The organism is Limnohabitans simekii (SeqCode) (assembly GCF_965234735.1).
GTDB classification, from domain to species: Bacteria; Pseudomonadota; Gammaproteobacteria; order Burkholderiales; family Burkholderiaceae_C; genus Limnohabitans; species Limnohabitans simekii.
The window spans coordinates 113,066-226,610 of the sequence record NZ_OZ248543.1; the positions used below are offsets into that span (position 1 = coordinate 113,066).

Annotated in this window: 106 protein-coding genes, 4 tRNA genes and 3 rRNA genes (2 of these 113 cut by a window edge); 37 read left to right on the forward strand and 76 right to left on the reverse strand. The window is 57.1% G+C overall.

Features of this window, described 5'->3' with window-relative positions; translation table 11 throughout:
* The 15 genes from uvrA to AC8GFP_RS09445 all read right to left on the reverse strand — a co-directional run.
* A protein-coding gene (gene uvrA / locus AC8GFP_RS09375; protein WP_506612542.1) for an excinuclease ABC subunit UvrA crosses the window boundary here: on the reverse strand, positions 1-3,843 show its 5' portion. Its footprint begins 2,016 nt before the window's first position; the window shows 3,843 of its 5,859 coding nt (coding positions 1-3,843); it begins with the start codon at positions 3,841-3,843; its stop codon lies off the left edge, out of view.
* A gap of 7 nt (positions 3,844-3,850) precedes the next feature.
* On the reverse strand, positions 3,851-4,573 hold the full coding sequence (locus AC8GFP_RS09380; protein ID WP_506612544.1) for an ABC transporter ATP-binding protein: 723 nt from the start codon (positions 4,571-4,573) through the stop codon (positions 3,851-3,853).
* Position 4,574: 1 nt separating this feature from the next.
* Positions 4,575-5,345, reverse strand: coding sequence for an ABC transporter ATP-binding protein (locus AC8GFP_RS09385; protein ID WP_506612546.1), 771 nt, complete (start codon positions 5,343-5,345; stop codon positions 4,575-4,577).
* Complete coding sequence (locus AC8GFP_RS09390) at positions 5,342-6,427, reverse strand: branched-chain amino acid ABC transporter permease (protein ID WP_506612548.1); 1,086 nt, start codon at positions 6,425-6,427, stop codon at positions 5,342-5,344. Before AC8GFP_RS09390 ends, AC8GFP_RS09385 begins: the two co-directional genes overlap by 4 nt.
* 2 nt (positions 6,428-6,429) lie before the next feature.
* Positions 6,430-7,359: a branched-chain amino acid ABC transporter permease gene (locus AC8GFP_RS09395; protein WP_506612962.1), complete on the reverse strand. Its 930-nt coding sequence runs from the start codon at positions 7,357-7,359 to the stop codon at positions 6,430-6,432.
* 80 nt (positions 7,360-7,439) lie between these two features.
* Positions 7,440-9,203, reverse strand: a complete 1,764-nt coding sequence (locus tag AC8GFP_RS09400) for an MFS transporter (protein WP_506612550.1) — start codon at positions 9,201-9,203, stop codon at positions 7,440-7,442.
* A 138-nt stretch (positions 9,204-9,341) separates the two neighbouring features.
* A complete protein-coding gene (locus tag AC8GFP_RS09405) occupies positions 9,342-9,986 on the reverse strand; it encodes a 2-hydroxychromene-2-carboxylate isomerase (protein ID WP_506612552.1) in 645 nt (214 codons plus the stop codon).
* 2 nt (positions 9,987-9,988) lie between these two features.
* Positions 9,989-10,231 carry a DUF1289 domain-containing protein gene (locus tag AC8GFP_RS09410; protein WP_506612554.1) on the reverse strand — a complete coding sequence of 81 codons (243 nt, stop codon included), beginning with the start codon at positions 10,229-10,231 and terminating at the stop codon, positions 9,989-9,991.
* Complete coding sequence (locus AC8GFP_RS09415; protein WP_506612556.1) at positions 10,228-12,231, reverse strand: acetyl/propionyl/methylcrotonyl-CoA carboxylase subunit alpha; 2,004 nt, start codon at positions 12,229-12,231, stop codon at positions 10,228-10,230. Before AC8GFP_RS09415 ends, AC8GFP_RS09410 begins: the two co-directional genes overlap by 4 nt.
* Before the next feature lie 2 nt (positions 12,232-12,233).
* Positions 12,234-13,367, reverse strand: a complete 1,134-nt coding sequence (locus AC8GFP_RS09420; protein WP_506612558.1) for an acyl-CoA dehydrogenase family protein — start codon at positions 13,365-13,367, stop codon at positions 12,234-12,236.
* A 16-nt stretch (positions 13,368-13,383) separates the two neighbouring features.
* The gene (locus AC8GFP_RS09425; protein ID WP_506612560.1) at positions 13,384-14,991 is read right to left on the reverse strand and encodes a carboxyl transferase domain-containing protein; all 1,608 of its coding nucleotides are present in this window, start codon (positions 14,989-14,991) and stop codon (positions 13,384-13,386) included.
* 4 nt (positions 14,992-14,995) lie between these two features.
* Positions 14,996-16,177, reverse strand: a complete 1,182-nt coding sequence (locus AC8GFP_RS09430) for an acetyl-CoA C-acyltransferase (protein WP_506612562.1) — start codon at positions 16,175-16,177, stop codon at positions 14,996-14,998.
* 14 nt (positions 16,178-16,191) lie between these two features.
* The gene (gene aceK, locus AC8GFP_RS09435) at positions 16,192-18,006 is read right to left on the reverse strand and encodes a bifunctional isocitrate dehydrogenase kinase/phosphatase (RefSeq protein WP_506612564.1); all 1,815 of its coding nucleotides are present in this window, start codon (positions 18,004-18,006) and stop codon (positions 16,192-16,194) included.
* 14 nt (positions 18,007-18,020) lie between these two features.
* On the reverse strand, positions 18,021-18,674 hold the full coding sequence (can, locus tag AC8GFP_RS09440) for a carbonate dehydratase (protein ID WP_506612566.1): 654 nt from the start codon (positions 18,672-18,674) through the stop codon (positions 18,021-18,023).
* A 3-nt stretch (positions 18,675-18,677) separates the two neighbouring features.
* Complete coding sequence (locus tag AC8GFP_RS09445) at positions 18,678-19,076, reverse strand: MerR family transcriptional regulator (RefSeq protein ID WP_506612568.1); 399 nt, start codon at positions 19,074-19,076, stop codon at positions 18,678-18,680.
* A 61-nt stretch (positions 19,077-19,137) separates the two neighbouring features.
* On the opposite strand from AC8GFP_RS09445, the gene AC8GFP_RS09450 reads away from it, so the two are divergent.
* Complete coding sequence (locus AC8GFP_RS09450) at positions 19,138-20,211, forward strand: MBL fold metallo-hydrolase (protein ID WP_506612964.1); 1,074 nt, start codon at positions 19,138-19,140, stop codon at positions 20,209-20,211.
* Here the strand turns inward: AC8GFP_RS09450 and AC8GFP_RS09455 are convergent.
* From AC8GFP_RS09455 to AC8GFP_RS09485, 7 genes are all read right to left on the reverse strand, one after another.
* Positions 20,180-21,067 (reverse strand): M48 family metallopeptidase, encoded by an 888-nt coding sequence (locus tag AC8GFP_RS09455; protein ID WP_506612570.1) that lies wholly within the window; start codon positions 21,065-21,067, stop codon positions 20,180-20,182. The two genes, AC8GFP_RS09450 and AC8GFP_RS09455, sit on opposite strands and share 32 nt — an antisense overlap.
* Entirely contained in the window at positions 21,064-21,810 is a 747-nt protein-coding gene (locus tag AC8GFP_RS09460) for a lysophospholipid acyltransferase family protein (protein ID WP_506612571.1), read from the reverse strand. Before AC8GFP_RS09460 ends, AC8GFP_RS09455 begins: the two co-directional genes overlap by 4 nt.
* A complete protein-coding gene (gene gmhB / locus AC8GFP_RS09465; protein WP_506612573.1) occupies positions 21,810-22,382 on the reverse strand; it encodes a D-glycero-beta-D-manno-heptose 1,7-bisphosphate 7-phosphatase in 573 nt (190 codons plus the stop codon). Before gmhB ends, AC8GFP_RS09460 begins: the two co-directional genes overlap by 1 nt.
* 4 nt (positions 22,383-22,386) lie before the next feature.
* Positions 22,387-24,561 carry a glycine--tRNA ligase subunit beta gene (glyS, locus tag AC8GFP_RS09470; protein WP_506612575.1) on the reverse strand — a complete coding sequence of 725 codons (2,175 nt, stop codon included), beginning with the start codon at positions 24,559-24,561 and terminating at the stop codon, positions 22,387-22,389.
* A gap of 2 nt (positions 24,562-24,563) precedes the next feature.
* Positions 24,564-25,469, reverse strand: coding sequence for a glycine--tRNA ligase subunit alpha (glyQ, locus tag AC8GFP_RS09475; protein WP_506612577.1), 906 nt, complete (start codon positions 25,467-25,469; stop codon positions 24,564-24,566).
* A gap of 4 nt (positions 25,470-25,473) precedes the next feature.
* Positions 25,474-27,006 carry an apolipoprotein N-acyltransferase gene (gene lnt / locus AC8GFP_RS09480; protein WP_506612579.1) on the reverse strand — a complete coding sequence of 511 codons (1,533 nt, stop codon included), beginning with the start codon at positions 27,004-27,006 and terminating at the stop codon, positions 25,474-25,476.
* A gap of 91 nt (positions 27,007-27,097) precedes the next feature.
* Entirely contained in the window at positions 27,098-27,952 is an 855-nt protein-coding gene (locus AC8GFP_RS09485) for a CorC family transporter (RefSeq protein ID WP_506612581.1), read from the reverse strand.
* A 71-nt stretch (positions 27,953-28,023) separates the two neighbouring features.
* On the opposite strand from AC8GFP_RS09485, the gene AC8GFP_RS09490 reads away from it, so the two are divergent.
* On the forward strand, positions 28,024-28,932 hold the full coding sequence (locus AC8GFP_RS09490; RefSeq protein ID WP_506612583.1) for an MBL fold metallo-hydrolase: 909 nt from the start codon (positions 28,024-28,026) through the stop codon (positions 28,930-28,932).
* A gap of 128 nt (positions 28,933-29,060) precedes the next feature.
* On the opposite strand, the gene rrf is transcribed toward AC8GFP_RS09490, so the two are convergent.
* From rrf to AC8GFP_RS09515, 5 genes are all read right to left on the reverse strand, one after another.
* A 5S ribosomal RNA gene (gene rrf / locus AC8GFP_RS09495) occupies positions 29,061-29,173 on the reverse strand.
* A 116-nt stretch (positions 29,174-29,289) separates the two neighbouring features.
* A 23S ribosomal RNA gene (locus AC8GFP_RS09500) occupies positions 29,290-32,166 on the reverse strand.
* Positions 32,167-32,484: 318 nt separating this feature from the next.
* Positions 32,485-32,560, reverse strand: a tRNA-Ala gene (locus AC8GFP_RS09505).
* Positions 32,561-32,609: 49 nt separating this feature from the next.
* Positions 32,610-32,686: transfer RNA gene (locus AC8GFP_RS09510), tRNA-Ile, on the reverse strand.
* Between the two features lie 96 nt (positions 32,687-32,782).
* Positions 32,783-34,313: ribosomal RNA gene (locus tag AC8GFP_RS09515) — 16S ribosomal RNA — on the reverse strand.
* The 16S, 23S and 5S rRNA genes sit together here with 2 tRNA genes alongside, the layout of an rRNA operon.
* Positions 34,314-35,051: 738 nt before the next feature.
* On the opposite strand from AC8GFP_RS09515, the gene AC8GFP_RS09520 reads away from it, so the two are divergent.
* Genes AC8GFP_RS09520 through AC8GFP_RS09530 form a run of 3 tightly spaced genes read left to right on the forward strand, consistent with a single transcriptional unit; the run spans position 35,052 to position 38,594 of the window.
* Positions 35,052-37,022 carry an ATP-binding cassette domain-containing protein gene (locus AC8GFP_RS09520; RefSeq protein ID WP_506612585.1) on the forward strand — a complete coding sequence of 657 codons (1,971 nt, stop codon included), beginning with the start codon at positions 35,052-35,054 and terminating at the stop codon, positions 37,020-37,022.
* The gene (locus AC8GFP_RS09525) at positions 37,019-37,912 is read left to right on the forward strand and encodes a DMT family transporter (protein WP_506612588.1); all 894 of its coding nucleotides are present in this window, start codon (positions 37,019-37,021) and stop codon (positions 37,910-37,912) included. Before AC8GFP_RS09520 ends, AC8GFP_RS09525 begins: the two co-directional genes overlap by 4 nt.
* Before the next feature lie 10 nt (positions 37,913-37,922).
* On the forward strand, positions 37,923-38,594 hold the full coding sequence (locus AC8GFP_RS09530) for a histidine phosphatase family protein (protein ID WP_506612590.1): 672 nt from the start codon (positions 37,923-37,925) through the stop codon (positions 38,592-38,594).
* Here the strand turns inward: AC8GFP_RS09530 and AC8GFP_RS09535 are convergent.
* Positions 38,591-39,385, reverse strand: a complete 795-nt coding sequence (locus AC8GFP_RS09535; protein ID WP_506612592.1) for a creatininase family protein — start codon at positions 39,383-39,385, stop codon at positions 38,591-38,593. The two genes, AC8GFP_RS09530 and AC8GFP_RS09535, sit on opposite strands and share 4 nt — an antisense overlap.
* A 69-nt stretch (positions 39,386-39,454) precedes the next feature.
* Here AC8GFP_RS09535 and AC8GFP_RS09540 point away from each other — a divergent pair, with 69 nt between their 5' ends.
* The 7 genes from AC8GFP_RS09540 (at position 39,455) to AC8GFP_RS09570 (ending at position 48,501) form a co-directional block, all read left to right on the forward strand.
* Entirely contained in the window at positions 39,455-41,638 is a 2,184-nt protein-coding gene (locus AC8GFP_RS09540; protein ID WP_506612594.1) for a protein-disulfide reductase DsbD family protein, read from the forward strand.
* 58 nt (positions 41,639-41,696) lie between these two features.
* On the forward strand, positions 41,697-42,806 hold the full coding sequence (gene hemE / locus AC8GFP_RS09545; protein ID WP_506612596.1) for a uroporphyrinogen decarboxylase: 1,110 nt from the start codon (positions 41,697-41,699) through the stop codon (positions 42,804-42,806).
* A 343-nt stretch (positions 42,807-43,149) separates the two neighbouring features.
* On the forward strand, positions 43,150-45,243 hold the full coding sequence (gene priA, locus AC8GFP_RS09550; RefSeq protein WP_506612966.1) for a replication restart helicase PriA: 2,094 nt from the start codon (positions 43,150-43,152) through the stop codon (positions 45,241-45,243).
* Positions 45,244-45,307: 64 nt separating this feature from the next.
* A complete protein-coding gene (locus tag AC8GFP_RS09555; protein WP_506612599.1) occupies positions 45,308-47,392 on the forward strand; it encodes an ATP-dependent helicase in 2,085 nt (694 codons plus the stop codon).
* A complete protein-coding gene (locus tag AC8GFP_RS09560; protein WP_506612600.1) occupies positions 47,389-47,754 on the forward strand; it encodes a TfoX/Sxy family protein in 366 nt (121 codons plus the stop codon). The genes AC8GFP_RS09555 and AC8GFP_RS09560 overlap by 4 nt, the downstream gene beginning before the upstream one ends.
* A 65-nt stretch (positions 47,755-47,819) precedes the next feature.
* Positions 47,820-48,044, forward strand: a complete 225-nt coding sequence (locus AC8GFP_RS09565; RefSeq protein ID WP_506612602.1) for a DUF6364 family protein — start codon at positions 47,820-47,822, stop codon at positions 48,042-48,044.
* Positions 48,034-48,501 (forward strand): PIN domain-containing protein, encoded by a 468-nt coding sequence (locus AC8GFP_RS09570; RefSeq protein ID WP_506612604.1) that lies wholly within the window; start codon positions 48,034-48,036, stop codon positions 48,499-48,501. Before AC8GFP_RS09565 ends, AC8GFP_RS09570 begins: the two co-directional genes overlap by 11 nt.
* Here AC8GFP_RS09570 and selD read toward each other — a convergent pair.
* The gene (gene selD / locus AC8GFP_RS09575) at positions 48,498-49,562 is read right to left on the reverse strand and encodes a selenide, water dikinase SelD (protein WP_506612606.1); all 1,065 of its coding nucleotides are present in this window, start codon (positions 49,560-49,562) and stop codon (positions 48,498-48,500) included. The two genes, AC8GFP_RS09570 and selD, sit on opposite strands and share 4 nt — an antisense overlap.
* A gap of 88 nt (positions 49,563-49,650) precedes the next feature.
* On the opposite strand from selD, the gene AC8GFP_RS09580 reads away from it, so the two are divergent.
* From AC8GFP_RS09580 to AC8GFP_RS09605, 6 genes are all read left to right on the forward strand, one after another.
* Entirely contained in the window at positions 49,651-51,807 is a 2,157-nt protein-coding gene (locus tag AC8GFP_RS09580) for a thiamine pyrophosphate-dependent enzyme (protein WP_506612968.1), read from the forward strand.
* Positions 51,804-53,402 carry an indolepyruvate oxidoreductase subunit beta family protein gene (locus AC8GFP_RS09585; RefSeq protein WP_506612607.1) on the forward strand — a complete coding sequence of 533 codons (1,599 nt, stop codon included), beginning with the start codon at positions 51,804-51,806 and terminating at the stop codon, positions 53,400-53,402. Before AC8GFP_RS09580 ends, AC8GFP_RS09585 begins: the two co-directional genes overlap by 4 nt.
* Positions 53,403-53,436: 34 nt before the next feature.
* A complete protein-coding gene (locus tag AC8GFP_RS09590) occupies positions 53,437-54,249 on the forward strand; it encodes an HpcH/HpaI aldolase family protein (protein WP_506612609.1) in 813 nt (270 codons plus the stop codon).
* Positions 54,250-54,346: 97 nt separating this feature from the next.
* Positions 54,347-55,381: a TRAP transporter substrate-binding protein gene (locus AC8GFP_RS09595; RefSeq protein ID WP_506612611.1), complete on the forward strand. Its 1,035-nt coding sequence runs from the start codon at positions 54,347-54,349 to the stop codon at positions 55,379-55,381.
* A 3-nt stretch (positions 55,382-55,384) separates the two neighbouring features.
* Complete coding sequence (locus AC8GFP_RS09600) at positions 55,385-55,906, forward strand: TRAP transporter small permease (RefSeq protein WP_506612613.1); 522 nt, start codon at positions 55,385-55,387, stop codon at positions 55,904-55,906.
* 1 nt (position 55,907) lies between these two features.
* A complete protein-coding gene (locus AC8GFP_RS09605; protein WP_506612615.1) occupies positions 55,908-57,224 on the forward strand; it encodes a TRAP transporter large permease in 1,317 nt (438 codons plus the stop codon).
* A gap of 14 nt (positions 57,225-57,238) precedes the next feature.
* Here the strand turns inward: AC8GFP_RS09605 and AC8GFP_RS09610 are convergent, their stop codons facing one another.
* The 6 genes from AC8GFP_RS09610 to AC8GFP_RS09635 form a co-directional block, all read right to left on the reverse strand.
* Positions 57,239-59,128 (reverse strand): PhoX family protein, encoded by a 1,890-nt coding sequence (locus AC8GFP_RS09610; RefSeq protein WP_506612617.1) that lies wholly within the window; start codon positions 59,126-59,128, stop codon positions 57,239-57,241.
* A gap of 3 nt (positions 59,129-59,131) precedes the next feature.
* Positions 59,132-60,529 carry a di-heme oxidoreductase family protein gene (locus AC8GFP_RS09615; protein ID WP_506612619.1) on the reverse strand — a complete coding sequence of 466 codons (1,398 nt, stop codon included), beginning with the start codon at positions 60,527-60,529 and terminating at the stop codon, positions 59,132-59,134.
* A 93-nt stretch (positions 60,530-60,622) separates the two neighbouring features.
* Complete coding sequence (locus tag AC8GFP_RS09620; protein ID WP_506612621.1) at positions 60,623-61,621, reverse strand: metal-dependent hydrolase; 999 nt, start codon at positions 61,619-61,621, stop codon at positions 60,623-60,625.
* A gap of 10 nt (positions 61,622-61,631) precedes the next feature.
* Positions 61,632-62,021, reverse strand: a complete 390-nt coding sequence (locus tag AC8GFP_RS09625; protein ID WP_506612623.1) for an MAPEG family protein — start codon at positions 62,019-62,021, stop codon at positions 61,632-61,634.
* A 301-nt stretch (positions 62,022-62,322) separates the two neighbouring features.
* Positions 62,323-62,398: transfer RNA gene (locus AC8GFP_RS09630), tRNA-Phe, on the reverse strand.
* A 33-nt stretch (positions 62,399-62,431) separates the two neighbouring features.
* Complete coding sequence (locus AC8GFP_RS09635; protein WP_506612625.1) at positions 62,432-62,623, reverse strand: hypothetical protein; 192 nt, start codon at positions 62,621-62,623, stop codon at positions 62,432-62,434.
* Between the two features lie 51 nt (positions 62,624-62,674).
* On the opposite strand from AC8GFP_RS09635, the gene AC8GFP_RS09640 reads away from it, so the two are divergent.
* A complete protein-coding gene (locus AC8GFP_RS09640; protein ID WP_506612627.1) occupies positions 62,675-63,598 on the forward strand; it encodes an ATP-binding cassette domain-containing protein in 924 nt (307 codons plus the stop codon).
* Positions 63,598-64,365 (forward strand): ABC transporter permease, encoded by a 768-nt coding sequence (locus AC8GFP_RS09645; RefSeq protein WP_506612629.1) that lies wholly within the window; start codon positions 63,598-63,600, stop codon positions 64,363-64,365. Before AC8GFP_RS09640 ends, AC8GFP_RS09645 begins: the two co-directional genes overlap by 1 nt.
* Before the next feature lies 1 nt (position 64,366).
* Here the strand turns inward: AC8GFP_RS09645 and AC8GFP_RS09650 are convergent, their stop codons facing one another.
* From AC8GFP_RS09650 to AC8GFP_RS09690, 9 genes are all read right to left on the reverse strand, one after another.
* Entirely contained in the window at positions 64,367-64,690 is a 324-nt protein-coding gene (locus AC8GFP_RS09650; protein ID WP_506612631.1) for a 2Fe-2S iron-sulfur cluster-binding protein, read from the reverse strand.
* Positions 64,687-65,703 carry a tripartite tricarboxylate transporter substrate-binding protein gene (locus AC8GFP_RS09655; protein ID WP_506612633.1) on the reverse strand — a complete coding sequence of 339 codons (1,017 nt, stop codon included), beginning with the start codon at positions 65,701-65,703 and terminating at the stop codon, positions 64,687-64,689. The genes AC8GFP_RS09650 and AC8GFP_RS09655 overlap by 4 nt, the downstream gene beginning before the upstream one ends.
* Entirely contained in the window at positions 65,684-66,931 is a 1,248-nt protein-coding gene (locus AC8GFP_RS09660; RefSeq protein WP_506612635.1) for a phenylacetate--CoA ligase family protein, read from the reverse strand. The genes AC8GFP_RS09655 and AC8GFP_RS09660 overlap by 20 nt, the downstream gene beginning before the upstream one ends.
* A gap of 8 nt (positions 66,932-66,939) precedes the next feature.
* Complete coding sequence (locus tag AC8GFP_RS09665) at positions 66,940-67,749, reverse strand: ABC transporter ATP-binding protein (protein WP_506612637.1); 810 nt, start codon at positions 67,747-67,749, stop codon at positions 66,940-66,942.
* An 18-nt stretch (positions 67,750-67,767) separates the two neighbouring features.
* Positions 67,768-69,045 (reverse strand): ABC transporter substrate-binding protein, encoded by a 1,278-nt coding sequence (locus tag AC8GFP_RS09670; RefSeq protein ID WP_506612970.1) that lies wholly within the window; start codon positions 69,043-69,045, stop codon positions 67,768-67,770.
* A gap of 82 nt (positions 69,046-69,127) precedes the next feature.
* The gene (locus AC8GFP_RS09675; RefSeq protein WP_506612639.1) at positions 69,128-70,204 is read right to left on the reverse strand and encodes a branched-chain amino acid ABC transporter permease; all 1,077 of its coding nucleotides are present in this window, start codon (positions 70,202-70,204) and stop codon (positions 69,128-69,130) included.
* Positions 70,205-70,206: 2 nt separating this feature from the next.
* The gene (locus tag AC8GFP_RS09680; RefSeq protein ID WP_506612641.1) at positions 70,207-71,133 is read right to left on the reverse strand and encodes a branched-chain amino acid ABC transporter permease; all 927 of its coding nucleotides are present in this window, start codon (positions 71,131-71,133) and stop codon (positions 70,207-70,209) included.
* 5 nt (positions 71,134-71,138) lie between these two features.
* Complete coding sequence (locus tag AC8GFP_RS09685; RefSeq protein ID WP_506612643.1) at positions 71,139-71,921, reverse strand: ABC transporter ATP-binding protein; 783 nt, start codon at positions 71,919-71,921, stop codon at positions 71,139-71,141.
* On the reverse strand, positions 71,918-73,864 hold the full coding sequence (locus AC8GFP_RS09690; protein WP_506612645.1) for an AMP-dependent synthetase/ligase: 1,947 nt from the start codon (positions 73,862-73,864) through the stop codon (positions 71,918-71,920). Before AC8GFP_RS09690 ends, AC8GFP_RS09685 begins: the two co-directional genes overlap by 4 nt.
* Before the next feature lie 76 nt (positions 73,865-73,940).
* Between AC8GFP_RS09690 and AC8GFP_RS09695 the strand changes: the two genes are divergently transcribed.
* From AC8GFP_RS09695 to AC8GFP_RS09715, 5 genes are all read left to right on the forward strand, one after another.
* Positions 73,941-74,657 carry a Crp/Fnr family transcriptional regulator gene (locus AC8GFP_RS09695; RefSeq protein WP_506612647.1) on the forward strand — a complete coding sequence of 239 codons (717 nt, stop codon included), beginning with the start codon at positions 73,941-73,943 and terminating at the stop codon, positions 74,655-74,657.
* Positions 74,654-75,427 carry a pseudouridine synthase gene (locus AC8GFP_RS09700; protein WP_506612649.1) on the forward strand — a complete coding sequence of 258 codons (774 nt, stop codon included), beginning with the start codon at positions 74,654-74,656 and terminating at the stop codon, positions 75,425-75,427. The genes AC8GFP_RS09695 and AC8GFP_RS09700 overlap by 4 nt, the downstream gene beginning before the upstream one ends.
* A 107-nt stretch (positions 75,428-75,534) precedes the next feature.
* Entirely contained in the window at positions 75,535-77,475 is a 1,941-nt protein-coding gene (htpG, locus tag AC8GFP_RS09705; RefSeq protein ID WP_506612652.1) for a molecular chaperone HtpG, read from the forward strand.
* Positions 77,476-77,551: 76 nt separating this feature from the next.
* Entirely contained in the window at positions 77,552-77,827 is a 276-nt protein-coding gene (locus tag AC8GFP_RS09710) for a helix-turn-helix domain-containing protein (protein WP_506612654.1), read from the forward strand.
* The gene (locus AC8GFP_RS09715) at positions 77,827-79,062 is read left to right on the forward strand and encodes a type II toxin-antitoxin system HipA family toxin (protein WP_506612656.1); all 1,236 of its coding nucleotides are present in this window, start codon (positions 77,827-77,829) and stop codon (positions 79,060-79,062) included. The genes AC8GFP_RS09710 and AC8GFP_RS09715 overlap by 1 nt, the downstream gene beginning before the upstream one ends.
* Positions 79,063-79,118: 56 nt before the next feature.
* Here the strand turns inward: AC8GFP_RS09715 and AC8GFP_RS09720 are convergent, their stop codons facing one another.
* Positions 79,119-80,108 (reverse strand): serine/threonine protein kinase, encoded by a 990-nt coding sequence (locus AC8GFP_RS09720; protein WP_506612658.1) that lies wholly within the window; start codon positions 80,106-80,108, stop codon positions 79,119-79,121.
* On the reverse strand, positions 80,109-80,498 hold the full coding sequence (locus AC8GFP_RS09725; RefSeq protein ID WP_506612660.1) for a DUF1840 domain-containing protein: 390 nt from the start codon (positions 80,496-80,498) through the stop codon (positions 80,109-80,111).
* A 64-nt stretch (positions 80,499-80,562) separates the two neighbouring features.
* Here AC8GFP_RS09725 and AC8GFP_RS09730 point away from each other — a divergent pair, with 64 nt between their 5' ends.
* Genes AC8GFP_RS09730 through AC8GFP_RS09755 form a run of 6 tightly spaced genes read left to right on the forward strand, consistent with a single transcriptional unit; the run spans position 80,563 to position 87,360 of the window.
* Entirely contained in the window at positions 80,563-82,848 is a 2,286-nt protein-coding gene (locus AC8GFP_RS09730; protein ID WP_506612662.1) for a bifunctional salicylyl-CoA 5-hydroxylase/oxidoreductase, read from the forward strand.
* 2 nt (positions 82,849-82,850) lie between these two features.
* Entirely contained in the window at positions 82,851-83,318 is a 468-nt protein-coding gene (locus tag AC8GFP_RS09735; RefSeq protein ID WP_506612664.1) for a MarR family winged helix-turn-helix transcriptional regulator, read from the forward strand.
* The gene (locus tag AC8GFP_RS09740) at positions 83,315-84,172 is read left to right on the forward strand and encodes an enoyl-CoA hydratase family protein (protein ID WP_506612666.1); all 858 of its coding nucleotides are present in this window, start codon (positions 83,315-83,317) and stop codon (positions 84,170-84,172) included. The genes AC8GFP_RS09735 and AC8GFP_RS09740 overlap by 4 nt, the downstream gene beginning before the upstream one ends.
* Entirely contained in the window at positions 84,126-85,343 is a 1,218-nt protein-coding gene (locus AC8GFP_RS09745) for an acyl-CoA dehydrogenase family protein (RefSeq protein WP_506612668.1), read from the forward strand. Before AC8GFP_RS09740 ends, AC8GFP_RS09745 begins: the two co-directional genes overlap by 47 nt.
* Positions 85,340-86,956 carry an AMP-binding protein gene (locus tag AC8GFP_RS09750; RefSeq protein WP_506612670.1) on the forward strand — a complete coding sequence of 539 codons (1,617 nt, stop codon included), beginning with the start codon at positions 85,340-85,342 and terminating at the stop codon, positions 86,954-86,956. Before AC8GFP_RS09745 ends, AC8GFP_RS09750 begins: the two co-directional genes overlap by 4 nt.
* Before the next feature lie 8 nt (positions 86,957-86,964).
* The gene (locus AC8GFP_RS09755; protein ID WP_506612672.1) at positions 86,965-87,360 is read left to right on the forward strand and encodes a RidA family protein; all 396 of its coding nucleotides are present in this window, start codon (positions 86,965-86,967) and stop codon (positions 87,358-87,360) included.
* A gap of 37 nt (positions 87,361-87,397) precedes the next feature.
* Here the strand turns inward: AC8GFP_RS09755 and AC8GFP_RS09760 are convergent, their stop codons facing one another.
* The 27 genes from AC8GFP_RS09760 to AC8GFP_RS09890 form a co-directional block, all read right to left on the reverse strand.
* Positions 87,398-88,237 (reverse strand): alpha/beta fold hydrolase, encoded by an 840-nt coding sequence (locus AC8GFP_RS09760; protein ID WP_506612674.1) that lies wholly within the window; start codon positions 88,235-88,237, stop codon positions 87,398-87,400.
* Between the two features lie 127 nt (positions 88,238-88,364).
* A tRNA-Met gene (locus AC8GFP_RS09765) sits at positions 88,365-88,441 on the reverse strand.
* 22 nt (positions 88,442-88,463) lie between these two features.
* A complete protein-coding gene (gene rplQ, locus AC8GFP_RS09770; protein ID WP_506612676.1) occupies positions 88,464-88,856 on the reverse strand; it encodes a 50S ribosomal protein L17 in 393 nt (130 codons plus the stop codon).
* A gap of 90 nt (positions 88,857-88,946) precedes the next feature.
* Positions 88,947-89,942 (reverse strand): DNA-directed RNA polymerase subunit alpha, encoded by a 996-nt coding sequence (locus tag AC8GFP_RS09775; protein WP_506612678.1) that lies wholly within the window; start codon positions 89,940-89,942, stop codon positions 88,947-88,949.
* Positions 89,943-90,048: 106 nt separating this feature from the next.
* The gene (gene rpsD, locus AC8GFP_RS09780) at positions 90,049-90,672 is read right to left on the reverse strand and encodes a 30S ribosomal protein S4 (protein ID WP_506612680.1); all 624 of its coding nucleotides are present in this window, start codon (positions 90,670-90,672) and stop codon (positions 90,049-90,051) included.
* 85 nt (positions 90,673-90,757) lie between these two features.
* Complete coding sequence (gene rpsK / locus AC8GFP_RS09785; protein WP_506612682.1) at positions 90,758-91,162, reverse strand: 30S ribosomal protein S11; 405 nt, start codon at positions 91,160-91,162, stop codon at positions 90,758-90,760.
* Between the two features lie 12 nt (positions 91,163-91,174).
* On the reverse strand, positions 91,175-91,540 hold the full coding sequence (gene rpsM, locus AC8GFP_RS09790) for a 30S ribosomal protein S13 (protein ID WP_506612684.1): 366 nt from the start codon (positions 91,538-91,540) through the stop codon (positions 91,175-91,177).
* Between the two features lie 27 nt (positions 91,541-91,567).
* Complete coding sequence (gene rpmJ / locus AC8GFP_RS09795; RefSeq protein WP_037485061.1) at positions 91,568-91,681, reverse strand: 50S ribosomal protein L36; 114 nt, start codon at positions 91,679-91,681, stop codon at positions 91,568-91,570.
* Between the two features lie 66 nt (positions 91,682-91,747).
* Positions 91,748-91,966, reverse strand: coding sequence for a translation initiation factor IF-1 (gene infA, locus AC8GFP_RS09800; RefSeq protein ID WP_012734373.1), 219 nt, complete (start codon positions 91,964-91,966; stop codon positions 91,748-91,750).
* Between the two features lie 8 nt (positions 91,967-91,974).
* Positions 91,975-93,291, reverse strand: a complete 1,317-nt coding sequence (gene secY, locus AC8GFP_RS09805; RefSeq protein ID WP_506612687.1) for a preprotein translocase subunit SecY — start codon at positions 93,289-93,291, stop codon at positions 91,975-91,977.
* A 17-nt stretch (positions 93,292-93,308) separates the two neighbouring features.
* A complete protein-coding gene (rplO, locus tag AC8GFP_RS09810; RefSeq protein WP_506612689.1) occupies positions 93,309-93,740 on the reverse strand; it encodes a 50S ribosomal protein L15 in 432 nt (143 codons plus the stop codon).
* A 9-nt stretch (positions 93,741-93,749) separates the two neighbouring features.
* Entirely contained in the window at positions 93,750-93,935 is a 186-nt protein-coding gene (gene rpmD / locus AC8GFP_RS09815; RefSeq protein ID WP_506612691.1) for a 50S ribosomal protein L30, read from the reverse strand.
* Between the two features lie 15 nt (positions 93,936-93,950).
* On the reverse strand, positions 93,951-94,469 hold the full coding sequence (gene rpsE / locus AC8GFP_RS09820; protein ID WP_506612693.1) for a 30S ribosomal protein S5: 519 nt from the start codon (positions 94,467-94,469) through the stop codon (positions 93,951-93,953).
* 18 nt (positions 94,470-94,487) lie between these two features.
* Positions 94,488-94,853 carry a 50S ribosomal protein L18 gene (rplR, locus tag AC8GFP_RS09825; protein ID WP_506612695.1) on the reverse strand — a complete coding sequence of 122 codons (366 nt, stop codon included), beginning with the start codon at positions 94,851-94,853 and terminating at the stop codon, positions 94,488-94,490.
* A gap of 11 nt (positions 94,854-94,864) precedes the next feature.
* Positions 94,865-95,398: a 50S ribosomal protein L6 gene (gene rplF / locus AC8GFP_RS09830; RefSeq protein WP_506612697.1), complete on the reverse strand. Its 534-nt coding sequence runs from the start codon at positions 95,396-95,398 to the stop codon at positions 94,865-94,867.
* Between the two features lie 14 nt (positions 95,399-95,412).
* Positions 95,413-95,808, reverse strand: coding sequence for a 30S ribosomal protein S8 (gene rpsH / locus AC8GFP_RS09835; protein WP_506612699.1), 396 nt, complete (start codon positions 95,806-95,808; stop codon positions 95,413-95,415).
* A 19-nt stretch (positions 95,809-95,827) separates the two neighbouring features.
* Positions 95,828-96,133 (reverse strand): 30S ribosomal protein S14, encoded by a 306-nt coding sequence (rpsN, locus tag AC8GFP_RS09840; RefSeq protein ID WP_506612700.1) that lies wholly within the window; start codon positions 96,131-96,133, stop codon positions 95,828-95,830.
* An 8-nt stretch (positions 96,134-96,141) separates the two neighbouring features.
* Positions 96,142-96,681, reverse strand: coding sequence for a 50S ribosomal protein L5 (gene rplE, locus AC8GFP_RS09845; RefSeq protein ID WP_506612701.1), 540 nt, complete (start codon positions 96,679-96,681; stop codon positions 96,142-96,144).
* 2 nt (positions 96,682-96,683) lie between these two features.
* Positions 96,684-97,004 (reverse strand): 50S ribosomal protein L24, encoded by a 321-nt coding sequence (gene rplX / locus AC8GFP_RS09850; RefSeq protein WP_506612703.1) that lies wholly within the window; start codon positions 97,002-97,004, stop codon positions 96,684-96,686.
* Positions 97,005-97,014: 10 nt separating this feature from the next.
* Positions 97,015-97,383, reverse strand: a complete 369-nt coding sequence (gene rplN / locus AC8GFP_RS09855) for a 50S ribosomal protein L14 (RefSeq protein ID WP_506612705.1) — start codon at positions 97,381-97,383, stop codon at positions 97,015-97,017.
* Positions 97,384-97,614: 231 nt separating this feature from the next.
* A complete protein-coding gene (locus AC8GFP_RS09860; protein WP_506612707.1) occupies positions 97,615-99,180 on the reverse strand; it encodes a glycerol-3-phosphate dehydrogenase/oxidase in 1,566 nt (521 codons plus the stop codon).
* Between the two features lie 87 nt (positions 99,181-99,267).
* Positions 99,268-101,001 carry an ABC transporter substrate-binding protein gene (locus AC8GFP_RS09865; RefSeq protein ID WP_506612709.1) on the reverse strand — a complete coding sequence of 578 codons (1,734 nt, stop codon included), beginning with the start codon at positions 100,999-101,001 and terminating at the stop codon, positions 99,268-99,270.
* 82 nt (positions 101,002-101,083) lie between these two features.
* Entirely contained in the window at positions 101,084-101,392 is a 309-nt protein-coding gene (locus AC8GFP_RS09870; RefSeq protein WP_506612711.1) for a DUF2160 domain-containing protein, read from the reverse strand.
* 18 nt (positions 101,393-101,410) lie between these two features.
* Complete coding sequence (locus AC8GFP_RS09875) at positions 101,411-102,223, reverse strand: carbohydrate ABC transporter permease (RefSeq protein WP_506612712.1); 813 nt, start codon at positions 102,221-102,223, stop codon at positions 101,411-101,413.
* Entirely contained in the window at positions 102,216-103,097 is an 882-nt protein-coding gene (locus AC8GFP_RS09880) for a carbohydrate ABC transporter permease (RefSeq protein ID WP_506612714.1), read from the reverse strand. Before AC8GFP_RS09880 ends, AC8GFP_RS09875 begins: the two co-directional genes overlap by 8 nt.
* Complete coding sequence (locus tag AC8GFP_RS09885) at positions 103,094-104,179, reverse strand: ABC transporter ATP-binding protein (RefSeq protein ID WP_506612971.1); 1,086 nt, start codon at positions 104,177-104,179, stop codon at positions 103,094-103,096. Before AC8GFP_RS09885 ends, AC8GFP_RS09880 begins: the two co-directional genes overlap by 4 nt.
* A 4-nt stretch (positions 104,180-104,183) precedes the next feature.
* Entirely contained in the window at positions 104,184-105,260 is a 1,077-nt protein-coding gene (locus AC8GFP_RS09890; protein ID WP_506612716.1) for an ABC transporter ATP-binding protein, read from the reverse strand.
* A gap of 179 nt (positions 105,261-105,439) precedes the next feature.
* Here AC8GFP_RS09890 and AC8GFP_RS09895 point away from each other — a divergent pair, with 179 nt between their 5' ends.
* From AC8GFP_RS09895 to proC, 3 genes are all read left to right on the forward strand, one after another.
* Positions 105,440-106,240: a DeoR/GlpR family DNA-binding transcription regulator gene (locus tag AC8GFP_RS09895; protein WP_506612718.1), complete on the forward strand. Its 801-nt coding sequence runs from the start codon at positions 105,440-105,442 to the stop codon at positions 106,238-106,240.
* Between the two features lie 20 nt (positions 106,241-106,260).
* Positions 106,261-107,742 carry a glycerol kinase GlpK gene (gene glpK, locus AC8GFP_RS09900; protein ID WP_506612720.1) on the forward strand — a complete coding sequence of 494 codons (1,482 nt, stop codon included), beginning with the start codon at positions 106,261-106,263 and terminating at the stop codon, positions 107,740-107,742.
* 109 nt (positions 107,743-107,851) lie between these two features.
* Positions 107,852-108,685: a pyrroline-5-carboxylate reductase gene (gene proC / locus AC8GFP_RS09905; protein WP_506612722.1), complete on the forward strand. Its 834-nt coding sequence runs from the start codon at positions 107,852-107,854 to the stop codon at positions 108,683-108,685.
* A gap of 33 nt (positions 108,686-108,718) precedes the next feature.
* On the opposite strand, the gene ubiA is transcribed toward proC, so the two are convergent.
* The 3 genes from ubiA to recG are packed head-to-tail and all read right to left on the reverse strand — an operon-like array spanning position 108,719 to position 112,774.
* A complete protein-coding gene (gene ubiA / locus AC8GFP_RS09910; protein ID WP_506612724.1) occupies positions 108,719-109,648 on the reverse strand; it encodes a 4-hydroxybenzoate octaprenyltransferase in 930 nt (309 codons plus the stop codon).
* A gap of 13 nt (positions 109,649-109,661) precedes the next feature.
* A complete protein-coding gene (locus tag AC8GFP_RS09915) occupies positions 109,662-110,624 on the reverse strand; it encodes a LysR substrate-binding domain-containing protein (RefSeq protein ID WP_506612725.1) in 963 nt (320 codons plus the stop codon).
* Positions 110,625-110,629: 5 nt separating this feature from the next.
* The gene (gene recG / locus AC8GFP_RS09920) at positions 110,630-112,774 is read right to left on the reverse strand and encodes an ATP-dependent DNA helicase RecG (RefSeq protein WP_506612727.1); all 2,145 of its coding nucleotides are present in this window, start codon (positions 112,772-112,774) and stop codon (positions 110,630-110,632) included.
* A 79-nt stretch (positions 112,775-112,853) separates the two neighbouring features.
* Between recG and AC8GFP_RS09925 the strand changes: the two genes are divergently transcribed.
* The 3 genes in view from AC8GFP_RS09925 to queA are tightly spaced (at most 60 nt apart) and all read left to right on the forward strand, a layout consistent with a single transcriptional unit that may run on beyond the window.
* Positions 112,854-113,132: a YlcI/YnfO family protein gene (locus AC8GFP_RS09925; RefSeq protein ID WP_506612728.1), complete on the forward strand. Its 279-nt coding sequence runs from the start codon at positions 112,854-112,856 to the stop codon at positions 113,130-113,132.
* A complete protein-coding gene (locus AC8GFP_RS09930; protein ID WP_506612730.1) occupies positions 113,119-113,427 on the forward strand; it encodes a type II toxin-antitoxin system RelE/ParE family toxin in 309 nt (102 codons plus the stop codon). Before AC8GFP_RS09925 ends, AC8GFP_RS09930 begins: the two co-directional genes overlap by 14 nt.
* Before the next feature lie 60 nt (positions 113,428-113,487).
* Positions 113,488-113,545 carry the beginning of a tRNA preQ1(34) S-adenosylmethionine ribosyltransferase-isomerase QueA gene (queA, locus tag AC8GFP_RS09935; protein WP_506612973.1) on the forward strand. Its footprint extends 1,058 nt past the window's final position, so only the first 58 of its 1,116 coding nucleotides appear in the window; it begins with the start codon at positions 113,488-113,490; its stop codon lies off the right edge, out of view.

The following is a 113,545-nucleotide window of genomic DNA, read 5'->3' on the forward strand; positions in this document are numbered from 1 at the left end:
GGTGTCGCACTGCGGGCAGGCGCGGCGGGTGGAATAGGCTTCTAGTTTCCCAATGTGGGTGGTGGCTTCCTGCGCCAACAAGGCCTCTTGCAAACCATCAAGCTGGCTCAGCACATGCACCACGCCTTTTCCGTGCTCCAAGGCCGTCAAAAGCGACTGGCGCAACAAGGCTTCGTTGGCCGGGTCCACTTTCAAACTCGCCACCGGCAATTCAATCGTGTGTTCTTTGAAACGGTCCAAGCGTGGAAAGCCCAAGGTGGGCAAGAACTGACCATCGACACGCAAATGCGTGAAGCCACGTGGACGCGCCCAATCGGCCAACTCGGTGTAAACACCTTTGCGGTTCATCACCAAGGGACTGAGCAAGCCAATGTGTTGGCCTCGGTATTGACGCAGCAACAAGGCGGCCAATCGGTCAGGGGTTTGCGGCTGGACAGCAGCGCCGTCTTTGGTGCAATGCTGGGTGCCCAACTTCACATACAGCAAGCGCAAGAAATGCCAGACCTCGGTGGTGGTGCCCACGGTGGACTTGCGACCGCCTCGGCTGAGTCGCTGTTCAATCGCGACTGTGGGTGGAATGCCATACACCGCATCCACCTCAGGCCGACCTGCGGGCTGCACGATGCTGCGGGCATAGGCATTGAGGCTTTCCAGATAACGCCGTTGGCCTTCATTGAACAAGATGTCAAAGGCCAAGGTGGATTTGCCCGAGCCGCTGACACCCGTCACCACGTTGAACTGGCCGCGCGGAATGTCCACACTCAGACTTTTCAGGTTGTGTTCTTTGGCGTTGATGATGCGGATGTTGTTGTTGAGCACCGCACCAAGGTACTTGGCGCTGGGCTCGGCAACCAACAGCGGTTTCGTTGACGCGCTTTCAATGACATCAGACTCGGCAACGCCCTCAGCCAACGATCCCATCGCCTTCACATACTCACGCAAAGCCAAACCAGTGTGTGAACTGGCATGCTTCATCACGACTTCAGGCGGGCCTTCAGCGACCAACAAGCCCCCGCCCTCGCCACCCTCGGGTCCCAGATCGATCAGCCAATCGGAAGCGCGGATCACATCCAAGTTGTGCTCGATCACGATCAAGGAATGTCCGGCATCAAGCAAGCGGCGCAAGGCCCGCATCAACTTCGCGATGTCGTCAAAGTGCAAACCGGTGGTGGGCTCGTCAAACAAAAAAAGCATGCCTTTGCGGGCCAAGGTTTGTTTGCTGGACGACGCAGACTTGGCCGCCTCGGCCAAATAACCGGCCAATTTCAAACGCTGGGCTTCGCCACCACTGAGCGTTGGAACGGGTTGACCCAAGCGCACATATTCCAAGCCCACATCCACGATCGGTTGCAAGGCACGAATCACATCGCGGTCGTTGGCAAACAATTGCGCAGCTTCGCTGACCGTGAGTTGCAACACATCGGCCACATTCAAAAAACGCCCTCCGCGTTCGATCTTCACTTCCAAAATTTCAGGGCGGTAGCGCTGGCCATCGCAGTCCGGGCAGCGCAAATAGACATCGCTTAGGAATTGCATTTCCACGTGCTCGAAGCCTGAACCGCCACAGGTGGGGCAGCGGCCATCGCCGCCATTGAAACTGAACTTGGACGCGGTGTAACTGCGTTGGCGCGACATGGCCGTGTTGGCGAAAATTTCACGTACCGCGTCCCAAGCACCCACATAGCTCACCGGGTTGGAACGCGCGGTTTTGCCAATCGGCGACTGATCGACAAACACCACATCGCTCAAATGGTCTGCGCCCAACAAGCGGTCGTGTGCACCCGCACCTTCCGTGCTCTTGCCAAAGTGCCGCAACAAAGCCGGTGCCAAGATGTCTTGGATCAAGGTGGATTTGCCCGATCCACTCACCCCTGTGACCGTGACCCAGCGTTGCAAGGGAAATTCAATGTTCAGGTGCTGCAAATTGTGTTCTCGTGCACCTTCCAATATCAGGCGCGGTGTGGCGTCGGTCACCAAGCGTTTCAGACCCACACCCACTTGTTTGCGAGCGCCCAAATATGCACCCGTCAAGGTGTCGGCTTGCTTCAAACCCTCGGGTGTGCCGTCAAACACCACTTGGCCACCGCGCTCGCCGGGGCCTGGGCCCATGTCCACAATCCGATCGGCAGCCAACATGACCGCCGGGTCGTGCTCGACCACCACCAAGGTGTTGCCAGCATCACGCAGTCGCAACATGGCTTGCGTGATGCGGTGCATGTCACGCGGGTGCAAACCAATGCTGGGCTCGTCCAACACAAACAAGGTGTTGACCAGGGAGGTGCCCAAGGCGGTCGTGAGGTTGATGCGCTGCACTTCGCCGCCACTGAGCGTTCGGCTTTGCCGGTCCAGACTGAGGTAGCCAATGCCCACATCACACAGGTATTTCAATCGGGTGCGGATTTCTTCTAAAAGCAAATGCAGGGCTTGCTGCTCGGCCTGCACACTGGCAGACAAAGAGGCGTCTGTGGCCATGTGGTCAAAGAAAGCACGCAAGCGTTCAATCGACAACAACATCAGGTCGTGCAAACACAGGCCTGGCAATGCTTCCAACTGGCTGCGCGTCCACGCCGTGCCCTGTGGCAGAAAGCGTTTGTCAGCTGGCATCGCTGCCAAGGCGCCGGCATGGCTGCCGATGCGCCACAACAAGCTTTCGGTTTGCAATCGCGCCCCGTTGCATTCACCGCAGGTGGTGTAGCTGCGGTACTTGGACAAGAGCACCCGGATGTGCATCTTGTAGGACTTGGTTTCCAGGTATTCAAAGAAGCGTTTGACGCCATACCACTGCTGGTTCCATTTGCCATTCCAGTTGGGCGAGCCTTTGATGACCCAGTCGCGTTGTTCGGCAGTCAGCTTGTACCAAGGCGTGTCTCTTGGAATACCTGCTGTTTCGGCATGGCGCATCAAATCGTCTTGGCACTCTTGCCAAGCTGGTGTTTGCATTGGCTTGATCGCACCCATGCGCAAGGTGAGTTTGTCGTTGGGAATCACCAAGCCGTAGTCGACCCCAATGACCCTTCCAAAACCTTTGCACACCGGACAAGCACCAGCAGGCGAATTGAACGAGAACATTGAAGGTGTGGGGTCGCTGTAGCGCAGATCGCTGTCGGGGCAATGCAAGCCAGTGGAGTAGCCAAAGGCCTCGCCCAGGTCATCGGCCGCAGCATCGGCAGACATGCGAAATGCCGTCATGCGGCCGTTGCCGCGTTGCAAGGCCAATTCAATGGCTTCCATGGCGCGCGACTGCTCAACCGTTTTCAAACGGAAACGATCGGCCACCACGTCCACCACCTCGCCTTGGCGGTGCACCCGGGTGAAGCCGCTGGCACTCAACCAAGCTTGCAATTCCTCGGCCGTGGTGTTGTTGGGCAATTTCACCGGGAAGGTGATGATCCAACGCGGGTCGCCACTGCTCAGGGTCAACAGTTTCTTGAAAATCGAGTCAGGGGTGTCGTGCTGCACCGCTTGCGCGGTTTGCTTGTCAAACAAATGGGCGGCGCGGGCGAACAACAATTTCAAATGGTCGTTCAACTCGGTCATGGTGCCCACGGTGGAGCGCGAACTGCGCACCGGGTTGGTTTGGTCGATGGCGATGGCAGGCGGCACGCCTTCCACCTTGTCGACGGCCGGGCGGTCCATGCGGTCAAGGAACTGTCGGGCATAGGCGCTGAACGTTTCCACATAGCGCCGCTGGCCTTCAGCGTACAAGGTGTCAAACACCAAGCTGGATTTACCCGAGCCACTGGGGCCGGTGAACACCGTCAACTCGTTGGTGCGGATGTCTATGTCGATGTTTTTGAGGTTGTGCTGTCGAGCACCTCGGATGCGGATCAGTCCTTGGGTCATGCCCGCATTATTCCCCGAGGTAAGCCGCCCTGACTTTGGGGTCGTGCAGAAGGGTTTTGGCCTCGCCTTGCATGCTGATTTCGCCCGATTCCATGACATAAGCGCGTTGCGCCATCTTCAAGGCGCGGCTGGCGTTTTGCTCGACCAACAGGACGGTGACGCCCATGGCTGCCACCTGGGCAATCACCTCGAAAATTTTGTCCACCATGATGGGCGACAAGCCCATGGATGGCTCATCCAACAACAACAGCTTCGGACGGCTCAGCAAGGCGCGACCCATAGCCAGCATTTGCTGCTCGCCACCGGACAAAGTGCCTGACAACTGCCCGCTGCGCTCTTTCAAACGTGGGAACAGGGCAAACACCCGCTCGATATCAGCGTTGATACCTGCCTTGTCGTTGCGCAAATACGCACCCATGTGCAGGTTCTCCAAGATGCTCATGCGGGTGAACACGCCACGCCCCTCGGGCACCATCACCAAGCCTTGCTTGACCAAGTCCCACGGGCCTTGGCCATGCACGTCCCGACCCAAGTAGCTGATGCGACCACCGGCCGCCTGCAAAGAGCCGGTGATGGCTTTCATGGTGGTGGTTTTACCGGCTCCATTGGAGCCGATGAGCGAGACCAATTCGCCCTCGCGCACTTCAAAGCTCACACCCTTGACGGCTTGGATGCCACCGTACGCCACGCGCAAATCTTGCACTTGCAGCAACACATTGGCTTGACTCATGTCAGTGTTCTCCAGTGCCCAAATAGGCTTCGATGACTTTGGCGTCACGTTGCACCTCGGCAGGCGAGCCCTGCGCGATTTGTTTGCCGTAGTCCAACACGGTTACCGCATCACACAAACCCATGACCAATTTCACATCATGCTCAATCAGCAAGATGGTGCGTCCGTCATGGCGGATGCGGTCAATCAACTCGCGCAGCTGCACCTTTTCGGTGGCGTTCATGCCCGCTGCGGGTTCATCTAAAGCAATCAACTTGGGGTCAGTGGCCAAAGCCCGAGCAATCTCCAAACGGCGTTGGTCGCCATAGCTCAGGGTGCGGGCCTTGTAGGGACCCAACTGTCCGATGCCCACGTAGTCCAACAGCGCTTGCGCACGCTGGGCAATGGCGAGCTCTTCTTGCACAAACGCCTTGGTGCGAAACACCGCCCCGAGCACACCCGAACGTGTTCGCACATGCCGCCCCACCATCACATTTTCAAGCGCGGTCATGTCGGCAAACAAGCGGATGTTTTGAAAGGTGCGGGCAATCCCCGCTGCGGCCACTTCGTGGACCGAGCTGGGCTGATAGGACTGCCCCGCCAACTTGAAGCTGCCACTGTCGGGTGCGTACAAGCCCGTGATGACGTTGAAGAACGTGGTTTTGCCAGCCCCATTGGGACCAATCAGCCCATACACCTGCCCGGGTTGAATCGTCATGCCCACATCGCTCAAGGCTTGCAATCCACCGAAACGTTTGGAGATACCTTGGACTTGCAACACCGGGGGGCTCATGCGGCCTCCTTGGTGGGCAAGGCCTTGCCATGATCAGGGCTTGGCCACAAACCACGCGGACGCCACAGCATGATCAGAATCATGGCCAACGCAATCAACAACTGGCGCAAGATGCCTGCATCCAAACGCCCGCCCGTCATCTCTTGCAAAGGTCCGGCCACGTGACGCAACACTTCCGGCAAAGCAGACAACAACACAGCACCCAAAATGACGCCAGGCAAATGGCCCAAGCCACCCAAGACCACCATGGCCACGATCATGACCGACTCCATCAGGCTGAACGACTCGGGCGAGACAAAGCCTTGGAAGGAGGCAAACAACACACCGGCCACACCACCAAAAGTGGCCCCCATGCCAAACGCCAACAGTTTCAAGTTGCGCGTGTTGATGCCCATGGCTTTGGCCGCAATCTCATCTTCACGAATCGCCATCCAAGCCCGTCCTACCCGAGAGGTTTGCAGCCGATAACAAATCAATGTGCTGATCAACACCAGTGCCAAGAAAAGGTAGTAATACTGCGTGACACTGGGTAATTGAATGAAGCCCAGGTCTAGTTTTTGCGACAACGGGTGGCCAAACACAGTCAGCGGATCAATTTGGCCCAAGCCTTTGGGCCCGTTGGTGATGTTCACCGGGTTGTCCAAGTTGTTCAAGAAGACCCGGATGATTTCACCAAAGCCCAGGGTGACAATGGCCAAATAGTCGCCGCGCAACTTCAAGGTGGGCGCCCCCAACAACACCCCGAACAAACCCGCCAAGCCCGCACCGATGGGCACCACGGCCCACAAGGGCAGGTGCAAGCCGTTCGGGAACATGGCGGCCATCGCTGGGAACGTATCCGTCAAGTGCGGCGAGGCCAACAAGCCAAACATGTAGGCACCTACAGCAAAGAACGCCACAAAACCCAAATCGAGCAAGCCCGCATAGCCCACCACAATATTCAAGCCCAGCGCCAACAAGACATACAGCAGCGCCATATCGGCAATGCGCACCCAAGCGTTGCCCAGAGGTTGCAACAGCAAGGGCAGCAACAGCAAAGCCACAGCCCACAAAAGGTAATGAAGAAGGCTGGTTGGCTTCATGTTCATGCCCGGTCTGCCACCCGTTCACCCAACAAGCCAGAAGGACGCAAGGTCAGTATCAGAATCAACACCACAAACGCAAAAATATCGGCATAGTGGCTGCCCAACACACCGCCAGTCAGCTCGCCGATGTAGCCGGAGGCAATCGCCTCGATCAAGCCCAGCAGCAATCCACCCACCACCGCACCAGCCAAGTTGCCAATGCCGCCAAACACCGCGGCGGTGAATGCCTTCAACCCTGGCAAGAAACCCATGCCGTGCTGCACTGTGCCGTAGTTCGAGGCCCACATCACGCCTGCCAAGGCGGCCAACACAGCACCCATGATGAAGGTGGCTGAGATAACGGTATCGGGTTTGACGCCCATGAGTGTGGCCACGCTCGGGTTCTCAGCGGTGGCCCGCATCGCACGACCCAAACGCGTGCGGTGCACGACCCACATCAACACCGCCAAGGCCACGGCGGTCACCCCCAAAATCATCACCTGGGTTGGCGTGATGACCGCACCACCAAGGGCCAACGGCTCGCTGGGCAACAACGTGGGGTAAGCCTTGTGATTGGGTTTCCAAATCACCATGGCCAAGGTTTGCAACAAGATAGACACGCCAATGGCGGTGATGAGCGGCGCCAACTTGGGTGCGTTGCGCAACGGTCGGTAAGCGATTTTTTCGATGGCAAAGTTCAGCACCGCCGCCGCAACACAAGCCACCAACAAGGCCATGATCAGCATGGCCCAGCCCGGCAACCAAGGGGCCATGTCTTGCAAGATGCTGATCGTTGTCCAACTGACCAAGGCGCCCACCATCAGCACCTCACCATGCGCAAAATTGATCAGGTTGATGATGCCGTACACCATGGTGTAACCCAGCGCCAGCAAGGCATACATGCTGCCCAACACCAAGCCGTTGATGATTTGTTGCAGGAGGATGTCGATGGCAGTCTCCGAAAGGTGGGCGATTGTAGGCAAAAAAAAGCCCTCCGCTGGGGGAGGGCTTACACGAAGTTCAAGCTTGTTCAATCGTCTGCGTAGATGTCCACGTCTTTGGTTTCAGAGATGAACAAGGTGCCAATCACGAATGTGGCGCCAGCGATGATGATGGGATACCACAAGCCGTTGTACATATTGCCGGTTTGCGCCACGATGGCAAAGGCCATGGTGGGGAGCAAGCCACCAAACCAGCCATTGCCGATGTGATAAGGCAAAGACATGGAGGTGTAGCGAATGCGGGTGGGGAACATTTCAACCAGCATGGCAGCGATCGGGCCGTAAACCATGGTCACCAAGATCACCAAATACGTGAGGATCAAGGTCACCACCACCAAATTGATCTTGGCCGGGTCGGCTTTGACGGGATAACCGGCCGCTTTGAGTGTGGCACTCAAGTTGGCAGAAATCACAGCATCGCGGCTTTTCTTTTCATCCGACAAGTTTTTCATGGCGTCTTCGGCTTTCTTCACCGCTTTGGCGTCCACGGGCACGGCAGCTTTCAACTCATTGAGTTTTTGCTCGGCCACTGCTTTGGCGGCGGCCACATCGTCTGGTGTGACGATGGTGGAGATGACGGTGTCGCCAACTTTGATGACTGCAGGTGTGCCTGCAGGTGCGATTTCATTCGAGTAACTCACTGAACTGGCGGCCAACTTTTGCTTGGCGATGTCACAGGATGAGGTGAACTTGACCGTGCCCGTGGGGTTGAACTGGAAAGAACATTCAGCCGGATCAGCCACCACCACCACTTTGTTGGCTTGCTGGGCTGCATGCAAGTCAGGATTGGCCGCCTTGGTGAGTTGCTCAAAAACGGGGAAGTAGGTGAGCACCGCCAGCAAACAACCCAACATGATGATGGGCTTGCGGCCCACCTTGTCAGACAGGGCGCCGAAGATGATGAAGAAAGGTGTGCCAATGATCAATGAGGCCGCCACAAACAAGTTGGCGGTCGCACCATCGACTTTCAGGGCCTGGGTCAAGAAGAACAGCGCATAAAACTGTCCGGTGTACCAAACCACGGCTTGGCCAGCGGTCAGGCCAATCAAGGCCAAGATCACGATTTTCAGGTTTTTCCATTGGCCAAAGGATTCAGTCAATGGTGACTTGGAGGTTTTTCCTTCGGCTTTCATTTTCACGAAAGCGGGAGACTCGCTCATCGACAAGCGGATGTAGACAGACACACCAAGCAACACGATGGACAGCAAGAAAGGAATGCGCCAGCCCCAGGCTTCGAAGGCTTCTTCACCCAATGCGGTGCGGGTACCCAAAATCACCAACAGTGACAAGAACAAGCCCAGCGTGGCCGTGGTTTGAATCCAGGCGGTGTAAGCACCACGCTTGCCATGCGGCGCGTGTTCGGCCACATAGGTGGCGGCACCACCGTATTCCCCACCCATCGCCAATCCTTGCAGCAAGCGCAAGCCGATCAAGATGACTGGCGCAGCCACACCAATGCTGGCATAGGTAGGCAAGATGCCCACAATGAAAGTGGACAAGCCCATGATCAGGATGGTCACCAAGAAGGTGTATTTGCGACCAATCATGTCGCCCAAGCGGCCAAAGAAGATGGCCCCAAACGGACGCACGATGAAACCAGCAGCAAAGGCCAGGAGCGCAAAAATGAAAGCAGAACCTGCGTCCAAACCGCTGAAGAATTGCTTGGCGATGATGGCAGCCAATGAGCCGTACAGATAGAAGTCATACCACTCAAACACGGTGCCGAGTGAGGATGCAAAAATCACTTTTTTCTCTTGCGACGACATTGGTCGGTCTTCATGCACGATGGCCATGGGGGTCTCCTGGTGATGCCCGCCTGATGGGGGGTCTGGCGGCATTCTCTAGGCCTGTGCTTGCCGGCGACTGACTCTAAACTGAACCTTTTCTGACAATCCAAGGGCAAACCCGAATCCGGCATTTCACGATGCGAATTAAGGCCGCTTGCGCTCCAAGGTTTTGGGCAAATCCGAGCATTCATTCCAATGGCCAGCTTTGAACCATTCACCGCCTTGCAAGTAATCGCGCAGCATCGGCAAAGCATCTTGGCCCCAAAACAATTTGTCATCCACTGTGATGCTGGGCACGCCAAACACCCCCGCCTCAATCGCTGCTTGGGTGGCTTCGCGCAGCTGCGTTTTCACCAAGTCAGAATTCGGGTCGCGCGATGGGGCCAAACGCGCTTGCAAGGCGGCTTGACGTTGCGGGTCGGAGGCTTCTAAGCCTTCGCTCCAGACGTGTTCAAACAACTGCTGGCAGACAAATCGATTGGGTTGACCGTGTTCATCGCAAGCAGTGGCCAAACGCAACAGCCCCAGGGGGTTGAAGGGATGACTGGCTGGCATGCGCAAGGGACAGCCTTGCTGCTGCGCCAACCACAGCACCTGGCGGTAGGTCCACAGACGTTTGGCGGGAATTTCAGCAGGGCCCAATTGGCCATGGTGCTGCAACACCGCGCCAAACAAAATGGGTTGGTAACGCACTTGGTAGCTCAGCCCTTCCAAGGCGCGGGGCAAAGCATGAAACGCCAAGTAGGCGTAGGGGCTGATGAAGTCCACATAAAAAGTGAGTTGGTGCATGTTCAAACCCCAGCGCTGTGTTGATCAATCTGTGCGCCAATGCGTTGCCACACGATGTGTTGCTCGATTGGTGAATACACCGACCAGTTCGCAATCTCTTCCAAGCTGCGCAGACAGCCCCAGCACTCGTCAGCGTCGGTTTTCATGATGCAGACCGACATGCACGGCGATGCGCAAGGCTCGTTAGCGGCACCAGCTCGCACCTGTTGCCAGCGTTGGTGCAAACTGGGCCATGGCGTCATCATGCGGCGGCCACTTCCAAACGCAGCAAGGGCGCACCTTCGGTCACTTGATCGCCGGGCACAAACAACAACTCCGCCACGGTTCCGGCGGCAGGGGATGCCACGGTGTGCTCCATCTTCATGGCTTCCATCACGGCCAAAGCTTGCCCTGCTGTCACGTGGTCGCCCACCTTGACCGCAAATGACAGCAACTTGCCGGGCATGGGCGCGGACAAATTGCCGCCCGCTGCCGCGTTTTGCACCACATGGGCCAAAGGGTTCTGCCACAACAAACAACCACTGCCTGCATCGGCAAACACATGGAAGCTGTCTTCGGCGCGATAAACATGCGCTTGCCAACGCTGTGAGCCCCATTGCAACTGACACGCATTGCCATGCCATTCAACAGTCAAGCTGTGGATTTGTCCATTGATCTCCAATCTGGATGGGCCATGGCTTTGCGTGGTCAGCACCGCTTGTTGCTTGTCTTCGCCATGCTGAAAGTCAAAGCGACGCGTGTTGAGTCCTTGAAGGCACCAGCTGTCGCTGCGTGACCAAGGATCTTGCCAACCATGTGCGAATGTTTGTTCAGCCTTCAACAAGGCCGCAACAGAAGCCGCCAACAACAAGGCAGTCGGCAAACTTTGCTGATTGAAAAGAACGGCCTTCTCGCGCTCGATCAAAGCAGTGTCGAGTTGGGCCTGTGCGAAGGACTTGGACCGCAACACCTGGCGCACAAAGGCCACGTTGTTGGCCACGCCGACGATGTGCAACTGCGCCAAGGCTTGGTCCAAGCGGGTCAAGGCTTGGGCGCGGTTCTCGCCGTGCACGATCAGCTTGGCGATCATGGAGTCGTAATGCGGACTGATGTCGTCGCCCTCGCGCACGCCGCTGTCCAAACGCACATCACCGATGCTGAAACATTGCGCTGCAGCACTGCGCAAAACAGTCAAGTGACCCGTGGCCGGCAAGAAATCGTTGTCAGGCGACTCTGCGCAAATACGCGCTTCAATCGCGTGACCTTGCACTTTCACTTGGTCTTGCGTCAGCGGCAAGGGCTCACCCGCCGCGATACGCAATTGCCACTCCACCAAGTCCAATCCTGTCACCGCTTCAGTGACTGGATGCTCAACTTGCAAGCGGGTGTTCATTTCCATGAAGAAAAAATCCATGCCGCGATCAGACTGCTCGACGATGAACTCCACGGTACCTGCACCCACATAGTTGACCGCTTTGGCCGCAGCCACAGCCGCCGCACCCATGCGCTCGCGCAGTTCGTCACTCAAGCCCGGGGCTGGGGACTCTTCCAGTACTTTCTGGTGCCGACGTTGCACCGAGCAATCGCGCTCGTGCAAATGGATCAAATGGCCTTGGCGGTCACCAAAAACTTGAATTTCGATATGGCGGGGTCGCTGCACATATTTTTCAATCAGCACCGCTTCGTCACCAAAGCTGTTGCGGGCTTCGCGTTGGCAAGAGGCCAAGGCATCGGTGAAATCAGCAGCCTGGTGCACGATGCGCATGCCTTTGCCGCCACCGCCAGCACTGGCTTTGATCAGCACCGGAAAGCCAATGCGTTGCGCTTCTTGCGCCAGCATGGCGGGGTCTTGGTCGGCACCGTGGTAGCCGGGCACCAAGGGCACACCGGCTTTTTCCATCAGTTGTTTGGAGGCCGCCTTCAGCCCCATCGCTTGAATTGACGCAGATGAGGGGCCAATGAACACCAGACCGGCTTGAGCGCAGGCATTGGCGAAGTCGGCGTTCTCACTCAAAAACCCATAGCCCGGGTGAATCGCTTGCGCGCCGGTTTTCAACGCAGCTTCCAAGATGCGTTGCCATTGCAAATAGCTGTCTTGCGGCGCGTTGCCGCCAATGTGCACGGCTTCATCACAGGCCTGCACATGGGCGGCTTGTGCATCCGCATCTGAATAAACGGCCACCGTGCGCACACCCAGCCGTTTGGAGGTGGCAGCAACACGGCAGGCAATTTCGCCCCGGTTGGCAATCAGGATTTTGCTGAACATGTTCAGTATCGCTTGGCCACTTCTTCCAACATGACCTCCGTGGCACCGCCGCCAATGGCCAGCACACGGGCGTCCCGCCACAAGCGCTCGATCGGCGCTTCGCGCATATAGCCCATGCCACCCCAAAACTGCAAGCAGCCGCCCACCACTTCGTTCACCAATTCACCGGTCAGCGACTTCAGCATCGACACTTCTTGCACGATGTCGTGGTCTTGCGTGACAGACCAAGCACAGTGGTACATGAACTCGCGGGCAGCGCGGGTTTTGGCGTCCAGCATGGCGATGCGTTGGCGAATATGCTGCATCTCCCACAATGATTTCCCGAAGGCCTGGCGTTGCCGCACATAGTCCAGGGTCAGCGCGATGGCTTGTTGACAATGGCCAACCGCCATGGCGGCCAAAGCGATGCGTTCGGTTTGCAGGTTTTTCATCAAGGCGTAAAAACCTTTGTCTTGCTCGCCCAGCAAAGCCTCAGGCCCCAAGCGCACGTTGTCCAACACCAGTTCGGCCGTGTCTGAACACAACCAACCGGTTTTGTCCAAAGAGCGGCCAACGCTGAAACCAGGCGTGCCTTTTTCAACAATGAACATCGACATCTGGTGCTTGCCGGGGCCCGTTTTGGCAGCCACAAAATACAAGTTGGCATGCACGCCATTGGTGATGAAAATTTTGGTGCCGTTGAGCACCCAGTGGTCACCGTCTTTTTTCGCGGTGCTGCGCATGCCTGCCAAGTCGGAGCCCGCGCCTGGTTCGGTCATGGCAACCGCACAAATGGTGTCGCCTGCAATGATGCTGGGCATGTACTTGGCTTTTTGCGCCTTGGTGCCCGCATGGTGCAAATGCGGGCTGGCCATGTCGGTGTGCACCAGCACGCTGACGATAAAACCGGCAAACGTGGATTGCGACAAGGCCTCGGCGAACACCACATTGGTCAGGGCATCAGCTTCAGCACCGCCATATTCACTCTCAAACATCAGGCCAAAAAAGCCGGCATCGCCCATTTTTTTCAACACCTCGCGCGGCACCTTGCCGCTCTTTTCCCATTCCAGGCCATAGGGCTCCACCTCACGCTCAAGGAAGCGCTGCATTTGGTCGCGCAGGGTTTGGTGTTCGGGTAAGTGGTAGATGTGGTTCATGGTGACTTGACTCCATTTACATACGGAAGACACCGAATCGGGTGTCGGGAATCGGCGCATTCAAGGAGGCTGACAGCGCCAGCGCCAGCACCCGGCGGGTGTCGGCAGGATCGATCACGCCGTCGTCCCACAAACGGGCGCTGGCGTAATACGGATGGGATTGGTGGGCGAATTGATCGAGCAAAGGTTGCTTGAATTGGGCTTCTTCCTCAGCAGTCCAGGTGCCGCCTTTGGCTTCGATGCCATCACGGCGCACCGTGGCCAGAACACTGGCGGCTTGCTCGCCGCCCATGACGCAAATACGGGCGTTGGGCCACATCCACAAAAACCGCGGATTGAAAGCGCGGCCACACATGCCGTAGTTGCCCGCGCCATAACTGCCGCCAATGATGAAGGTGAATTTGGGCACTTGGGCACTGGCCACCGCCGTCACCATCTTGGCGCCATGCCGAGCAATGCCCTCGTTTTCATACTTGCGACCCACCATGAAGCCGGTGATGTTTTGCAAAAACACCAAGGGGATTTTGCGTTGGCAGCACAATTCGATGAAGTGCGCTCCTTTTTGCGCCGACTCGGAAAACAGCACGCCGTTGTTGGCGATGATGCCCACAGGCATGCCTTCCACGTGGGCGAAGCCACACACCAAGGAGCTGCCAAAACGCGGTTTGAATTCATGCAGCTCAGAGCCGTCCACCACCCGCGCAATGATTTCACGCACGTCATAGGGTTTGCGGGTGTCGGTGGGAATCACGCCATGCAACTCTTGCACGTCATACAACGGCGCACGGGCTTCTTGCACCGCCAATTGAATGTATTTTTGTCGGTTCAAGCGCGACACCGCTTCACGCGCCAGAGCAATCGCATGCGCATCGTTGTCGGCCAAATGGTCGGCCACGCCCGACAAACGGGTGTGCACATCGCCGCCGCCCAGATCTTCGGCGGACACAACTTCACCAATCGCAGCTTTCACCAAAGGTGGTCCGCCCAAGAAGATGGTGCCTTGGTTTTTCACGATGATGGTTTCATCGCTCATGGCAGGCACATAAGCACCGCCCGCCGTGCAGCTGCCCATGACCACCGCGATTTGAGCAATCCCCTGGGCGCTCATGTTGGCCTGGTTGTAGAAGATGCGGCCAAAGTGTTCTTTATCGGGAAACACATCGTCTTGGTTGGGCAGGTTGGCCCCGCCAGAGTCCACCAAGTAGATGCATGGCAACTGGTTTTGCTGCGCAATTTCTTGCGCCCGCAAATGTTTTTTCACCGTCATCGGGTAGTAAGTGCCGCCCTTGACTGTCGCGTCATTGCAAACAATGACGCAATCGACCCCACTGACGCGGCCAATGCCCGCGATCACACCGGCACAAGGCGCGTCGCCGTTGTACATGCCGTGCGCCGCCAATGGGCTGAACTCTAAGAATGGGGTGCCCGGGTCGAGCAACAAAGCCACCCTTTCACGCGGCGGCAATTTGCCGCGTGCGAGTTGTTTGGCGCGGGCCGCCTCTCCGCCGCCCAGCGCACTGGCCTGGATTTGCAAACGCAGGTCTTCAACCATGGCCTTCATGGCCAAAGCGTTGGCCTGAAAAGCAGCTGAGCGGGTGGAAAGTTGACTGGCCAGAACACTCATGGGCTTAGATCATTTCAATGGCCATGGCGGTGCCTTCGCCGCCACCAATACACAATGTGGCCAGGCCTTTTTTCAACCCCTTGGCTTTCAAGGCATGCATCAGGGTGACGATGATGCGGGCACCCGACGCACCGATGGGGTGACCCAAGGCACAAGCACCGCCATTGATGTTGACGATCTCGTGGGGCACTTTGAGTTCGTGCATCAAGGCCATGGGCACAACAGCGAAGGCTTCGTTGACTTCCCACAAATCCACATCACCAACTTTCCAACCCGCGCGGGCCAAAGCCTGCTGGGTGGCGCCCACAGGTGCCGTGGTGAACCACTCGGGCTCTTGTGCAAAAGTGGCGTGGCTCACAATGCGTGCCAAGGGGGTACAGCCTAATTTCTTAGCCGTGCTTTCACGCATCATCACCAAGGCAGCTGCTCCGTCGTTGATGGAGGAGCTTGAAGCCGCTGTGATGGTGCCGTCTTTTTTGAAGGCGGGGCGCAAACTGGTGACTTTGTCGAGCTTGACCTTGCCAGGACCTTCGTCGATGCTGACCACACGGTCGCCCGCACGTTCTTTGACGGAGACGGGCGTGATTTCAGCGGCAAAGGCGCCTGATGCAGTAGCGGCCTTGGCACGCTCTACGCTGGCCATGGCGAACTTGTCTTGGGCTTCGCGGGTGAAGTTGTATTTGGCAGCGCAGTCTTCGCCAAAAGTACCCATCGAACGACCCGCTTCGTAGGCATCTTCCAAACCATCAAGCATCATGTGGTCGTAAATTTTGTCATGGCCCATGCGGTAACCGCCGCGGCCTTTGAGCATCAGATAAGGCGCGTTGGTCATGCTTTCCATGCCGCCTGCAATCAACACCTCTTGCGTGCCCGAAGCCAGGATGTCGTGCGCAAACATGGCGGCACGCATGCCGGAGCCGCACATCTTGGACAAGGTGACGGCACCGGCGCTTTTGGGCAAACCACCTTTGAACGCCGCCTGACGCGCAGGCGCCTGGCCTTGACCAGCCATCAAACAATTGCCAAACAACACCTCGGTGATGGCATCAGGTGACAAGCCAGCACGCTGCACAGCAGCGGCAATGGCAGCACCGCCCAAGTCGTGCGCGGCAAGCGCGGAAAAATCACCTTGAAAACTGCCCATGGGGGTCCGGGCGGCACTGACGATCACGATGGCATCTGACATCTCTGTCTCCTTTATCAATCGGGGGAATAGGTAAGGCGTTGAACGGCAAAGCGTTTATCAGCCTCATAGGGGAACACATCGTGGACATGTCCTTGGCTGATTTTCTCTTTGTGACCTTGCCAGAAACTTGCGTCCAGCAAGTCGCTGTGGTGCTTCATGAAGACCGATCGCACAGCTGGATTGCCCAGTAGGAAGGGGCCAAATGTCTCAGGAAATACGTCGCGCGGCCCCACGTGGTACCAAATCTCGCCCGACATTTCGTCTTCTTCGTTGCGGGGTGCGGGCACCTTGCGGAAATTGCAGTCGGTGATGTATTCAATCTCGTCATAGTCATAAAACACCACTTTGCCATGACGCGTCACACCAAAGTTTTTCCACAGCATGTCGCCCGGAAAAATATTGGCCGCCACCAAGTCTTTGATGGCGTTGCCGTACTCCAGCACGGCCCGCTCCATTTGGCTTTGTGCTCTTGGGTTGTCCAAGCCCGCATCAAAGGCTTCTTGCAAATAGATGTTCAATGGGATCATGCGTCGCTCTATATAGGCGTGCTTGATGACAACTTCTTGTCGACCCGTATCAGGATGGACGCTGATTTCAATTTGACTGGGTGCAAATTTTTGAATCTCAGCAATCAGCTCGTCTTCAAAGCGCTCACGTGGAAACGCCACATTGCTGTACTCCAAGGTGTCGGCCATGCGACCCACCCGGTCGTGCTGCTTCACCAACAAGTACTTGCCCTGTATTTGCTCGCGGGTCGTGTCTTTTTGCGGCGGGTAAAAGTCTTTGATGACCTTGAACACATAAGGAAACGAGGGTTGATCAAACACCAACATCACCATGCCTTTGATGCCAGGCGCAATGCGAAATTTGTCGGTGCTGTGGCGTTGGTGGTAGAGCAAGTCCCGGTAGAACAAGGTTTTTCCTTGCTTGGCCAATCCAAGAGCGTTGTAGATTTCCGCTCGTGGCTTGCGCGGCATCATGCTGCGCAGAAACTGCACATAAGCCGACGGAATGTCCATGTCCACCAAGAAGTACGCACGGGCAAAGCTGAACAGCATCAGCATGTCGTCTTCGCCAAACAAAGCGGCGTCAATCACCAACCGACCTTTTGGGCTGTGCAAGAGTGGCAACGCGAAAGGAATTTCTTGAAAACCATTGATCACCTTGCCAACGATATAGGCACCCTTGTTTCTGAAAAACAAGTTGGACAACACCTGCACTTGGAAATTCGCTCGCAGTTTGGTGTTTTCCAGGCGACCTTGCACATTGCGCAGCACGTCAGCAGCATCACGCTCCAAGTCCTCAAACGGGCAGTCCAATTTGAAGTGCTGAATCATCTTGACGATGACCATGTGCAGGTCTTGACCGGCTGGGTACCAGGCCTTGTAGGTAGGCTGGGCGTCGGCTTCGTCGTTCTCGATGTACTCGGTGCTGACCGCAGGTCTGACAAAAATAAATTCGTTTTGAAAATAACTGCGGTCTAAGATTTTGGTGGTGACTGAATTGAAAAAGGTTTCGGCCAATTCTGGTTGAAAGTGATCCACCAGCAAACCGATGTAATGCAGCTTGACCTGCTGCCATATTTCCATCGGCTGGTTTTCTGCTTGAAACTCGGTTTCCAAGCGAGCTGAGCACTCCTTGACACGCAAGTCATAAAACTCAATCCGCTCTCGTTGCGCACGCTGTTGACCATGCCAGTCTTGCTGTTCAAAGCGTTGTTTGGCCTGGGCTGACTCTCTTCGGAACAACTCGTAGTGGCGGTTGAACCCGTCCATCATGGCTTTGGCAATGCCATAGGCCACGGTGGAATCAAGTCGTTGAGGGAACATGGTTTAGACCTTGTTCAAGTGCCGCGTGGATAGCGTTTGAAGGCGGCGCGAAACACATTCACCACTTCGTCAGAATGGCTCATGGTCACATTCAAGTCTTTCACCAGGCCATCGTTCAAGCCATAAACCCAACCGTGCACGCTGATTTTTTGACCGCGTGACCAAGCGTCTTGCATCACATTGGACAAAGCCACGTTACCCACTTGTTCAATCACGTTCATCTCGCACAGCACGGCTTCCATCTCGAGCTGAGGCAAATGGTTCAACCGTTGGCGATGCCGCAAATGCACGTCAGACACATGGCGCAACCAGTTGTCGGCCAAGCCGATTCGGGTGCCACGTGCCGCAGCCAACACACCACCACAGCCGTAATGCCCCACCACCATGATGTGCTCAACCTTGAGAGCGTCGACGGCGTATTGAATGACCGACAAGGCATTCAAATCCGAGTGCACCACCACGTTGGCCACGTTGCGATGGACAAACACCTCGCCAGGGTCCAAGCCAATGATTTCGTTGGCCGGTACGCGACTGTCCGAGCAACCAATCCATAAATATTTGGGCGATTGCTGGCGGGCTAATTTCTCAAAAAATCCGGGTCGCTCTTGAACCATCCGCTGCGCCCAAGACCGGTTATTTTCAAACAAGGCTGTCAAATTGTTGCTCATGTATCAATCTTTTCTCTGAACGTGCTTGACCATCAGTTGCCTGGCCTCGCGTTCGTGTTGTTTCACTTCGTCTAAATTGGCTTGGATTTCTTGCATTTGCAATTCCAATTGCTTGCGATGTTCGGTGAGCACCGTGATGAATTTTTGCAACTGCGGCACGGTGTCACGTGGGCTGTCATACATGTCGATGATGTCCTTGGCCTCGGTCAAAGACAAGCCCAATCGCTTGGCTCGCAAGGTCAGGCGCAACCTGGCCCGTTCACGCGCACTGTAGATCCGGTTGCGCCCACCGGGCCCATGGCGCTCCGGGCGCAGCAGGCCCATGTCCTCGTAAAAACGAATGGCGCGGGTGGTGAGATCGAACTCTTTGGCGAGGTCGCGGATCGTGAATTGGGTCGCCATGTGGACAGTGTAGTCAAGTTGACGTTTACGTAAACGTTAATTATCAAGCAAAATCATGTCCATGAACCTCCTCGAACAAGAACTGCACTACCCCCTAGGGAATACCCTAGTCACGGTGGGTCAAGCCCTGGAAGTTGCCGAAGAGGTGCACTGGATACGCATGGCCCTGCCCTTTGCCTTGGACCACATCAACCTGTGGTTGCTGAAGGACCGCATTGATGGCGTTGAGGACTGGACCATTGTCGATTGCTGTTTGGACAACCCGCAAGCCCGAAGTCAGTGGGCCGAGGTGTTCGCCAGCAGTTTGCAAGGCTTGCCCGTATTGCGCGTGGTGGTCACCCACATGCACCCTGATCACCTGGGCTTGGCCCATTGGCTCTGCGCCCATTGGCAAGTGCCTTTGTGGATCAGTGCCACCGACTACCACACCGCTAAAAATTTGATCGCCATCATGCCCACGCACGACGGCCAACAAGCCATTGGGTTTTTCAAGTCGCATGGCCTGGAAGATGAATCAGTACATGACGCACTGCGAGACCGCACCTTGCAATTCGGCCACATGGTGCCAGCTTTGCCTCGCCAATTTGTGCGCTTGTACGACGGCTTGAAGTTGCACATTGGCGGCAGGACTTGGCACTGCATCAGTGGCTATGGCCACGCGCCAGAGCACATCGCCTTGCACTGCCCATCGATCAACACCTTGATCAGTGGCGACATGGTCTTGCCGCGCATCTCCAGCAACATCAGCGTGTACGACAGCGAGCCAGAAGCCAATCCCTTGCAAATGTTTTTGGATTCATTGAACAAGTTCGCCCACCTGCCCGCTGATTGCTTGGTCTTGCCCTCGCATGGCAAGCCCTTCACTGGATTGCATCAACGCATCACCCAACTCAAACACCACCATGCTGAACGGCTGGAGGACATCATGAGCGCGTGTCCACCGACGGGCTTGACCGCCAATGATGTGCTGCCGGTGTTGTTCAAACGCGAGATGGACGCGCACCAAATCACCTTTGCCCTGGGCGAGTCCTTGGCGCATTTGCATTGCTTGTGGTTTGCGGGCGACCTGACCAGGCAGCTTCGGCCTGATGGGGTCTACAGCTTCAAGCCCAGCGTGGCAACAATTCGTCCTTGAGTTGCGCACGCCGCTTTGCATAGTCGGGCACGACGGTGCGTACCGTGTCCCAAAACAGCGGACTGTGGTTCATCACCCGCAAATGGCTCAACTCGTGCACCACCACATAGTCGATGATGTCTTGCTTGAAATGAATCAAGCGCCAGTTCAAGCGTATGGAACCATCGGCACTGGCTGTGCCCCAGCGGGTGTTGGCATTGCTGAGCGAGAGTTTTTTCCACGTCACACCCAAACTGGGCGCAAACTGGTTCAGGCGTTGCGTGAAGTTTTCTTTGGCTTGAAGCATCAACCAAGCCTGCACCGCATCGCGGATTTGCGGCTGACTGGCCGTCTGCGCCACTGCGACATGCAACACTGCTTGTGTCAAACCGGTTTGCGCATCGGTATCCATACGCAAGGCCGCACCTCGGTTGCTGAATGCATGGCTGGCATCGAAACGCAACACCACATCAGCGCCCAAGAAGGGCAACACCGCACCATCGCGCCATTGGATGATGGTGGACTGCATTTGCTGTTGGCGCTCTTGCATCTCTTGCAACTTGCGCACAATCCATTCGGCCTTTTCCAGCAACACGGCCTCGACCGCGCCAACACTGACCCAGCGCGGCGCCCGCACATCCAAGCCATCGGGGCCAACCGACATGCCGATCGTGCTGCGCTTGCCGCGTTTTAAACAGTAAGCCACGGAGCTGTCGCCCAAATGAATAGAACGGTTGGCACGGGGATGCTCAAAATGCGCCGCAGTCATCACCTCCGACAAAGGCAGAACCGGTTTGTGGTCCTCCAACGCCAGTGGGGGCAAGCTCGTGGGTTTGGGGTCGAGCCAATCCAAGGCGAGTTGCACAAAGCCTTTCATCTGGACCCTGCGCGGTAAGCATCGGGGTCCAAGCGGTGCATCTCGGTTTCGATCCATTGCTCGACTTGCTGCATCAATTCTTCAGGCTCACGACCCAGGCTTTCAATCGGCGGGCCAATGGACACAGTAACCACCCCAGGATGTTTGACAAAGGCTTTGCGTGGCCAACACACAGCTGAATTGACCGCAATCGGCACCACCGGCACACCAGCGTCGATGGCCAAGCGTGTACCGCCTGATTTGTACTGACCGGCTTGACCGCGCGGAATCCGGGTGCCTTCTGGGAACATGATGACCCAAACACCACGCTGCAACAAATCACGACCTTGCTGCGCCACTTTGTGAAAGGCTTGCTTGCGCAGGCTGCGGTCGATGTGGATCATGTCCAAGCGACCAATCGCCCAACCAAAAAACGGCACATAAAGCAATTCTTTTTTGAACACATAGGCCAGGTCGCGCGGCATGATGACCGGCATCAAAAAAGTTTCATAGGTGGACTGGTGCTTGACCAACAAGACCGCGGGCTTGTTCTCGGTGGGCAAATGTTCTTCGCCTTCGACGACATAGCGGATGCCCAAAATATGTTTGGCCCCAGCGATGGACAGCCACAACCAAAACCGGGCCATTCGGTATAGACGATGACCCTTCACGCCGAGCAAAGCTGCCGTGAGCAAATAAATGGCCACGGGCACCACGGTGACCAGCATCCACAACAAATGCAACACCGACCGCAATGCAGCCATCAGTGCACACCCGCAGAGGTTTCGGTGTTGAGCAGCCAATCGGCAAAGGCATTCAAATCGGCATGCACATGGGTGCCTGCTGGGAAATGTTCGGGCAATGCATTGTCGATCAAACCCTCGCTTTTGCCAGTGCGCACCAAATGGGTTTGGCAACCGACAGCTGCCGCCGCTTGTGCATCCCGCAAGGTGTCCCCCACCGCATGCACGTCAGGCAAATCCACACCAAATCGGTCGCCAATTTGCTCGAACAAACCCGACAGGGGTTTGCGGCATTGGCAATGGTCATCGGGAGTATGCGGGCAGTAAAAAATCGCATCCACCCGTCCGCCGGCTTTGGCCAAAACCTTGTTCAGTTTGTCGTGGATCTGGTTCAGAGTGGCCACGTCAAACAAACCACGCCCCAAGCCCGACTGGTTGGTGGCAATCACCGTGTGCCATCCCGCATGGTTCAAGCGGGCGATGGCATCTATGGCACCGGGCAAGGCTTTCCACTCGTCCGGTGATTTCACATAGTCGTCACTGTCGTGGTTGATCGTGCCGTCACGGTCAAGGATGATGAGTTTGCTGTTCATGGCATCAGGCCGCCAAGCAAGACAAATCCGCCACGCGGTTCATCGCCAGGTTCAAGCTCTTGAGCAAGCCTTGGCGGTTCAAGCGCAAGTCCATGGCCTCGGCGTTCACCATCACATCGTCAAAAAACGCATCCACCGGTGCACGCAAAGCGGCCAGGCTCTGTAACGAAGCGGTGTAGTTACCAGCATCAAACTGCGCCAAGGCTTGCGGGGCGATCTTTTGCATGGCGGCATACAAGGCCTTTTCTGCGTCTTCTTGCAACAAGGCTTCGTTCACATGCGCATCCACTTCTGGTGCTTTTTTCAAGATGTTGGCAATGCGTTTGTTGGCCGCTGCCAAGGCTTGGCTTTCAGGCAAAGCGGCGAATTGACGCACCGCTTCCAAGCGTGGATGTACCTCATCCAAGTGACCAGGGCGCAAAGCCAAAACGGCTTCAACCTCTTGAGCGCTGAAGCCTTGCTCGCGCAAACTGCCGGACAAACGGTCGTGAATGAAATCCAACAAGGCCACACTTGGGTCGGCGATGCGCGAACCAAATACCGCCACCGACAACTGAATGACTTGCTTCAAATCCAGGCGCACTTGGCCAGCGCTCAACATCCGTACCACACCGAGAGCGTGGCGGCGCAATGCGAAAGGATCACGGTCGCCGGTAGGCAGGTTGCCAATGCCAAACATGCCCACCAGGGTTTCGAGTTTGTCGGCCAAGGCCACCACCACGCCAATGATGTTGCGTGGCAACTCATCGCCCGCAAAGCGTGGTTTGTAATGGTCTTCAATGGCTTGGGCGACTTCTTCGGGCAAACCATCGTGGCGGGCATAGTAAGCGCCCATGATGCCTTGCAATTCTGGGAACTCACCCACCATGTCGGTCAATAAATCGGTTTTGGCCAACTGAGCCACTGTGTCCACAGCGTGCAAAAAACCTTGGTCTTGGGCTTGGGGCAGCAGGTCGGCCAAGCTTTTGGCGATGGCACGGACACGCTCGGCGCGTTCGCCTTGGGTGCCTAATTTGTTGTGATAAACCACCTTACCCAAACCTTCCACACGCGAAGCGAGCGTTTTTTTACGGTCTTGGTCATAGAAAAATTTCGCATCGGCCAAACGCGGGCGCACCACCCGCTCGTTGCCGCCAATCACGGCTGATGCGTCATCTGGCGAAATATTGCTGACCACCAAAAACTGGTTGGTCAATTTGCCAGAAGCATCAAGCAGCGGAAAGTATTTTTGGTTCGCCTTCATCGTGAGGATCAGGCATTCTTGCGGCACGTCGAGGAACTCTTTTTCAAAACTGCACACCAAGACATTGGGGCGCTCCACCAAGGCCGTCACTTCCTGCACCAAGGCGTTCTCAAGCAAGCGGTTTTCTACCTCCGTGTCATTCAAGCCTTGCAGTCCATGGACCACTTCCAACTCGGCATGACATTGATTGGCCTTGGCACGCAGCTGGCGAATCATGTCGCGGCTGCGTTCTTCGCAGTTGGCAATCACCGCGCCGTCCTGGGCCAAACGTTCGGCGTAGTCATTGGCATGTTGGAACACCACCTTGTCCAGCTTGGCCTCAAATCGATGCCCTTGAGTGCTGTTACCCGCCGTCAAGCCCAAGGCTTTGACGCCCAGGACTTGGCTGCCATGCATCACCACCAAGCTGTGGGCAGGTCGCACAAATTTCACACTGCTCCAACCCGGCAGTTCGCAATCGGCTTCCAACTGGTAGCTCATCACTTTAGGAATGGGCAACTTGGCGATGGTGTCATCCAAGGCGGCTTGGACACCGGTAGTGAGGTGCACACCTTTGACCAGGCTGTCATAGAACAGCGCCTCTGCTTTGCCATCTGGTGCGCGTTTGAGTTGAGCCACAGCGTCAGGACCCAGCCCCAAACCTTGCAATTTTTTCAACAGGGCTGGGGTGGCTTGTCCTTCGGCGTTCAGACCCACACTGACCGGCATGAGTTTTTGCTGGACTTGTTTGTCAGCTGCTTCGCTTTTCACTTGGGATATGTGGGCGGCCAATCGGCGTGGTGACGCATAAGCTGTCACCACGGCGTCTTCGCCGGTCAAGCCTTGTGCTTTCAAACAGGCCATCAAGCCTTCGGCAAATGCATTGCCAAGTTTGTTCAGCGCCTTGGGCGGCAACTCTTCAACGAAGAGTTCAATCAAGAGGGCATCAGTGCGCATGGTCAAGCCGCTTTCTGGGGCATCTGGGCCACCCATTCACGCGGTGCCATGGGAAAGCCCAAGCGCTCACGGCTGTCGTAATAACTTTGCGCCACAGCACGCGCCAGGTTGCGGATGCGACCAATATAGGCTGCTCGTTCGGTGACGCTGATGGCACCACGTGCGTCCAACAGGTTGAAAGTATGGGCCGCTTTCAGGACTTGCTCGTAAGCCGGCAAGGCCAGCTGCTGCGCCATCAAATGCTGGGCTTGCTTTTCATGAGCTGCAAACGCGGTGAACAAAAAGTCAGCGTCGCTGTGCTCGAAGTTGTAGGTGGACTGCTCTACCTCGTTTTGCTTGTAGACATCGCCATAACTCAGACCATCAGTCCAAGTGAGGTTGTAAACGTTGTCCACGCCTTGCAAGTACATGGCCAATCGTTCGAGGCCATAGGTGATTTCGCCGGTGATGGGTTGGCAGTCAATACCGCCGACCTGCTGGAAATAAGTGAACTGGGTGACTTCCATGCCATTGAGCCAAACTTCCCAGCCCAGGCCCCAGGCGCCCAAGGTGGGGTTCTCCCAATCGTCTTCCACAAATCGGATGTCGTTTTTCTTCAAATCAAAACCCAACGCCTCGAGCGAGCCCAGGTACAAGTCCAATATATTGCTGGGCGCAGGTTTCAACACAACTTGGTATTGATAGTAGTGCTGCAAGCGGTTGGGGTTCTCGCCATAGCGGCCATCTTTAGGACGACGGCTGGGTTGCACATAAGCGGCCTTCCATGGTTCTGGGCCAAGAGCTCGTAAAAAAGTCGCCGTGTGCGAAGTGCCTGCCCCTACTTCCATGTCAATGGGTTGAAGCAGGGCACAACCTTGTTGAGCCCAGTAATTTTGCAACTGCAGAATGATTTGTTGGAAGGTCAGCATTTTTTCATTTTACGTTTGCGGCTGCTAACAATTCATTGGCTTTTTGATTCTTTTTAGATTGTCGAATCAGCCATGCCAACAGGGCCAAGCACAGCAACCACAAGGGCTTCAAACCCCAATGCCCTGCCCAATAAGCAAAAGGCGTGATCGCTTTGTCGATGCTGGCCACCTCGCCCGTCAAGACACCTCGGGTGAACGGCTCTAATTGGTGGGTGATTTCACCCTGCGCATTGATGATGGCAGTACCCCCTGAATTGGTGGCACGAATACTAGGTCGATCGAACTCCAAACTGCGCATGCGGGCAATATTCAAATGCTGAGGAATCACCACCGTGTCACCAAACCAATCGATGTTGCTGATGTTCACCAAGATACTTGGCACATTTTCGCGTCCTTGCACAAATCTTTTGGCAAGTTCTTCACCAAAGACATCCTCGTAGCAAATATTCACAGAAATCTTGTGTTGCTGCCAATCAAAGGGAGCGGCGGCGGCTGAACCACGCGTAAAGTCTGTCATGCCTAAAGACATCATTTGCGTGAACCACTTGAACATATAAGGCGTGAATTCACCGAAAGGCACCAAGTGGAATTTGTTATAGATGTAAGGCGTTGTTTGAAGCCCAATTGCCACGGCTGAGTTGGCATAGCCTGCATCATTGCGCGTTAGCATGCCCATGATGGCGATTTGCTGAGATCCGGTAAATTTCCGCTGAAGAGTTTGCCAATAATTTTCAGGTAAATCTTTTTGCAAATAAGGCAGTGCTGTTTCTGGCAAAACCGTGATCTGTGCTTGGCTATTCAAACTTTGCTCTTTGTACCATTGCAGGGCTAGTTCACGACCACTGTTGAATTTCAGGTTCTGCGGTATGTTGCCTTGCAACAAGGCCACGCTGACGTTTGTTTTTTCATGCTCGGTTTGGCGATGAATTGGTATCATCAAAGTCATGACCAGCATTGCAGCAATGATTTTTCGACGAGGACTTTTCAGGGTGAATTCGACCAGATACGCGGCCAAAAAGACAGCCACAAATCCAATCCCATAAACACCGACCCAAGGCGCCGCCATGGACAGATAACTGTTGATTTGCGCATAACCAACAGCCGCCCATGGAAATCCAGTGAACCACTGAGCACGTGCCATCTCCGCCATGGTCCAGCAGGCTGCCAACAACAATGCTTTTTGCCCTGGTCTCAAGACATCTTGGTATTTGGCATAGATGATCAGTGCAACCACGTAATAAAGCGCCAACCCGCTACACAATAAAAGAATAGCCGCTATTGAAATGATTGCTGGTAGATTGCCGTGCTCGTGCAATGCAATATGCAGCCACCAAACACTGCCGATCAACCAAGAGGTGCTGTACAACCAAGCAAATTGAAATTTGGCTGTGCTCTGATTCAACACCCTGATGGCGAAAGCCATTCCAACGATTTGCAAGGCTGCAGAGTATGCATCATTGAATAACGCACTCAATGCGACAGCCTGAAAGAGGCCTAGTCCTATGGCCCAACTTAGAAATCGTATCTTTTCATGCAACTTCAAATTCCTGATGAGTCTTCAAGGCAACCTAAACTCTCGCTCAAAAGCTTTGCATACATTGAGATATTTTGCTTTTTAACAATCACGCCTACATGCCTGATTTTTTGACGCGATACCATTTAACAACACCCGCTTTACTGTGCATGACCTCGAACCTTAACCCTGACATGTCTTTGTATTCGCCTCTCTGAGGCACATGTCCCATTTCATGTGCAATCAACCCGCCTATCGTGTCGAAACTTTCTTCATCGACCTGGCTTGGTAGATTGATTGCGAATGCCTCGTTTATTTTTTCTATTGGCGTGTGACCAGCCACCCTGAAACTCTTGTCAACCAAGCTGTATATATCGCCTTGATCGGTTTCGGTGTCAAATTCATCCTCTATCTCACCAACAATTTCTTCCAGTACATCTTCAAATGTCACAAGGCCTGCAATTCGACCAAACTCATCAATCACCATCGCCATGTGATTTCTGTTGCGCTTGAAGTCTCTCAGTAAATCTGTCAAATTTTTACTTTCAGGAACAAATACAGCTGTTCTTAAAAGTATTTTGATGTTCAATTCAGGTGCTCGTTGCAACTTAAGCAAATCCTTGGCCATCAACACGCCCAGAATGTTGTCCTTGTCATTTTCATAAACAGGGTATCGAGAATGGCCGATTTGAATTACTTTTTCAAGCAATTGATCCATGCTCATTGCTATATCGAGCATATCCATTCGAGGTGCTGGCACCATGATGTCCCCAGCACACATGTCGCTGATGTTGAGGACACCTTCAAGCATGACTCGACTTTCATGCCCAATGATTTGACCGTTTTCTGCTGTTTCAATCAGCTCTATCAATTCTTCTTTGGACTGTAGCCCTGCAAAAATATTTTGAATGGTCTTGAACCATCGTCCATGTACAGAAGTTTTGCTTTTAGGTTTTGCAGGTTCAGGCACGTGTTTTTTTCAATATAAACTTATGATTAGACATAACATCTGTTTTCTCAGCCATCATCATTTTAACCGTCATGTTGCCATCGGGTTTTCGTTTTTTTGAGCGTGGCTGGCTCTCTTCAAATTCTCTGCTGATTCACGACACGGAACAAGCCGTGTTATTTGATTCGGGATATGTTACCCATGCCAGTCAGTTGTTGGCACTGCTTCAGCTTTCTTTGAACACGCAACCCCTTGATGCAGTCATCAACACACATTTGCACAGCGACCATTGTGGCGGAAACCACGCGCTTCAAACGAATTTCGAGCATCTCCATATCCATGTTCCAGGTACACAATTTAAAGATGCTCTTGATTGGTCTGATTCGTCACTCACCTACGATGCTACAGGTCAATCTTGTCCTCGATTCACACCCACCATGTCTTTACAGACAGATGCAGTCTTGAGGATTTGCCACACCGAATGGCAAGTATTTTCTTCTCCAGGTCATGACAATGATTCCCTTATTTTTTTTGAACCTCACTTTGGCATATTGATTTCAGCTGATGCATTATGGGAGAGGGGTCTGGGTGTCATCTTTCCGGAATTTTTAGGCGGCGTTGGATTTGAAAATGTTGCAAAAACCTATGATTTGATTGAATCACTGAAGCCAAAATTGATCATCCCGGGACACGGTCCTGTCTTTACTGATTGCAGCAAGGCTTTATCCGATGGTCGCCGAAAACTTGCTGCCTACAGTGCATCTCCCCTGATGCACGCAACCTATTCGGCCAAAGTATTGATCAAATTTAAAATGATGGAGCTGCAAACAGTTTCTGTCAGTGATTTCACGGCTTGGTGTTTAAGTTCGCCATTGTTGATATTGATTCACCATCACTTTTTTTCACATCAAGAAATAAAGACTTGGCTTCAAGAATTATTTCTCGAGTTGTCTTCACGAGGCGCCATGGTGATTTCACAAGACACATTTCAGAATCAATAAGCCATTTAGTTGCTCGTTCTGGTCTTGGTGTTCTATTTATTTACACGACTAAGTTCTATTTAATCTAAAACCTCTCTACAAAACAAAAAGCCCAACTCTTTTGAGTTGGGCTTTCTGAGGCTGTAATAGCCTGACAATGTCCTACTTTCACACGGGGATCCGCACTATCATCGGCGCTGACGCGTTTCACTGTCCTGTTCGGGATGGGAAGGAGTGGTACCACGTCGCTATGGTCATCAGGCATAACTTGTTCTCGTCGTGACAAGGTCAGGACAAGTAATTTATAGAGCGAATCAGCTTTTATTTTGAATGCGTCACTTGGCATAACAACCTTGAACATTGCTGTATCAAAGTTATAGGGTCAAGCCGCACGAGCAATTAGTATCAGTTAGCTTAACGCATTACTGCGCTTCCACACCTGACCTATCAACGTCCTGGTCTTGAACGACTCTTTAGGGGGCTCAAGGCCCCGGCAGATCTCATCTTGAAACGAGTTTCCCGCTTAGATGCTTTCAGCGGTTATCTCTTCCACACTTAGCTACTCGGCAATGCCACTGGCGTGACAACCGATACACCAGAGGTGTGTCCACTCCGGTCCTCTCGTACTAGGAGCAGGCTTCCTCAAATCTGCAGCGCCCACGGAAGATAGGGACCAAACTGTCTCACGACGTTTTAAACCCAGCTCACGTACCTCTTTAAATGGCGAACAGCCATACCCTTGGGACCGGCTACAGCCCCAGGATGAGATGAGCCGACATCGAGGTGCCAAACACCGCCGTCGATATGAACTCTTGGGCGGTATCAGCCTGTTATCCCCAGAGTACCTTTTATCCGTTGAGCGATGGCCCTTCCATACAGAACCACCGGATCACTATGTCCTACTTTCGTATCTGCTCGACTTGTCAGTCTCGCAGTTAAGCACGCTTATGCCATTGCACTATTAGCACGATGTCCGACCGTACCTAGCGTACCTTCGAACTCCTCCGTTACGCTTTGGGAGGAGACCGCCCCAGTCAAACTGCCTACCATGCACTGTCCCTGATCCGGATAACGGACCTAGGTTAGAACCTCAAACACACCAGGGTGGTATTTCAACGTTGGCTCCACAAGATCTAGCGACCCTGCTTCAAAGCCTCCCACCTATCCTACACAGATCTGTTCAAAGTCCAATACAAAGCTACAGTAAAGGTTCATGGGGTCTTTCCGTCTTTCCGCGGGGAGATTGCATCATCACAAACATTTCAACTTCGCTGAGTCTCTGGAGGAGACAGTGTGGCCATCGTTACGCCATTCGTGCAGGTCGGAACTTACCCGACAAGGAATTTCGCTACCTTAGGACCGTTATAGTTACGGCCGCCGTTTACTGGGACTTCAATCAAGAGCTTGCACCCCATCATTTAATCTTCCAGCACCGGGCAGGCGTCACACCCTATACGTCGACTTTCGTCTTAGCAGAGTGCTGTGTTTTTAATAAACAGTCGCAGCCACCGATTTTTTGCAACCTCATTGGGCTCCCCAAGTCAATGGTTCACCTACTAAAGGCACACCTTCTTCCGAAGTTACGGTGTCAATTTGCCGAGTTCCTTCTCCAGAGTTCTCTCAAGCGCCTTAGAATACTCATCTCGCGCACCAGTGTCGGTTTGCGGTACGGTCGTGTGTAGCTGAAGCTTAGTGGCTTTTCCTGGAAGCAGGGTATCACTCACTTCGGAAGCAAGCTTCCTCGTTATCACCCCTCATCTAAGCCCGGCGGATTTACCTACCAGGCACGACTACAGGCTTGAACAGACACATCCAACAGTCTGCTGAGCTAACCTTCTCCGTCCCCACATCGCACTACACATCGGTACAGGAATATTGACCTGTTTCCCATCAACTACGCATCTCTGCCTCGCCTTAGGGGCCGACTCACTCTACGCCGATGAACGTTGCGTAGAAAACCTTGCGCTTACGGCGAGCGGGCTTTTCACCCGCTTTAACGCTACTCATGTCAGCATTCGCACTTCTGATACCTCCAGCATCCTTTACAAGACACCTTCACAGGCTTACAGAACGCTCTCCTACCACTTGCAATAAATTGCAAATCCGCAGCTTCGGTAACTGGCTTAGCCCCGTTACATCTTCCGCGCAGGACGACTCGATCAGTGAGCTATTACGCTTTCTTTAAATGATGGCTGCTTCTAAGCCAACATCCTGACTGTTTTAGCCTTCCCACTTCGTTTCCCACTTAGCCCGTTTTAGGGACCTTAGCTGGCGGTCTGGGTTGTTTCCCTCTTGTGTCCGGACGTTAGCACCCGGTGCACTGTCTCCCACGCTGTACTCTTCGGTATTCGGAGTTTGCCTTGGTTTGGTAAGTCGCCATGACCCCCTAGCCAAAACAGTGCTCTACCCCCGAAGGTAATACGTGAGGCACTACCTAAATAGTTTTCGGAGAGAACCAGCTATTTCCAAGTTTGTTTAGCCTTTCACCCCTATCCACAGCTCATCCGCTAATTTTGCAACATTAGTCGGTTCGGACCTCCAGTACCTGTTACGGCACCTTCATCCTGGCCATGGATAGATCACTTGGTTTCGGGTCTACACCCAGCGACTGAACGCCCTATTCGGACTCGATTTCTCTACGGCTTCCCTACTCGGTTAACCTTGCCACTGAATGTAAGTCGCTGACCCATTATACAAAAGGTACGCAGTCACCCTTGCGGGCTCCTACTTTTTGTAAGCATGCGGTTTCAGGATCTATTTCACTCCCCTCCCGGGGTTCTTTTCGCCTTTCCCTCACGGTACTAGTTCACTATCGGTCAATGATGAGTATTTAGCCTTGGAGGATGGTCCCCCCATATTCAGACAGGATTACACGTGTCCCGCCCTACTTGTCGTTAGCTCAGTACCACACAGGTCTTTTCACGTACGGGACTATCACCCGCTATGGTCGACTTTTCCAAATCGTTCCGTTAAGTCTTGTGCTATCACTAACAGGCTTCTCCGATTTCGCTCGCCACTACTTTCGGAATCTCGGTTGATGTCTTTTCCTCGAGCTACTGAGATGTTTCAGTTCACCCGGTTCGCCTCCAGCAGCTATGTATTCACTGCAGGATTACCTTTCGGTAAGGTTTCCCCATTCAGAAATCTCCGGATCAAAGCTTATTTGCCAGCTCCCCGAAGCTTATCGCAGGCTATCACGTCTTTCGTCGCCTATCATTGCCAAGGCATCCACCACATGCTCTTAGTCACTTGACCCTATAACTTTGATATTTCTTTCGAAACACCAGCGTTATCTACAAGGACTTCTTTGACAGGTCTCTCACCTGTCGCGTTATGCCGTAATTTGAGCTTTCGCTCGTATTACATTTGAATTTCAAACCAAATTGAATATTCATGTGACGCAATCAAAAAATTGTTGTTAACGGCACGGTCTGCACTAAACCTTTACGAATGTACAGTTTCCGTTAACAACGCTGATTCGACTCTATAAATTTTTAAAGAACAGCCGAGTTGAACGATAGATATCGATCAACATCAAAACACCCTTGATTTAAAGATGCTTTGATGTTGAATTGGTGGAGGATGACGGGATCGAACCGACGACCCCCTGCTTGCAAAGCAGGTGCTCTCCCAGCTGAGCTAATCCCCCGGTAATCGATACAAACCAAACAATATTGATTTGTAAATTGCTAGAAGAATGGTGGGTCTGGTTGGTCTCGAACCAACGACCCCTGCGTTATCAACACAGTGCTCTAACCAACTGAGCTACAGACCCAAGCCGGCGCTATTGAACTGGCAAAAAACCAGGATCGCTGGCAACCTTCCAACAACCGATAAGTGTGAGCGTTTCAAAGCTTTTGCGTATTTCCAGAAAGGAGGTGATCCAGCCGCACCTTCCGATACGGCTACCTTGTTACGACTTCACCCCAGTCACGAACCCTGCCGTGGTAATCGCCCTCCTTGCGGTTAGGCTAACTACTTCTGGCAGAACCCGCTCCCATGGTGTGACGGGCGGTGTGTACAAGACCCGGGAACGTATTCACCGCGACATTCTGATCCGCGATTACTAGCGATTCCGACTTCACGCAGTCGAGTTGCAGACTGCGATCCGGACTACGACTGGTTTTATGGGATTAGCTCCCCCTCGCGGGTTGGCAACCCTCTGTACCAGCCATTGTATGACGTGTGTAGCCCCACCTATAAGGGCCATGAGGACTTGACGTCATCCCCACCTTCCTCCGGTTTGTCACCGGCAGTCTCATTAGAGTGCCCTTTCGTAGCAACTAATGACAAGGGTTGCGCTCGTTGCGGGACTTAACCCAACATCTCACGACACGAGCTGACGACAGCCATGCAGCACCTGTGTTACGGTTCTCTTTCGAGCACGAAACCATCTCTGGTAACTTCCGTACATGTCAAAGGTGGGTAAGGTTTTTCGCGTTGCATCGAATTAAACCACATCATCCACCGCTTGTGCGGGTCCCCGTCAATTCCTTTGAGTTTCAACCTTGCGGCCGTACTCCCCAGGCGGTCAACTTCACGCGTTAGCTTCGTTACTGAGTCAGTGAAGACCCAACAACCAGTTGACATCGTTTAGGGCGTGGACTACCAGGGTATCTAATCCTGTTTGCTCCCCACGCTTTCGTGCATGAGCGTCAGTGCAGGCCCAGGGGATTGCCTTCGCCATCGGTGTTCCTCCGCATATCTACGCATTTCACTGCTACACGCGGAATTCCATCCCCCTCTGCCGCACTCTAGCTATACAGTCACATATGCAGTTCCCAGGTTGAGCCCGGGGATTTCACATTTGTCTTATATAACCGCCTGCGCACGCTTTACGCCCAGTAATTCCGATTAACGCTTGCACCCTACGTATTACCGCGGCTGCTGGCACGTAGTTAGCCGGTGCTTATTCTTACGGTACCGTCATGGACCCTGGGTATTAGCCAAGGCTTTTTCGTTCCGTACAAAAGCAGTTTACAACCCGAAGGCCTTCGTCCTGCACGCGGAATGGCTGGATCAGGCTTGCGCCCATTGTCCAAAATTCCCCACTGCTGCCTCCCGTAGGAGTCTGGGCCGTGTCTCAGTCCCAGTGTGGCTGGTCGTCCTCTCAGACCAGCTACAGATCGTTGGCTTGGTGAGCCTTTACCCCACCAACTACCTAATCTGATATCGGCCGCTCCAATCGCGCGAGGTCTTGCGATCCCCCGCTTTCATCCGTAGATCGTATGCGGTATTAGCGTAACTTTCGCTACGTTATCCCCCACGACTGGGCACGTTCCGATATATTACTCACCCGTTCGCCACTCGCCACCAGGGTTGCCCCCGTGCTGCCGTTCGACTTGCATGTGTAAAGCATTCCGCCAGCGTTCAATCTGAGCCAGGATCAAACTCTATAGTTCGATCTTGATAGTTTTTTGTCTCTTTCGAGACCACTCATTAAAAACGGAATTGAAGTGAACTTCACTTCTATCTTCATGAGCGTTTTAAGTCTTGCGACTCGGTTACTAGAACCTGGCAATCGCCTTAAAACGCCCACGCTTATCGGCTGTAATTTGTTAATGAACTTTGGTCTTGCGACCTGCTCTGCTGCGATCAGCTGAGCCCGCTAGTCTAACACTGTTTTTGAAGACCTGTCAAACCTTGGGGTTTTCCCTGCTTTTGCTTCGCTTCGTTTCCGAGTGTTTTCAAAAGCTGAGCCCGCTACTATAGCGCACTTTTTGGCCCCTCCCGGTTTTTTCTCTACAAACTCTTCAGGGAAACGCCCTCCATCTCTCGCAACACCTTGTTTTTATTGAGATTTTGGCCTCGAAATATTTTTGAAATATTTGCTCGCATGAGTTGATTGGCGCCATTTTTTGTCCGTAGTGCTGGGGGTTGAGCAGTTTCCATCGATCCGCTTTAAGGCGATCGCGCTTTGAAGGCTGCCATGCCCGTGATGGGCGTGGCAGCCCTTGATGATGAGCTTTGAAGGGTGCCATGCCCTTGTGGAGCGCTGCAGCTGATGCTGGTGCACTTTGAAGGGCGTTGCCACGCACGTGCTCGGCGCGGCAGTTGATGAGGCACTTTGCAGATCGTTGGTTCGCGAGAATCAGGAGGGTGAAAGTCGTGCAGCTTTAGCGCGTCGGGATAATGCGGTGATGGCTCTCATCACACTACAAGCAGCACAGCTGGCATTTGGCGACGTTCCCCTGCTAGACAAAACCGCCCTTTCCATAGAAACCTTGGAGCGCATTGGCCTGATTGGCCGCAACGGCACCGGCAAGTCTTCTCTCTTGAAGATTTTGGCGGGCATGGAGCACCTGGACGACGGCGTGATCCAGTTTCAGCAAGACTTGAAGCTGGCGTACGTGGCGCAAGAGCCCGTTCTAACCCCAGAGATGACGGTTTTTGACGCGGTGAGCGAGGGTTTGTCGCCCCTGAAAGCGGTGCTGGAGCGCTACTACGCAGGCGAAGGCGACCTCAACGCCTTGCAGAACACCATCGAGATGCAAGACGGCTGGAACTGGGAACAACGCGTGACCGAAACCCTGCAACGCCTGCACTTAGACGCCGACGCCTTGGTGGGCAGCTTGTCTGGCGGCACCAAAAAGCGCGTGGCCTTGGGCCAAGCCTTGGTGACCTTGCCCGACATGCTGCTGTTGGACGAACCCACCAACCACTTGGATTTGGACAGCATCCAGTGGCTGGAAGATTTGTTGGTGGAATTCAAAGGCAGCGTGGTCGTTATCACCCACGACCGCGCATTCTTAGACAAAGTGTCGACCCGCATCGTTGAGCTGGACCGCGGGCATTTGTACTCCTACCAAGGTAATTTCCAAGCTTATTTGTTGACCAAAGAAGCCGAGCTGGCCGCTGAAGCCGTGACCCAAGCCAAAGCCGACAAACTGCTCGCGCAAGAGGAGGTGTGGGTGCGCCGCGGGGTGGAAGCACGCCGCACCCGCTCGGTGGCGCGAATTGCCCGCTTAGAGAAGCTGCGGGCTTCGCGGCAAGCACGGCGCAACACCATGGGCCAGGTGAAAGCCAGTGTGGACGCGGGTTTGCCCAGCGGAAAAATTGTGGCCGAGTTGACCGACGTGACCATGTCCTTTGGCGACAAAACGGTGGTGAACAACTTCAGCGCCACCTTGCTGCGCGGCGACAAAGTGGGATTGGTAGGCCCGAACGGCGCAGGCAAAACTACCTTGCTCAAACTCATCTTGGGTGAGCTGCAAGCCAGCAGCGGCAAGGTGCGCCAAGGCGCGAATTTGCAAGTGGCCTATTTCGACCAAATGCGCAACGCCTTGGACCTGGACGCCACGTTGGAAGACTTCATCAGCCCGGGCAGCGAATGGATCGAGATTGGCAGCCAGCGCCAGCACGTGAAAAGCTATTTAGGCGATTTTTTATTTTCGCCAGCACGTGCCAATTCGCCGGTGCGCACCCTCTCGGGCGGTGAGCGCAACCGCTTGCTGTTGGCGCGTTTGTTCGCCCGCCCTGCCAATGTGCTGGTGCTGGACGAACCCACCAACGACTTGGACATCGACACCCTGGAACTGCTGGAAGAGTTGCTGCAAAACTACCCTGGCACCGTGTTTTTGGTCAGCCACGACCGCGCCTTTTTGGACAATGTGGTCACCAGCACCATCGCCTACGAGGGCGACGGCCATTGGCGCGAGTACGAAGGCGGCGTGCAAGATTGGTTGCTGCAGTCCAACCGCGCCAAAGTGTGGTCGCAAAAAGTGGCGGACATCAAACCCGCGCCTGCAGCCGGAAAAAGCACGGCAAGTGCAGGTTCAAAGACATCTGCTGGTACAGGTGAGGCGGCGAATGCAGGCAATGGGCAAGCTTCGCAGGCGCAGCATGAGACCCATCAATCTGTCCCTGCCAAAGCCCCCGTCAAAAAACTCAGCTTCAAGGAACAGCGCGAATACGACAGCCTGCCTGGCCTGATTGAAGCTTTAGAACAAGAACAAGTCGCCTTGAACAACGCCTTGGCCGACGGCAGCTTGTATGTCAGCGACCCCCAAGGCGCGGCCGAGAAAGCAGCGCGGGTGGCGCAGATTGACGATGAATTGCTGGACGCCATGGAACGCTGGGAGGCTTTGAGCCAACGCGTCCCCGCCGCATGACGCCCAAAGAACGACAGGGCATGTGGTTTGGCCTGCTTGGGGTGATGACCTTTGCCGTGACCTTGCCGGTCACCCGCTTGGCGGTGGGCACACCTGAAGACCCGCATCTGTCGGGTGTGTTTGTGGCCATGGGTCGTGCAGCAGTGGCGGGCATCTTGTCGATTGTCTACCTGTGGTTCACCAAGGCGGCCTGGCCGCAGCGCTGTGACATCAAGGGTTTGGGGCTGGTGGCGGTGGGTGTGGTGTTTGGTTTTCCTCTCTTCACTTCCCTGGCCATGCGGTATGTGGAAGCCTCCCATGCCAGCGTCATCACAGGCGTGCTGCCCCTGGCCACCGCAGCACTGGCGGCGGTGATGAACCGCCAGCGCCCGTCTCTGGGGTTTTGGGTCTGCGCCGTCACCGGCACGGCCTTGGTGGTGAGTTTTGCATTGCTGCGCTCGGGCCAAGCCGGTTTGGCCTTGCATTTGGCCGATGTGTTGTTGCTGTGCGCCATGGCGTTTGCCGCCGTGGGTTACGCCTGGGGTTCGCGCATGTCACAAACCATGGGGGCCGAGCAGGTGATCTGCTGGGCGCTGGTGTTGTCGTTGCCGGTCACCGTGCCGCTGGCTTGGTGGAGTCAACCCATCACCACGGTGCCTTGGACCGCGTGGGCAGGTTTTGCTTATGTGTGTTTGTTCTCAATGTGGCTCGGATTCTTCGCTTGGTACCGTGGCCTGGCCATGGGCGGCACGGTGCGGGTGAGCCAAATCCAGTTGCTGCAACCGTTTTTGGGCATGTTGGTGGCCATCCCCGTGCTGGGCGAACGCTTGGACGCCCTCACCGTCGGCTTTGGCTTGGCCGTTGTCGCCACTGTTTTCATCAGCCGCCAAATGGCCGTTCACCGTTCATAGAATGCCCAGCATGGGAACTCTTTATTTGGTGCGCCACGGCCAGGCCTCGTTTGGTGCCGACGATTACGACAATCTGTCGCCGCTGGGCCACCAGCAAAGCCAGCGTTTGGGCGCGTATTTCCGCGAACGCGGTCTGCAATTTGAAGCCGTGTTGATGGGCAGCTTGAAGCGGCATCGGCAAACCTGGGAAGGCATTCAAACCGGCATGCAAGCGCCCCATTTACAGCCTTTGGTCTGGCCGGGTTTGAACGAGTACGACAGCCATGCGGTGATCCACACCATCCACCCCGAGCCCTTGGCCAAACCCGACACGCCCGCGCTGTACAAGCACCATTTCGGCCTGCTGCGCAAAGGCTTGCAAGCCTGGATGCGGGCTCAAACCCAACCCCAAGGCATGCCTGCATTCAGTGAGTTTGTGCAAGGCATCCAGGACGCTTTGGCCCATGTGCGGGCGCAGCACAGCGGCGATGTGTTGATGGTGTCGAGTGGCGGGCCGATTTCAACGGCAGTGGGCACGCTCTTGGGCACACCGCCCGATAGCATGATCGAGATGAACATGCGGATTCGCAACACAGCGGTGAGTGAGTTGGTGTTCAACCCGAAGCGCCACACGCTGGTGAGCTTCAACACCATCAACCACTTGGATGCGCCCGCCTACAAGGATTGGGTGACGTTCACTTAAATCAACGGCTCAAAGCGCATCAACTCTTGCAGCAACTTGGCCAATTGCACCCCCACAGCGTCGAGCAGCGCTTGGCCTTTGGCAGCGGTGGCTGCCGCCGCGTTGCCGGCTGCGCCATGCGGGTTGTAGTCCTGCATGTGCCAGCCCAGCTTGGCGCTTTGGCCGTTGCCCAAGAGTTCAAAATCTTTGGCCCGCTGCTCTGAGCTGGACGCTAACACTTGGGCCTCCTCCATGCGCACTTTGTGCGGCGCGATGGCCAGCATGAGCGAGGTTTCGATGTCGCCGCCGTGCACCCCAAAGCGCTGCTCGTGGGCGTCAAACGCTTGCAGCGCCTCGCCCAAGGGCAATTGGTACCAGCTGCTGCTGAACACCGTGAGGCCGCAGTGGCCGCGCAGTTCACGCCCCACCACATCCATCAAAGCCACGTTGCCGCCGTGCGCATTGAAGAGCAAGAGTTTTTTGATGCCGGTGCGAGCCACCGACTCGCCCAGGCTGCACCATTGCTCGATGACCGAAGCCGGTGAAAAACTCAAGGTACCGTCGTAAGCGCTGTGCTCGCTGCTCAAACCCACGGTTTGGGTGGGCAACAACAACACCGGATCAGACGGCTGCAAATGCGACATCGCCGCAGCCAGCATGGCGTTGACCAGATCGGTGTCCACCGACAAAGGCAGGTGCGGCCCGTGTTGTTCAGTAGCGCCCAACGGCAAGACAGCCACGGTGTGTGCCGCGTCAAGTTCGGCAAAGTCGGTGGTGTTGCAATCGGCCCAATGGCGAGGAATGTCCTTCATGCGCAGCATCTTAAGGGCTTGGGTAACATGGGATTGATGCCACTGAAAGACATTTTGACCTCGCCCTCCATGACATTTCACGCCTTGCGCCAGCACTTTGGCAAGCCACTTCAGGTGCTGGCCGTTTTTCTCACCGCTGTGTTGTGGTCGGCTGCCAGCCCTGCGCAAAGCCTTTCTTCTGCCGTCGTCACCACGCCGCAAGTGCGGGCCGAGTTGGTGGCGCATGCGCCGCAAGGCGTGCAAGCCGGTCAAAGCCTGATGCTGGGTTTGCTGTTGAAACACCAGCCGGGCTGGCACACCTACTGGCTCAACCCCGGCGACAGTGGCTTGGCCACCCAACTGAATTGGACGCTGCCGCCAGGCTTGAAGGCCGGGCCCACCTTGTGGCCAATTCCGGGCATGATTCCCGTGGCCAACATGGTGAACCATGGCTATGAAAACCAGGTGTTGTTGGGCACGCAAGTGCAGATCGACAAGGGCTTCAAACCCGCGCAAACACTCGAGATTCGCCTGAACGCCGAATGGCTGGTGTGCAAAGAAGAATGCATTCCACAGTCGGGGCAATTTGTCTTGACGCTGAACCCACAAGCCAGCACCGCCGGTCACGCCGCCGACTTTGCCGCGCTGCTGGAACAGCAACCCACCACCCTGCAACCGGCCACCCAAACCGCCAGTTTCAAGGGCCAAGCCCTGAGCCTGAACATCCAAGGACTGCCGGCTGCGGTGCAGGGCCGAGCGTTGAAGGCCTATGCCCAAAGCCCGGAAGTCTTGGCCAGCGGCTTGGGGCTGGCTGGCACCAAAGCCGCTTGGCAAAACGGCCAATGGCAACTCGATGCGCCCTTGCACACCTTTCGCAGCAGCACGCCCAACACGGTTGGCTTGCTGTTGGTGGATGACAGCACACCCATGCCTCAAGCTTGGACGGTGCAACTGAAAATCCAAGGCGACTGGCCCGCCCTGCCCAAACCGGCTGCGCCCCTGGCGGCTGAATCCAAGTCGTCCGCCAGTTCTGCAACAGCCAAGCCCCCAACCAGCTTGCCCCCGGCCAGCACCTGGGCCTTGCTCAGCGCCATGCTGGGCGCCTTGGTGGGCGGTTTGTTGCTCAACCTCATGCCCTGCGTCTTGCCGGTGCTGGCCATCAAACTGCTGAGCCTGAGCCAGCCCTCGGTCACCGCCTCTATGCGGCGCGGCATTGGGCTGGCCTACACCTTGGGCGTGTTGCTGAGCATGCTGGGGCTGGCGCTGTTGGTGATGGCGATTCGTGCCAGCGGCGAGCAACTCGGCTGGGGCTTTCAATTGCAGTCGCCCTGGGTGGTGGTGGTGCTGTCTTTGTTGTTCACGCTGATTGCTTTGAATTTGTTTGGCGTGTTGCATGTGCGTGCGGCTTGGGCCAGCGGTTTGGCCGCGCAGTTGGCGCGACACCCTTTGGCGGATGCCTTGCTGTCGGGCGTGTTGGCAGTGGTGGTGGCCGCGCCTTGCACCGCGCCTTTCATGGGGGCGTCGGTGGGTTTGGCCTTCACCTTGCCCGCTTGGCAAGGCCTGGTCATCTTCCTGAGTTTGGGGCTGGGCTTGGCACTGCCGTTTTTGCTGGCCTGCTGGTGGCCGGTGGCCGCCGATTGGCTGCCGCGCCCCGGCGCTTGGATGGTGACTTTGCGCCAAGCCCTGGGTTTCCCCATGCTGGCCACCGTGGTTTGGCTGTTGTGGGTGCTGGGTCAGCAAACCAGCATCGACGCCAGCGCGGTGTTGCTGGCCGCGCTCATCGCTTTCAGCGGACTGGTGTGGGCGCTAGGCTTGAGCAACGGCCGCAACATCACCGCCAGCGTGTTTGCTGTTCTCTTGGCGTGGTTGCTGTGGGTCTGGGGGCCCGTCATCACCCGGGAAGCGCCCCTTGCCGACTCGCCCACGGCCAGCGCCTCTGTGTGGCAGCCATGGTCTGTTGACAAAGTGGCGCAGGCCCATGCCAATGGCCAAACCGTGTTCATTGATTTCACCGCCGCTTGGTGCGTCACCTGCCAGGTGAACAAGCAAACCACCTTGCGCGACCCGCAGGTGCTGCAAGCTTTTGCCGACAAAAAAGTGGTGTTGCTGCGTGCCGACTGGACCCGCCAAGACCCGGCCATCAGCGCCGCCTTGAACCAATTGGGCCGCAGCGGCGTACCGGTCTATGTGTTGCAAGCGCCCGGGAAAGCGCCGCAATTGCTGCCCGAGCTGCTCACACCCACCTTGGTGTTGGCAGCGCTGACCGCGCTTTGAGTGTCAACCTCGGGTGACACCCGAGTGCAAACCCTTGCGCGCCTGCCACAATAGGTGCATGAACAAACCGCTCCAAAACGACAGCTTCCTCAAAGCCTGCCTGCGTCAGGCCACCGACCACACCCCCGTTTGGCTGATGCGCCAAGCAGGCCGGTATTTGCCCGAGTACTGCGCCACCCGCGCCAAGGCGGGCAGCTTCATGGGCTTGGCCACCAACGTGGACTACGCCACCGAAGTCACCTTGCAGCCGCTGGACCGCTATCCGCTGGACGCGTCCATTTTGTTCTCCGACATCCTGACCGTCCCGGACGCCATGGGTTTGGGCCTGTCGTTCGCACAAGGCGAAGGCCCCAAATTTGAAAAAGTGGTGCGGGATGAAGCCGCGGTGGCGGCGCTGGCGGTGCCGGACATGCACAAGTTGCAATATGTGTTTGATGCGGTCACCAGTATTCGCAAAGCCTTGAACGGCCGCGTGCCCCTGATTGGTTTCTCGGGCAGTCCCTGGACGCTGGCTTGCTACATGGTGGAGGGCGGCGGCTCGGACGACTACCGTTTGGTCAAAAGCCTGATGTACAGCCGACCCGACCTGATGCACCGCATCTTGGCCATCAACGCCGACGCCGTGGCGCTCTACCTGAACACGCAAATTCAGGCTGGTGCCCAAGCCGTGATGGTGTTTGACAGCTGGGGCGGCGTGCTGGCCGACGGCGCATTCCAAGCATTCAGCCTGGCCTACACCCGCCGTGTGCTGGCGCAGTTGCAGCGCAGCCAAGACGGCGCGGTGATTCCACGCCTGGTCTTCACCAAAGGCGGCGGTTTGTGGCTGTCCGAGATGGCCGACCTCGACTGCGAGGTGCTGGGCCTGGACTGGACCGTGAATTTGGCCAAAGCCCGTGCCATGGTGGGCGGCCCCGTCGGCGGCCCCGGCAAGGCGCTGCAAGGCAACATCGACCCGAACGTGCTGTTTGCGCCGCCCGAGGCGATTGCCGCCCAGGTGCGCAGCGTGCTCGACAGCTTTGGTCAACCCCACACCGACCCGCACACCAGCGGCCCGACCCACATCTTCAACCTCGGCCACGGCATCAGCCAGTTCACCCCACCCGAGCATGTCAGCGCCTTGGTCGAAGCCGTGCACAGCCACTCCAAAAAGCTGCGTCAAAGCAGTTAAACAGTCAGAATTGTCAAAAAGTTTTAGCCTGGTTTCTTCACTTATGCACAAATTTTTGGCGACTGCTTAACTTAGTGCTTACACTTGAAAAAAATTTTCAGTGCCTCAGTTTTTTTGTAAGTGCTTGATTCATAAGGACTCCCGGCGCTGCTGATTTTTCGGGCAATGTGTTCAAAGCCCTGCAAAATCGGGCTTTGCGCCAGAGTCTGACAAGCTGTCAACAAAGTTATCCACAGAAATTCTGGATGACCCCCAAACCCATTGCATATCAACCACTTAGCGCCCTTAATGAAGATTTGTCCGAATAACAAAGCGCAACTGGGGGCTTGACAGATTGGAAGAAATCTCTGTTTTGCTTCCCACCCCGGCCTACAGCCGCTTGACCGGGCCGTTGAGCTACAGCCATCCCAGCGCTTTGCCGCCGGGCAGTTTGGTGCGGGTGCCCTTGGGCGCGCGAGACAGTTTGGGTCTGGTTTGGCCCCGCGCCGAAGCAGGCGCCGCCAACCCGGCCCCGCCAGAACGGGTGCTCAAACCCATCGCCCAGGTGCTGGACGTCATCCCCCCGCTGTTAGCGCATTGGCTGCAACTGGTGGACTTTGCCGCCCACTATTACCAGCGCTCGGTCGGCGAATTCGCGCTGGCCTGTCTGCCGCCGCAGTTGCGCGAGGTCAGCGCCGAGCAATTGGCACGAAAACTGAAAAAACATAATAAAATCAATGACTTAGATATTTCTCAAACCAAAACACCACCCGTACTCACGACCGAACAAGCCACAGCACTGGCGCGTTTGGACAGCGACCCGGGGCCATTTGTGCTGCACGGCAACACCGGCAGCGGCAAAACCGAGGTGTATTTGCGCCGCGCCGCCTTGGTGTTGGCGCAAGACCCGCTGGCCCAGGTGCTGATGCTGGTGCCCGAAATCAACCTGACGCCCCAGCTGGAAGAGCGGGTGCGGCAGCGGTTTGCCAACCTTGGCGAGGCCGCCATCGTGTCCATGCACAGCGGCATGACGCCCGCCCAGCGCTTGAACAGCTGGCTCAGCGCCCACACCGGCCAAGCCCGCTTGGTGCTGGGCACCCGCATGGCGGTGCTGGCCTCGATGCCGCACCTGCGGCTGATCGTGGTGGATGAAGAACACGACCCCAGCTACAAACAGCAAGAAGGGGCACGTTATTCAGCGCGGGATTTGGCGGTCTACCGCGGTCAACTCGACCAAGCGCAAGTGATATTAGGCTCGGCCACGCCGTCGCTGGAGAGCTGGCACCACAGCCGCCCTGCCGTGCCGGGCGAACCCGCGCCGCGCTACCAGCGCTTGGCCATGCCCAGCCGTGTCGGCTCGGGGGCCTTGCCCTTGCTGCGGCGCGTGGACATGAACAAGCAGCCGCGCAAAACCCTGGTGTCAGCCCCTTTGTTGGCGGCCATGCGCGAGCGCTTGGCGCGGCAAGAGCAGGTGCTGTTGTTGCTCAACCGCCGTGGTTATGCGCCGGTATTGCATTGCGCTTCCTGCGGCTGGAAAAGCGAATGCCCGCATTGCAGTGCCTACCGGGTGTTCCACAAGGCCGACCGCACGCTGCGCTGCCACCATTGCAGCCTGACCCAACCCGTGCCGCGGGCTTGCCCGGGCTGTGGCAACCAAGACATCGGCTCGTTTGGCCACGGCACCGAACGGCTGGAAGAGCATTTGGCCGAGCTGTTGGCGGACATGAAACGCCCCGATGGATCGGCGTTGCGCATCGCCCGCATCGATGCGGACTCCATCCGTTTGAAAGGCGAGTTGGTGCGCCAGTTGGCCGAGGTGCATGACGGCGACGTCGATGTGTTGGTGGGCACGCAAATGGTGGCCAAGGGCCATGACTTTCGCCGCGTCACCCTGGTGGCGGCCTTGAACCCCGACGGTGCTTTGTTTTCCGCCGACTTTCGCGCCCCCGAGCGCCTGTTCTCCTTGCTGATGCAAGCGGCTGGACGGGCGGGCCGCGACGCCGAACTGTCGGATGCCAGTCCGTGCGAAATGTGGGTGCAAACCTTTCACCCGGCGCACCCGCTGTTTGAAACCTTGAAGCAACACGATTTCGCGGCCTTCGCCGAGCAGCAATTGCGCGAGCGCAGCCAAGCCGGTTTGCCACCGTTCACCTTCCAAGCGCTGGTGCGGGCCGAGGCGCGCAGCCAAGAAGCGGCGCAAGATTTTTTGAATGCCGCCCGCCAAGCCGGTGACACCTGGCTGGCCGAGTTGGAGCTGGCCGTCACCCTCTACCCGGCGGTACCGATGAGCATGCAACGCGTGGCCAATGTGGAACGGGCGCAAATGCTGATTGAATCGGGTTCGCGCCGCGCCTTGCAGCATTTCTTGGCCGCGTGGCAAGCCGATTTGCAGCATTTACGCGCCAGCCACAAGGCGGTGCTGCGTTGGGCCATCGACGTGGATCCGCTGGCGATTTGAGAAAATCCATTTGTCAGTCCAGCTCACGGCGCTGCACCCCCGGCTCGGTAAGATCCCTCCCCCTATGACCGCCTCTCTCAATCTCCCGCAGCTGGAAGCGGTTCACCATGTGCAAGGCCCGTGTTTGGTGTTGGCCGGTGCGGGCTCCGGCAAAACCCGCGTCATCACCCACAAAATCGGCCACCTGATTCAGCTTGGCCTCGAGCCCGAACGCATCGCCGCCATCACCTTCACCAACAAAGCCGCCGCCGAGATGCGCGACCGCGCCAAGCAGTTGGTGGGGCGCGAGGCGCAAAAGGTGTTGATTTGCACTTTCCACGCCTTGGGGGTGCGCATGTTGCGGCAAAACGGCGACGCGCTGGGCCTGAAAAACAACTTCAGCATCTTGGACACCGATGACGTGACGTCCATCCTGAAAGACGCGGGTGGCACCACCGATGCGGCCACGGCCCGCCAATGGCAATGGGCCATCAGCCTGTGGAAAAACCAAGGTCTGAACGCCGCCATGGCCGAGGCGCAAGCCAGCAACGACAACGAACGCATCACCGCCCGCATCATGGCGCGGTACGAAGAACGCCTGACGGCCTACCAAAGCGTCGACTTTGACGACCTGATTGGCCTGCCCCTGAAACTGCTGCAACAACACCCCGAGGTGCTGGCCCAGTGGCAGCAGCAGATGGGCCATGTGCTGGTGGACGAGTACCAAGACACCAACGCCACCCAGTACACCTTGCTCAAGCTGTTGGTGGGCGAGCGGGCCCGCTTCACCGCGGTGGGCGACGACGACCAATCCATCTACGGCTGGCGCGGCGCCACTTTGGACAACCTGCAGCAACTGCCCAACGATTTCCCCGCGCTCAAGGTGGTGAAGCTGGAGCAAAACTACCGCTCCACCTCGGCCATTTTGCAAGCCGCCAACAACGTGATTGGCCCCAACCCCAAGCTGTTTCCGAAAACGCTTTTTTCAGAATTGGGCGCAGGCGAGCCAGTGCGGGTGATTGACGCCGACAACGAAGAGCACGAGGCCGAGCGCATCGTCAACCGCATCCAAAGCCTGCGGGCGGGCAACGAGACCGGCGAAGGCGTGAGCCAGTTCCGCGCTTGGAAAGACTTCGCGGTGCTTTACCGCGCCAACCACCAGTCGCGCATGTTGGAAAAAGCCTTTCGCAAAGCCGCCATCCCCTACAAGGTGTCAGGCGGCCAAAGCTTTTTTGACCGCGCCGAAATCCGCGACCTGTGCGCTTGGCTGCGCTTGTGGGTGAACAACGATGACGACCCGGCGTTTTTGCGCTGCGTCACCACGCCCAAACGCGGCATTGGCCACACCAGCTTGCAAAAGCTGGGTGAGTTCGCCAACAAATACCGCATCAGCCTGTTCGAAGCCGTGTTCAGCCATTCGCTGGGCGCGGCCCTGCCCACCCGCGCGGTGGAAAGCCTGCAAGCCTTTGGCAACGAGATCAACGATTTGCAATTTCGCGCCCGCCACACCCAAGGCGCTGAAGCGGCGCTGGCGCTGTTGCTGCAGTGGCTCAAAGACATCGACTACGAAAAGCATTTGTACGACGGCGAGGAAAGCGAGAAGCTGGCCGCCGCCCGCTGGGCGAATGTGATGGATTTCATCGACTGGATGGCCAAGCGCTGTGGCGGCGAGGTGGACGACACCGCCGGTGTGAGCCTGGTGAGCGAAGCAAAAAGCCTGCTGGAGGTAGCGCAAACCATCGCGCTCTTGTCGACGCTGTCCGAGCGGGACAAAGACCAAGACGTGGTGACCTTGTCCACCTTGCACGCCGCCAAAGGCCTCGAGTGGCCACACGTGATGATGGCGGGTGTGAACGAAGGCTTGCTGCCGTTCAAGCCCGAGGAAGATGGCGTCAGCCTGCAACAAGACGCCTTGAATTTGACACGCATTCAGGAAGAGCGTCGCCTGATGTATGTCGGCATCACCCGCGCCCAGCGCAGCCTGATGGTGAGTTGGAGCCGCAAGCGCAAAAAAGGCCGCGAGATGGTGAGCAGCCTGCCCAGCCGCTTCATCGCCGAAATGGCCTTGGATGTGGCCACCACCAAAGAAGACCCGCGCGAGAAATTGCGGGCGTTGCGGGCCGAGTTTGCCAAGCGGGCGGAGGCCGAAAAAGCGCTGGAGAAGCCATGAGCGACTTCATGGACTACCTGCACGAGGTGTTGGCCGACTTCGGCCCGATCACCACCCGCCGCATGTTTGGGGCGCACGGCATCTACCGCGATGGCCTGATGTTTGGCTTGTTGGCGCAAGGGCGTTTGTATTTGAAAACCGACGCCTTGAACCAAGCCGAGTTTGTCGCCGTGCAATCTGAACCCTTCACTTTCGAGCAGCGCGGCAAGCCGGTGAAGCTGTCTTATTGGCTTGCGCCAGAGTTCATCTTGGACGACCGTGCGTTGGCCACGGCTTGGGCGCAAAGCGCTTTTGACGCGGCGCTGCGCAGCCAAGAGGCCAAAGACAAAGGCGGCAGCAAGCCGCCGTGGCGGCGGGCGTAACCAAATCACATTGACGACGAGGGGCGTTTTGGCTATATTTTCTGCACATAACCTGTGTGGATTTTATGAACATCACCTTGTCCGCAGACGCCCAAACCATTGAAAAAGCCCGCCTGGCTGCCCAGCGCATGGGCAAAAGCTTGAACCAAGCCGTGCGCGATCACCTGGAGTACTTGGCGGGCAGTGCCGACCGCAGCCAAGATTGGGCCGACTTCGCGACACGCTGTGTAGAAGAGGGTGGACAACTGCAAGGTTGGCGCTTCAACCGCGACCAAGCCCATGAGCGCTAAGCATCTTGTCCGGGAGCCGCGCCCGCTGACGGTGGCCAAGGGACGTTGTTTCATCGACACCAATGTGCTGGTTTATGCACACGCCAACGACGAGCCACTGAAACAAGCCCGTGCTTTGGCTTTGCTGGGGCAGTTGCATGGTTTGGGTCGGGCGGTTTTGTCCACCCAGGTGTTGCAGGAGTTTTGCAATGTGGCTTTGAAAAAGCTCGGCATAAAGCCACTTCAAGTGCAAACCCAATTGCTTTTTTTGCGTCAATTGGAAGTGGCCGTGGTGTCACCAGATATGTTGGAGCAAGCACTGGACTTGCATCAACAACATCAATTGTCGTTTTATGACGCCCTGATTGTGAGTGCCGCCCAGGCCAGTCGATGCAACACTCTATACAGCGAAGACTTTCAAGCCGGGCAAGTGTTGCGGGGTGTGAAGGTGGTGAATCCGTTTGATGCGTTGATCTAAACCACCCGCAACATCGGCGCATCCGCTTGCCGAGCCGCCACATGGCCCACCACGCAGGCTTGCGCAAAACCATGCTGGGCCAACACCGCCATCACTTGCGGCAAAGCGCCAGGCGCACAACTCACCAGCAAGCCGCCGCTGGTTTGCGGGTCGCTCAGCAAGGCCTGATCGACCGCGCCAAAGCCCTGGGGTAACGCCACTTCCGCGCCATAGCCCGCCCAGTTGCGACCTGAAGCACCGGTGATGAAGCCTGCTGTGGCGAGTTCACGCACACCGTCAAACACCGGTACCGCCGACCAATTCAGCTGCACATCCAGTTTCGAGCCACGCGCCATTTCCAGCGCATGGCCCGCCAAGCCAAAGCCAGTCACATCGGTCAAGGCATGCACGCCCTCCAAGGCCGCCAAATCCGGGCCCGGGGTGTTCAAACGCGTGGTCGAGTCAATCATCTGTGCGTACATGGCCGCAGACAGTTGTTCTTTTTTCAGCGCGGCGGACATGACGCCGACACCGATGGGCTTGCCCAGCACCAACACATCGCCTGCTTGCGCCGAGGCATTGCGTTTGATGTGCGAGGGTTGCGCCAAACCCAAGGCGACCAAGCCATAAATCGGCTCGACCGAGTCGATGGTGTGGCCACCTGCAATCGGGATGCCCGCCGCCTGACACACGCTGTGGCCGCCTGCCAATATCCGGCCAATGGTAGTGGTGCTCAGCACATTGATCGGCATGCCCACCAAAGCCAGCGCCAGGATGGGTTTGCCGCCCATGGCGTAGACATCCGAGATGGCGTTGGTGGCGGCGATGCGGCCAAAGTCGAACGGGTCGTCGACGATGGGCATGAAGAAATCGGTGGTGGCAATCAGCGCTTGCTGGTCATTCAATTGGTAAACCGCCGCGTCATCGGCGGTGTCCATGCCCACCATGAGTTGTGGCGGCATGGGGAAGCTGGGCATGGCGGCCAAGATGTCGCGCAGCACGCCGGGCGCGATCTTGCAACCACAGCCCCCGCCGTGCGCCAAAGAAGTGAGTCGAGGTTCTTGTTGTGGTGTGGAAGTCATGCGGGCAATCTACCATGCAGCCTCTGGTGCGGCTCTTTATGATGGCCGCTTCTGCGTCGCCCATCCCCGCGCCCACCCGGAGAGTCGTTTGGAAGTTTCCTTTGTTGATGAAATCCAGTCCTTGCGGCTTGGCGACGGCGACACGTTTCATGGCGAGGGCATCTTGGCGGTCACCAAGGCCTTGCTGCAATCCGGCGTGGCCTATGTGGGCGGCTACCAAGGCGCACCGGTGTCGCATTTGCTGGACGTGATGGTGCAGGCCAAGCCCTTGATGGACGAGTTGGGTGTGCATGTCGAGGCCTGTGCCAACGAAGCTTCGGCTGCGGCCATGCTGGGCGCGAGCATCCACTACCCCTTGCGCGGCGCGGTCACCTGGAAATCGATTGTCGGCACCAATGTGGCCTCGGATGCCTTGTCCAACCTGGCCTCGCCCGGCGTGTTGGGCGGTGCGCTCATTGTGGTGGGCGAAGACTATGGCGAAGGTGCATCCGTCATCCAAGAACGCACCCATGCATTTGCACTCAAAAGCACCCTGTGTCTGCTGGACCCGCGCCCAGACTTGGCGCACATGGTGAAGATGGTGGAACACGGCTTTGCGCTGTCGGAAGCCTCGAACATGCCCACGCTGCTGGAGTTGCGCATCCGCGCCTGCCATGTGCGCGGCAGTTTCCAAACCCGCAACAACCAATCCCCCAAGCTGTCCACCCGCGACCTCATGACCGAGCCCGCGCCCTTTGATTACAGCCGCTTGGCACACCCGCCGGTCACCTTTGGCCACGAAAAGAAAAAACTAGAAGAGCGCATTCCAGCCGCCCGCGCCTACATCTTGAAACACGGCTTGAACGAGCTGATGCCGGGCAGCCAGCACCCCGATTTGGGGCTGGTGGTGCAAGGCGGTTTGTACAACGCGCTGCTGCGCAGCTTGCAGCAAGTGGGCTTGGCCGATGCCTTGGGTCACAGCCAGATTCCGATCTTGGTGTTGAACGTCACCTACCCGCTGGTGCCACAGCAAGTGATTGATTTTTGCAAGGACAAGCGCGGCGTGCTGGTGGTGGAAGAAGGCTCGCCCGAGTACATTGAGCAAGACATGGCCACGCAACTGCGCCGCGCTGGGGTGCAAACACCTTTGCACGGCAAAGACATGCTGCCCGGCGCGGGCGAATACAACATCGAAGCGCTGAGCTTGGGGCTGGTGCATTTCGCCAGCACTTATTTGGGAGAGACCAGCGTGCAAGCCGCGCAGCAATGGCTGAAGGGCTTGCAACAACGCCGCGAAGACGTGGCCCAAGCCTTGGGCCAGGCGCTGCCAGCGCGGCCACCCGGCTTTTGCATCGGCTGCCCCGAGCGCCCGGTGTTTTCAGCCCTGAAACAGGTGCAACAAGCCATTGGCGCGGTGCACATCGCCGCCGACATTGGCTGCCATGCCTTGGGCACGTTTGAACCGTTCAACACCGGCCACTCCATCTTGGGCTATGGCATGAGTTTGGCCAGCCGTGCGGGTGTGTCGCCGATGATGCAAGGCCGCACCTTGGCCATCATGGGCGACGGTGGTTTTTGGCACAACGGTTTGCTGACCGGTGTGCAAAGTGCGCTGTTCAATGGCGATGATGCGGTGCTGTTGATTTTCAAAAACGGCTACACCTCGGCCACCGGCACCCAAGACATCATTTCCACACCACAAGACGCGCAAAAACAAGCGGCGGCCGATCAACACGCCAGCTTGTCGCACACCAACACCACCATCGAAAAGACCTTGCAAGGCTTGGGCGTGCAGTGGCTGCAAACCGTGCACACCTATGACGTGGCGCAGGTGAAAACCGTGTTGAAAGACGCGCTCACCTCGGACTTCAACGGTTTGAAAGTCATCATCGCCGAAGGCGAATGCCAACTCGAGCGGCAACGCCGCATCAAACCGCTGGTGGCACAACTCAAGCGTGATGGCCGTCGGGTTCAACGTGTGCGCTACGGCGTCGACGAGGACGTGTGCAATGGCGACCATGCCTGTATGCGCTTGTCGGCCTGCCCCACGCTCACTTTGAAGGACAACCCCGACCCGCTGAAAGTGGACCCAGTGGCCACCGTGATCGATGGCTGTGTCGGCTGCGGTTTGTGCGGCGAAAACGCGCACAGCGCCAGCCTGTGCCCCAGCTTTTACCGCGCTGAAATCGTGCAAAACCCCAAGCCACTGGAGCGCCTGTGGGCGGCAGTGCAACACCGCATGGTTCGCGCCTTGCAACGCGCATGAACCCGCCCATCAGTTTGTTGATCTGCGCCTTGGGCGGTGAAGGCGGCGGTGTGCTCAGCAGTTGGCTGATGGACACTGCACGCCGCGCCGGATTTCCCGCGCAAAGCTCGTCCATCCCGGGCGTGGCGCAGCGCACCGGGGCCACCACCTATTACGTGGAAGTGTGGCCCACCCCCTTGAACGCGTTGCAGGGACAGCGCCCGGTGTTCAGCCTGAACCCGGTGCCGGGCGCTTTGGATGCTTTGCTGTCCTCGGAGTTGCTGGAAACCGGGCGGCAAGTGTCTTTGGGGCTGGTCTCGCCTGATCGCACCCGGGTGTTCAGCTCCTCGGGGCGCAGCCTGACCACGCAAGAGCGCATCAGCATGGGAGACGGCCGTGCCGACAGCGCCGCCTTGCTGCACATGATTCAACAGCAGGCCAAAGAAGCGCAGGTCTGGGATTTTTCTGCCATGGCGCAAGCGCATGGCACGATGGTGAGCGCGGTCATGCTGGGCGTGGTGGCCGGCAGTGGTTTGTTGCCTTTTGAGCGTGTGCATTTCGAGTCCAGCATCCAAAAAGGCGGCGCATCAACCGCGCAAACCAACGCCAGCCTGAAAGGTTTCGCGGCGGGCTTTGAGCGCGCAGCGACTGCCCAAGCCCTGCAAGCCATGCTGCAAGACGATGACAGCCCGCAAGCCGCCTTGATTGACATGACCACCACACGCCATGCGTCCCCTGCTGCTGTGCAAGCCCTGCCCGCCGCAGTGCGCGAATTCGCGCAGCTGGGCTACCAGCGTTTGCTGGACTACCAAGGCACGGCCTATGCCAACTTGTATGTAGAGCGTTTGCAAACGGTGTTGAAGGCCGAAAACGCCGCCGACCCCGCGCATCTGCAAGGCCACGCGGCCAGCCGCCACACCGCCCGCTGGTTGGCCTTGTGGATGGCGTTTGACGACATCGTGCGGGTGGCGGATTTGAAAAGCCGCGCCAGCCGTTGGCAACGCGTGGCCGCCGAGGTGAAAGCCCAACCCGGCGAGTTGTTGCGGGTCTATGACCATTTCAAACCAGGCGTGCCCGAATTGGCCGCGCTGCTGCCGAATGCTTTGGCCACGCCCTTGCTGCGCTGGCACAACCAACGATTGGCGAAAGGTCTTGAGCCCTTGGCCTGGGCCTTGAAGATTGGCAGCCATTCGGTGCTGGGCCTGTTGGCTTTGCGCGGCTTGGCCAGCTTGAAATGGCTGCGCCCACACGGCAGCCGGTTTGGGCAAGAACAACAAGACATCGAGGCATGGTTGCTCGCCGTGACCCAAGGCTTGCAAGCAGACTGGGCTTTGGGTTGCGAACTCGCGCAATGCGGCCAGCTCATCAAAGGCTATGGCAGCACCAACGAACGCGCCAAGCGCAACCTGCAGCACATCCTTGTGCATCTGGCCTCCGCTGCTTTGAACCCGTCGGCCACTTGGCGGGCCCAAGCCGTGGCGCAAGCCCGCGCGGCCGCGTTGCAGGATGAAGAGGGCGTGTCTTTGAACAATCGCCTCGCCACCTTGGGGGCTGCCACTTTGCCCGTGGCGGTTCAACCGCTGCGCTTTGTCCGCGATGCTGCACGTCGACCATGAGACCTTCCGATTCAACCCTTGTTTCTTCAACACCATGAAAACACCCATCAATGCATTCAAACAGGCCTTGCAAACAACAACACCTCAAATCGGTTTGTGGCTGAGCCTGACCCACCTTGATACGACTGAAATTGCGGGCTTGGCAGGCTTTGATTGGTTGGTCTTGGATGGTGAACACGCGCCCTACGATTTGCAACACCTCAAAGCGGCCCTGCAAGTGTTGGCGGCCTACCCCCAGAGCCACCCGGTTGCACGTGTCCCGGTTGGCGAAACCGCCCTCATCAAACAGTATTTGGATTTGGGCGTGACCAACTTGCTGGTGCCGATGGTGGACACGCCCGAACAAGCCGCACAACTGGTGCAGGCTTGTCGCTACCCGCAAGCCGATGGCCAAGGCGGGGTGCGCGGGCTGGCGGGTGCCCGGGCCAGTCGCTGGGGGTATTTTGAAGACTATTTCAGCGCCGCGAATGAGCAAGTGTGTTTGCTGGTTCAGGCTGAAACCTTGCAGGCCATGCACAACCTGGATGCGATTGCGGCCACGCCGGGTGTGGATGGCGTCTTCATCGGTCCAGCTGACTTGTCAGCGGCCATGGGGCATATTGGCCAATTCGACCACCCTGCTGTCAAAGCCGCCATCGAAGACGGCATCGCGCGGATTCTGAAAGCCGGCAAAGCACCCGGGGTGCTCGCCACCGACGAGGCCTTGGCTCGTCATTACTTGGCCTGTGGTGCGCGGTTTGTGGCCGTGGGCTTGGACGCGCAGTTATTGACTCGCAGCAGCCGCGACTTGGCAGCACGTTTCAAGTCGGCTGCTGCGCCCGCCACACGCCAAGGCGGCAGCTATTGAAGCCAGAGACGACCGCGGGCAGATCCCAAGGGTCAAAGGCGCTGTGCTGGGTTATCCTGTTCAGATCTTTTGGACAGCTGTTCGCTTTGCTCAAACCATGACAACAAACAACCTACTGACGCCACGCAGCCTGCTTGCTGCCCTCTTGATTGGCTTGCCAGCGCTGGGCTTGGCGCAAGACAAAACCCAGACCGTGCGTGTCTCCACATGGGTGCCCGCGCAACACGCCTTGAACCCGGCCATCCAAGCCTGGGCCGAGAGCATGAAAAAAGCCTCGGGGGGCAGCATCAACCCCATCCTGTTCCCCTCCGAGCAATTGGGCAAAGCCTTTGACCATTTCGACATGGCCCGCGATGGCTTGACCGACTTCGCCTTTGTGAACCCCGGCTACCAGCCCGGTCGCTTTCCCATCTTCGCTGCAGCGTCCTTGCCATTTGAAATCAGCAATTCCAAAGCGGGCTCAGCGGCCATTGACGTTTGGTACCGCACCTATGCCGCCAAAGAGATGAAGGATGTGAAGTACTGCTTTGCCTTTGCACACGACCCCGGGGCTTTTCACTCGCGCAAAAAAGTCGTGTTGCCCACCGATGTGAAAGGCCTGAAAGTGCGCCCGGCCACCGCCACGGTGGGTCAAATGATCACTTTGCTGGGCGGCACCAATGTGCAAGCCTCGGCACCGGAGGCGCGTGACGCCATCGAGCGCGGCGTGGCCGACGCACTCACCTTTCCTTGGGGCTCCTTGTCTTTGTTTGGCATCGACAAAGTGGTGAAGTACCACATGGACGTGCCCCTGTACGTCACCCCTTTTGTGATGGTGATGAACTTGGACAAGTACAAAGCCTTGTCACCTGCACAAAAGCAAACGGTCGATGGGCATTGCACGCCTGAATGGGCTGAAAAAGTCGGCACCGCTTGGGCTGACTTTGAGATTGCGGGTCGCACCAAGCTGTTGGCCGACAAAGCCAACCGCGAGATCTACAGCCTCACCCCCGCGCAACTCGCGGCTTGGAAAACCGCGGTGGCGCCTGTGCAGAAACAATGGGCTGACGAGGTGAAAAAGCGCGGCGACGACCCCGCGCCCATTTTGAAAGCCTTGCAGCAAAGCTTGGCCAAGTACAAATCCGCGCTCTAAACCATGGCGCACTCCAGCCCCAAAACCCCATTCGACAAAATCATTGACACCATCGAATGGACGGCGGCCGTGTTCGTCGGCCTCGTCGCGCTCAACATCTTTCTGGCTGTTGTGCTGCGCAAGTTCTTCGACACCGCCATTCCCGACAGCTACGACATTGGCCGATTGCTGCTGGGCATCCTGATCTTTTGGGGCATTGCCGCCACCAGCTACCGCGGTGGTCACATCACTGTGGATCTGCTGTGGACCTATGCCAGCCCGCGTTGGAAACGCTACATCGATGTGTTCGCCACCTTGGTGTTGCTGCTGGTGGTCACGGTGCAAACCATCATGCTGTTTGACAAAGTGGCCACGACCTTTCACGACCATGTGCAAACCTATGACCTGAACCTGCCCACCTGGCCTTTCTTCGCCGTGGCGTGGATGGGCGATGTGTGTGCCGTGTTGTTGATCACCATCCGCACCTGGCGTTTGCTGCGCGACCCCGAGGCTTTGCAAACCCCCACCAGCGGAACAGGACACTGACATGGACCTGATGAATTTGAGCCCGGATGCGGTGGCCTTGATTGGCTTTATAGCCTTGTTCATGCTCATGTTGTTGCGTGTGCCAGTGGGCATGGCCATGGGCTTGGTGGGTGTGTGCGGCTACAGCTACATCGTGGGCAGTGGTCCGGCCTTGAAGTTGATTGGCCAAACCTCGATGCGCACGGTGACCGACTACACCTTTGGCGTCATCCCAATGTTCATGCTGATGGGCGCTTTTGTGTCGGTATCTGGGGTCAGTCGTGAGCTGTTCCGAGCGGCCAACGCCTTCATCGGACACATGCGCGGTGGCTTGGGTGTGGCGACCGTCGTGGCCTGCGGCGGCTTTGCAGCCATTTGCGGTTCGTCGGTGGCGACAGCCGCCACGTTTTCATCCGTGGCTTACCCCGAGATGCGCCGCTTCGGTTATCCGCAGTCGTTCGCAACCGGCGTCATCGCAGCTGGCGGCACCTTGGGAGCCATGCTGCCACCGTCCACGGTGTTGGCGGTCTATGCCATCCTCACGCAACAAGACATTGGCAAGTTGTTCATGGCGGGCATCATCCCCGGCATTTTGGCCATGCTCATGTATGTGCTCACGATTGTCATCATCGTGCGGGTGCGGCCCGACTGGTTGCCACGTGGTGAACAAAAAACCTGGCCCGAGCGCTTGCATGGTTTGAAGGACGTCTGGGCTCCGGTGCTGCTGTTTGTGTTTGTCATTGGCGGTTTGTATGGCGGCTTTTTCACGCCCACCGAGGCCGGTGGTGTGGGCGCGACCGGCGCGTTTTTACTGGGCGTGTTGCGCGGCAAACTTGACCGCGCAGGCACGCTCACAGCCTTGCTGTCGGCCACCCGCACCGCCGCCGCCGTCTTCACCGTGCTGATCGGCGCCTTGATCTTTGGCTACTTTCTGACCGTGACCCAGGTACCGCAAAACCTGACGGCTTTCCTGTCTGATTTGGGTTTGGGCCGCTATGGCGTCTTGGCACTGATCATGGTGATGTACCTGATCTTGGGTTGCTTGATGGATGCCATGGCCATGATCATCCTGACCGTGCCCATCGTCTTCCCCATCATCGTGCAACTCGGCTTTGATCCGATTTGGTTCGGCATCATCATCGTCATGACCGTCGAGCTGGGCCTGATTCACCCGCCGGTGGGCATGAATGTGTTCGTCATCAAGAGCGTGGTGCATGACGTGAGTTTCATGACCATCTTCAAAGGCGTCATTCCCTTTGTGCTGACCGACTTGCTGCGTCTGGTCATCCTGATCGCGTTCCCGATCATCGCGCTGTGGTTGCCCGAGCGCATGGGTTGATTCAGCCGCGCTGCTTACAAGCCAATCACGCCACCGCTCTTTTTGCGCACCGCCACCGCCGCACTGCGTGGCCTTGTTTCATCGACATAGTCGGGCCAACTGGAGTATTTGGACGGCTCTTTCGGGTCGCTGCGGTCCGAAGGTGATTCGCCCGGGTGCTGGATGCTCAAGAACATCGTCGTGCCATCCGGTGTGAACGACAAGCCGGTCACTTCACAGTTGGCGGGGCCGGTGAAAAAACGGCGCACCTCGCCGGTGCTCACATCACACGCCAAGAGTTGGTTGTTGCCGATCCGCTCAAACTCGCCTTGCTGCAATTGACTGCTGTGCACGTCGGTTTGAATCCACAGCAAACCGCCGGGGCCAAAGCTGATGCCATCGGGGCAGCCGAACACATCGCCTTGGATATTGCCTTTGGCTTCAGGGCGTGGATTGGCCGGATCACCGGCCAGCAGCAAATGGTTCCACTTGAACTGCAAGCCGTCGAAGTCGCCCGCATCTTGCCAACGGATGATCTGGCCCATGGTGTTGTTGGCGCGTGGGTTGGCCGCGTCCACGCCCGGTTTGCCAGGTTCGCCGCGCTGGCTGTTGTTGGTGAGCGTGCAATACACCCAGCCACTGGCCGGGTCGATGGTCAGCCATTCAGGGCGGTCCATTTTGGTGGCGCCCAAGGCATCGCTGGCCTGACGCGCTTTGACGAGTACCTCGCCTTGATCAGCAAAACCATTGGCGGCTGTCAGGGGTCCTTGGCCATGCACCAGGGGCAACCAAGCGCCGGTGCCATTGGCCTCAAACCGCGCCACATACAAGGTGCCGTGGTCTAGCAAGTCGCGGTTGGCTGCCGCACCACCGGCTTGGATTTTGTCGCGGCTGACGAATTTGTAGATGTACTCAAAGCGAGCGTCTTCACCTGAATAGACCACGGCGTGGCCCGCCTTGGTTTGGCCCACCCATGCGCCTTCATGGGCGCCTCGGCCAAGCGCCGTGCGTTTAACGGGCGTGCTGAGCGGGTCCATCGGGTCGACTTCAACGATCCAACCAAAGCGGTTCGGTTCGTTCGGGTTCAACTCGGCATTGAAACGCGCATCATGGGCTTCCCACTGGCTGTGGCTTTTGGCACGCAAACCCCAGCGCTTGTGGTGCGCCGATGGTTTGTCACCTGCCGCAAAATAACCCGCCCAATTTTCTTCGCCTGACAAGTAAGTGCCCCAGGGCGTCATGCTGCTCGCGCAATTGTTCAAAGTGCCCAAGACGCGTGTGCCTTGGGGGTCGGCGGCGGTGCGCATCAACGCATGACCAGCAGCCGGACCCGTCAATGCCATGGGCGTGTTGGCGGTGATGCGCCGCGCCCACTTCGAGGGTCGCACCATTTGCCAGCCTTTGGAGCCCAGTCGCACTTCAATCACCGAGATGCCATGGGCGTTTTGCGCCTTCAACACCTTGTCAGCGCTCATCGATTCAAAGCCGTCGGCAAACAGCAAGCCCTCGTCGATGTACTCGTGGTTGATGGCCAACAAACCATGGGTGGAACTGCCTTGCAAAGGAAAAAACACCAGGCCATCGTGGTGCATGCCCATCTGCACGGCTTGCTCTTGCGCCGTGTTGCTGGCGTCGGGTTTGTAGGTGGGCATGTTGCCCGCAATGCCCACCGCATCGCCCCAAGGGGCCAAGACTGTGGCCACGTAGTCGGCGGGCAGCTCGATGAAGTCGCCCAAGCCAATGGGCATGGCTTTGAAGCCGATGCGGCTGGGTTTGGCATGCGCCGCCAGCGGCGACAAGCTGCCCAGCAAGCCCAACCAAGCCGCCAGTTGCAGGGTTTGGCGTTTGGCCGGATCGCAGACTTGGTGAATGTTCAGGTTGCTGGAGCGATTGCTGTGCTCCATCTTCGAGAAGTCTTTGGCCATGGCTCAGAGTGAGTTCAAAAATTCCAGCAAGTCTTGGCGTTGTGCTTTGGGCATGGCCACAAATTTGTCTTTCGACAGCTTGGCCTCGCCACCGTGCCACACAATGGCCTCGGTCAGGTTGCGAGCACGCCCATCGTGCAAAAAGTTGGTGCTGGCACTGACTTGTTTGGACAAACCGATGCCCCAAAGCGGTGGGGTGCGCCAATCAGAGCCGCTGGCTTTGTAGTCGGGTCGGCCATCGGCCAAGTCGGGGCCCATGTCGTGCAGCAGCAAGTCGGTGTAGGGGCGAATCGTTTTGTTGGCGACTGCAGGCAAGGCATCAAACTTGCCGGTGCGCATCTCGGGCACATGACAGCCACCACAGCCTGCCTGCATGAACAATTCCTCGCCACGCTTGACCTCGGGTTTGTTTTTGTCACGCTGCTGCGGCACATCCAGCGACAGTGTCCAGTTGGTGATGCTGTCCCACAACTCGGGGCGCAACTCCGGCTTGGGATTGCGAATCGCTTCCAGGCATTCCTTTTGCGCAGGCATGCAATGCGGATCCGGATAAAGCGCGGAAGTGATGCCGATGTCGGCAGCGAAAGCAGCCGCGATTTGCTGTCGGACAGTGGGTTGGTTGGCTTTCCAGCCAAAGCGGCCAAGCGCGGTTTGTTGCTTGATGTCATCTCGGACATAGTTGGGTCGACCATTCAAGCCCTGTTGCTGTTGCTTTTGCGCCAAGGCCAAAATGTCTTTCTCACTCACCGCTTCCAAAAATCCCATGCCCAGCATGGCTTGCGAGTTGCGCAAAGAAAACATGGCATTGCTGGCAAGGGGTCCAAAATTCAAATTCTCAACCCGCACCTTGGGCTTGCGCAATTCCAACTCTTCGCCATCGGCAAAGGTGAATTTTTGTGTCATCCAATCAATGAAAACTTCGGCTTCACCAGCGCGCTGACTGGTGTTTTTGCGGGTGACGATGTCAAACATTTGGATGTCCGTGCCATAGTTTGGATCCGGCTTGGGCCCGCCAAATCCATCGTCTCCAGGGACCGAAATCCGCAGCACTTGCTGCACGGCCAAGCCACCGGTGTCGAGCATGCGCCCACGGCCAGCGTTCACATGACATGCCGCGCAATTGGTGGCCATGAAGTTAGGGCCCAAGCCCCACTCGCCACCGGAAGGCCCGGGCAGGGACAAGTCCCAGACCACGGGAATCGTGGGGTTGTTGACGGCGATCCAAAAGTTGTTGAACACCTTCTCGCCTTGCGGAAACTGCTTGCGTTGTTTGGCGGTCAAGCCAGCCACCGGCTGCTTGTACACATCTTGGATCAACACTTGTTTGGAGGTTTGGGTCACAGCTGGGCCAGCGCCCATGGCCAAGACAGCGAGCAACAGATAAGACAGCGGTTTTTTCAATGCAGTTCTCCAACAGGGCGCCAAGTGTTTTGGCACATTCAGGGACATTTTGACAGGTAAGCCATGGCGGGTATTTGAGGCAGCGCAAATTCCCTAAGTGATGTCCTCGCCCTTCAAGCGCCGCCACAACCACGCCAAGCCCGTTGCCACGTCCATGGTGCGCCGCTCTTGGATGGCCACAGGCGGCTTTTGGCCAGAGGTCAGGGCAGGACCGATGTTGAAGGTGAAAATGAAATTCGGGTATTGACCCATGCGCCAGTCACTCATCCACAAGTCCCCATTCACATCTTGGCTCAAGCTCACAAAACCATCGGTGAAGCGCTGCAAACGCTGCACTTGCGGATGCGCGGCATGGGTTGCCAGAAGCTCAGTTCCGCGCTCGAACGCATTGAAGCGCACCGGACGGCCCGCATCCATGAGCGAATAAAAGCCCTCGTGGAAATGCTTGCCATCGACGGCCACCACGCGCCACAAAACGGTGTTGAAGGGCGCGGGTGTCACGAACACCTGCTCGGTGGACAGGCCCGCGCCACGCAAGGACGCTTGCGCGTGACCCAGCACGTGCTGCTGCACCACGACGCTCCAACCGATATAGACACAGCTCCAAGCCAAACCGATGGTGTTGGCGTGCAATCTGCCACGGGCGCCGCGCATGGCCCAAACCACACCGGCCATGAGCGGCAGGCTGTAGAGTGGATCGATGATGAACAAACTGCCCAAGCCATAGGCCTCGTCCGTGAACGGCAGGAACAATTGGGTACCGTAAATCGTGAACCAATCCAAGATGGGGTGCGTCAACAGGGCCAAGGCGATGGCCAACCACCAGCGTCGCCACAAGCCCGGTTCATGGGTGATGCGCGCCACCAACCAAGCCAAGGGCCCTGACGCCCAAGCCAACCAAAACAAAGCGTGTGTCTCCGCTCGGTGCAACACCATGTTGAGCACCGGGTCGCCGTGGTCCAGGAGAACGTCGAGATCGGGCAACAAGCCAGCCACCCCGCCCCAGAGCGCGGCCTTCCAAGCGGCCGTGCGCCGACCCATGACAGCCACACCGATGGAAGCCCCCAAGGCGATTTGTGTCAAGGAATCCATGGACCCAGCCTCACACAAAGAACAAAGCGATGGCGCAGCCCAAAGCCACGACCCAGCTGAGGGTGCGCAGGTTGGCGCGGTCGGCCAAATAGGCGCAGATGTAGACCACACGGGCCACCACAAAGCCCAGCGCCAAGGCGTCCACGCTGGAAGTCTCAGCCCCATGGGCTTGGGCAATCAAGACCCCGGCCACGAAAATCGGCAAGGCCTCGAAGCTGTTGTGCTGCGCTGCGTTGGCGCGGGCTTGCCAACCCTCCAAGCCCGCGAGCCAGCCGCGCGGGTTGTGGTTGTCATAGCCCCCATCCTGGCGCGAGACACCAATGCCCTTCCATTTGGCGATGCCCACGCACACGACGGGCAAGAGACAGGCGATCAAAATACACAGTTCGGCGATGGTCATGATGAGGTCCTTAAAGTCTGGTCATTTTGACCTGCCCCTTATGCCTTTACAACAACCATTCGGAATTGCGGCCTAACAGATGTGGGCTCTGCGTTAAGCAATGACGCAGCAGGCTTTTTCACACTTGCATGTCAAACATACAAATTGGGGTACTGGTTTTTTTGGTTGAATGTGTTGTGCAGCGTGCTTGGTAAAACACTTGCAAGAACCACAGGATTTCTTTTGCTTGCAGAACATAAACCGTGCTACGTTCGTGCTATGGAAATTTGTAGCACGTTTTTGGCTGCAAACCCAATGAATATGGTGGCCTGGGGCAGAATCGAACTGCCGACACGCGGATTTTCAATCCGCTGCTCTACCAACTGAGCTACCGGGCCGTGGGAGGCAGACTATACCACTGCCGCCTCGGCTCACTCGGGGCTGGGTTTGAGTTTGTCACGCTCTTGCTTGAACTTGTCGTAGTCCGGCAATCGCTGGCCATCGGGCAAAGCGGGCTCGCGGCGGATTTGCTGCTGCTGGCGGATGCCTTCGTACACGCCTTGCTCGGTCACCACACCGCAGGCGGTCAGCGTCAACAACATCAGGGCAAATAGGCTTCTCATGGCGATCACTGTAATGCAACAAGGCACAATGCGGGCTCTAGCGAGCGACCCATGAACGAACCTCAACTCCGTTGCACCCACCTGACCAAGCGCTTTGGCGACAACCTGGTGGTGGACGACCTGTCTTTTGAACTGCAGCCCGGCGAATGCCTGGGCGTGATCGGCCCCAACGGGGCGGGCAAAACCACCACCTTCCGCATGTGTCTGGGGCTGACCGCGCCCGACAGCGGCAGCGTGAATGTGTTTGGCCAGTCCATGCCGCAAGACGCCTTGGCCATCAAAGAACGCTTAGGTGTCGTGAGCCAATTCGACAGCTTGGACCCGGATTTCTCTTGCGCCGAAAACCTGATGGTCTACGGCCGTTATTTCGGTATGCGCAGCGCCGACATCCAAAGCCGCATTCCTACGTTGCTTGAATTCGCAGCTTTGAGCCACAAGGCCCATGCCAAGCCCGGCGAGTTGTCGGGCGGCATGAAGCGCCGCCTGAGCTTGGCCCGTTCGCTGATCAACAACCCCTCGCTGCTTTTGCTGGACGAGCCGACCACCGGCTTGGACCCGCAAGCGCGGCACCTGATGTGGGAACGCTTGCAGCAACTCTTGCAACAAGGCAAATCGATTTTGCTGACCACGCATTTCATGGACGAGGCAGAACGACTGTGCGACCGTTTGTTGGTGGTGGACCATGGTCGCAAAATCGCCGAGGGCAAACCACGGGATTTGATTGCCGAGCACCTGGAGCCCGATGTGGTCGAGGTGTATGGCGGCGACACGCAAGCGCTGTCGCAAGGCGACTTGCGGGCCCTTGCCCAACGCATCGAGGTGAGCGGCGACACGGTGTTTTTCTACACCCAAACCGCACAGCCTTTGTTGCAAGCGCTGTTGGCTTATCCGGGGGTGCGCAGCTTGCACCGTCCGGCCAATTTGGAAGACTTGTTTTTGAAATTAACTGGGCGGCAAATCCGCGAGGAGGGTTGATGCGCCTGCGTTTTTGGCCTGTGTTTTTGCGCAACTTTTTGGTCTGGAAAAAGCTGCTGATTCCCTCCCTCATTGCCAATATCGCCGAGCCACTGATGTGGCTGGTGGCCTTTGGCTACGGCTTGGGTGCCTTGGTGGGCGAGGTGACCATGGGCGGCGACAAAATCCCGTACATCGTGTTTTTGGCCAGCGGCTCCATCTGCATGAGCGCCATGAACGCGGCCACGTTTGAAGCGCTGTATTCGGCTTTCTCGCGCATGCATGTGCAAAAAACCTGGGACGGCATCATGAACGCGCCCGTGCGTTTGGACGATGTGCTGCTGGCAGAAATGCTGTGGGCGGCGTTCAAAGCGCTGTTCACCGTCACCGCGATTTTGTTGGTGATGCTGGCCTTGGGCATTGTGCAAACCTGGAAGCTGCTGATGGCTTGGCCGATTTTGTTGGGCGTTGGCGTTGTGTTCAGCTGCTTGGCGCTCATCTTCAACGCCTTGGCCAAGGGCTACGACTTCTTCACCTACTACTTCACCTTGTTCTTGACGCCCATGATGTTCTTGAGCGGCATCTTTTTCCCGCTGGACACCCTGCCCACAGCAGTCCGATGGGTGGCCGATGTGTTGCCTCTGACCCATGCGGTCGCGCTGATTCGCCCCTTGTTTCTAGACCAATGGCCCAGCAATGTGTTGCTGCATGCAGGCGTCTTGCTGACGTATGGACTGGTCGGTTGGATGATTGCGCTGCACCTGACACGCAAACGATTCAAACAATGAATCAATACTGGCGATCGGGCACGTACACCCGCAAACCGTCCATGAAATATTCAACCACGATTTGACAGGCCAAGCGACTGTTGGCCTCGCGGGTGGTGGCCACAAAATCGAGCATGGCCGATTCTTCCTCGGTGGGTTCGAACATTTCTGCCAAATGTTCGGGCTGGATAAAGCAATGGCAAGTGGCACAGGTGCCATTGCCACCACATTCACCTGTGAAGCCATCAATGCCCGACTCTTTGGCAACGCTCAGCAGGGTTTGTCCATGCTCGGCCATGGCTTCGTTGACAGCCCCATCGGGTTGAATGAAATAAATTTGAATCATTGGTCTGCGTATACCCCAGCAGCTTTGATGATGGGGCTCCATTTGGTGATTTCAGAAAGGACGAATTTGCGATGGCCCTCAGGATCAATGCGCTTGTCAGCGATCATCACCGCCCCCAAGGTTTCTTGTTTTTTCACAAAGGCGGGGTCGCTGAGCACGCTGCGCAAAGCGGCATGCCACTGGGCTTGCACCTTGGGTGACAAGCCTTTGGGTGCATAAGTGCCATGCCAAATGCTCACCTGAAAACCTTTGACGCCCAGCTCTTGCATCGTCGGCAGGTTGCTCAAGCTGGGCAAGCTCAGGCGCTTAGGCGAAGTGACCGCGAAGGCCTTGATCTTGTTGGTTTCGATATAGGCCATGGTGTTGGTCGTTTGGTCACACAACAAATCAATTTGCCCAGCCATCAAATCGGTGATGGCCATGGACACGCCCTTGTAAGGAATGCCAACCATCTCGGTGCGCAACGACGACTGCCACAAGAGGCCACACAAATGCGAAGCCGACCCCACACCAGCGTTGCCCAGGTTCACCTTGTCTTTGTTTTTGGCAACCCAAGCCGTGAGTTCTTTGTAGTCCTTGGCTTCCAAGCTGGGGCGCGCCACGATGGTCATGGGCACCTCGTGAATCATGCCCAGATAAGTGAAATCGTTGTCCACGTCAAACCCGAGCTTGCGCACCAAGCTGGGCATGGTGGCCATGCCAATGTGGTGGATCAAAATCGTGTGGCCATCCGGGGCTGCTTTGGCGACTTTTTGCGTAGCAATCGCGCCTCCGGCACCCAAGATGTTTTCCACCACGATATTGGCGCCCCCGAAGGGCTTGCGCAAACCTTCAGCCATCTCTCGCGCCAAGCGGTCGGTGGGGCCACCGGCACTGAAGGGCACGACGATGGTGATGGGCTTGTCTTTGAGGGGAAAAGTTTGAGCCGATGCGTTCAAGGCCAGCGCCAAGGCGATCAGCGTTCCAAGCAAGGCGCGGCAGAACAAACCCGCGTTATTTGTAACTGCGAGCATCTTCAATCACCTTGCCATCATTGGGCAAACTGCCAACGGCCACCAGGCTCACATCGGCACGCAGTTTGGTGATGTCGCGCACCGCTTGTTCAATGGCGGTTTTCAGATCGGTGTTGTGCTCTGCGGCCTCGACCTGCAATTGCATCTGGTCGTTGGCCATTTCACCGGTGACGATCAAACGCGCTTTGTGCACTTGCTCGAAACGCTTGACCACTTGATCGACTTGGCCGGGGTGCACAAACATGCCGCGCACCTTGGTGGTTTGGTCGGCGCGGCCCATCCAACCTTTGATGCGCTGGTTGGTGCGGCCCGTGGGGCATGCGCCAGGCAACACGGCGGTGAGGTCGCCGGTGCCGAAACGGATGAGCGGGTAATCGGGGTTCAGGGTGGTGACCACCAACTCGCCGACTTCACCCTCTGCAACCGGGTCGCCGGTGCCGGGTCGCACGATTTCCACAATCACGCCCTCGTCCAACACCAAGCCTTCACGCGCCGAGGTTTCATAGGCGATGAGGCCGATGTCGGCCGTGGCATAGCACTGATAGGCGTCCACGCCGTGGCTGATGAACCAATCGCGCAAGGAGGGTGGGCAGGCTTCGCCACTCACCAAGGCCTTGCGCAAGGAAGGCAGTTTCACGCCCGTTTCGGCGGCTTTTTCCAAAATGATTTTCAAGAAGCTGGGCGTGCCGCAATAACCCGCCGGTTGCAAATCGAGCATGGCTTGCAACTGCTGGTCGGTTTGGCCGGTGCCGCCGGGAAACACGCTGCAACCCAAGGCATGGGCACCGCTTTCCATGATGGAACCCGCCGGTGTGAAGTGGTAGCTGAAGCAGTTGTGAATCAACTCACCAGACTGAAAACCAGCGGCATGCAGGGCTCGCGCCACGCGCCAATAGTCTGACTGCCTGCCTTCCGGTTCGTAAATGGGGCCCGGGCTGGCAAACACGCGGGGCATGTTGGCCCCAAAGCGCACCGCCGAGAAACCACCGAACACATCGTTGGCGCGCTCGGCTTGTTGTCTCGCCAGCAATTCGTATTTGCGGGTGACAGGCAAAGCGGCCAAGGCTTGACGGGTGGTGATGCTGGCCGCATCGACGCCTTGCAAGATGTGCGCAAACGCACTTGCATGTTGTTGGGCATGTGCGATTTGACGCGGTAACGCGGCCATCAGGGCCGCTTCGCGCACGGCGGGCGTGCGTTGTTCCAAGCTGTTGTCGAATGAAGTCATGGTGATTCTCAGGCCAACCAACGCTTGCGGCGTTTGTAGCTTTTCACGTCTTTGAAACTCTTGCGCTCACCGCCGCCCATGCCGAGGTAGAACTCTTTCACGTCCTCGTTGTTGGCCAGGTCTTGCGCCGCGCCGTCCATGACGATGCGACCCGACTCCATGATGTAGCCAAAGTCGGCATAACGCAGCGCCATGTTGGTGTTTTGTTCGGCCAACAAGAAGGTGACGTTTTCTTTTTGGTTCAGGTCTTTGACGATGTTGAACACCTCTTCCACGATTTGCGGGGCCAAGCCCATCGAGGGTTCATCCAGCAGCACCAAGCTGGGGTTGGCCATCAAGGCGCGGCCAATCGCACACATTTGCTGCTCGCCGCCCGAGGTGTAAGCGGCTTGCGAGCTGCGACGTGTTTTCAGGCGGGGGAAGTAGTTGTAAACCTTCTCCAAGTTGGCGGCGATTTCGGCTTTGTTGGTGCGGGTGTAACTGCCGGTCAGCAGGTTTTCTTCGATGGTCAGGTGGGCAAAGCAATGCCGCCCTTCCATGACTTGCACCACGCCGCGTTGCACCAAGTCGGCGGGTGAGAGGTTTTCAATCCGCTCGCCGCGCAACTCGATGCTGCCCTTGGTCACGTCGCCACGCTCGCCTTTGAGCAGGTTGGAAATGGCCCGCAAGGTGGTGGTTTTACCGGCACCATTGCCGCCCAGCAAGGCGACGATGCCGCGCTCGGGCACTTGCAAGGACACGCCCTTCAAGACCAAGATCACATGGTTGTAGATGACCTCGATGCCGTTGACATTCAAGACAATGTTGGGCGTGCTCATGCGTGTGTCCGGTTCAGATCAAGACTGGCAGTCTTGGCCAGTGCGACGGGTGAGTTTTTTCTCGGCGGCGTATTTGTCGGCCGTGGCTTTCACCAAGGGCTTCAAAATTTGCTCGTCCGCTTGCATCCAGTCGGAGGTGAACACCCATTTTTTGCCATCCCATGTGTGGATGCGGGTCCAGGCGGCGCCCATGTGGTCCATGCACGAAGTGCTGATCGGGCGCATCACGCCTTTGAAGCCGAGGGCGTCAAGTTTGGCTTGCGTCAAGTTCAAGTTTTCCAAGCCCCAACGCACTTGCTCGCCGGTCATGACCTTGCCTTTGCCAAAACGCTCTTGCGCGGAGCGGATGCCTTCGATGCCAATCATGGCGCTCATCACACCACGCAAATACAGCACCTGACCCACCTCTTCTTTGGAGCCTGTGCCTTGGCCTTTGGCATGGATTTGCGTCAACAAGGTTTTGACAATGTCGGCGTTGGGTTCGGCGCCATGTTGGATGGTGACCGCGTTGTAGCCCTTGGCGCCATCGGCCACATCCTTCACATCCTGCTCGGCACCGGCCCACCAGACGCCATACATTTTTTCACGGGCATAGCCCGTCGCTTGGGCTTCCTTGATGGCGGTCGAGTTCATGACGCCCCAACCCCACAGCACCACATAGTCGGGCTTGGCTTGACGCACTTGCAACCAGGTGGCTTTTTGTTCCACGCCGGGCGGCGTGACGGGCAAGAGTTGCAGCTCAAAACCGTGGTTGCGGGCGCGTTCTTGCAACAAAGGAATAGGCTCTTTGCCAAACGGGCTGTCGTGGTAGACGAGCGCTACTTTTTTGCCCTTGAGTTTGTCCCAGCCACCTTCTTTTTTGGCAATGGCTTGCATGATGGTGTCGGCGGCCACCCAGTAGGTGCCCGCGATCGGGAAGTTCCACTTGAAGACCGCACCATCGGCGCTTTCGCTGCGGCCATAGCCCACCGTCAACACGGGAATTTTGTCGCCCGGGGCTTTTTCAGTGATGGCAAAAGTAGCGCCTGTAGACAGTGTTTGGACAAAGCTGGGGTTCTTGCTTTTGAGGCGTTCATAGCACTCCACACTGCGGGCGGTGTCATAGCCGGTCTCGCATTCTTCATAGGAGATCTTGACGTTGTTGATACCGCCTTTGCTGTTGACCAACTTCAAATAGTCGACAAAACCATTGGCCCAAGGTGTGCCATTGGGCGCATACGGGCCGGTGCGGTAGGACAGCACAGGAATGAACTGTTCTTTGGATTGCGCCAGCACCGGCGCGGTCGAGGACAGCATCACAGCGCTGAGCAGCGCGGACAACAACAAGACTGGTTTTTTCATCTTCGTCTCCTTCATGAGAATTGCAATACTTCGGGATTCAATACGGGAACGGCCAGACACGCATTTTTTGCTTGCCGATCGACCACAACTTGGCCAAACCATGAGGTTCCACGATCAGGAACCAAACGATCAAGCCACCAAAAATCATCAGTTCGGTGTGCGACACCACCGTGGTTGAAATCTCCATGCCGACCATGCCAGCGATGAAGGGCAGGGCTTGGTTCAAAAAGATGGGCAACAAGATGATGAAGGCCGCACCCAAAAAGCCGCCCATGATCGAGCCCAAGCCGCCAATGATGACCATGAACAACAAGCGGAAAGATTCATTCACGGAAAAAGCACTCGGCTCCCAGGAGCCCATGTAAATAAAGGCCCACAGCGCACCCGCCACGCCGATGATGAAGGAGCTGACGGCGAAAGCGGTGAGTTTGGCGTACATCGGGCGAATGCCAATGACAGCAGCGGCCACGTCCATGTCGCGGATCGCCATCCACTCGCGACCGATCGCACCGCGCACCAGGTTTTTGGCGAGCAACGCCACCACGCACAGCAGCGTCAGGCAAAACAGGTATTTGCTGACATCGCTTTCAATCGGCAGGCCAAACACCTGCAAATTGGACACCGACACCGAGCCCGACGGCGTGTCCAAGGTGAACCACTTGATGCGCAAGAACATCCAATCGGCAAAAAACTGAGCCGCCAAGGTGGCCACGGCCAGGTAAAGACCACGCACCCGCAAACTGGGCAACCCAAACAGCACACCGAACACCGTGGCGCACAAACCGCCCAAGATGAGCGCGGGGATGAGCGGCATGTCGGGCACACGGGCGAAGAAGTTGTAAGCGCCATACGCACCCACCGCCATGAACGCGCCTGAGCCCAAAGAGATTTGGCCGCAATAACCAACCAAGACATTCACGCCAATGGCCGCCATGGCCATGATGACAAAAGGAATCAAGATGGCGCTGAACCAGTAGTCGGTGGCCATCAAGGGCACGGCGACGAAGGCCAGCAACAACATGGCCAGGATGAACCAACGATCCTGAACAATCGGAAAGATCTGCTGGTCAGCTTGGTAGCTGGTTTTGAATTGGCCGTTTTCTCTGTAGAACATGCTTACACCCGGTCAATGATCTTCTCGCCGAACAAGCCTTGCGGCCTGAAGAGCAAAAAGACGAGCGCCAATACATAGGCAAACCAAATTTCGATGCCACCACCGACAAAAGGACCCAAATACACCTCAGAGAGTTTCTCGCCCACACCGATGATCAGGCCGCCAATGATGGCCCCAGGCACCGAGGTGAGGCCACCCAAAATCACCACCGGCAAAGCACGCAAGGCGACAGTGGCCAAGGAAAACTGAACGCCGAGTTTGCTGCCCCAAATCATGCCAGCCACCAGGGCCACAACACCGGCCACACACCAGACGATGACCCAAATGCGGTTCAAGGGAATGCCAATGGATTGCGCGGCTTGGTGGTCATCGGCCACGGCACGCAGCGCCCGGCCTGTGCCGGTTTTCTGAAAAAACACCGACAAGGCGACCACCAAACAAGCGGCGATGAGTGCTGCAATCAAGTCTTCTTGGTTGATCAGGATGCCGCCTTCAAAAACGTCTTGAAAGGCGATCACCGGTTCTTTGGGCATGCCAATGTCAATCTTGTAAATGTCACTGCCAAAAATCGATTGGCCCAAGCCTTCTAGGAAATAGGTGATGCCCAAGGTCGCCATCAACAAGGTGGTGCCCTCTTGGTTGACCAAATTGCGCAGCACCAAGCGTTCAATCAACCAGGCCACCGCAAACATCACCACAGCGGCCAAAGCAAAGGCCATCAGGTTCACCAACCAAGCCGGGCCCAAGCCCGCGGTGTTCAACCATTCGGCAAAACGCGCCATTGCCAAGGCGGCAAACAAAACCATCGCGCCTTGCGCGAAATTGAACACGCCGGAGGCTTTGAAGATGAGCACGAAGCCCAAAGCCACCAGCGAATACAACATGCCAGCCATCAGGCCACCGAGCAGTGTTTCAAGAAAGAATCCCATGGCCGTCAATGTCCTGTACCGAGGTAGGCGCTGATCACCTCGGGGTTGTTGCGCACTTCATCGGGCGTGCCGTCGCCGATTTTTTTGCCGTAGTCCAGTACCACGACGCGGTCGGAGATGTCCATCACCACGCCCATGTCGTGCTCGATCAACACCACCGTGGTGCCAAATTCATCGTTCACATCCAGAATGAAGCGGCACATGTCCTGCTTTTCTTCCACGTTCATGCCAGCCATCGGTTCGTCCAACAGCAGCACTTGGGGCTCCAGCGCCAAGGCGCGGCCCAAGTCCACGCGCTTTTGCAATCCATAGGGCAGCTGCCCCACCGGGGTTTTGCGGTAGGGCTGGATTTCCAGAAAGTCGATGATTTCTTCCACCCGCTTGCGGTGTTCAATTTCTTCACGTTCTGCCGGACCCCAGCGCAGGGCTTGCATGAACAAATTGCTTTTCATGCGCAGGTTGCGCCCGGTCATGATGTTGTCCAGCACGCTCATGCCTTTGAACAAGGCCAGGTTTTGGAAGGTGCGGGCCACGCCCATGACCGCCACTTGGTGGCTGTCCATGTGGCTGAAAGTTTGGCCGCGAAACGTGATGCTGCCTTGCTGCGGTGTGTAGACACCGTTGATGCAATTGAGCATCGAGCTTTTGCCCGCGCCGTTGGGGCCGATGATGGCGCGAATTTCATGCTCGCGCACATCAAAGCTGATGTCTGAGAGCGCTTTGACACCACCAAAACTCAAAGAGATGTTGTGGACATCGAGGATGACCTCGCCAATCTGCTTGCTCATGCTGCTTGCCCCACTGGCGCAAAGGTTTTCGCGTCCATCAGCTGCAAAGTGGCGCTGACGCTGCCGCTGCGGCCGTCCTCGAACTTCACCGCGGTTTCAATGTATTGCTGGGTAAGGCCCTCGTACAAAGCGGTGACCAAGACGCCGTATTTGTCGGCGATGAAACCACGCCGGACTTTGTTGGTGCGGGTGAGTTCGCCGTCATCCGCATCGAGTTCTTTGTGCAGCACCAAGAAGCGGCTGATCTGGCTACCAGCCAACAATTGATCGGCGGCCAAATCCGCATTCACCTTTTCCACGCAATCGAGAATGAGCTGATACACCTCGGGTTTTTGCGCCAAATCGGTGTAGCCCGCATACGGCAGGTTGCGCCGCTCGGCCCAATTGCCCACTGCATCGAAGTCGATGTTCAGCATCACGCACACCTTGTCGCGGCCATCGCCATAGGCCACAGCCTCTTTGATGAACTGGAAGAACTTGAGTTTGTTTTCCACGTACTTGGGCGCGAACATCGCGCCGTCATTCACGCCGCCTTGGATGCGGCCCACGTCTTTCACGCGGTCGATGATTTTCAAATGACCGTGCGCATCCAAGAAGCCAGCGTCACTGGTGTGGTACCAGCCGTCGGCCGTCAGCACCTCGGCGGTGGCTTCGGGGTTTTTGTAATAGCCCTTGAGCAATCCGGCGGACTTGACCAAAATTTCGCCGTTGTCTGCCACCTTGATTTCCACGCCCGCACACGGCACACCCACGGTGTCGGCACGAGCTTGGTTGTCGGGCTGCAAACACACAAACACCGCGGTTTCGGTGGAGCCGTAAAGCTGCTTCAAGTTGATGCCAATCGAGCGGTAGAAGGTGAACAGATCGGGGCCAATCGCCTCACCGGCGGTGTAGCCCACACGCACCCGCGAAAAACCCAGGTTGTTGCGCAGCGGTCCATAAACCAAGAAGTCGCCCAAGCCATACAGCAGCTGACCCCACAGACCAATGGCTTCGCCGTCCATGCGCTTGGGGCCGTATTCGCGGGCCACGTCCATGAAGAAATGGAACATGCGTCGCTTCAGGGGACTGGCATCTTCCATGCGAATCATCACGTTGGTCAGCAAGCCTTCAAACACCCGGGGTGGTGCGAAGTAATAGGTCGGGCCGACTTCTTTCAAGTCGATGGTGATGGTTTCAGCCGACTCGGGGCAGTTCACCACATAGCCGCAGCACAGCCACTGGGCATAGCTGAAGATGTTCTGGCCAATCCAAGCCAGCGGCATGTAGGCCAAGACCTCTTCACGGTGGGTCAGGTGGTCAAAGTCGGCACCAGCCTTGGCGCGGTCGAGCAAGCTGCGGTGCGTGTGCACCACGCCCTTGGGGTTGCCGGTGGTGCCAGACGTGAAGAACATGGCGGCCACGTCGTCGGGCTTGCAGGTGTCAATTTGGGCGCTCAAAAAGCCAGGGGCTTGTGCCGCGGCGTTTTCACCTTCTTGCATCAAGCTGCTCAGGCTGAACAAGCCGGCTTGTTTGTAATTGCGCAAGCCGCGCGGGTCGTCGTAATAAATGTGCGTGAGGCTGGCGCAGCCGGGCTGGATGTCCAGCAGCTTGTCAACCTGCTCTTGGTTTTCCACCACGGCAAAACGCACCTCGGCATTGTTGATGGGGAACACGTACTCGGTGCCCACCGCATCTTGGTACAGGGGAATGGGCACACCGCCCAAGGCTTGCACCGCCAACATGGCGGCGTACAAATGCGGCCGGTTGGCACCGACCACCAACACGTGGTCGCCACGTGCCAAGCCTGCCAAATGAAAACCATGGGCCATGTGGTTCACCTGCGTGAACAAGGCGGACCAAGAAATGCTTTGCCAAATGCCATATTCCTTTTCGCGCAAGGCGGTGTCGCCGGGGCGCGATTGGGCATGGTCTTGCAGTAAACGGGGGAAGGTGGTGTTCATCGGACGGGTATATTAGGCGGCACTTTGACGTTTTTTTGTCTTTTCAACGACAATTTAGGGTAGACCCCTAGACCCCATGAGCAAAGACCATTCACTTCACCAGCGCCGCCGCCCGCCCAGCCCGCAAGAGCTCGAGGGCATCCCCTGGCTGAACCTGCTGACCCCCGCTGAGCGCGAAAAAGCCATCGGCCACATCGTCGTCGGCGACGCCGTCTCGGGCGAAATCATTTGCCGTGTGGGCCGCGCCCCCACCTATTGGTTTGGCGTGGTAGATGGCTTGTTGAAGATGAGCATCGACACCGACAAGGGCGACAGCCTGACCTTCACCGGCGTGTCGCGGGGCGGCTGGTTTGGCGAGGGCACGGCTTTGAAACGCGAGCCTTACCGCTACAACGTGCAAACCTTGCGGGCCAGCGTGGTGGCGGGTTTACCGGTGGCCAACTTCCACGAACTGCTGGCCGAATCGATTGGCTTCAACCGCTTCATCATGAACCAACTGAACGAACGGCTGGGGCAGTTCATCGCTGCGCGTGAAATTGACCGGCTCAACAGCCCCGACGTGCGCGTGGCCCGCAGCTTGGCCGCCTTGTTCAACCCGGTGCTGTTTCCGGGCGTGGGCGAGGTGCTGCAAATCACCCAGCAAGAGCTGGCCTACCTGGTGGGTTTGTCGCGCCAGCGGGTCAACATGGCGCTGCAACGCCTGGTGGCTGAGGGCTGGATCAGCGTGGCCTATGGCGGCGTGCGGGTGCTGAATTTGCAGGCCTTGCGCAGCCATACACTCGGTGCCCCATGACCGAACTCATCCGCTTGAACAAACGCATGGCCGAACTCGGCCTGTGCTCCCGCCGCGAAGCCGACGATTGGATTGGCAAGGGCTGGGTGAAAGTGAACGGCGAGATAGCGGTGCTGGGCAAACCGGTCAGCCCGATGGACCGCATCGAGGTGGACAAGCTGGCCCGTGGCCAGCAAGACAAACAAGTCACCATCCTGCTGCACAAGCCCATGGGCTATGTGAGTGGCCAAGCCGAAGACGGCCACACGCCCGCCATCAACCTGATTGAAGCCCGCCACCAGTGGCGCGACGACCGTTCCAGCATCCGCTTTGTGCCCCGCCAGCGCATGGGCTTGGCACCTGCTGGCCGCTTGGACATTGACTCGGTGGGCTTGCTGGTGCTGACCCAAGACGGCCGGGTGGCGCGTCAACTGATTGGCGAAGACTCGCAGGTGGAGAAAGAATATTTGGTGCGGGTGCAGTACGGCAAGCTGGCAGTGGGGGAGCAACAAACCGATGTGCAGTCGCTCTTCCCAGCAGACCAATTGGCGCGTTTGTGCCACGGCCTGCACTTGGACGGCCAAGCCTTGAAGCCCGCCGTGGTGGACTGGCAAAACCCCGAGCAACTGCGCTTTGTGTTGAAAGAAGGCCGCAAGCGCCAAATTCGACGCATGTGCGAGCAGGTCGGCCTGACCGTGGTCGGCTTGAAGCGGGTGCGCATTGGCCGGGTGAAGCTGGGCCAACTGCCCGTGGGTCAGTGGCGGTATTTGGCGCCTGGCGAGGTGTTTTAAGCCTCAACGCCAGTGCACTCGCTCACTTCAGGCCATCTGCTTCTTGAAATACGGGCCACGCGCCCCACTTGGAATCCATTCTTTTTCGTTCTTTTCTCTCAGACACCATGACAAAACACACCCACGCCTTCCAAGCCGAAGTGGCCCAGCTGCTGCACCTGGTCACCCACTCCCTGTATTCCAACAAAGAAATCTTTTTGCGCGAGCTGATTTCCAACGCCTCGGATGCCTGCGACAAGCTGCGCTATGAGTCCTTGAACAACGCCGCTTTGCTGGAAGACACACCCACACTTGAAATTCGCGTGGCATTCGACAAAGCCGCCAAGACGCTGACCATCAGCGACAACGGCATTGGCATGAGCCAGCAAGAAGCGATTGAGCACCTGGGCACGATCGCCAAAAGCGGCACCCGCGACTTCATGAGCAAGCTGAGCGGCGACCAGCAATCCGACGCCAAAGACCAGGGTTCGCTGATTGGCCAGTTCGGTGTGGGCTTTTACTCGGGCTTCATCGTGGCCGACAAGATCGTAGTGGAAACCCGCCGAGCGGGCTTGGCTGCCTCTGAAGGTGTGCGCTGGACCAGCGGGGGCAGCGGCGACTTCGAGGTGGAAACCATCACCCAAGACAAGCGCGGCAGCCACATCATTTTGCATTTGCGTGACGATGCCGAAGAGTTTTTAAGCAACTGGAAAATCAAAAGCATCATCGGCAAGTACGCCGACCACATCGCCCTGCCCATCCTGATGCGCAAGGAAGAATGGAAAGAAGGCGAGAACGAGCAGCCCGGTGAAATGGTGGTGACCGACGAATGGGAAACCGTCAACAAAGCCTCGGCCTTGTGGACCCGCCCGAAAAAAGACATCAGCGCCGAGCAGCACGCCGAGTTTTACAAAGCCATCAGCCACGACTTCGAGCCGCCGCTGGCTTGGAGCCACAACAAAGTGGAAGGCAGCACCGAGTACACGCAACTGCTGTACTTGCCCGGCAAAGCGCCATTTGATTTGTGGAACCGCGACAAAAAAGGCGGCATCAAGCTGTATGTGAAACGCGTCTTCATCATGGACGACGCCGAAGCTTTGTTGCCCACCTACTTGCGCTTTGTCAAAGGCGTGGTGGACTCGGCCGATTTGCCCTTGAACGTGAGCCGCGAGCTGCTGCAAGAAAGCCGCGATGTGAAAGCTATTCGCGAGGGCAACACCCGCCGTGTGCTGTCCATGTTGGACGACCTGGCCAAGCACGATGCGCCTGCAGCGGACGCGAGCGACGACGACAAACAAAACGCAGGCAAGTTCACCAAGTTCTACGCCGACTTTGGCGCGGTGTTGAAAGAAGGCTTGGGCGAAGACTTTGCCAACAAGGACAAGATCGCCAAGCTGCTGCGCTTTGCCAGCTCGACCACCGACACCGTGAGCGTGGGCTTTGCCGATTACAAAGCCCGCATGAAAGAAGGCCAAGACGCTATTTTTTACATCACGGCCGACAGCTTGGCCGCCGCCAAAAACAGCCCACAGCTCGAGGTGTTCCGCAAAAAAGGCATCGAGGTGCTGCTGATGTCCGACCGCGTGGACGAATGGGCGCTGGGCTTCCTCAACGAGTTTGACGGCACCCCGCTGCAAAGCGTGGCCAAGGGCGCGTTTGACTTGGGCAAGCTGCAAGACGAGGCCGAGAAAAAAGCCGCCGAAGAAGCCGCTGAAACTTTCAAGCCGCTGCTGGCCAAGCTGAAAGAGGCGCTGAAAGACAAGGCCGACGATGTGCGCATCACCAGCCGCTTGGTGGACTCGCCCGCTTGCTTGGTGGTGAAAGACGACGCCATGTCTTTGCAACTGGCCCGCATGCTCAAGCAAGCCGGTCAAACCGCGCCCGAAAGCAAACCGATTTTGGAAATCAACCCCGAGCACCCGCTTGTGAAAAAGCTGGACACGCCCGACGGTCAAATCCATTTCCATGACCTGGCGCACATCGTGTTTGACCAAGCCTTGCTGGCCGAAGGCGGCTTGCCAGCCGACCCGGCGGCGTATGTGAAAAGGGTGAATGCTTTGTTGGTTTAAGCCATCAATCGCTTGCATTTATTGATATATACGTCAATAATTTATAATATTGGACGTTAATTGACGTATATATCAAATGAAAACCCTTCAAGATCTTGGCGAATCCATCGCAGCGCGGCGCAAGCAACTTGGTCTGCAGCAGCGTGAGGTAGCGGCATTGGCGGGCATCACCGCCGAATCTTTGTCACGGTTTGAACGCGGCCGCAGCGCTGAATTTGGGGCTCGCAAATTATTGGCCATCCTGGCCGTACTCGGTGCAGAACTGGATGTCGTCAATGAGGGCCAAGCTGGCAACTTGGATGAACTGCGCCTAGAACGGGCTCAATACACATCCACCCCAGGAGCCTTTTGATGCAACTCTCGGTCTACGTGCTTGGACGAGAAGTGGCCACGCTGGCGCAATCGGGCGACTTCAAGAGCGTGTTGTCTTACCACCAAGGGACAGCACAGGACGACTTCGTCTCGCTCACCATGCCTGTTCGCACCGAAAGTTATGTGTGGGACGACCAGTTGCCGCCGGTGCTGCAAATGAATTTGCCTGAAGGTTACTTGCTGCAAGTCTTGCAAGAACAGTTCGGCCCGCACATTGGTGCCCATCCCATCGCCTTGCTGTCAGTCATCGGGCGCAACATGGTGGGACGACTTCAAGTGGCAACTTCAGGGGCCGAACTTCGGATGCCCGCGCAAGCCTTTGAAGTGGCTGCCTTGCTCAAGGGTGACAACTCTGAAGCGGCCTTTGCAGAACTGGTTCGCGCCCATGCCAGCAGTGGCGTTTCAGGGATGGTGCCTAAATTTTTAGATGCCGTGTCGCCCGCCGCTGATCTGTTGTCACCGCATCCCAAAGCCAGCCTGATCACCCAACGCCACATCATCAAGGGCTCTAGCGCCAAGCTGCCTTTTGTGGCCTTGAACGAACATCTGTGCATGCAAGTGGTTCGGCGTGTCATGCCGACTGCGAAAACCGAGGTCTCTGACGATGGTCAAGCCCTGGTCGTCCATCGCTTTGACGTCGATGAGCAAGGCCAAGCGCATTGGGGCATGGAAGATTTCTGCAGCTTGCTGGGATTGCGCTCGTCAGCCAAGTACAACACCACTTGGGAGCGCATCGCCAAAGCCATTCGCATCCATGTGCCTGGTCCTCAAAGAATGGAAACCTTCCGCCAGTTGGCCTCGACCCTGCTGCTGACCTACGCCTTGCGCAATGCGGATTGCCATGCGAAAAACATGGCCCTTCTCTATACCAACCGAGGCGATGTGCATTTGTCCCCCGCCTACGACATGCTCACAACCCATGTTTATGCAGGCTTTGCCAACAATCCGCCCGCCATTGAATTCATGGGCAAAAAAACCTGGCTGCCTGGCAAGCATTTGCAAAAGTTCATCGTCAACTGTTTCGGCATCCCACTCAAAGAACAACTGTTGATGGTGCAAGCCATCAGCGACGCCGTGGCGGATGTGAGCCATAAAGTCCACCAAGCCATGAGCGAACATCCAGGCTTCCAAGACATCGGACATCGCATGCTGCAATGTTGGACAGAGGGTGTCCAAGGACTGCGGGATCAACGGGTTTATGCCTTGCGGCCCTGACCGACAGACTGCGGCCCCAAGTCTTCAGCCTGTGCTTCCTTCGCTAAAGCCCGCCCTCAAGCCATCAACGCCATCTGCTCCCGCAAGGTGTCGCATTGGCCACGCCAATAGTCGGCGGTGCCAAACCAAGGAAAGTGCATGGGAAAGGCCGGGTCGTCTTGGCGGCTGGCCAGCCAGGCGCTGTAGTGAATGATGCGCAGGGTGCGCAGCGGCTCGATCCACTGCACCTCTTGCATGTCAAACGGCCGCATGCTTTCGTAGCCTTCCAGCACGGTGAACAGTTTTTGGCGGCGTTCTTGTTCTTCGCCGTGCAACAGCATCCACAGGTCTTGCACAGCGGGGCCCATGCGGGCGTCGTCCAAGTCCACAAAATGCGGACCGGCCTCGGGCAGGCCTTGCGGCGTCCACAAAATATTGCCGGGGTGGCAGTCACCGTGCAGCCGCAAGCTGCGCACTTGCGCGGGCATTTTTTGGCGCACCAATTCCAACGCTTGGTCGCACAAGCTCAGCCACTGTTGCGCCACTTCAGGCGGCACCCAGTTTTCGCGCATCAGCAAGTCGCGTGAGGCTTCGCCAAAAGTGTGCAGGTTCAGCGCGGGGCGGTGCACAAAGGCCTGGCGTTCGCCCACCACGTGGATGCGGGCCATCAAACGGCCAATCCACATCAGCACCTCGGGGTCGTCCAGTTCGGGGGCGCGGCCACCACGACAGGGGCTGACGCTGAACCAGAAATGCCCATCCAAGCCCTCATGCACGATGCGGGCTTCGTGCAAGCGCAGACCGTTCAAAGTGAGCGGCCCCACCACCGGAATGTCTTCGGCCATCAGTTCATCGGTGAAGGCGTGTTCTTCGCGAATTTGCGCTTCGCTCCATCGCCCGGGTCGGTAGAACTTGGCCACCACCGTGCTGTCGTCGTCCAAATGCACTTGGTACACGCGGTTTTCATACGAGCTGAGCGCACTCAAGCGACCGTCCACCGGCAAGCCCAATGCGCTCAAGGCGTCCAACACCACCGAGGGTGTCAAGGCTTGGTAGGGGTGCGTCACCTACACACCCCAGACGATGGGCTGTCCGGCTTGGTGACAGCGTTGCAGCATGTCGATGATGGGTTTGCTGCGCTGGCGCAGGCTGATGCCCTCAAGGCGCGGCGCGGGCTGGCCTTGTGCAACGGCGTCGGCAGCGGCCTGGGCTTGCGCGGCTTCTTGTTGCTGAACGGCTTGTTGCAGCGCTGCAATGGCGGCGGGCATCTCCGGGGCGTCGATGATGCCTTGGGGCCCGGGTGTTTTGCCAATGATCTGCAGGAACTGAACGCCTTGCGGCTCCAACAGAATCAGGTCGCCAGCGGCTTTGGATTTGAATTTGTAAATCATGGCGCTATTGTGCGCTTGGCCATCACCCACGCTGTTCCAAGCGTCCAAGCCAGGCCAAGGCCTCAAGGGAAAACCCTCGCGACTGAAATAAGGCTTGACGTGATTTACTTTAGGCCTCAACAATATGGGCATGAACATTTTGTGCATTGGCGGCGGCCCCGCTGGTTTGTATTTCGCGCTGCTCATGAAGCAGCAAAACCCGGCGCACCAGATCACCGTGGTCGAACGCAACCGCCCCTATGACACCTTTGGCTGGGGCGTGGTATTCAGCGATCAAACCCTGCAAAACCTGCAAGCTGCTGATGCGCACACCGCCGAACTGATTGGCAATGCGTTCAACCACTGGGACGACATCGAGGTGTTTTTCAAAGGGAAGTCTGTGCGCTCCACTGGCCACGGCTTTTGCGGCATTGGGCGCAAGCACTTGCTCAACATCTTGCAGCAGCGTTGCGAAGAGCTGGATGTGAAGCTGGTGTTTGAAACCGACGTGAGCGACGATCAAGCGCTGGCGCTGCAGTACCAAGCTGATTTGGTGATTGCCAGCGATGGCTTGAACAGCCGCATCCGCACCCGCTATGCCGACACCTACCAACCCAACATCGATGTGCGCGATTGCCGTTTTGTTTGGCTGGGCACGCACAAAACCTTTGACGCTTTCACCTTCGCCTTCGAGCAAACCGAGCACGGCTGGTTTCAAGCCCATGCCTACAAGTACGACGAACACACGTCCACATTCATTGTGGAAACCCCCGCGTCGGTGTGGCAAGCGCACGGCATCGACCAGATGAACCAAGATGAAGCGGTGGCGTTTTGCCAAAACCTGTTTGCCAAGTATTTGGATGGGCACGAGTTGATGAGCAACGCAGCGCATTTGCGTGGCTCGGCCAACTGGATTCAATTTCCCCGGGTGATTTGCAACACGTGGGTGCATTGGGAAACGCTGAACAACAAACGCACACCCATCGTGCTGATGGGGGATGCGGCTCACACCGCGCATTACTCGATTGGCAGCGGCACCAAGCTGGCGCTTGAAGATGCGATTGATTTGGCCAACACCTTTGCCCAGCACCCCGATGCCGACATGGCCACCATTTTGCAAGCCTATGTCGATCGGCGCAGTGTCGAGGTGCTGAAAATTCAAAACGCGGCCCGCAATTCCACCGAATGGTTTGAGCATGTGGACCGCTACACCCACATGGACATCGAGCAGTTCACCTACTCGTTGCTGACGCGTTCGCAGCGCATCAGCCACGAAAACCTGCGTGTGCGGGACCCGCAATGGTTGCAGCATTTCGAGGCTTGGTTGTCGGGTGGTCGTGCCAAGGCGCCCATGCTCTTGCCCTACACCTTGCGCGGCCTCAGCTTGAAAAACCGCATCGTCGTCTCGCCCATGGCCACTTACAAAGCGGTGAATGGCGTGGTGAACGACTTTCATTTGGTGCACCACGGTTCACGTGCCTTGGGTGGCGCTGGTTTGTTGATGGTGGAGATGACCAGCCCCACGCCCGATGGCCGCATCACACCGGGTTGCCCGGGCTTGTGGAACGATGAACAACAACAAGCCTTCAAACGCATCACCGACTTTGTCCACGGCCAAGATGCACACATCGGTTTGCAGCTGGGTCACAGTGGTGCCAAGGGCTCCACGCAGTTGGGCTGGGAAGCGATAGATGAACCCTTGCTGGCCCACAACTGGCCCTTGATGGCCGCCAGCGCCGTGCCTTATGGCCCAAACAACCAAACGCCCCGCGCCATGACCACCGACGACATGCAGGCACTGACAGCGGCGTTTGTCGCCGCCACGCTGCGAGCCGATGCAGCGGGCTTTGATTGGCTGGAGCTGCATTGCGCCCATGGTTATCTGCTGTCGGGTTTCATCTGCCCCTTGACCAACCAGCGCAGCGACGCGTTCGGTGGCAGCTTGGCCAACCGTTGTCGCTATCCCTTGCAAGTGTTTCAAGCCATGCGGGCTGTGTGGCCTGCCCACAAACCCATGAGTGTGCGCATCTCGGCGCACGACTGGGCACCAGGGGGCAACACAGATGACGATGCGGTGCAAATCGCCAAGTTGTTCAAAGCCGCCGGTTGCGATTTGATCGACGTGTCGTCCGGTCAAACCACCCGCGCTGCCAAACCGGTTTATGGCCGCATGTACCAAACACCGTTTGCCGACCGGATTCGCAACGAGGTGCACATCGCCACCATGGCGGTGGGGGCGATCAGCGAAGCCGACCATGCCAACAGCATCATCGCGGCAGGCCGCGCCGATTTGTGTGCCATCGCCCGCCCGCATTTGGCCGATCCGAATTGGACCCTGCACGAAGCCGCCAAATTGGGCAGTCGTGATGTAGTCTGGCCCCAGCCGTATGAAAGCGGCCGCGATCAACTCTACCGATTACTTCAAACAACACGCTGACCATGGACCTTGAAGCCCGCGCCCACAGCAAGCACCCCGAAGCCTTGCGCCTTTGGTTGCGCATGCTCACCTGCACCCAACTGATTGAAAAACAAGTGCGCACCGGTTTGCGCGATGAGTTCAGCACCACCTTGCCGCGCTTTGATTTGTTGGCGCAGCTTGAGCGCGAACCGCAAGGCATGAAGATGACCGCGTTGTCGCGCCGCATGATGGTGACCAGCGGCAACATCACCCCAGTGACCGACCAGTTGGTGAAAGAGGGTTTGATTGAGCGCAGCAGTGTGGACGGTGACCGCCGCGCTTGGTTGATTCGGCTCACACCTGCAGGCCGCACCCTGTTTAAAAAAATGGCCAAGCGCCACGAGGCTTGGATTGTTCAAGCATTCGATGCCTTGAGCAGCAAAGAGTTGCAAACCTTGCACGGCTTGCTCGGTCGCGTCAAACAACACAGTGCCACGGAGACTTCATGAAACACCACATCCCCGACCAGAACCCCATGCGTGGGCAATACCAAGCCTTGGCATCACAAACTGCCGAGCATTTTTCGTGGGTCTGTGATGACCACGGTGTGGCCACCATCACCTTGAACCGACCCGAACGCAAAAACCCACTCACCTTCGCGTCCTATGCCGAGTTGCGCGATTTGTTTGTGCAACTGCGTGTGGCCACCGATGTGCGCGTGCTGGTGTTGCAGGGTGCGGGTGGCAACTTTTGCTCGGGTGGTGATGTGCACGAAATCATCGGACCGCTCACCAAGATGACCATGCCCGAGTTGCTGGCTTTCACCCGCATGACCGGCGACTTGGTGAAAGCCATGCGCCTGTGCCCACAGCCCATCGTGGCCGCCATCGATGGTGTGTGTGCCGGTGCTGGTGCCATGTTGGCCTTGGCCTCAGACATGCGCTTGGGCAGCACCACCACCAAGGTGTCGTATTTGTTTTCACGCGTGGGCTTGGCGGGTGCCGACATGGGCGCTTGCAGTTTGTTGCCGCGCGTGATTGGCCAAGGTCGGGCCAGTGAATTGCTGTTCACCGGCCGCGCCATGACCGCGGCTGAAGGACAGGCCTGGGGCTTTTTCAACAGCTTGCACGAGGCGGATTCGCTGGGTGCCGCCGCCCACAGTGTGGCGCTTGGCTTGGCGCAAGGCCCCAGCTTCGCCCACGGCATGACCAAAACCATGTTGCACCAAGAGTGGGCCATGACGCTGGACCAAGCGATTGAGGCTGAAGCGCAAGCGCAAGCGATTTGCATGCAAACCCAAGATTTCCACCGCGCCTATGAAGCCTTTGCGGCCAAACAACAACCTGTGTTTCAAGGTGATTGAGATGAACGCCCATTGGCAACTGCCGTTTTTTGAAGCCCGCCACCGTGAACTGGCCACGGCCTTGCAGGCTTGGATGCAAGACCAGCATGTGCACGAAGCGGATGACCGCACCGCTTGCCGCGAATGGGTGCATCGCTTGGGTGATGCGGGTTGGTTGCGCTATGTCGTCACCTCGGCGCACGGTGGGGCTTGGGACACTTTGGATTCACGCGCCTTGGTCATCATCCGCGAAACCTTGTCGCAGTTTTCACCCTTGGCAGACTTTGCATTCGCGATGCAAGGCTTGGGCAGTGGGGCCATCACCTTGGCAGGCACACCCGCACAGCAAGCGCACTACCTCCCCGCGGTGGCAAGTGGCGAGATGATTGCCGCGTTTGCGCTCAGTGAGCCGGATGCGGGCTCGGACGTGGCTGGCATGCAAACGCATGTCATCCCCACTGCAGACGGCTTGGTGATGAACGGCTGCAAGACCTGGATCAGCAATGGCGGCTTGGCGCATTTTTATGTGGTGTTTGCCAAAACCGATGAGACAGCAGGGGCGCGTGGCATCACCGCCTTCATCGTGGACGCAGACAGTCCTGGTTTGAATGACGACACGCATTTGCAGGTGATGTCGCCGCATCCCTTGGCCACTTTGCATTTCGACCACTGCGCGTTGCCCGCCTCTTCGCAACTGGGCGACATGCATGGCGGCTTCAAGTTGGCGATGCGCACCTTGGATATTTTTCGCGCGTCCGTCGCGGGAGCGGCTTTGGGCATGGGCCGACGCGCTTTGAAGGAGGCCCTTCACTACACGCAACAACGCCAGATGTTTGGCAAGCACTTGGCCGACTTTCAACTGACTCAAGCGCGTCTGGGTGACATGGCTTGTTTGTTGGATGCAGGTGCATTGCTCACCTACCGTGCGGCTTGGCTGCGTGACACCTTGGGCAGCGATGGCGCAGGCGCTGCGGCCTACACCCAGGCGGCGGCCATGGCCAAACTCACCGCCACCGAAAACGCTTCCAAGGTGATTGACATGGCACTTCAAATGCACGGCGGCACAGGCGTTTTGGTGGGCAACAAACTGGAGTCCTTGTACCGCGACATTCGTTCATTGCGCATTTACGAAGGCGCTTCTGAAGTGCAGCAACTCATCATCGGCAAGTCGGTCCTCAAGGGTGCTGCATGAGCGCCCAAAGCGATCGGTTTGTGCATGATCGCTTGCCACCCCGGGCTGCGTGGCCGCAGTTTTTATACCCCACTGGCTCTCCTGCAGGCGATCAGGTTTTGAATCTGGTGACCGAACTGCTGGACAAGGCCTTGGCCCAGCCCTGGGCAGATGCGCCGCTGTTTCGCTCGGCCCACGAAACACTGAGTTACCGGCAAGCACAGGTTTTGGTGAATCAACGCGCCCATTATTTGGTCCATGCGCTGGGGCTTGTGCCTGGCAACCGTGTTTTGATTCGCGGCACCAACTCGATTGGCTTTGCGCTGTGTTGGTTGGCCGTGGTGAAAGCGGGTTTGATTGCGGTGTCCACCATGCCCATGCTTCGCGCCAAGGAGTTGTGTGAGGTCATCGGCAAAGCCCAGCCCGTGTTGGCGCTGTGCGATAGCGCGTTGGCCGATGAATTGAGATTGGCGCAGCAGCAATGCCCTGTCCTGACTTCGGTGGTTTTGTTTGGCGACCCTCAATCTGCTGGCGGACTTGAACAGTTGTCGGGTGCTTTGCCCCCCATCTTTGATGCCTGCCCCACCACTGGAGACGACATCGCCATCCTCGCCTTCACCTCGGGCACCACTGGTTCGCCCAAGGCCGCCTGTCATTCGCATTTGGATGTCTGGTCGGCGTGTCAGGCGTGGCCTTTGTCGGTGTTGAAAGCCTCATCCTCCGATATTGTGTTGGGAACACCACCACTGGCCTTCACCTTTGGCCTTGGTGGTTTGTTGTTGTTTCCCATGGTGGCGGGTGCCTCTGTTTTTTTTCCCATCGGCCCCTTAAGCCCTGAAGCCATGTTGCTTGCCATGCAAGACGCTGGGTGCACGATTTGCTACACCGCACCCACCTTCTACCGACAAATGGCACCCCTCATCGCCGCGGTATCGGTGCCGAGTTTGCGCGTGTGTGTGAGTGCTGGCGAAGCATTGCCCGACACCACGCGGCAACTTTGGAAACAATCCTGCGGCATCGAGATGCTGGACGGCATTGGCGCCACCGAGATGTTTCACATCTTCATTTCTTCACCGCCCGAGTCCGTTCGCACCGGCAGCCTCGGCCAAGTGGTGCCGGGCTATGAAGCCTGTGTGTTGGATGAGCAGGGTGCACCGGTGCCCCATGGCCAGGTGGGCCGATTGGCGGTGCGCGGCCCGACCGGCTGCAAGTACTTGAACGATGCGCGTCAAGCCACCTATGTGCAACATGGTTGGAACTTTCCAGGCGACGCGGTCTTTCAAGATGCTGAAGGTTACTTTCACTATCAGTCTAGGGCGGATGACATGATCATCAGCGCGGGCTACAACATCGCTGGCCCCGAAGTGGAGGACGCTTTGCTCAAGCACCCGGCTGTTTTGGAATGCGCTGTGGTGGGCAAGCCCGACTCAGAGCGCGGCATGGTGGTGCAAGCCTTTTGCGTGTTGAGCCCTGGCTTCGTCGCCAACGAGGCAATCGTCAAACTCTTGCAAGAGCATGTGAAGTCGTCCCTGGCGCCTTACAAGTATCCGCGTGACGTGGTCTTTTTAGAAGCCCTGCCACGCACACCCACGGGCAAATTGCAGCGCTTCAAATTGCGCTCACCTCTTATTTGAAAGTTTTTATGCACACTGTTTTACTGCCTGAAGGCTGGGAACGCCCCAAGGGTTATGCCAATGGCATCGCTGCGCGTGGCACACAGATTTTTGTCGGCGGCCAAATTGGTTGGAATGCCTCACAACACTTTGAGTCTGATGATTTCGTGCTGCAAACGGCGCAAGCTCTGCGCAATGTGTTGGCTGTGCTGCACGCGGCCCACGCGGGTCCTGAACACATGGTGCGCATGACCTGGTACATCACCGACCGAGATACCTACGCATCGCGATTGCGCGACATTGGCGCGGTCTATCGCGACGTGATGGGCAAGCACTTTCCGGCCATGACTTGTGTGGTGGTGAAAGCCTTGGTTGAAGAACGTGCCTTGGTGGAAATTGAAGTGACCGCTGTGTTGCCGGATTGATGGGTTGTGAAAGCTTGGCCTTGTTGCAAAACTTTTTTCACAATGACAAGGGCAAGCAAGTTTGCAAAGCTTCATTAAAGGCTTCAGCTTGCTCGTACTGCACCCAATGGCCTGCGTCATCAATCATTTGAAAACTTTGCAAGTTGCAAGCTGATAGGCGCTCTGGCAACAAATGCATCTTGCCTTTGTAGAGTGCATCCAATTCACCCCAAATGCCGTATACCTCGCAAGTCCAGTGAGTCTGTTGATGCAACAGCGCATCACTTCTTGCAATGCGTCTGCGTCGCAAACGGTCGCGTGACACATTCTGGGCTTGCATCTCCAGCAAGTCGGGCGTCACAAGCGCTTCGTTGTGCAACATGATGGCCAGTAAATTGTTTTTGTGAACCGCCATGCGTTCGTCGTCCGTCATGTTGTCTCGAAAGCCACGCATGTTCAAGATGTTGTTGGACAGTCCCAAGCCAGGGACACCCACCAACACCAAGCGTTTGAAACGTGTCGGCCAGTGAGCAGCTGCAAAACCTGCCACCAATCCACCAAAAGAAAAACCCACCACGTCCAGTGCTTCACTGCCAAACAATTGCTGCAAACCTTGTTCCAAGGGCATTGCAAGGTCGTCGGCGTCTAGCGCCCTCAAAGGGAGTTCAGAATCGCCCAATCCGGGGGTATCCAATGCCCACACTGAACGTTGTTGACTGAGCGGAACAACGTTGCGCACCCAATGGTTCCAACTGCCACTGCCGCCGTGCAGCAAGACCAAGGGATGGCCTGCATCTTTGTTCCACACATGCCAAACCTGGACGCCAGATGGGGTGGGGATTTCGATGCGCTTGGCGAGCGATTGTGCCGCGTCAAGTTCTTGTTTCAAGTTCCACATGGTTTGTATTGAATGTGATGCGGCTCTGAAATGCAAAACGCCTACTGAAGTGGGCATTCATTGCTAAACGCCCACTGAAGTGGGCCCTCCATGCAAAACGCCCACTTGGAAGTGGGCGTTGTGTGTTTGGTTGCGCGAGCAAGATTTGAACTTGCGACCTTTGGGTTATGAGCCCAACGAGCTACCAGGCTGCTCCATCGCGCGTCGTGTGCGTTGATTGTAACTGTTATTCAGCTGCGGCAGCTGGTGTTTCGGCGATTTCAGGACGATCCACCAATTCAACCAAGGCCATAGGCGCATTGTCGCCAACCCGATAGCCCATTTTCAAAATGCGTGTGTAGCCACCGGGACGTGTTTTGTAACGGGGGCCGAGTTCGGCAAACAACTTGACAACGTTGTCGCGGTTGCGCAGGCGGTTGAAGGCCAAGCGCTTGTTGGACAAGGTGGGTTCTTTGGCGAGTGTGAGCATGGGCTCGATCACGCGGCGCAGTTCTTTGGCCTTGGGCAACGTGGTTTTGATGGCTTCGTGCTCGATCAACGAGTTCATCATGTTTTGCAACATGGCCAAACGGTGTGAGCTGGTGCGGTTGAGTTTTCTGAGTCCGTGTCCGTGACGCATGTTCTTGTCCTTTTTTGAATAACGCTTTTTTTGCCGGCCGCCGTATCAGGTACGGCCAGGGGGGAATGCAACTCAAGTTGCTTTTGGTTGTTAGATTCGTTTGGCTTCCAAACCAGCAGGTGGCCAGCCTTCGAGCTTCATGCCCAAAGTCAAACCACGTGAGGCCAACACTTCTTTGATTTCGTTCAAAGATTTGCGACCCAAGTTCGGGGTTTTCAACAATTCGTTTTCGGTGCGTTGAATCAGGTCGCCAATGTAGAAGATGTTTTCTGCTTTGAGGCAATTGGCTGAACGCACGGTGAGTTCCAACTCGTCCACGGGACGCAACAAAATGGGGTCGACTTGTTGAGCGCTGCGCGGTGCAGGCGAATCGAAAGCGGCCAACTCGTTGCCTTCCAACTGCGCAAATACCGCGAGTTGTTCCACCAAAATTTTGGCAGATGAACGCACGGCATCTTCAGCGGTGATGGCGCCGTTGGTTTCGATTTCCATGACCAAGCGGTCCAGATCGGTACGTTGCTCCACACGGGCGTTTTCAACGCTGTAGCTCACGCGCTTGACGGGTGAGAAAGAAGCGTCCAACACAATGCGGCCAATGGATTTGTTCACTTCGTCGGCATGGCGTCGCATGCTACCGGGCACGTAGCCACGGCCTTTTTCAACTTTGAGTTGGATGTCGATTTTGCCGCCGTGCGACAAGTTGGCAATCACGTGCTCGGGGTTGATGATTTCAACGTCGTGCGGTGTTTGAATGTCAGCAGCAGTGACTTGACCTTCGCCGTCTTTGCGCAGGCTCAGGGTGACTTCGTCACGGTTGTGCAGCTTAAACACCACGCCTTTGAGGTTCAACAAAATGTTGACCACGTCTTCTTGCACGCCATCGATGGACGAGTATTCGTGCAACACGCCAGCAATGGTGACATCGGTCACGGCATAGCCAACCATGGAAGACAACAACACGCGGCGCAAAGCATTGCCCAAGGTGTGGCCGTAACCACGCTCGAACGGCTCGAGGGTCACTTTGGATTTGTTGTGACCGAGTTGTTCAACTTGGATGGCTTTGGGCTTCAGGAGATTTGTTTGCATTCGTTTTTCCTCTCAATGCCCCCGGCTCGTTACACCGGTAAGGCAGGATGATGACCCCTGGCCTACATGACCAGGGCGGCGGATTCAAGGAGCCAAACAGCCCCGGTTAACGCGAATACAACTCAACGATCAGAGATTCGTTGATGTCAGCCGCAAATTCGTCACGGTCAGGTGTCTTCTTGAAGACACCTTCGGCTTTGTCCACATTGACCTCAACCCAGGCAGGCAGTCCGACTTGGGTGGCCAATTGGAGCGCTTCAAGCACGCGGCCTTGTTTTTTGGATTTTTCACGCACGCTCACCATGTCACCAGCCTTGACCAAGTAGGACGGGATGTTGACTTGATGACCATTGACGGTGATGGCTTTGTGGGACACGAGTTGACGTGCTTCAGCGCGTGTGGAGCCAAAGCCCATGCGGTAGACCACGTTGTCCAAACGCGATTCCAACAAGGACAACAGGTTGGAACCGGTGTTGCCTTTTTGTTGGTCCGCCATGGCGAAGTAGCGGCGGAACTGACGCTCCAACACGCCATACATGCGTTTGACTTTTTGTTTTTCACGCAACTGCAAACCGAAATCAGACATGCGCTGACCGGATGTGCGGCCGTGTTGGCCGGGCTTGCTGTCGAATTTGGCCTTGTCTGCGATCGAGCGACGAGCGCTCTTCAAAAACAGGTCGGTGCCTTCACGGCGAGATAGTTTGGCCTTGGGGCCGAGGTAACGTGCCACTTGAACTTCCTTTTATGTCAACTGCCCGCACAAAAATGCGGGGAGCCGCCGATGTGAACACCAGCGGCGGTGGGCTTGTTTGAAATCAGATGCGACGGCGCTTTTGCGGACGGCATCCGTTGTGAGGAACCGGCGTCACATCAGAAATTGAATTGATGCGAATGCCCAGGGCCGCCAACGCGCGAACAGAAGATTCACGGCCGGGGCCGGGACCTTTGATTTCGACGTCGAGGTTCTTGATGCCCTGATCAATGGCTGCACGACCAGCCACCTCGGATGCCACCTGAGCGGCAAACGGTGTGGACTTGCGTGAGCCCTTGAATCCTTGACCACCGGACGACGCCCAAGACAACGCATTGCCTTGACGATCGGTGATGGTGATGATGGTGTTGTTGAAAGACGCATGCACGTGCGCAATGCCGTCCGCAACGTTTTTGCGAACCTTTTTGCGCACACGTTGTGCGGCTGAGTTGACGGGTGCTTTTGCCATGGTGGTCCCTCTTTATTTCTTCAGCGATTGAGCCGCCTTGCGGGGGCCTTTGCGGGTACGCGCATTGGTGCGGGTACGTTGGCCGCGCATGGGCAAACCGCGACGATGGCGGAAACCGCGGTAACAACCAATGTCCATCAAACGCTTGATGTTCATGGTGGTTTCACGGCGCAAATCGCCTTCGATGGTGAACAGTGCGATCTGGTCGCGGATTTTTTCAAGGTCTGAGTCCGTCAGGTCCTTGATTTTTTTGGCGTAGTCGATGCCGCAAGCAACGCAAATTTTGCGCGCGCGGGTGCGACCGATGCCGAAGATTGACGTCAAGCCAATCTCGGTGTGCTTATGGGGCGGAATATTGATACCAGCGATACGTGCCATGAGAAACCTCTTGAATGCGTTGGAAGATCAGCCTTGGCGCTGCTTGTGACGTGGATCCGTGCAGATAACACGCACCACGCCTTTACGGCGGATGATCTTGCAGTTGCGGCAAATTGTTTTGACCGAAGCCGAAACTTTCATTTCATTCTCCTAAGAACCCAGAACACGCACCCTGCGTGCTCCAACAAACTCTGCATGTTTCACGCCTTACTTGGCGCGGAACACAATTCGTGCCCTACTCAAATCGTAGGGCGTTAACTCAACCGTCACTTTGTCCCCTGGCAGGATTCGGATGTAGTGCATCCGCATCTTGCCGGAAATGTGTCCGAGCACCACATGGCCGTTTTCCAGTTTGACCCGGAAGGTGGCATTGGGGAGGTTTTCAACAACCTCTCCTTGCATCTGGATGACATCGTCCTTCGCCATGCGCCCAATCAGCCACCCGGTGCCATCTTGAAGTTGGCCTTTTTGAGCAGCGATTCGTACTGCTGACTCATCAGGTAGTTTTGCACTTGGGCCATGAAGTCCATGGTGACCACCACGATGATCAGCAACGACGTGCCACCAAAGTAGAAAGGCACGTTGTACTTGAGGATGAGAAATTCGGGCACCAAACAAACGAAGGTGATGTAGATGGCACCAGCGAAAGTCAAACGCAACAAAATCTTGTCGATGAAGCGAGCCGTTTGGTCGCCGGGACGAATGCCGGGGATGAAGCCGCCACTCTTTTTCAGGTTGTCTGCGGTTTCACGGCTGTTGAACACCAGGGCGGTGTAGAAAAAGCAGAAGAAAATAATAGCCACGGCATACAACATCACATAGATGGGCTGACCGGGAGACAGCGCGGCAGAAATGTCTTTCAACCAAATCATGCTGCCGCTTGAGCTGAACCAGCTGACGATGGTGGAAGGCAACAAAATGATGGAAGAAGCGAAGATGGGGGGAATGACACCGGCCATGTTGAGCTTCAAAGGCAGGTGCGACGACTGTCCACCATAAACTTTGTTGCCCACTTGACGACGCGCGTAATTGACCAAAATTTTGCGTTGGCCGCGTTCGACAAACACCACGAAGTAAGTGATGGCAGCAACCAGCACCACGATCAAAAGTGCCACGATGATGCTCATGGCGCCTGTGCGCACCAATTCAAGCAATCCGCCGATGGAGCTGGGCAAGCCTGCCGCGATGCCCGCGAAGATGATGATGGAAATGCCATTGCCCAAACCACGCTCGGTGATTTGTTCGCCCAACCACATCAAGAACATGGTTCCTGCTGTGAGAGAAACCATGGCGGTCATGCGAAAGCCAAAACCGGGCGTGATAACCAAGCCCGCTGACGATTCAAGCGCAATGGCAATGCCCATAGACTGGAAAATAGCCAAACCCAAAGTGCCGTAGCGGGTGTATTGGGTGATTTTGCGACGACCAGCTTCGCCTTCTTTTTTCAAGGCTTCCATGCTGGGCACCACATACGACATCAACTGCATGATGATGGATGCAGAAATGTAGGGCATGATGCCAAGCGCAAAAATACTGAAGCGCGACAAAGCGCCACCTGAGAACATGTTGAACAAACTCAGGATGCCGCTTTCCTGTCCCTTGAACAACTGTTGAAGTTGGTTCGGGTCAATGCCCGGTACAGGGATGTGCGTGCCGATGCGGTAAACCACCAAGGCCAACAACAAAAAGACCAGGCGGCGACGCAAGTCACCGTACTTGTCAGTTTTGCCTATGGATGCGTTGGTTGCCAAGTTGCTGCTCCTGAACCTTAAGCGACTGCGCCGCCAGCGGCTTCAATGGCCGCCTTGGCGCCAGCGGTGGCACCAATGCCGCTCAATTTCACAGCACGAGAAATCTCACCAGTCTTGATGACCTTGACCACTTTGGCCATTTGGCTCACCAAACCAGCGGTTTTGAGCGCCAACACGTCGATGTCGGTGATGTCCAAAGCTTGCAGGGATGTGAGCGTGACTTCTTCGTTGTATTTCAGGCTTTGCGATTTGAAACCGCGCTTGGGCAAGCGACGTTGCAAAGGCATTTGACCGCCTTCAAAACCCACCTTGTGGTAGCCGCCCGAGCGTGATTTTTGACCTTTGTGGCCGCGGCCTGCGGTTTTACCCAGACCCGAACCAATACCACGGCCAACACGGCGGCGGTCTTTGCGGGAGCCATCTGCGGGCTTGATTTCATTGAGTTGCATGGCTGACCTTTAGAGAACTTTGACCAGGTAGCTGATCTTGTTGATCATTCCGCGCACTGCAGGTGTGTCTTGCAGTTCGCTGGTGCTGCCGATTTTGCGCAAGCCCAAACCACGCACGGTGGCGCGGTGGGATTCTTTGGTGCCGATGGGGCTGCGCACCAATTGCACTTTGACAGTTGAGGTAGATGTGGACATGTCGTGGCTCCCGGATTAGACGAAGAGGTCTTCGACGTTCTTGCCACGCTTGGCCGCGACTTCAGCGGCGGTGGTGGATTTGATCAACGCATCAAACGTGGCGCGAACCATGTTGTAGGGGTTGGATGAACCATGGCTTTTGGCCACGATGTCGGTGATGCCCATGACTTCAAACACGGCACGCATGGGGCCGCCAGCAATGATGCCCGTACCCTTGGGTGCGGGGGCCATTTGCACGTTGGCCGCGCCGTGGTGGCCGGTGACGTTGTGGTGGATGGTGCCGTTTTTCAAAGACACTTTGTGCATGTTGCGACGGGCTTCTTCCATCGCTTTTTGCACAGCAGCAGGCACCTCTTTGGATTTGCCTTTGCCCATGCCCACGCGGCCATCGCCATCACCAACAACAGTGAGTGCGGCGAAACCGAGGATGCGTCCACCCTTGACAACTTTGGTCACGCGGTTGACCGCGATCATTTTTTCCTTCAGACCGTCGTCACGACTGTCGTCTTGCACTTTTGCTTGAACTTTTGCCATGTTATTTATCCGTGTCTGTTAGAACTGCAAGCCGGCAGCGCGTGCGGCATCTGCCAAGGTTTTGACGCGACCGTGGTAGGCGAAGCCCGAACGGTCGAAAGCGACTTTGTCGACACCAGCGGCTTTTGCTTTTTCAGCAATGCGTGTGCCGATGATTTGAGCTGCAGCCGTGTTGCCACCTTTGCCCACAGCGCCCAAGCTCTTGCGCACATCGGCTTCAGCGGTTGAAGCGGTGGCAATCACTTTGGTGCCGTCGCCGGAGATGACGCTGGCATAGATGTGTAAATTGGTGCGGTTGACCATCAAACGCGCCACGCCTTGTGTGGCAATGCGGATGCGGGTTTGACGCGAACGGCGCAGACGCTGCTGTTTTTTGCTTAGCATATTGCAGCTCCTTATTTCTTCTTGGTCTCTTTGATCGTGATCTTTTCGTCCGAATAACGGATGCCTTTGCCTTTGTAAGGCTCGGGTGGACGAACAGCGCGAATTTCAGCAGCGATTTGACCCACACGTTGGCGGTCAGCGCCTTTGATGATGATTTCAGTGGGCGCAGGCGTCTCGACTTTGATGCCAGCAGGCATGTCAAAGTTGACGGGGTGCGAATAACCCACAGCCAAATTCAATTTGGCACCTTGGGCGGCGGCTTTGTAGCCCACGCCAACCAGGTTGAGCTTTTTCTCAAAGCCTTTGGTGACACCAACCACCATGTTGTTGACCAACTGACGCAAAGTACCGCTCATGGCATTGGCTTCACGTGTTTCATTGGCAGCCTCGAAAGTGAGTGTGTCGGCTTGACGCACCACCTTGACCAAGGCGTTGTTGGCGATAGACAACTGACCACCAGCGCCTTTGACGCTGATGTGTTGTTCGTTCATGGTCACATCCACACCTGCGGGGACTGTGACGGGCATTTTGGCAACTCGGGACATGTTTCGTTACTCCCTTAAGCCACGTAGCAAAGAACTTCGCCGCCCACGCCCGTGGCGCGTGCTTTGCGATCGGTCATCACACCTTTGGGGGTGGTGACGATGGCCACGCCCAAGCCGTTCATGACTTGAGGAATGGCGTCGTGGCCTTTGTACACACGCAAGCCAGGGCGAGAGACGCGCTCGATGCGCTCAATCACAGGACGACCTGCGTAGTACTTCAAAGCAATTTCCAGCTCAGATTTGCCATCTTCAGTTTTGACGCGGAAGCCATCGATATAGCCCTCCTCTTTCAACACCTGAACAATGGCCATCTTGACCTTGGACGCGGGAACCGACACGGTCGGCTTGGCCACCATCTGCGCATTGCGAATACGCGTCAGCAGGTCGGCAATGGGATCACTCATGCTCATATTGAATTTCTCCTGCCTGTTACCAGCTGGCCTTGGTGATGCCGGGAATGTTGCCTGCAAAGGCTAATTCACGGATCTTGGCGCGACCCAAACCAAATTGACGGAAGGTGCCACGAGGGCGACCGGTGATTTCGCAACGATTGCGTTGGCGCGTGGGGTTGGCGTTGCGGGGCAACTTTTGCAAACCCAAACGTGCCGCAGCGCGTTCTTCTTCGCTGCGTTTGATATCGCTGGCAATCGCTTTCAGTTCCGCGTGTTTTTTCGCGTACTTGGCGACCAGTTTGTCTCGCTTGAGCTCGCGCTCGATCAAAGCTACTTTAGCCACAGGGCACCTCAGTTCTTGAACGGGAAACGGAAGGCGGCGAGCAGTGCTTTGCACTCATCGTCGGTCTTGGCCGTGGTGGTGATGCTGATGTTGAGGCCACGCAGGGCATCAACTTTGTCGTACTCGATCTCTGGAAAGATGATTTGCTCTTTCACACCGATGTTGTAGTTGCCACGACCATCGAAGGCGCGACCAGAAATACCGCGGAAGTCACGCACACGGGGCAGGGCCACGGTGACGAAACGGTCCAAGAATTCGTACATGCGCACACCGCGCAATGTGACCATGCAACCAATGGGTTGTTGTTCGCGGATTTTGAAACCGGCGATGGCCTTGCGAGCTTTGGTGACGACGGGTTTTTGACCGGCAATTTTGGTCAAGTCGCCCACAGCGTGGTCCATGACTTTTTTGTCCGCCACGGCTTCGCTGACACCCATGTTCAAGGTGATTTTGGTCAGACGAGGCACTTCCATGGGGGATTTGTAGCCAAACTTGGTGGTCATCTCGGGGACCACTTTTTCACGATAGTGTTGTTGGAGTCGTGCCATGTTCATGCCGCCTTGATGACTTCGCCGCTGGATTTGAAGATGCGAACCTTCGAGCCATCGGTATTGATCTTGATGCCCACGCGATCGGCTTTGCCGGTGGTGGCGTTGTAAATAGCGACATTGGACTGGTGAATAGGCATGGTTTTTTCAACGATGCCACCAGTGGTGCCAGCCATGGGGTTGGGCTTGGTGTGTTTTTTCACCAAGTTGATGCCCTCGATGACGAGGTGCGAATCATCTTGACGCAATGCCACCTTGCCACGCTTGCCCTTGTCGCGGCCTGCGATGACGATGACTTCGTCGCCTTTGCGAATTTTGTTCATGGTCTGGTCCTTAGAGAACTTCGGGCGCCAAGGACACGATCTTCATGAAGCGCTCGGTGCGCAGTTCGCGCGTGACCGGGCCAAAGATACGGGTGCCAATGGGCTCCAATTTGGCATTGAGCAAAACGGCAGCGTTGCTGTCGAACTTCACCAACGAGCCATCGCCACGGCGAATGCCTTTGGCGGTACGCACCACCACAGCACTGTAAATCTCGCCTTTTTTGACGCGGCCACGGGGGGCGGCTTCTTTGATGCTCACTTTGATGATGTCACCAACGCTGGCGTAGCGACGCTTGGAACCGCCGAGCACCTTGATGCACAAAACGGACTTCGCTCCGGTGTTGTCGGCGACCTCTAATCTGGATTCTGTCTGGATCATTTCTTCTTCCCAACTTGTACCGCGCCTCAAAACCCCCAATGGGCTTTAAAAACTCGATCAGTCTTGGGCCCGTCATCTCCACAGCAAACCATTTGCTGTGTGTTTGTTTGGGCGTGATTTCCCTGCCGTTTGAAAAGCAGAGCCTGCTATTGTGCCACAGTTTCTTGGCCTGCCGCTTGGTTGACGTATATTTCTTTTCAGTTGGTCATCACAATACCAAGGCAAAAGCGCTCAATCGGCCAAAGTGTAACGCTCAGCCAAAGACAAATAGTCTGAAAGTTTTACTTGCTTGCAGCCTTCTTCAGCCAACAAGGCCGCCACTTGCGCGGCCACCCCCATGGACGCTTTGGCGTCCAAAAACAAAAGCCGGGATCGCCTGGCCAGCACATCCTCGACGGTGCGGGCAAATTCAAAACGAACGGCAAACCGCACCATGGCTTCGCTCAAACCGGGCAGCAGCAAGTGGTCTGCGCCAGGCATTTCTGCCACCAAACTCTGTTCATTTCCATAAAGATGCAGACCTTGCGGTGCCGTCAAACTGACAGGTCGCCCGAGAAAGGCACCTGCGCCTTTGAACACCGCCGCCGGGTGTTGCGGTTGCAAGGGGGCCGACAACAACTGGCTGGACACACATTGCGACAAAACGTCTTCGGCCATGGCGCGGTAAGTGGTCCATTTGCCGCCGGTGACGGTGACCAAGCCGCTGCGGCTGACGCTCACGGAATGTTCTCGGCTCAAGCCCTTGGTGCTGACACCCTCTTCTTGCGTGGGTTTGACCAGCGGGCGCAAGCCCACCCAGACACTGCGCACATCGCTGCGCTGGGGCGGTTTGGCCAAGTAGCGGGCCGATTCGCCCAAGATGAACGCCACTTCTTCCTCGAACGCCGCCGGTTCACGCGGCATGTCACTGCGCGGCGTGTCGGTGGTGCCCAAGATCACTTTGCCCAACCAAGGCACGGCAAACAACACACGGCCATCGGCGGTTTTAGGCACCAGCAACGCATGTTCGCCAGGCAGAAAAGAACGGTCCACCACCAGGTGCACCCCTTGACTGGGGGCGACCATGGGTTGGACCTTCAAACCTTCGGTCGATGCATCCATTTGCCGCAATTGATCGACCCACACTCCGGTGGCGTTGACGATGCAACGGGCTTGCAATTCAAAAGATTGGCCGGTTTCCTCGTCTTGACAGACCAAGGCGCTCAACTGGCCTTGCGACTGCTTCAATTGCGTCACAGGGCAGTAATTGACCAGCAAAGCACCCGCCTGGGCGGCGGTGCGGGCCAAACTGATGGCAAAACGGGCGTCGTCAAACTGGCCGTCCCAGTACTGAACGCCGCCATGCAAGCCTTGGGCTTTCAATCCAGGAATGCGCGACATCACTTCTGTACCGCTTAAAAATTCAGTTCGGCCAAGGCCGTCGGCGCCAGCCAAAAAATCGTACAACTTCAAGCCAATGCCGTAGAAGGCGGTTTCCCACCAACGGTATGACGGCATGACGAAGGGAATGGGTTGCGCCAAATGCGGCGCGTCGTGCAACAACACCGAGCGCTCGTGAAGCGCTTCACGGACCAAGGCCACGTTGCCCTGGGCCAAATAACGCACACCACCGTGCACCAACTTGGTGGAACGTGATGACGTGCCTTTGGCGAAATCATGCGATTCGAGCAAGACTACTTTGTAGCCCCGCAGGCTGGCTTCAAGTGCCACGCCCAGACCAGTGGCACCACCACCTATCACCGCCAAATCAAAGCTTTGGGGGGCAGCCAACTGTTGAAGAAGTTCTGAGCGGTTCATGGGTGACTGACCAAAGAGGGGCCTGCAGCAAACTGGCCACAGGCCCTCACAACACAAGACACCGCTTGCGCGGTGTCCCGGTTTGGTTTAGCGAACGCGACCTGCCTTCCAAGCATTGAGCAGCGTTTCATAGGCGATGGTTTGGCCTTTGGGTTTCTCGTTGGCCAGCTTGGCCCACGGCGCCGCTTTGTCACTCAGGTACTTGGCTGGATCGCCTTTCGGGTTGAGCTTGGGTGCACAACGGGCCATGCCCGCACGCTCCAAACGTGCCATCACGTCGTCCATCTCATTGGCCAGGTTGTCCATGGCTTGCTGAGGTGTTTTTTCACCGGTGACGGCCACCGCCACGTTCTTCCACCACAGCTGCGCCAGCTTGGGGTAGTCAGGCACGTTGGTGCCGGTGGGTGTCCAGGCCACACGCGCTGGGCTGCGGTAGAACTCCACCAAACCACCGAGCTTGGGTGCCATTTTGGTCATGGCATCCGAACGGATGTCGGACTCACGGATTGGCGTCAAGCCGACGATGGTTTTCTTCAGAGACGTGGTTTTGGCTGTCACAAACTGCGCATACAACCAAGCAGCCGCTGTTTTGTTGGCATCGTGGTCTTTGAAGAAGGTCCATGAGCCCACGTCTTGGTAGCCGTTTTGCATGCCCTGCTTCCAGTACGGGCCGTTGGGGCCAGGAGCCATGCGCCACTTAGGTGTGCCATCGGCATTCACCACCGGCAAACCAGGCTTGGTCATGTCGGCTGTGAACGCGGTGTACCAGAAGATTTGCTGGGCAATTTGGCCTTGAGCAGGCACGGGGCCGGCCTCACCAAAGGTCATGCCGATGGCTTCCTTCGGTGCGTATTTCTTCATCCAGTCCACGTACTTGGTGAGGGCGTAGACAGCAGCCGGTGAGTTGGTGGCACCACCACGCGCAACAGAAGCGCCTTGGGGGTTGCAACCATCGGCGGAAGCGCGAATGCCCCACTCGTCAACAGGTCGGCCATTGGGGATGCCGATATCAGCCGTACCCGCCATGGACAACCACGCATCGGTGAAACGCCAGCCCAGTGACGGGTCTTTTTTGCCGTAATCCATGTGGCCATAAATGGGCTTGCCGTCGATGGTTTTCACGTCATTGGTGAAGAACTCGGCGATGTCTTCGTAGGCGCTCCAGTTCAAAGGCACGCCCAAGTCATAGCCATATTTGGCTTTGAATTTGTCTTTGATGTCCTTGCGTTCAAACAAGTCGGCGCGGAACCAATAGAGGTTGGCAAATTGTTGATCAGGCAATTGGTACAGTTTTTTATCAGGGCCGGTGGTGAAACTGGTGCCGATGAAATCTTTGATGTCCAAGCCAGGATTGGTCCACTCTTTGCCAGGACCCGCCATGTAATCGGTCAGGTTCATGATCTTGCCGTAGCGGTAGTGGGTACCAATCAAGTCAGAGTCTGAAATCCAGCCGTCGTAAATCGATTTGCCCGATTGCATGGAGGTCTGCAATTTCTCCACCACGTCACCTTCTTGGATCAGGTCGTGTTTGACCGTGATGCCGGTGATTTCGGTGAAGGCCTTGGCCAAGGTTTTGGATTCGTACTCGTGGGTGGTGATGGTCTCTGACACGACGGAAATTTCTTTCACGCCTTTGGCTTGCAGTTTTTTGGCCGCTTCAATGAACCACTTCATTTCAGCCATCTGCTTGTCTTTGGACAAGGTGGACGGCTGGAACTCGTTGTCCACCCATTTCTTCGCTTCAGCCTCGCCCGCCCATGCGCTGTGTCCCAGCACCAAGGCTGCAGCGGCAAAAGCAATTGCACGGTATTTCAATTTCATGCCCGTCTCCTAAAAAATTCCCCTTGCTCTGAGAAAACACGTGTCTTGGGGAAGTTTCAGACCGTGTCATGACTTGGTTGAGCTAGCCCTTGCGCATCACAAGAACCAGCCAAACCGCACTCGTTGCAGTGGCCCACCAAATCGTGGGCTCCTCGCTCAATCCAAACCAAACCAACATCTCGCCCGCCAAGCCGACGAACATCAGGTGCAGATAGGCCGCCCCCAACAAACCAATGAACAAGCGATCGCCCCGGGTCGTCACCAGGGGGAGCCAGCCTTTGCGAGCCACGGTGGGCGAGCGACGCTCCCACACCGTCATGCCGATCAACATCAGCACGATGCAGCTGAAAAAAATCGCCACTGGCGTGGTCCAAGCCATCCACTCAAGCATGGTGCAAGCTCCTGAAGTTCATACACGCCCCATGGCAAAGCCTTTGGCGATGTAGTGCCGCACAAACCAAATGACGATGGCGCCGGGCACGATGGTCAGCACGCCTGCGGCCGCCAAGGTGGCCCAGTCCATGCCGGACGCACTGACGGTGCGGGTCATGGTGGCCACAATCGGCTTGGCGTTGACGCTGGTCAGGGTCCGCGCCAGCAACAACTCGACCCAGCTGAACATGAAGCAGAAAAAGGCGGTGACGCCCACGCCGGCTTTGATGAGCGGCAAAAACACCTTGATGAAAAAGGCTGGAAAGCTGTAGCCGTCGATATAGGCGGTTTCATCAATCTCGCGTGGAATACCGCTCATGAAGCCTTCCAAAATCCACACCGCAAGCGGCACGTTGAACAGCAAATGCGCCATGGCCACGGCGATGTGCGTATCCATCAAACCCACGGTGCTGTAGAGCTGAAAAAATGGCAGCAAGAAAACGGCGGGTGGAGTCATGCGGTTGGTTAGCAACCAGAAAAACACATGCTTGTCGCCTAAAAAACGATAACGGGAAAACGCATAAGCAGCAGGCAAGGCCACCGTGAGCGAAATGACCGTGTTGATGCCCACATAAATCAAGCTGTTGATGTAGCCGCTGTACCAAGAGGGGTCGGTGAAGATGGTGGCGTAGTTGGCGAAGGTTGGCTGGTCAGGAAACAGCGCAAAGCTGGACAAAATTTCCTCGTTGGTGCGCAAGCTCATATTGACCATCCAGTAGATGGGCAACAACGCAAACACGATGTAGAGCAGCAAAAACAGGTTGCGCTTTTTGAAGCGGCGCTCATCCATGGTCGTGCTCCTTGGCCTGGGTGCCCACGCTTTGCATCCAGTTGTAGAGGATGAAGCACAGCAACAAAATGATGAGGAAGTAAATCAAGGAGAACGCTGCCGCCGGGCCTAAATCGAACTGCCCCACGGCTTTTTGCGTCAGGTATTGACTCAAGAAAGTGGTGGCGTTGCCCGGACCGCCGCCCGTCAAGACAAACGGCTCGGTGTAAATCATGAAGCTGTCCATGAAGCGCAACAACACCGCAATCACCAGCACGCCGCGAAGCTTGGGCAGTTGAATGAATCGAAACACAGCGAACTTGGTGGCACCGTCAATTTGCGCAGCTTGGTAATACGCATCTGGGATGCTGCGCAAACCGGCATAGCAAAGCAGGGCCACCAAGGGTGTCCAATGCCAGATGTCCATCACCAACACGGTCAGCCATGCGTCGCGGGCGTTGCCCGTGTAGTTGTATTCAATCCCCAGTCCCTGCAATGAAGCGCCCAGCAAGCCAATATCAGCTCGGCCAAAGATTTGCCAAATCGTGCCCACCACGTTCCAAGGGATGAGCAGTGACAAGGCCACCAACACCAAGGTGATGGACGCTTGCCACCCTTTGGCTGGCATTGACAACGCCAGGGCAATGCCCAGCGGGATTTCAACCGCCAAGACCGCCAAGGAAAAGATCATTTGGCGCCCCAATGCATCATGCAAGTCTTGGTCGCGCATGACCGCGGCAAACCACTCGGTGCCGACAAACACGCGGCGTTCAGGTGAAATGATGTCTTGCACCGAGTAATTGACCACGGTCATCAGCGGCAAGATGGCCGAGAAGGCCACGCACAGCAACACAGGCAAGATCAGAAGCCAAGCTTTTTGGTTGACGGGCTTCATGCGATCAACTCCTCGCGTTCGTAAAAACAGCTGTGCGCACCCAGCACTTGCAGGTACACGGTCTGCCCCACAGTTGGCGGCGCGTGTTCTGGTGACAAGCGCACCCGCAGCAACTCGCTGCCGCATTGGGCGGTGAGCAAACCACTGGTGCCCAGGTCTTGCCAGCGCAGCACCTGCGCGGGTAAGCAGCCTTCAGCGGCTTGGGCGTGCAGGCTGATGTATTCCGGGCGCACGCCGAGTTTCAAGTCTTGGGTATGGGCCAAGGCCAGGGCTTGCGCGGGTGACAAAGTCAAGGTTTGACCGCCAATGTGCAGCAGCGCGTCTTGGGCCATGGCTGGTAAAAAATTCATGCCCGGCGAACCGATGAAGTGCCCCACAAAACTGTGCGCGGGGCGCTCGAACAAAGCTTCGGCATTGCCCACCTGCACAGCTCGGCCACGTGTCATGACCACCACTTCTTGAGCAAAGGTGAGCGCTTCCACCTGATCGTGGGTGACGTAAATCAAGGTGTGCTTGAGTTCTTGGTGCACCTGCTTGAGTTTGCGGCGCAGTTGCCATTTCAGGTGCGGATCGATCACGGTGAGCGGTTCGTCAAACAAAATCGCCGCCACATCCGGGCGCACCAAGCCTCGCCCCAGCGAGATTTTTTGCTTGGCGTCAGCCGACAAACCCGCTGCACGCTGATTCAGTTGGCCATTGAGTTCCAGCATCTCGGCAATCTGACCCACGCGTTGGCGGATTTGCGCCTCAGGCATGTGGCGGTTGCGCAGCGGAAACGCCAGGTTCTCAGCAACAGTCATGGTGTCGTAAATGACGGGGAACTGAAACACTTGGGCGATGTTGCGTTGTTGCGGGGTTTTGTCGGACACATCTTCGCCATTGAAAAGCACTTGCCCATGCGAGGGCTTGACCAAGCCCGAGATGATGTTGAGCATGGTGGTTTTGCCGCAGCCTGAGGGGCCGAGCAAGGCATAGGCGCCACCGGCTTGAAAGCTCATCTTCAAGGGCAACAAAGCGTAATCGCTGTCTTGCTGGGGATTGGACCCGTATGCATGGGCCAGATCCAGGTCGATACGTGCCACCATCTCAGCGCCCCCCTTGCGGCGGTTTTTGGGGAGCCAGCAACAGGCCCCCAGCGGGTTCAAACACATAGGCGTCCTGCGGATCGACGTACACGCTGATGGCTTGGCCGATGGCAAACCCATGGACACCGGTTATTTGCATGACCAACTCGATGCCACTGCAATCCAAGTGCACAAAGGTGTCGGTGCCGGAAATTTCCGCCAGTTGCACCCGCCCCGGCATGGCCACGTCGGCCGGGCGTTGCTCGGTGCGCAAAGCGGTGGCTCGCCAGCCCAATTGCACCGGACCACTGTGCGCGAGTTGGTGCAGCGCGAGTGTGCTGCCGTTGTCCAAGCGCCATTGGCCGTTTTGAGGCGTGGCTTGCAGCACATTGATGGGCGGGTCGCTGAAAGCACGGGCCACATCCAAAGATTGGGGCTGGCGAAACACCTCCAAGGTGGGCCCGTATTGCAGGACACGGCCCTCTTTCATGACCGCGGTGTAGCCGCCTAACAGCAAGGCTTCGCTGGGTTCGGTGGTGGCATACACCACGGTGCCACTGCCAGCTTCAAACAACTGGGTCAGGTCTTCGCGCAGTTCTTCGCGCAGTTTGTAGTCGAGGTTGACCAAGGGCTCGTCGAGGAACATGAGCGGTGCGCGTTTGGCCAAGGCCCGGGCCAAGGCTACCCGCTGCTGCTGGCCGCCCGACAACTCGGCGGGCAAGCGTTTCAAGAAAGGGTCGATGCGCAGTCGCTTGGCCATGGCTTGGACTTGCTCGTCGATGTTGCTGTCACCACGCAAACGCAAAGGTGAAGCGATGTTGTCGTACACGCTCATGGACGGGTAGTTGATGAATTGCTGGTAGACCATGGCGACATTGCGATCCCGCACCCCAACGCCGGTGACGTTGCGCCCATCGACCCAAATCTGGCCGGTGCTGGGCAGGTCCAAGCCCGCCATCAAGCGCATCAGGCTGGTTTTGCCAGCCTGCGTGGCGCCCAGCAATACCGTGACCGCATTCGGAACCAGCGCCATGTCAACGGGATAGACATGCACCTGACCGGCTACGGTTTGGCTGATGTTGTCGAGTTTCAAAGTCATCGAGGAAGGGTGGGTCAGGGACTGGAACAACTTGTCTTGCAGACAAGTTTTGGCATGCGGGAAATTTTCTTTTCTTTTCGCATTCTTGTTCGGTTTTGTTTTAATTGATTCGGTATTTTCCCTAAGTTGGTGCCATTCGAAGATGGTTTATGGTTGCCCGAACCCCCAAAACACCACCCATGAACCCCAACCCCCGACAAACCGAGTTGTTGGCCTTGGTACAAGCCCAAGGTGCCGCCTCTATTGAGTTTTTGGCCGAAACCTTCTCAGTCACCCTGCAAACCGTGCGCCGGGATGTGCAGCGTTTGGCCGAGGCGGGTTTGTTGTCGCGCTTTCATGGCGGCGCTCGCATACCCAGCTCGACCACCGAAAACATCGCCTACCGCCAGCGCCAAGCGCTGTCCTTGGACGGCAAAACCCGCATCGCCAAAGCCATTGCCGCCAGCGTGCCGCATGGCTGTTCACTCATCATGAACATCGGCACCACCATGGAAACCGTGGCCCGCGAGTTGCGCCAACACCGGGGCTTGCGGGTCATCACCAACAACCTGAATGTGGCGCAAATCATGAGCGACAACCCGGACTGCGAAGTCATCGTCACTGGCGGCGTGGTGCGCGGCGTGGACCGCGGCATCGTCGGTGAAGCCACGGTCGACTTCATTCGCCAGTTCAAGGTGGACATAGGCCTGATTGGCATCAGCGGCATCGAGGCCGACGGCACCATGCGCGACTTTGACTACCGCGAGGTGAAAGTGGCCAAGGCCATCATTGAGCATTCGCGTGAAGTGTGGCTGGCCGCTGACCACACCAAATTCAACCGCCCGGCCATGGTCGAATTGGCGCATTTATCCCACATCGACCGCTTGTTCACCGACGCCCTGCCGCCAGAGAGCTTTGTGCAGTTGCTCGAGCAATCTGGGGTGGAGTGCACCGTGGCCGATGAAAGCAAAACCCCACCCGCCTTGTCCTTGGTGGGTTGAATCCCTCACAGCTGCCCACCATGACCTACATCCTGGCCCTTGACCAAGGCACCTCCAGTTCCCGCAGCATCGTCTTCAAGCCCGACGGCTCGGTGCTGACCGTGGCGCAACAAGAGTTTCGGCAAATCTACCCACATCCTGGCTGGGTCGAGCACGACCCACAAGAAATCTGGACCAGCCAGCTCGCCACGGCCCGCCAAGCCTTGCAACAAGCGGGCATCAGCGCGGCCCAAGTGGCGTCTTTGGGCATCACCAACCAGCGCGAAACCACGGTGGTCTGGCGGCGCGACACCGGCCAAGCCATTTACAACGCCATTGTTTGGCAAGACCGACGCGCCGAGCCCGAGTGCCTGCGTTTGCGCGAAGCGGGTGCAGCGCCCTTGGTGCAGCAAAAAACCGGGCTCCTGATTGATGCCTATTTTTCTGCCACCAAATTGCAATGGATTTTGAACAACGTGGCGGGTGCCCGCGACATGGCGGCACGCGGCGAATTGGCGTTTGGCACGGTGGACAGTTGGTTGATGTGGCAACTCAGCGGCGGCGCGGTACATGCCACCGATGTGAGCAACGCGGCCCGCACCATGCTGTTCAACATCCACAGCAACCAATGGGATGACGAGTTGCTGAAGCTCTTGGACATCCCCAAGTCGGTGTTGCCCGAGGTGCATCCCTCGGCCAGTGATTTTGGCCACACCCAAGCGCAATGGTTGGGCCATGAACTGGCCATCGGCGGGGTGGCGGGTGACCAGCAAAGCGCCTTGTTTGGCCAAGCCTGTTTCCAAGCCGGTCAGGCCAAAAACACCTACGGCACCGGCTGCTTCATGCTGATGCACACTGGAAACCAGTTCCAAACCAGCCACAACGGGCTCATCACCACCAGTGCCGCCCAAGCCGACCGCACCCCCGCGTATGCCTTGGAAGGCTCGGTCTTCATTGGCGGTGCGGTGGTGCAATGGCTGCGCGATGGCTTGCGCGCCTTTGACAAAAGCGCCGATGTGCAAGCCTTGGCCGAGAGCGTGCCCGACTCCGGCGGCGTGGTGTTGGTGCCCGCCTTCACCGGCCTGGGTGCGCCCTACTGGCAAGCCGATGCACGCGGCGCGATGGTGGGCTTGTCGCGCGGCACCACCATGGCCCACATCGCTCGCGCCGCCCTGGAAAGCATTGCGTTTCAAAGCACCGCGCTGTTGCAAGCCATGAACCGGGATGCCGCCCAGCCGGTCACCGAACTGCGCGTCGACGGCGGGGCTTGCGTCAACAACCTGTTGATGCAGTTCCAAGCCGACTTGCTGGGCATCCCCGTGTTGCGCCCCGAAGTGATTGAAACCACGGCTTTGGGCGCGGCGTATTTGGCCGGATTGAGCGCAGGCATTTACCAAAGCCCGCAAGAACTGGCCCAGCATTGGCGGGTTGAACGCCGCTTTGAGCCGCAGATGTCGCGCGACCAAGCACAGGCGCTGATGGCGCATTGGGAAAAGGCTGTGCGCCAAACTGTGGCGGCCTGACACAAACCCACTTGCAGCACTGGATTGGGTTTTCTGCGAATGAGGCTGCGCCACTTCGTGTTGCACCGACAATGGCGGCCTGTCTTTTCAGCTTGCTTCAGGATTTCTCATGACCACTGTCCTTCCCGCTTTGTCGCCCATCACCTTCATCGGCGGGGGCAACATGGCGCAAGCCTTGATCGCTGGCCTGCGCAAACAAGGCACGGCGGCCGACAGCATCCGCGTGGTCGAGCCCTTGGCCAGCACCCGCCAACTGTTGATGGACCAACATGGGGTGCAAGCCCTGCCGCAAGCCAACGACAGCCTGAGCGACTCGCAACTCGTGGTCTGGGCGGTCAAACCGCAACTGTTCCAAGACGTGGCGCAGCCTTTGAAAGACCTGTTTCCAAACGCCCTGCACCTGAGTGTGGCGGCTGGGATTCGCAGCGACAGCATCAGTCATTGGCTGGGCACGGAGCGGGTGGTGCGTGCCATGCCCAACACCCCGGCCTTGGTGGGTTTGGGTCAAACCGGTTTGTATGCGCGTGGCGCGGTCGGCACCGCGCAACGCCAACAAGTAGAAGCCTTTCTGCAAGCAGTGGGGCAGTCGATTTGGGTCAGCAGCGAAGACTTGCTTGACGCCGTCACTGCTGTGTCGGGCTCGGGCCCCGCCTATGTGTTTTATGTGATCGAAGCCATGGTGGCGGCAGGTGTGCGCATGGGACTCACCCCGGCACAAGCCCACCAGTTGGCGGTGGGCACCGTGGTGGGTGCGGCCGAACTGGCCCGCGCCAGCTCTGAGCCCCCTGCTGTGCTGCGCGAACGCGTCACCTCCAAAGGTGGCACCACCCATGCGGCCATCAGCAGCATGCAAGCCGATGGCCTGCCCGCATTGTTTGAAAAAGCCATGCTGGCTGCACGGGACCGCGCCGTCAGTTTGGGCGATGAACTGGGCGGCACCTGAGTTTCCATCCAACGGCTGTTGGTATCGACGGGCCTAACGCAGGTGCAAGCCCCAGGCGATGCCGGCAAACACGGTGGCGCCCAGCCAATGGTTCATGCGAAACGCCCTGAAGCAACCCTCGCGCTCGCGTTTGTAAATCATGCCGAAATGCCAGAAAGCTTGAACGCCAGCGATTTCAATGGAAAACCATTGCGGCCAGCCCAGGCCTTGGTCGTGCAGCAGCCACAGGTTGCCCAACAGGTAGACCGCGTAAAAACCCATCACGGCCGGGACGTCGTAGCGCCCCAGGGTGATGGCCGAGGTTTTCATGCCAATGCGCAAGTCGTCGTTGCGGTCCACCATGGCGTACTCGGTGTCGTAGGCCAACACCCAAAACAAGTTCACCAACAACAAGCCCCACGCCAACGGCGGCACCGCGTTCCACACGCCTTCGATGCTGAGCGGGCCGCCATGGACAGCGGCAAACGCCATCGGAATGCCAAAGCTGAAAGCCACGCCCAGCACGGCTTGCGGCATGGCCACGAAGCGTTTGGCATAGGGGTAGGCCAAGGTGACCGCCAAGGCCACAAACGACCAAACGATGGTGACCGCGTTGGTGGTGAGCACCAAGCCAAAGGCACACAGCGCCAACACCGCGCCTGCGGTCAGCGCTTGGCGCACTGACAAAGCCCCCGAGGTGACGGGACGCTTGGCGGTGCGTTCCACGTGCTTGTCAAATTCACGGTCCGCCACATCATTGATGCAACATCCCGCGCTGCGCATGAGGATGGTGCCCAGCACAAACACGCTCAGCAAATGCCAGCCCGGAAAGCCGCCGCTGGCCAACCACAATGCGCCCAAACTAGGCCACAACAACAAGAGCCAACCAGCGGGGCGGTTCCAGCGGATCAAATCAAGATAAAGCGACAGTGCGCTGCGAGTTGTGTTGTCTTTATTCGGGACTTCTGTCGTGGTTTCAGTCATGGCAACAGGCTGGTCAGGTCAAACGGTGAACGCCCGGCAATTCGCTGGCCACGATGGCGTTGCGCAAGGCGGCGATGGCTTCATAGCGGGTGAAACTGCGCCGCCAGGCCAGCACCACGCGGCGGGTTGGGGGTTTCTCGTTGCCCTCAACCACGGGCAAATAACGCACATAGGTGTCCAGGGATTTTTTCTTTTTACCGGTGGCCAACAAAGCGTCTTTGGGCACGCTCAATCGCGGCACCAAGGTCACGCCCATGCCTGCCGCCACCATGTGTTTGATGGTCTCCAAAGACGAGCCTTCAAAGCTTTTGCGGATGCCCTCGGTGTCACTGGAAAACCGCGCAAATTCGGGGCACACCTCGAGCACATGGTCGCGGAAACAATGGCCATTGCCCAACAGCAACATGGTTTCGGCTTTGAGCTCGGTGGCGCTGATGGACGCGCGCTGCGCCAGCGGGTGGTTGCTGGGCAGCGCGGCCATGAAGGGTTCGTCGTAAAGCGGCGCCACCGCCAAACCGGTGTCTGGAAATGGCTCGGCCATGATGGCGCAATCGATCTCACCGGTGCGCAGCATCTCCAGCAATTTCACGGTGAAGTTCTCTTGCAACATGAGCGGCATTTGCGGCGATTTGTCGATGCTGTGGCGCACCAACTCGGGCAGCAAATACGGCGCTATCGTGTAGATGACGCCCAAGCGCAGCGGCCCCGACAGCGGATCTTTGCCGCGCTTGGCCAACTCCTTGATGTTGGCGGCTTGCTCCAACACGCTTTGCGCTTGGCGCACAATTTCTTCGCCCAAGGGTGTGACTGTGACCTCGTTGGCATTGCGCTCGAACAACTTCACCTGCAGTTCTTCTTCCAGGTTTTTGATGCCCACCGACAGCGTTGGCTGCGACACAAAGCAGGCTTCGGCAGCGCGGCCAAAGTGCTTTTCGCGGGCCACCGCCACGATGTATTTCAGTTCGGTCAATGTCATGGGTGTCAGGCTTTCAGAAAGTCGGATTTTCCACCCAACCAACGCTCCACATGGCGTGCCGCCAAGGTCGGGTGTTGGTCGAGCATGGTGGGCGCAAGTTGCCGCGCCCAGTCCAACAGTTCATGGTCCACCGTCAAGTCGGCAAAGCGCAGCATGGCCGCGCCCGATTGCCTTGCTCCCAAAAATTCACCTGGGCCACGGATGTCCAAATCGCGCCGTGCAATTTCAAAGCCGTCGTTGGTCTCAGCCATGGCCCGCAAGCGTGCCCGCGCCGTGTCACTCAAGCGGCCATGCTCGCCCAGCGAATACAAGAGCACGCAGGCCGAGGCGGCCGCGCCACGCCCGACCCGACCGCGCAATTGGTGCAACTGGCTCAGGCCAAAACGCTCGGCGTGCTCGATCACCATCAGCGAGGCATTGGGCACGTCCACACCCACTTCAATCACTGTGGTGCTGACCAACACACCCATTTGTCCCTGCACAAACAGCGACATGACCGCCTTCTTCTCGGCTTGCGGCATGCGCGAATGCAGCAAACCGATCATGACGCCCGGCAGCGCTTCGCACAGGGCTTGGTGGGTGTCGGTGGCGTTGCGCAGGTCCAGTGCTTCGCTTTCTTCAATCAGCGGACACACCCAGTAAATCTGCCGTCCTTCGGTGAGTTGCACGCGAATGCGCTCGATGATTTCATCGCGGCGGCTGTCGGCCACCAGCTTGGTGACGATGGGTGTGCGCCCGGGCGGCAACTCGTCGATGGTGGAAACATCCAAATCGGCGTAGTAGCTCATGGCCAGGGTGCGCGGAATGGGCGTGGCACTCATCATCAGCAAATGCGGTTCGCGCGGGATGGTGTTCGTGTGGTCGCCGGCACTGAAGGCACCGCCTGCCTCGGTGGGGTTGGTTTGCTCGTCCGAGAGTTTTTGCCGCAGCGCCAAACGCTGCGCCACGCCAAAACGGTGTTGCTCGTCGATGATGGCCAGCCCCAGGTGTTTGAACTGCACCTTGTCTTGAATGACGGCGTGGGTGCCGACCACCAAGGCCGCTTGGCCGCTGGCCACCAGCGCCAGCATGGCGTCGCGTTCTTTTTTCTTTTGGCTGCCGGTCAGCCACGCCACTTGCAAACCCAGCGGGGCCAACACCGGCGCCAGCCAACCCACCAGTTTGGCGAAATGCTGCTCCGCCAATATTTCCGTGGGTGCCATCAAGGCGCACTGCCAACCTGCGTCGATGCACTGCGCAGCCGCCAACGCGGCCACCACGGTTTTGCCCGAGCCCACATCGCCTTGCAACAAGCGGTGCATGGGTACGGCACGCGCCACGTCATTGGCAATTTCAGTCACCACCCGCTGCTGGGCCTGGGTGAGTGTGAACGGCAAGGCAGCGTGCAATTGCGCCAACACCCCTTTGGGGCTGTGGCTGTGCGCCAGCACTGGGGCATTCAGCAACTGCCGCTCGCGCTTGGCCTGCAACTGCGAGAGCTGTTGCGCCAGCAATTCTTCGGCTTTGAGCCGCTGCCAAGCCGGGTGCGTGTGGTCTTCCAACTGCGCCAAAGACACATCGGGTGTCGGGTGGTGCAAAAACTGCAGCGCCTGCGCCAGGCCCCAACTGTGCGGCGGCAAATGGTTGGCGGGAATGGTTTCGGCAAAGGCTTGGCCGCGCAACGCGTAGGCCAAGCCGCCCAGCACGGCTTTGCGCAAATAGGCTTGCGGCAGCTCGGCGGTGCTGGGATAGACGGGGGTGAGCGCTGTGGCCAGTGCGCCGCCCGCAGCTTGCACTGTCGGATGCATCATGGTGCGGCCCATGAAGCCGCCGCGCACCTCGCCGCGCAAACGCACTTGGCGGCCGACTTCCAGCGCCTTTTGCATGTTCGGGTAAAAGTTGAAAAAACGCAGCGTGCAGGTGTCGCTGCCATCGTCCACCACCGCTTGCAATTGGCGGCGCGGCTTGAACACCACTTGGCAGCTTTTCACCACCGCTTCAATTTGAATCACCTCGCCATCGCGGCTGTCTGCCAGCTTCACCAACTGGGTTTCATCCTCATAGCGCATTGGCAGGTGCAGCGCCAAGTCCACCGGGCGCAGCAAACCCATTTTGCGCAAGGCTTTTTGCGGCAGGGACAAGGGTTTTCGCTCGGGCGTTGGGGTGGGCATGGCTGTGAGATTGTGCCTGCTGATGTGCACAGCGCACATCGCGCATTACAATTGCATCACAACCTGGAAGGCCATGACCATGAAAACATCCACCTTGCCCGCGATTCGTGTCAACCCTGAGCTTCGCGAAGCTGCCGAACGTGCTTTGCGCCCCAACGAAACACTCTCCAAACTCATGGAAACAGCCCTCGAAAACACCATTGCCCAACGCGCAGCAGACGACGAGTTTGTGGCCAGAGCCTTGCGCTCTTCTCAATCTGCGCGTCAAGCCAACCAATACATTCCTGCAGCTGAAGTTTTGAGCAAGCTCGATGGGCTGATTTCAGCTGCCCAGAAAAAGAAGAATGCCGTCGTTTGAAGTCCGCTTGACCAGCGATGCTGAAGAAGATTTGCTTCGGCTGTTCAATTTCTTGCTCGAATTGGACCTTGAGTTGGCCATCCATTCACGACACGCCATTGAACAAAGTTTTTCCTTCTTGGCGCATTCGCCCTTCACTTGTCGCAAAGCCTCTGCTGGCGCATTGGGTCCCTTTGTCAGGGAGTTGCTGATTCCTTTTGGCGCCTCTGGTTATTTGGCTTTGTTTGAAATCGACGATGCGCAACATGTCACCATCTTGGCGGTCAGGCACCAGCGCGAAGACGATTACCACTGACGGGCATGCCACAATTTGCGCCTCCTTCACTTGGAATGGGCCCGTCCGGCCCTCAAGCACATGCCTCCTGCAGCAGCCTCTCGCCCCTTCGCTTTAAGCGACTTCGACTTTCACCTCC

Excerpts from the sequence above, each read along its gene's own strand:
- AC8GFP_RS09380 (WP_506612544.1), bottom strand. The coding sequence starts at position 4,573 with ATGAGTCAAGCCAATGTGTTGCTGCAAGTGCAAGATTTGCGCGTGGCG.
- AC8GFP_RS09385 (WP_506612546.1), bottom strand. The coding sequence starts at position 5,345 with ATGAGCCCCCCGGTGTTGCAAGTCCAAGGTATCTCCAAACGTTTCGGT.
- AC8GFP_RS09390 (WP_506612548.1), bottom strand. The coding sequence starts at position 6,427 with ATGAAGCCAACCAGCCTTCTTCATTACCTTTTGTGGGCTGTGGCTTTG.
- AC8GFP_RS09400 (WP_506612550.1), bottom strand. The coding sequence starts at position 9,203 with ATGGCCATCGTGCATGAAGACCGACCAATGTCGTCGCAAGAGAAAAAA.
- AC8GFP_RS09405 (WP_506612552.1), bottom strand. The coding sequence starts at position 9,986 with ATGCACCAACTCACTTTTTATGTGGACTTCATCAGCCCCTACGCCTAC.
- AC8GFP_RS09410 (WP_506612554.1), bottom strand. The coding sequence starts at position 10,231 with ATGATGACGCCATGGCCCAGTTTGCACCAACGCTGGCAACAGGTGCGA.
- AC8GFP_RS09415 (WP_506612556.1), bottom strand. The coding sequence starts at position 12,231 with ATGTTCAGCAAAATCCTGATTGCCAACCGGGGCGAAATTGCCTGCCGT.
- AC8GFP_RS09420 (WP_506612558.1), bottom strand. The coding sequence starts at position 13,367 with ATGAACCACATCTACCACTTACCCGAACACCAAACCCTGCGCGACCAA.
- AC8GFP_RS09425 (WP_506612560.1), bottom strand. The coding sequence starts at position 14,991 with ATGAGTGTTCTGGCCAGTCAACTTTCCACCCGCTCAGCTGCTTTTCAG.
- AC8GFP_RS09430 (WP_506612562.1), bottom strand. The coding sequence starts at position 16,177 with ATGTCAGATGCCATCGTGATCGTCAGTGCCGCCCGGACCCCCATGGGC.
- aceK (WP_506612564.1), bottom strand. The coding sequence starts at position 18,006 with ATGTTCCCTCAACGACTTGATTCCACCGTGGCCTATGGCATTGCCAAA.
- can (WP_506612566.1), bottom strand. The coding sequence starts at position 18,674 with ATGAGCAACAATTTGACAGCCTTGTTTGAAAATAACCGGTCTTGGGCG.
- AC8GFP_RS09445 (WP_506612568.1), bottom strand. The coding sequence starts at position 19,076 with ATGGCGACCCAATTCACGATCCGCGACCTCGCCAAAGAGTTCGATCTC.
- AC8GFP_RS09450 (WP_506612964.1), top strand. The coding sequence starts at position 19,138 with ATGAACCTCCTCGAACAAGAACTGCACTACCCCCTAGGGAATACCCTA.
- AC8GFP_RS09455 (WP_506612570.1), bottom strand. The coding sequence starts at position 21,067 with ATGAAAGGCTTTGTGCAACTCGCCTTGGATTGGCTCGACCCCAAACCC.
- AC8GFP_RS09460 (WP_506612571.1), bottom strand. The coding sequence starts at position 21,810 with ATGGCTGCATTGCGGTCGGTGTTGCATTTGTTGTGGATGCTGGTCACC.
- gmhB (WP_506612573.1), bottom strand. The coding sequence starts at position 22,382 with ATGAACAGCAAACTCATCATCCTTGACCGTGACGGCACGATCAACCAC.
- glyS (WP_506612575.1), bottom strand. The coding sequence starts at position 24,561 with ATGCGCACTGATGCCCTCTTGATTGAACTCTTCGTTGAAGAGTTGCCG.
- glyQ (WP_506612577.1), bottom strand. The coding sequence starts at position 25,469 with ATGCTGACCTTCCAACAAATCATTCTGCAGTTGCAAAATTACTGGGCT.
- AC8GFP_RS09490 (WP_506612583.1), top strand. The coding sequence starts at position 28,024 with ATGTTGCCATCGGGTTTTCGTTTTTTTGAGCGTGGCTGGCTCTCTTCA.
- AC8GFP_RS09520 (WP_506612585.1), top strand. The coding sequence starts at position 35,052 with ATGGCTCTCATCACACTACAAGCAGCACAGCTGGCATTTGGCGACGTT.
- AC8GFP_RS09525 (WP_506612588.1), top strand. The coding sequence starts at position 37,019 with ATGACGCCCAAAGAACGACAGGGCATGTGGTTTGGCCTGCTTGGGGTG.
- AC8GFP_RS09530 (WP_506612590.1), top strand. The coding sequence starts at position 37,923 with ATGGGAACTCTTTATTTGGTGCGCCACGGCCAGGCCTCGTTTGGTGCC.
- AC8GFP_RS09535 (WP_506612592.1), bottom strand. The coding sequence starts at position 39,385 with ATGAAGGACATTCCTCGCCATTGGGCCGATTGCAACACCACCGACTTT.
- AC8GFP_RS09540 (WP_506612594.1), top strand. The coding sequence starts at position 39,455 with ATGACATTTCACGCCTTGCGCCAGCACTTTGGCAAGCCACTTCAGGTG.
- hemE (WP_506612596.1), top strand. The coding sequence starts at position 41,697 with ATGAACAAACCGCTCCAAAACGACAGCTTCCTCAAAGCCTGCCTGCGT.
- AC8GFP_RS09555 (WP_506612599.1), top strand. The coding sequence starts at position 45,308 with ATGACCGCCTCTCTCAATCTCCCGCAGCTGGAAGCGGTTCACCATGTG.
- AC8GFP_RS09560 (WP_506612600.1), top strand. The coding sequence starts at position 47,389 with ATGAGCGACTTCATGGACTACCTGCACGAGGTGTTGGCCGACTTCGGC.
- AC8GFP_RS09565 (WP_506612602.1), top strand. The coding sequence starts at position 47,820 with ATGAACATCACCTTGTCCGCAGACGCCCAAACCATTGAAAAAGCCCGC.
- AC8GFP_RS09570 (WP_506612604.1), top strand. The coding sequence starts at position 48,034 with ATGAGCGCTAAGCATCTTGTCCGGGAGCCGCGCCCGCTGACGGTGGCC.
- selD (WP_506612606.1), bottom strand. The coding sequence starts at position 49,562 with ATGACTTCCACACCACAACAAGAACCTCGACTCACTTCTTTGGCGCAC.
- AC8GFP_RS09585 (WP_506612607.1), top strand. The coding sequence starts at position 51,804 with ATGAACCCGCCCATCAGTTTGTTGATCTGCGCCTTGGGCGGTGAAGGC.
- AC8GFP_RS09590 (WP_506612609.1), top strand. The coding sequence starts at position 53,437 with ATGAAAACACCCATCAATGCATTCAAACAGGCCTTGCAAACAACAACA.
- AC8GFP_RS09595 (WP_506612611.1), top strand. The coding sequence starts at position 54,347 with ATGACAACAAACAACCTACTGACGCCACGCAGCCTGCTTGCTGCCCTC.
- AC8GFP_RS09600 (WP_506612613.1), top strand. The coding sequence starts at position 55,385 with ATGGCGCACTCCAGCCCCAAAACCCCATTCGACAAAATCATTGACACC.
- AC8GFP_RS09605 (WP_506612615.1), top strand. The coding sequence starts at position 55,908 with ATGGACCTGATGAATTTGAGCCCGGATGCGGTGGCCTTGATTGGCTTT.
- AC8GFP_RS09610 (WP_506612617.1), bottom strand. The coding sequence starts at position 59,128 with ATGGCCAAAGACTTCTCGAAGATGGAGCACAGCAATCGCTCCAGCAAC.
- AC8GFP_RS09620 (WP_506612621.1), bottom strand. The coding sequence starts at position 61,621 with ATGGATTCCTTGACACAAATCGCCTTGGGGGCTTCCATCGGTGTGGCT.
- AC8GFP_RS09625 (WP_506612623.1), bottom strand. The coding sequence starts at position 62,021 with ATGACCATCGCCGAACTGTGTATTTTGATCGCCTGTCTCTTGCCCGTC.
- AC8GFP_RS09635 (WP_506612625.1), bottom strand. The coding sequence starts at position 62,623 with ATGAGAAGCCTATTTGCCCTGATGTTGTTGACGCTGACCGCCTGCGGT.
- AC8GFP_RS09640 (WP_506612627.1), top strand. The coding sequence starts at position 62,675 with ATGAACGAACCTCAACTCCGTTGCACCCACCTGACCAAGCGCTTTGGC.
- AC8GFP_RS09645 (WP_506612629.1), top strand. The coding sequence starts at position 63,598 with ATGCGCCTGCGTTTTTGGCCTGTGTTTTTGCGCAACTTTTTGGTCTGG.
- AC8GFP_RS09650 (WP_506612631.1), bottom strand. The coding sequence starts at position 64,690 with ATGATTCAAATTTATTTCATTCAACCCGATGGGGCTGTCAACGAAGCC.
- AC8GFP_RS09655 (WP_506612633.1), bottom strand. The coding sequence starts at position 65,703 with ATGCTCGCAGTTACAAATAACGCGGGTTTGTTCTGCCGCGCCTTGCTT.
- AC8GFP_RS09660 (WP_506612635.1), bottom strand. The coding sequence starts at position 66,931 with ATGACTTCATTCGACAACAGCTTGGAACAACGCACGCCCGCCGTGCGC.
- AC8GFP_RS09665 (WP_506612637.1), bottom strand. The coding sequence starts at position 67,749 with ATGAGCACGCCCAACATTGTCTTGAATGTCAACGGCATCGAGGTCATC.
- AC8GFP_RS09670 (WP_506612970.1), bottom strand. The coding sequence starts at position 69,045 with ATGCTGTCCTCGACCGCGCCGGTGCTGGCGCAATCCAAAGAACAGTTC.
- AC8GFP_RS09675 (WP_506612639.1), bottom strand. The coding sequence starts at position 70,204 with ATGTTCTACAGAGAAAACGGCCAATTCAAAACCAGCTACCAAGCTGAC.
- AC8GFP_RS09680 (WP_506612641.1), bottom strand. The coding sequence starts at position 71,133 with ATGGGATTCTTTCTTGAAACACTGCTCGGTGGCCTGATGGCTGGCATG.
- AC8GFP_RS09685 (WP_506612643.1), bottom strand. The coding sequence starts at position 71,921 with ATGAGCAAGCAGATTGGCGAGGTCATCCTCGATGTCCACAACATCTCT.
- AC8GFP_RS09690 (WP_506612645.1), bottom strand. The coding sequence starts at position 73,864 with ATGAACACCACCTTCCCCCGTTTACTGCAAGACCATGCCCAATCGCGC.
- AC8GFP_RS09695 (WP_506612647.1), top strand. The coding sequence starts at position 73,941 with ATGAGCAAAGACCATTCACTTCACCAGCGCCGCCGCCCGCCCAGCCCG.
- AC8GFP_RS09700 (WP_506612649.1), top strand. The coding sequence starts at position 74,654 with ATGACCGAACTCATCCGCTTGAACAAACGCATGGCCGAACTCGGCCTG.
- htpG (WP_506612652.1), top strand. The coding sequence starts at position 75,535 with ATGACAAAACACACCCACGCCTTCCAAGCCGAAGTGGCCCAGCTGCTG.
- AC8GFP_RS09710 (WP_506612654.1), top strand. The coding sequence starts at position 77,552 with ATGAAAACCCTTCAAGATCTTGGCGAATCCATCGCAGCGCGGCGCAAG.
- AC8GFP_RS09715 (WP_506612656.1), top strand. The coding sequence starts at position 77,827 with ATGCAACTCTCGGTCTACGTGCTTGGACGAGAAGTGGCCACGCTGGCG.
- AC8GFP_RS09730 (WP_506612662.1), top strand. The coding sequence starts at position 80,563 with ATGAACATTTTGTGCATTGGCGGCGGCCCCGCTGGTTTGTATTTCGCG.
- AC8GFP_RS09735 (WP_506612664.1), top strand. The coding sequence starts at position 82,851 with ATGGACCTTGAAGCCCGCGCCCACAGCAAGCACCCCGAAGCCTTGCGC.
- AC8GFP_RS09740 (WP_506612666.1), top strand. The coding sequence starts at position 83,315 with ATGAAACACCACATCCCCGACCAGAACCCCATGCGTGGGCAATACCAA.
- AC8GFP_RS09745 (WP_506612668.1), top strand. The coding sequence starts at position 84,126 with ATGAAGCCTTTGCGGCCAAACAACAACCTGTGTTTCAAGGTGATTGAG.
- AC8GFP_RS09750 (WP_506612670.1), top strand. The coding sequence starts at position 85,340 with ATGAGCGCCCAAAGCGATCGGTTTGTGCATGATCGCTTGCCACCCCGG.
- AC8GFP_RS09755 (WP_506612672.1), top strand. The coding sequence starts at position 86,965 with ATGCACACTGTTTTACTGCCTGAAGGCTGGGAACGCCCCAAGGGTTAT.
- AC8GFP_RS09760 (WP_506612674.1), bottom strand. The coding sequence starts at position 88,237 with ATGTGGAACTTGAAACAAGAACTTGACGCGGCACAATCGCTCGCCAAG.
- rplQ (WP_506612676.1), bottom strand. The coding sequence starts at position 88,856 with ATGCGTCACGGACACGGACTCAGAAAACTCAACCGCACCAGCTCACAC.
- AC8GFP_RS09775 (WP_506612678.1), bottom strand. The coding sequence starts at position 89,942 with ATGCAAACAAATCTCCTGAAGCCCAAAGCCATCCAAGTTGAACAACTC.
- rpsK (WP_506612682.1), bottom strand. The coding sequence starts at position 91,162 with ATGGCAAAAGCACCCGTCAACTCAGCCGCACAACGTGTGCGCAAAAAG.
- rpsM (WP_506612684.1), bottom strand. The coding sequence starts at position 91,540 with ATGGCACGTATCGCTGGTATCAATATTCCGCCCCATAAGCACACCGAG.
- rpmJ (WP_037485061.1), bottom strand. The coding sequence starts at position 91,681 with ATGAAAGTTTCGGCTTCGGTCAAAACAATTTGCCGCAACTGCAAGATC.
- infA (WP_012734373.1), bottom strand. The coding sequence starts at position 91,966 with ATGGCGAAGGACGATGTCATCCAGATGCAAGGAGAGGTTGTTGAAAAC.
- rplO (WP_506612689.1), bottom strand. The coding sequence starts at position 93,740 with ATGCAACTCAATGAAATCAAGCCCGCAGATGGCTCCCGCAAAGACCGC.
- rpmD (WP_506612691.1), bottom strand. The coding sequence starts at position 93,935 with ATGTCCACATCTACCTCAACTGTCAAAGTGCAATTGGTGCGCAGCCCC.
- rpsE (WP_506612693.1), bottom strand. The coding sequence starts at position 94,469 with ATGGCAAAAGTTCAAGCAAAAGTGCAAGACGACAGTCGTGACGACGGT.
- rplR (WP_506612695.1), bottom strand. The coding sequence starts at position 94,853 with ATGCTAAGCAAAAAACAGCAGCGTCTGCGCCGTTCGCGTCAAACCCGC.
- rplF (WP_506612697.1), bottom strand. The coding sequence starts at position 95,398 with ATGTCCCGAGTTGCCAAAATGCCCGTCACAGTCCCCGCAGGTGTGGAT.
- rpsH (WP_506612699.1), bottom strand. The coding sequence starts at position 95,808 with ATGAGCATGAGTGATCCCATTGCCGACCTGCTGACGCGTATTCGCAAT.
- rplE (WP_506612701.1), bottom strand. The coding sequence starts at position 96,681 with ATGGCACGACTCCAACAACACTATCGTGAAAAAGTGGTCCCCGAGATG.
- rplX (WP_506612703.1), bottom strand. The coding sequence starts at position 97,004 with ATGAACAAAATTCGCAAAGGCGACGAAGTCATCGTCATCGCAGGCCGC.
- rplN (WP_506612705.1), bottom strand. The coding sequence starts at position 97,383 with ATGATCCAGACAGAATCCAGATTAGAGGTCGCCGACAACACCGGAGCG.
- AC8GFP_RS09860 (WP_506612707.1), bottom strand. The coding sequence starts at position 99,180 with ATGAACCGCTCAGAACTTCTTCAACAGTTGGCTGCCCCCCAAAGCTTT.
- AC8GFP_RS09865 (WP_506612709.1), bottom strand. The coding sequence starts at position 101,001 with ATGAAATTGAAATACCGTGCAATTGCTTTTGCCGCTGCAGCCTTGGTG.
- AC8GFP_RS09870 (WP_506612711.1), bottom strand. The coding sequence starts at position 101,392 with ATGCTTGAGTGGATGGCTTGGACCACGCCAGTGGCGATTTTTTTCAGC.
- AC8GFP_RS09875 (WP_506612712.1), bottom strand. The coding sequence starts at position 102,223 with ATGGATGAGCGCCGCTTCAAAAAGCGCAACCTGTTTTTGCTGCTCTAC.
- AC8GFP_RS09880 (WP_506612714.1), bottom strand. The coding sequence starts at position 103,097 with ATGAAGCCCGTCAACCAAAAAGCTTGGCTTCTGATCTTGCCTGTGTTG.
- AC8GFP_RS09890 (WP_506612716.1), bottom strand. The coding sequence starts at position 105,260 with ATGACTTTGAAACTCGACAACATCAGCCAAACCGTAGCCGGTCAGGTG.
- AC8GFP_RS09895 (WP_506612718.1), top strand. The coding sequence starts at position 105,440 with ATGAACCCCAACCCCCGACAAACCGAGTTGTTGGCCTTGGTACAAGCC.
- glpK (WP_506612720.1), top strand. The coding sequence starts at position 106,261 with ATGACCTACATCCTGGCCCTTGACCAAGGCACCTCCAGTTCCCGCAGC.
- proC (WP_506612722.1), top strand. The coding sequence starts at position 107,852 with ATGACCACTGTCCTTCCCGCTTTGTCGCCCATCACCTTCATCGGCGGG.
- ubiA (WP_506612724.1), bottom strand. The coding sequence starts at position 109,648 with ATGACTGAAACCACGACAGAAGTCCCGAATAAAGACAACACAACTCGC.
- AC8GFP_RS09915 (WP_506612725.1), bottom strand. The coding sequence starts at position 110,624 with ATGACATTGACCGAACTGAAATACATCGTGGCGGTGGCCCGCGAAAAG.
- recG (WP_506612727.1), bottom strand. The coding sequence starts at position 112,774 with ATGCCCACCCCAACGCCCGAGCGAAAACCCTTGTCCCTGCCGCAAAAA.
- AC8GFP_RS09925 (WP_506612728.1), top strand. The coding sequence starts at position 112,854 with ATGAAAACATCCACCTTGCCCGCGATTCGTGTCAACCCTGAGCTTCGC.
- AC8GFP_RS09930 (WP_506612730.1), top strand. The coding sequence starts at position 113,119 with ATGCCGTCGTTTGAAGTCCGCTTGACCAGCGATGCTGAAGAAGATTTG.